103 protein-coding genes, 1 tRNA gene and 4 pseudogenes (2 of these 108 only partly in view) are annotated in these 111,943 nt (G+C 74.0%); 59 read left to right on the top strand and 49 right to left on the bottom strand.

Features of this window, described 5'->3' with window-relative positions; all coding sequences use genetic code 11:
* Positions 1-714 carry the end of an FAD-dependent oxidoreductase gene (locus O7609_RS22185; protein ID WP_269744109.1) on the top strand. It extends 873 nt beyond the left edge of the window, so only the last 714 of its 1,587 coding nucleotides appear in the window; the start codon falls outside the window, past its left edge; it ends in the stop codon at positions 712-714.
* 41 nt (positions 715-755) lie between these two features.
* On the opposite strand, the gene O7609_RS22190 is transcribed toward O7609_RS22185, so the two are convergent.
* From O7609_RS22190 to O7609_RS22205, 4 genes are read right to left on the bottom strand one after another with little or no spacing between them, the layout of a single operon-like run.
* A complete protein-coding gene (locus O7609_RS22190; RefSeq protein ID WP_269735237.1) occupies positions 756-1,772 on the bottom strand; it encodes a DUF5914 domain-containing protein in 1,017 nt (338 codons plus the stop codon).
* Position 1,773: 1 nt separating this feature from the next.
* On the bottom strand, positions 1,774-2,769 hold the full coding sequence (locus O7609_RS22195; protein WP_269735236.1) for a phytoene/squalene synthase family protein: 996 nt from the start codon (positions 2,767-2,769) through the stop codon (positions 1,774-1,776).
* A complete protein-coding gene (gene crtI / locus O7609_RS22200; RefSeq protein ID WP_269744110.1) occupies positions 2,756-4,327 on the bottom strand; it encodes a phytoene desaturase family protein in 1,572 nt (523 codons plus the stop codon). Before crtI ends, O7609_RS22195 begins: the two co-directional genes overlap by 14 nt.
* Positions 4,324-5,466, bottom strand: coding sequence for a polyprenyl synthetase family protein (locus O7609_RS22205; protein WP_269735234.1), 1,143 nt, complete (start codon positions 5,464-5,466; stop codon positions 4,324-4,326). The genes crtI and O7609_RS22205 overlap by 4 nt, the downstream gene beginning before the upstream one ends.
* A 557-nt stretch (positions 5,467-6,023) precedes the next feature.
* Here O7609_RS22205 and O7609_RS22210 point away from each other — a divergent pair.
* From O7609_RS22210 to O7609_RS22225, 4 genes are all read left to right on the top strand, one after another.
* Entirely contained in the window at positions 6,024-6,614 is a 591-nt protein-coding gene (locus O7609_RS22210) for a DUF4383 domain-containing protein (protein WP_269744111.1), read from the top strand.
* Positions 6,615-6,710: 96 nt separating this feature from the next.
* On the top strand, positions 6,711-7,364 hold the full coding sequence (locus tag O7609_RS22215; RefSeq protein WP_269735232.1) for an MBL fold metallo-hydrolase: 654 nt from the start codon (positions 6,711-6,713) through the stop codon (positions 7,362-7,364).
* A 33-nt stretch (positions 7,365-7,397) separates the two neighbouring features.
* Positions 7,398-8,192: an exodeoxyribonuclease III gene (locus tag O7609_RS22220; protein WP_269735231.1), complete on the top strand. Its 795-nt coding sequence runs from the start codon at positions 7,398-7,400 to the stop codon at positions 8,190-8,192.
* 57 nt (positions 8,193-8,249) lie between these two features.
* Positions 8,250-8,690 (top strand): DUF6278 family protein, encoded by a 441-nt coding sequence (locus O7609_RS22225; RefSeq protein ID WP_269735230.1) that lies wholly within the window; start codon positions 8,250-8,252, stop codon positions 8,688-8,690.
* Here the strand turns inward: O7609_RS22225 and O7609_RS22230 are convergent.
* Positions 8,666-9,421, bottom strand: a complete 756-nt coding sequence (locus O7609_RS22230; protein WP_269735229.1) for a hypothetical protein — start codon at positions 9,419-9,421, stop codon at positions 8,666-8,668. The two genes, O7609_RS22225 and O7609_RS22230, sit on opposite strands and share 25 nt — an antisense overlap.
* Positions 9,422-9,556: 135 nt before the next feature.
* Here O7609_RS22230 and O7609_RS22235 point away from each other — a divergent pair, with 135 nt between their 5' ends.
* Both O7609_RS22235 and O7609_RS22240 read left to right on the top strand, forming a co-directional pair.
* Positions 9,557-10,384 carry an inositol monophosphatase family protein gene (locus O7609_RS22235; protein ID WP_269744112.1) on the top strand — a complete coding sequence of 276 codons (828 nt, stop codon included), beginning with the start codon at positions 9,557-9,559 and terminating at the stop codon, positions 10,382-10,384.
* A 27-nt stretch (positions 10,385-10,411) separates the two neighbouring features.
* The gene (locus O7609_RS22240; protein WP_269735227.1) at positions 10,412-11,827 is read left to right on the top strand and encodes a phytoene desaturase family protein; all 1,416 of its coding nucleotides are present in this window, start codon (positions 10,412-10,414) and stop codon (positions 11,825-11,827) included.
* Between the two features lie 49 nt (positions 11,828-11,876).
* Here O7609_RS22240 and O7609_RS22245 read toward each other — a convergent pair whose 3' ends face one another.
* Positions 11,877-13,610 (bottom strand): BCCT family transporter, encoded by a 1,734-nt coding sequence (locus tag O7609_RS22245; RefSeq protein WP_443072194.1) that lies wholly within the window; start codon positions 13,608-13,610, stop codon positions 11,877-11,879.
* 131 nt (positions 13,611-13,741) lie between these two features.
* Here O7609_RS22245 and O7609_RS22250 point away from each other — a divergent pair, with 131 nt between their 5' ends.
* A complete protein-coding gene (locus O7609_RS22250; RefSeq protein WP_269735225.1) occupies positions 13,742-14,878 on the top strand; it encodes a glycerate kinase in 1,137 nt (378 codons plus the stop codon).
* Between the two features lie 137 nt (positions 14,879-15,015).
* Here the strand turns inward: O7609_RS22250 and pssA are convergent, their stop codons facing one another.
* The 9 genes from pssA to O7609_RS22295 form a co-directional block, all read right to left on the bottom strand.
* Positions 15,016-15,804, bottom strand: coding sequence for a CDP-diacylglycerol--serine O-phosphatidyltransferase (gene pssA / locus O7609_RS22255; RefSeq protein WP_269737158.1), 789 nt, complete (start codon positions 15,802-15,804; stop codon positions 15,016-15,018).
* Between the two features lie 58 nt (positions 15,805-15,862).
* Positions 15,863-16,510 (bottom strand): phosphatidylserine decarboxylase, encoded by a 648-nt coding sequence (locus O7609_RS22260; RefSeq protein WP_269744113.1) that lies wholly within the window; start codon positions 16,508-16,510, stop codon positions 15,863-15,865.
* A gap of 180 nt (positions 16,511-16,690) precedes the next feature.
* Positions 16,691-17,896: an acyl-CoA dehydrogenase family protein gene (locus O7609_RS22265; RefSeq protein WP_269735223.1), complete on the bottom strand. Its 1,206-nt coding sequence runs from the start codon at positions 17,894-17,896 to the stop codon at positions 16,691-16,693.
* 1 nt (position 17,897) lies between these two features.
* Positions 17,898-18,419 (bottom strand): MaoC family dehydratase, encoded by a 522-nt coding sequence (locus O7609_RS22270; RefSeq protein WP_269735222.1) that lies wholly within the window; start codon positions 18,417-18,419, stop codon positions 17,898-17,900.
* 3 nt (positions 18,420-18,422) lie between these two features.
* Positions 18,423-19,388, bottom strand: coding sequence for an HpcH/HpaI aldolase/citrate lyase family protein (locus O7609_RS22275; protein WP_269735221.1), 966 nt, complete (start codon positions 19,386-19,388; stop codon positions 18,423-18,425).
* On the bottom strand, positions 19,385-21,418 hold the full coding sequence (locus tag O7609_RS22280) for a protein meaA (protein ID WP_269735220.1): 2,034 nt from the start codon (positions 21,416-21,418) through the stop codon (positions 19,385-19,387). Before O7609_RS22280 ends, O7609_RS22275 begins: the two co-directional genes overlap by 4 nt.
* Before the next feature lie 17 nt (positions 21,419-21,435).
* Positions 21,436-22,776, bottom strand: coding sequence for a crotonyl-CoA carboxylase/reductase (ccrA, locus tag O7609_RS22285; RefSeq protein WP_269735219.1), 1,341 nt, complete (start codon positions 22,774-22,776; stop codon positions 21,436-21,438).
* A gap of 600 nt (positions 22,777-23,376) precedes the next feature.
* Positions 23,377-24,171 (bottom strand): TetR family transcriptional regulator, encoded by a 795-nt coding sequence (locus tag O7609_RS22290; RefSeq protein WP_269735218.1) that lies wholly within the window; start codon positions 24,169-24,171, stop codon positions 23,377-23,379.
* Positions 24,172-24,257: 86 nt separating this feature from the next.
* A complete protein-coding gene (locus O7609_RS22295; RefSeq protein ID WP_269744114.1) occupies positions 24,258-26,042 on the bottom strand; it encodes a 3-hydroxyacyl-CoA dehydrogenase family protein in 1,785 nt (594 codons plus the stop codon).
* A gap of 415 nt (positions 26,043-26,457) precedes the next feature.
* Here O7609_RS22295 and O7609_RS22300 point away from each other — a divergent pair, with 415 nt between their 5' ends.
* Entirely contained in the window at positions 26,458-27,078 is a 621-nt protein-coding gene (locus O7609_RS22300) for a HEAT repeat domain-containing protein (RefSeq protein WP_269735216.1), read from the top strand.
* A gap of 195 nt (positions 27,079-27,273) precedes the next feature.
* On the opposite strand, the gene O7609_RS22305 is transcribed toward O7609_RS22300, so the two are convergent.
* Positions 27,274-27,762 (bottom strand): GNAT family N-acetyltransferase, encoded by a 489-nt coding sequence (locus O7609_RS22305; protein ID WP_269744115.1) that lies wholly within the window; start codon positions 27,760-27,762, stop codon positions 27,274-27,276.
* A 73-nt stretch (positions 27,763-27,835) separates the two neighbouring features.
* Positions 27,836-28,705, bottom strand: coding sequence for an alpha/beta fold hydrolase (locus O7609_RS22310; protein WP_269735214.1), 870 nt, complete (start codon positions 28,703-28,705; stop codon positions 27,836-27,838).
* Positions 28,706-29,231: 526 nt separating this feature from the next.
* On the opposite strand from O7609_RS22310, the pseudogene O7609_RS22315 reads away from it, so the two are divergent.
* Together O7609_RS22315 and O7609_RS22320 are read left to right on the top strand one after the other, a co-directional pair.
* Positions 29,232-29,809 (top strand): annotated as a pseudogene (locus O7609_RS22315) (IS607 family transposase).
* A 10-nt stretch (positions 29,810-29,819) separates the two neighbouring features.
* Positions 29,820-30,924, top strand: a pseudogene (locus tag O7609_RS22320) (hypothetical protein).
* Between the two features lie 5 nt (positions 30,925-30,929).
* Here the strand turns inward: O7609_RS22320 and O7609_RS22325 are convergent.
* Positions 30,930-31,109 (bottom strand): annotated as a pseudogene (locus O7609_RS22325) (Rv2578c family radical SAM protein); the annotation flags it as partial.
* A 148-nt stretch (positions 31,110-31,257) separates the two neighbouring features.
* On the opposite strand from O7609_RS22325, the gene O7609_RS22330 reads away from it, so the two are divergent.
* From O7609_RS22330 to O7609_RS22360, 7 genes and pseudogenes are all read left to right on the top strand, one after another.
* Positions 31,258-31,701, top strand: coding sequence for an SRPBCC family protein (locus O7609_RS22330; RefSeq protein WP_269735212.1), 444 nt, complete (start codon positions 31,258-31,260; stop codon positions 31,699-31,701).
* A gap of 273 nt (positions 31,702-31,974) precedes the next feature.
* On the top strand, positions 31,975-32,793 hold the full coding sequence (locus tag O7609_RS22335; RefSeq protein WP_269744116.1) for an SAM-dependent methyltransferase: 819 nt from the start codon (positions 31,975-31,977) through the stop codon (positions 32,791-32,793).
* 118 nt (positions 32,794-32,911) lie between these two features.
* A pseudogene (locus O7609_RS22340) lies at positions 32,912-35,324 on the top strand (SpoIIE family protein phosphatase).
* Between the two features lie 20 nt (positions 35,325-35,344).
* The gene (locus tag O7609_RS22345) at positions 35,345-36,079 is read left to right on the top strand and encodes a class I SAM-dependent methyltransferase (RefSeq protein WP_269744117.1); all 735 of its coding nucleotides are present in this window, start codon (positions 35,345-35,347) and stop codon (positions 36,077-36,079) included.
* A 96-nt stretch (positions 36,080-36,175) separates the two neighbouring features.
* Positions 36,176-37,006 (top strand): M55 family metallopeptidase, encoded by an 831-nt coding sequence (locus tag O7609_RS22350; protein ID WP_269735208.1) that lies wholly within the window; start codon positions 36,176-36,178, stop codon positions 37,004-37,006.
* Positions 36,999-38,345, top strand: a complete 1,347-nt coding sequence (locus O7609_RS22355) for a M20/M25/M40 family metallo-hydrolase (RefSeq protein WP_269744118.1) — start codon at positions 36,999-37,001, stop codon at positions 38,343-38,345. Before O7609_RS22350 ends, O7609_RS22355 begins: the two co-directional genes overlap by 8 nt.
* Positions 38,346-38,380: 35 nt before the next feature.
* On the top strand, positions 38,381-40,393 hold the full coding sequence (locus O7609_RS22360; RefSeq protein ID WP_269744391.1) for a S9 family peptidase: 2,013 nt from the start codon (positions 38,381-38,383) through the stop codon (positions 40,391-40,393).
* Positions 40,394-40,525: 132 nt separating this feature from the next.
* Here O7609_RS22360 and O7609_RS22365 read toward each other — a convergent pair whose 3' ends face one another.
* The gene (locus tag O7609_RS22365) at positions 40,526-40,945 is read right to left on the bottom strand and encodes a CBS domain-containing protein (RefSeq protein ID WP_269735206.1); all 420 of its coding nucleotides are present in this window, start codon (positions 40,943-40,945) and stop codon (positions 40,526-40,528) included.
* 167 nt (positions 40,946-41,112) lie between these two features.
* Positions 41,113-41,922 carry a methyltransferase domain-containing protein gene (locus tag O7609_RS22370; protein WP_269744119.1) on the bottom strand — a complete coding sequence of 270 codons (810 nt, stop codon included), beginning with the start codon at positions 41,920-41,922 and terminating at the stop codon, positions 41,113-41,115.
* Positions 41,923-42,203: 281 nt separating this feature from the next.
* On the opposite strand from O7609_RS22370, the gene O7609_RS22375 reads away from it, so the two are divergent.
* The 3 genes from O7609_RS22375 to O7609_RS22385 all read left to right on the top strand — a co-directional run bounded on the left by O7609_RS22375 (position 42,204) and on the right by O7609_RS22385 (position 44,780).
* Entirely contained in the window at positions 42,204-43,379 is a 1,176-nt protein-coding gene (locus tag O7609_RS22375; protein WP_269735204.1) for an aminotransferase class I/II-fold pyridoxal phosphate-dependent enzyme, read from the top strand.
* A complete protein-coding gene (locus O7609_RS22380) occupies positions 43,376-44,392 on the top strand; it encodes an MBL fold metallo-hydrolase (protein ID WP_269735203.1) in 1,017 nt (338 codons plus the stop codon). Before O7609_RS22375 ends, O7609_RS22380 begins: the two co-directional genes overlap by 4 nt.
* Before the next feature lie 79 nt (positions 44,393-44,471).
* Positions 44,472-44,780, top strand: coding sequence for a 4a-hydroxytetrahydrobiopterin dehydratase (locus tag O7609_RS22385; protein ID WP_269735202.1), 309 nt, complete (start codon positions 44,472-44,474; stop codon positions 44,778-44,780).
* An 89-nt stretch (positions 44,781-44,869) separates the two neighbouring features.
* On the opposite strand, the gene O7609_RS22390 is transcribed toward O7609_RS22385, so the two are convergent.
* The 4 genes from O7609_RS22390 to O7609_RS22405 form a co-directional block, all read right to left on the bottom strand.
* The gene (locus O7609_RS22390) at positions 44,870-46,024 is read right to left on the bottom strand and encodes a S1 family peptidase (protein WP_269744120.1); all 1,155 of its coding nucleotides are present in this window, start codon (positions 46,022-46,024) and stop codon (positions 44,870-44,872) included.
* Between the two features lie 122 nt (positions 46,025-46,146).
* Complete coding sequence (locus O7609_RS22395) at positions 46,147-47,100, bottom strand: LysR family transcriptional regulator (protein WP_269735200.1); 954 nt, start codon at positions 47,098-47,100, stop codon at positions 46,147-46,149.
* 215 nt (positions 47,101-47,315) lie between these two features.
* Positions 47,316-47,984: a fasciclin domain-containing protein gene (locus tag O7609_RS22400; protein ID WP_269735199.1), complete on the bottom strand. Its 669-nt coding sequence runs from the start codon at positions 47,982-47,984 to the stop codon at positions 47,316-47,318.
* Between the two features lie 136 nt (positions 47,985-48,120).
* A complete protein-coding gene (locus O7609_RS22405) occupies positions 48,121-49,761 on the bottom strand; it encodes a molybdopterin-dependent oxidoreductase (RefSeq protein ID WP_269735198.1) in 1,641 nt (546 codons plus the stop codon).
* 170 nt (positions 49,762-49,931) lie between these two features.
* Here O7609_RS22405 and O7609_RS22410 point away from each other — a divergent pair, with 170 nt between their 5' ends.
* The 5 genes from O7609_RS22410 to O7609_RS22430 are packed head-to-tail and all read left to right on the top strand — an operon-like array spanning position 49,932 to position 55,345.
* Complete coding sequence (locus tag O7609_RS22410) at positions 49,932-51,203, top strand: NAD(P)/FAD-dependent oxidoreductase (RefSeq protein WP_269735197.1); 1,272 nt, start codon at positions 49,932-49,934, stop codon at positions 51,201-51,203.
* On the top strand, positions 51,200-51,928 hold the full coding sequence (locus O7609_RS22415) for a DUF1365 domain-containing protein (protein ID WP_269735196.1): 729 nt from the start codon (positions 51,200-51,202) through the stop codon (positions 51,926-51,928). Before O7609_RS22410 ends, O7609_RS22415 begins: the two co-directional genes overlap by 4 nt.
* Positions 51,925-53,220, top strand: coding sequence for an SAM-dependent methyltransferase (locus tag O7609_RS22420; RefSeq protein WP_269744121.1), 1,296 nt, complete (start codon positions 51,925-51,927; stop codon positions 53,218-53,220). The genes O7609_RS22415 and O7609_RS22420 overlap by 4 nt, the downstream gene beginning before the upstream one ends.
* Positions 53,217-54,539 (top strand): SAM-dependent methyltransferase, encoded by a 1,323-nt coding sequence (locus O7609_RS22425; RefSeq protein ID WP_269735194.1) that lies wholly within the window; start codon positions 53,217-53,219, stop codon positions 54,537-54,539. Before O7609_RS22420 ends, O7609_RS22425 begins: the two co-directional genes overlap by 4 nt.
* Positions 54,536-55,345 carry a DUF1295 domain-containing protein gene (locus O7609_RS22430; protein WP_269735193.1) on the top strand — a complete coding sequence of 270 codons (810 nt, stop codon included), beginning with the start codon at positions 54,536-54,538 and terminating at the stop codon, positions 55,343-55,345. The genes O7609_RS22425 and O7609_RS22430 overlap by 4 nt, the downstream gene beginning before the upstream one ends.
* Before the next feature lie 46 nt (positions 55,346-55,391).
* Here O7609_RS22430 and O7609_RS22435 read toward each other — a convergent pair whose 3' ends face one another.
* The 5 genes from O7609_RS22435 to O7609_RS22455 form a co-directional block, all read right to left on the bottom strand.
* Positions 55,392-56,738 (bottom strand): cryptochrome/photolyase family protein, encoded by a 1,347-nt coding sequence (locus tag O7609_RS22435; RefSeq protein WP_269744122.1) that lies wholly within the window; start codon positions 56,736-56,738, stop codon positions 55,392-55,394.
* A gap of 56 nt (positions 56,739-56,794) precedes the next feature.
* Positions 56,795-57,550 carry an anti-sigma factor gene (locus tag O7609_RS22440; RefSeq protein WP_269735191.1) on the bottom strand — a complete coding sequence of 252 codons (756 nt, stop codon included), beginning with the start codon at positions 57,548-57,550 and terminating at the stop codon, positions 56,795-56,797.
* Complete coding sequence (locus O7609_RS22445) at positions 57,547-58,131, bottom strand: sigma-70 family RNA polymerase sigma factor (protein WP_269735190.1); 585 nt, start codon at positions 58,129-58,131, stop codon at positions 57,547-57,549. Before O7609_RS22445 ends, O7609_RS22440 begins: the two co-directional genes overlap by 4 nt.
* A 270-nt stretch (positions 58,132-58,401) precedes the next feature.
* Positions 58,402-59,238, bottom strand: coding sequence for an aldo/keto reductase (locus O7609_RS22450; RefSeq protein ID WP_269744123.1), 837 nt, complete (start codon positions 59,236-59,238; stop codon positions 58,402-58,404).
* A 541-nt stretch (positions 59,239-59,779) separates the two neighbouring features.
* The gene (locus O7609_RS22455; RefSeq protein ID WP_269744124.1) at positions 59,780-61,639 is read right to left on the bottom strand and encodes an AMP-dependent synthetase/ligase; all 1,860 of its coding nucleotides are present in this window, start codon (positions 61,637-61,639) and stop codon (positions 59,780-59,782) included.
* Positions 61,640-61,918: 279 nt separating this feature from the next.
* Between O7609_RS22455 and O7609_RS22460 the strand changes: the two genes are divergently transcribed.
* Both O7609_RS22460 and O7609_RS22465 read left to right on the top strand, forming a co-directional pair.
* Positions 61,919-62,977: a bile acid:sodium symporter family protein gene (locus tag O7609_RS22460; RefSeq protein WP_269744392.1), complete on the top strand. Its 1,059-nt coding sequence runs from the start codon at positions 61,919-61,921 to the stop codon at positions 62,975-62,977.
* Positions 62,978-63,042: 65 nt separating this feature from the next.
* Positions 63,043-63,543 carry a phosphatase domain-containing protein gene (locus O7609_RS22465; protein WP_269744125.1) on the top strand — a complete coding sequence of 167 codons (501 nt, stop codon included), beginning with the start codon at positions 63,043-63,045 and terminating at the stop codon, positions 63,541-63,543.
* Positions 63,544-63,617: 74 nt separating this feature from the next.
* On the opposite strand, the gene O7609_RS22470 is transcribed toward O7609_RS22465, so the two are convergent.
* Together O7609_RS22470 and O7609_RS22475 are read right to left on the bottom strand one after the other, a co-directional pair.
* Positions 63,618-64,679, bottom strand: a complete 1,062-nt coding sequence (locus O7609_RS22470; RefSeq protein ID WP_269744126.1) for a PRC and DUF2382 domain-containing protein — start codon at positions 64,677-64,679, stop codon at positions 63,618-63,620.
* Between the two features lie 87 nt (positions 64,680-64,766).
* Positions 64,767-65,216, bottom strand: coding sequence for a phage holin family protein (locus tag O7609_RS22475; RefSeq protein WP_269735185.1), 450 nt, complete (start codon positions 65,214-65,216; stop codon positions 64,767-64,769).
* A 259-nt stretch (positions 65,217-65,475) separates the two neighbouring features.
* Between O7609_RS22475 and O7609_RS22480 the strand changes: the two genes are divergently transcribed.
* A tRNA-Leu gene (locus O7609_RS22480) sits at positions 65,476-65,560 on the top strand.
* A gap of 95 nt (positions 65,561-65,655) precedes the next feature.
* Here the strand turns inward: O7609_RS22480 and O7609_RS22485 are convergent.
* The 5 genes from O7609_RS22485 to O7609_RS22505 all read right to left on the bottom strand — a co-directional run bounded on the left by O7609_RS22485 (position 65,656) and on the right by O7609_RS22505 (position 68,481).
* The gene (locus O7609_RS22485) at positions 65,656-66,030 is read right to left on the bottom strand and encodes a hypothetical protein (RefSeq protein ID WP_269735184.1); all 375 of its coding nucleotides are present in this window, start codon (positions 66,028-66,030) and stop codon (positions 65,656-65,658) included.
* Between the two features lie 2 nt (positions 66,031-66,032).
* The gene (locus O7609_RS22490) at positions 66,033-66,500 is read right to left on the bottom strand and encodes a roadblock/LC7 domain-containing protein (protein ID WP_269735183.1); all 468 of its coding nucleotides are present in this window, start codon (positions 66,498-66,500) and stop codon (positions 66,033-66,035) included.
* A gap of 79 nt (positions 66,501-66,579) precedes the next feature.
* On the bottom strand, positions 66,580-67,353 hold the full coding sequence (locus O7609_RS22495) for a transcriptional regulator (RefSeq protein ID WP_269735182.1): 774 nt from the start codon (positions 67,351-67,353) through the stop codon (positions 66,580-66,582).
* Positions 67,350-67,706, bottom strand: a complete 357-nt coding sequence (locus O7609_RS22500) for a hypothetical protein (protein ID WP_269744128.1) — start codon at positions 67,704-67,706, stop codon at positions 67,350-67,352. The genes O7609_RS22495 and O7609_RS22500 overlap by 4 nt, the downstream gene beginning before the upstream one ends.
* Before the next feature lie 301 nt (positions 67,707-68,007).
* On the bottom strand, positions 68,008-68,481 hold the full coding sequence (locus O7609_RS22505; RefSeq protein WP_269744129.1) for a MarR family winged helix-turn-helix transcriptional regulator: 474 nt from the start codon (positions 68,479-68,481) through the stop codon (positions 68,008-68,010).
* A 63-nt stretch (positions 68,482-68,544) separates the two neighbouring features.
* Here O7609_RS22505 and O7609_RS22510 point away from each other — a divergent pair, with 63 nt between their 5' ends.
* Both O7609_RS22510 and O7609_RS22515 read left to right on the top strand, forming a co-directional pair.
* Entirely contained in the window at positions 68,545-68,937 is a 393-nt protein-coding gene (locus O7609_RS22510; RefSeq protein WP_269744130.1) for a cupin domain-containing protein, read from the top strand.
* A 109-nt stretch (positions 68,938-69,046) separates the two neighbouring features.
* Complete coding sequence (locus O7609_RS22515; RefSeq protein ID WP_269735178.1) at positions 69,047-69,949, top strand: universal stress protein; 903 nt, start codon at positions 69,047-69,049, stop codon at positions 69,947-69,949.
* A 567-nt stretch (positions 69,950-70,516) separates the two neighbouring features.
* Here the strand turns inward: O7609_RS22515 and O7609_RS22520 are convergent.
* Entirely contained in the window at positions 70,517-70,936 is a 420-nt protein-coding gene (locus O7609_RS22520; protein WP_269744131.1) for a (2Fe-2S) ferredoxin domain-containing protein, read from the bottom strand.
* Between the two features lie 15 nt (positions 70,937-70,951).
* Positions 70,952-71,818: an Fpg/Nei family DNA glycosylase gene (locus O7609_RS22525; RefSeq protein ID WP_269744132.1), complete on the bottom strand. Its 867-nt coding sequence runs from the start codon at positions 71,816-71,818 to the stop codon at positions 70,952-70,954.
* A gap of 118 nt (positions 71,819-71,936) precedes the next feature.
* On the opposite strand from O7609_RS22525, the gene O7609_RS22530 reads away from it, so the two are divergent.
* From O7609_RS22530 to O7609_RS22545, 4 genes are all read left to right on the top strand, one after another.
* Positions 71,937-72,302 carry a hypothetical protein gene (locus O7609_RS22530; RefSeq protein WP_269744134.1) on the top strand — a complete coding sequence of 122 codons (366 nt, stop codon included), beginning with the start codon at positions 71,937-71,939 and terminating at the stop codon, positions 72,300-72,302.
* Positions 72,303-72,372: 70 nt separating this feature from the next.
* Positions 72,373-73,017 (top strand): DUF1707 SHOCT-like domain-containing protein, encoded by a 645-nt coding sequence (locus tag O7609_RS22535; protein WP_269735174.1) that lies wholly within the window; start codon positions 72,373-72,375, stop codon positions 73,015-73,017.
* 103 nt (positions 73,018-73,120) lie between these two features.
* On the top strand, positions 73,121-74,215 hold the full coding sequence (locus O7609_RS22540; protein ID WP_269735173.1) for a DUF2332 domain-containing protein: 1,095 nt from the start codon (positions 73,121-73,123) through the stop codon (positions 74,213-74,215).
* A complete protein-coding gene (locus tag O7609_RS22545) occupies positions 74,212-74,919 on the top strand; it encodes an endonuclease V (protein ID WP_269735172.1) in 708 nt (235 codons plus the stop codon). The genes O7609_RS22540 and O7609_RS22545 overlap by 4 nt, the downstream gene beginning before the upstream one ends.
* A 58-nt stretch (positions 74,920-74,977) precedes the next feature.
* On the opposite strand, the gene O7609_RS22550 is transcribed toward O7609_RS22545, so the two are convergent.
* Positions 74,978-76,150 (bottom strand): saccharopine dehydrogenase family protein, encoded by a 1,173-nt coding sequence (locus O7609_RS22550; protein ID WP_269735171.1) that lies wholly within the window; start codon positions 76,148-76,150, stop codon positions 74,978-74,980.
* A gap of 77 nt (positions 76,151-76,227) precedes the next feature.
* Here O7609_RS22550 and O7609_RS22555 point away from each other — a divergent pair, with 77 nt between their 5' ends.
* The 5 genes from O7609_RS22555 (at position 76,228) to O7609_RS22575 (ending at position 82,548) form a co-directional block, all read left to right on the top strand.
* Complete coding sequence (locus O7609_RS22555) at positions 76,228-76,608, top strand: MmcQ/YjbR family DNA-binding protein (protein WP_269735170.1); 381 nt, start codon at positions 76,228-76,230, stop codon at positions 76,606-76,608.
* Positions 76,609-76,742: 134 nt separating this feature from the next.
* Positions 76,743-77,876 (top strand): CaiB/BaiF CoA transferase family protein, encoded by a 1,134-nt coding sequence (locus O7609_RS22560; protein WP_269735169.1) that lies wholly within the window; start codon positions 76,743-76,745, stop codon positions 77,874-77,876.
* 17 nt (positions 77,877-77,893) lie between these two features.
* Entirely contained in the window at positions 77,894-79,036 is a 1,143-nt protein-coding gene (locus O7609_RS22565) for an acyl-CoA dehydrogenase family protein (protein WP_269735168.1), read from the top strand.
* Positions 79,037-79,101: 65 nt separating this feature from the next.
* Positions 79,102-80,316, top strand: coding sequence for an acetyl-CoA C-acetyltransferase (locus O7609_RS22570; RefSeq protein ID WP_269735167.1), 1,215 nt, complete (start codon positions 79,102-79,104; stop codon positions 80,314-80,316).
* A gap of 48 nt (positions 80,317-80,364) precedes the next feature.
* Positions 80,365-82,548 carry a 3-hydroxyacyl-CoA dehydrogenase NAD-binding domain-containing protein gene (locus tag O7609_RS22575; RefSeq protein WP_269744135.1) on the top strand — a complete coding sequence of 728 codons (2,184 nt, stop codon included), beginning with the start codon at positions 80,365-80,367 and terminating at the stop codon, positions 82,546-82,548.
* On the opposite strand, the gene O7609_RS22580 is transcribed toward O7609_RS22575, so the two are convergent.
* Both O7609_RS22580 and O7609_RS22585 read right to left on the bottom strand, forming a co-directional pair.
* Positions 82,538-83,320 carry a MerR family transcriptional regulator gene (locus tag O7609_RS22580; RefSeq protein WP_269735165.1) on the bottom strand — a complete coding sequence of 261 codons (783 nt, stop codon included), beginning with the start codon at positions 83,318-83,320 and terminating at the stop codon, positions 82,538-82,540. The genes O7609_RS22575 and O7609_RS22580 overlap by 11 nt on opposite strands.
* A gap of 9 nt (positions 83,321-83,329) precedes the next feature.
* A complete protein-coding gene (locus O7609_RS22585) occupies positions 83,330-83,674 on the bottom strand; it encodes a hypothetical protein (protein ID WP_269744136.1) in 345 nt (114 codons plus the stop codon).
* Between the two features lie 172 nt (positions 83,675-83,846).
* On the opposite strand from O7609_RS22585, the gene O7609_RS22590 reads away from it, so the two are divergent.
* Positions 83,847-84,038: a hypothetical protein gene (locus tag O7609_RS22590; protein ID WP_269744137.1), complete on the top strand. Its 192-nt coding sequence runs from the start codon at positions 83,847-83,849 to the stop codon at positions 84,036-84,038.
* A 212-nt stretch (positions 84,039-84,250) separates the two neighbouring features.
* Positions 84,251-84,568, top strand: a complete 318-nt coding sequence (locus tag O7609_RS22595; RefSeq protein WP_269735162.1) for a hypothetical protein — start codon at positions 84,251-84,253, stop codon at positions 84,566-84,568.
* 133 nt (positions 84,569-84,701) lie between these two features.
* Here the strand turns inward: O7609_RS22595 and sph are convergent, their stop codons facing one another.
* Both sph and O7609_RS22605 read right to left on the bottom strand, forming a co-directional pair.
* A complete protein-coding gene (gene sph, locus O7609_RS22600; RefSeq protein ID WP_269744138.1) occupies positions 84,702-85,691 on the bottom strand; it encodes a sphingomyelin phosphodiesterase in 990 nt (329 codons plus the stop codon).
* A 177-nt stretch (positions 85,692-85,868) separates the two neighbouring features.
* Positions 85,869-87,509: an ABC-F family ATP-binding cassette domain-containing protein gene (locus tag O7609_RS22605; RefSeq protein WP_269744139.1), complete on the bottom strand. Its 1,641-nt coding sequence runs from the start codon at positions 87,507-87,509 to the stop codon at positions 85,869-85,871.
* 325 nt (positions 87,510-87,834) lie between these two features.
* On the opposite strand from O7609_RS22605, the gene O7609_RS22610 reads away from it, so the two are divergent.
* Positions 87,835-88,506 carry a nitroreductase family protein gene (locus tag O7609_RS22610; protein ID WP_269735159.1) on the top strand — a complete coding sequence of 224 codons (672 nt, stop codon included), beginning with the start codon at positions 87,835-87,837 and terminating at the stop codon, positions 88,504-88,506.
* 97 nt (positions 88,507-88,603) lie between these two features.
* On the opposite strand, the gene O7609_RS22615 is transcribed toward O7609_RS22610, so the two are convergent.
* The 3 genes from O7609_RS22615 to O7609_RS22625 all read right to left on the bottom strand — a co-directional run bounded on the left by O7609_RS22615 (position 88,604) and on the right by O7609_RS22625 (position 92,729).
* Positions 88,604-90,976 (bottom strand): Tex family protein, encoded by a 2,373-nt coding sequence (locus O7609_RS22615; RefSeq protein WP_269744140.1) that lies wholly within the window; start codon positions 90,974-90,976, stop codon positions 88,604-88,606.
* Between the two features lie 61 nt (positions 90,977-91,037).
* Positions 91,038-91,898 (bottom strand): SCO6745 family protein, encoded by an 861-nt coding sequence (locus O7609_RS22620; protein ID WP_269735157.1) that lies wholly within the window; start codon positions 91,896-91,898, stop codon positions 91,038-91,040.
* 24 nt (positions 91,899-91,922) lie between these two features.
* Positions 91,923-92,729 carry an enoyl-CoA hydratase/isomerase family protein gene (locus O7609_RS22625; RefSeq protein ID WP_269735155.1) on the bottom strand — a complete coding sequence of 269 codons (807 nt, stop codon included), beginning with the start codon at positions 92,727-92,729 and terminating at the stop codon, positions 91,923-91,925.
* A gap of 308 nt (positions 92,730-93,037) precedes the next feature.
* On the opposite strand from O7609_RS22625, the gene O7609_RS22630 reads away from it, so the two are divergent.
* Positions 93,038-93,508 carry an ATP-binding protein gene (locus O7609_RS22630; protein WP_269737155.1) on the top strand — a complete coding sequence of 157 codons (471 nt, stop codon included), beginning with the start codon at positions 93,038-93,040 and terminating at the stop codon, positions 93,506-93,508.
* Positions 93,509-93,608: 100 nt separating this feature from the next.
* Here the strand turns inward: O7609_RS22630 and idi are convergent, their stop codons facing one another.
* Both idi and O7609_RS22640 read right to left on the bottom strand, forming a co-directional pair.
* Positions 93,609-94,169, bottom strand: a complete 561-nt coding sequence (gene idi / locus O7609_RS22635; protein WP_269744141.1) for an isopentenyl-diphosphate Delta-isomerase — start codon at positions 94,167-94,169, stop codon at positions 93,609-93,611.
* Positions 94,170-94,222: 53 nt separating this feature from the next.
* Entirely contained in the window at positions 94,223-95,155 is a 933-nt protein-coding gene (locus O7609_RS22640; protein WP_269744142.1) for a cation diffusion facilitator family transporter, read from the bottom strand.
* Between the two features lie 423 nt (positions 95,156-95,578).
* Between O7609_RS22640 and O7609_RS22645 the strand changes: the two genes are divergently transcribed.
* The 11 genes from O7609_RS22645 (at position 95,579) to O7609_RS22695 (ending at position 107,459) form a co-directional block, all read left to right on the top strand.
* Positions 95,579-97,375, top strand: a complete 1,797-nt coding sequence (locus tag O7609_RS22645) for a DUF5941 domain-containing protein (RefSeq protein WP_269744393.1) — start codon at positions 95,579-95,581, stop codon at positions 97,373-97,375.
* Complete coding sequence (locus O7609_RS22650) at positions 97,372-98,106, top strand: phosphocholine cytidylyltransferase family protein (RefSeq protein WP_269735152.1); 735 nt, start codon at positions 97,372-97,374, stop codon at positions 98,104-98,106. The genes O7609_RS22645 and O7609_RS22650 overlap by 4 nt, the downstream gene beginning before the upstream one ends.
* Positions 98,094-99,155, top strand: coding sequence for an iron-containing alcohol dehydrogenase family protein (locus O7609_RS22655; RefSeq protein ID WP_269735151.1), 1,062 nt, complete (start codon positions 98,094-98,096; stop codon positions 99,153-99,155). Before O7609_RS22650 ends, O7609_RS22655 begins: the two co-directional genes overlap by 13 nt.
* On the top strand, positions 99,133-99,915 hold the full coding sequence (locus O7609_RS22660) for a CDP-alcohol phosphatidyltransferase family protein (protein WP_269744143.1): 783 nt from the start codon (positions 99,133-99,135) through the stop codon (positions 99,913-99,915). Before O7609_RS22655 ends, O7609_RS22660 begins: the two co-directional genes overlap by 23 nt.
* Entirely contained in the window at positions 99,912-100,814 is a 903-nt protein-coding gene (locus tag O7609_RS22665) for a glycosyltransferase family 2 protein (protein ID WP_269744144.1), read from the top strand. The genes O7609_RS22660 and O7609_RS22665 overlap by 4 nt, the downstream gene beginning before the upstream one ends.
* 63 nt (positions 100,815-100,877) lie before the next feature.
* A complete protein-coding gene (locus tag O7609_RS22670; protein WP_269735148.1) occupies positions 100,878-101,822 on the top strand; it encodes an ABC transporter permease in 945 nt (314 codons plus the stop codon).
* Positions 101,809-102,624 (top strand): ABC transporter ATP-binding protein, encoded by an 816-nt coding sequence (locus tag O7609_RS22675; protein ID WP_269735147.1) that lies wholly within the window; start codon positions 101,809-101,811, stop codon positions 102,622-102,624. The genes O7609_RS22670 and O7609_RS22675 overlap by 14 nt, the downstream gene beginning before the upstream one ends.
* 247 nt (positions 102,625-102,871) lie before the next feature.
* Positions 102,872-103,885: a squalene synthase HpnC gene (hpnC, locus tag O7609_RS22680; protein ID WP_443072195.1), complete on the top strand. Its 1,014-nt coding sequence runs from the start codon at positions 102,872-102,874 to the stop codon at positions 103,883-103,885.
* Complete coding sequence (gene hpnD / locus O7609_RS22685) at positions 103,882-104,910, top strand: presqualene diphosphate synthase HpnD (protein ID WP_269735146.1); 1,029 nt, start codon at positions 103,882-103,884, stop codon at positions 104,908-104,910. Before hpnC ends, hpnD begins: the two co-directional genes overlap by 4 nt.
* The gene (gene hpnE, locus O7609_RS22690; RefSeq protein WP_269744145.1) at positions 104,907-106,376 is read left to right on the top strand and encodes a hydroxysqualene dehydroxylase HpnE; all 1,470 of its coding nucleotides are present in this window, start codon (positions 104,907-104,909) and stop codon (positions 106,374-106,376) included. The genes hpnD and hpnE overlap by 4 nt, the downstream gene beginning before the upstream one ends.
* Before the next feature lie 18 nt (positions 106,377-106,394).
* Positions 106,395-107,459, top strand: a complete 1,065-nt coding sequence (locus tag O7609_RS22695) for a polyprenyl synthetase family protein (protein WP_269737152.1) — start codon at positions 106,395-106,397, stop codon at positions 107,457-107,459.
* An 81-nt stretch (positions 107,460-107,540) separates the two neighbouring features.
* Here the strand turns inward: O7609_RS22695 and O7609_RS22700 are convergent, their stop codons facing one another.
* The gene (locus O7609_RS22700; RefSeq protein WP_443072196.1) at positions 107,541-108,392 is read right to left on the bottom strand and encodes a tyrosine-protein phosphatase; all 852 of its coding nucleotides are present in this window, start codon (positions 108,390-108,392) and stop codon (positions 107,541-107,543) included.
* A 59-nt stretch (positions 108,393-108,451) separates the two neighbouring features.
* On the opposite strand from O7609_RS22700, the gene O7609_RS22705 reads away from it, so the two are divergent.
* The 4 genes from O7609_RS22705 to O7609_RS22720 form a co-directional block, all read left to right on the top strand.
* Positions 108,452-109,123: an alpha-ketoglutarate-dependent dioxygenase AlkB family protein gene (locus tag O7609_RS22705; RefSeq protein WP_269735143.1), complete on the top strand. Its 672-nt coding sequence runs from the start codon at positions 108,452-108,454 to the stop codon at positions 109,121-109,123.
* A gap of 212 nt (positions 109,124-109,335) precedes the next feature.
* On the top strand, positions 109,336-111,171 hold the full coding sequence (locus O7609_RS22710; protein ID WP_269744146.1) for a sensor histidine kinase: 1,836 nt from the start codon (positions 109,336-109,338) through the stop codon (positions 111,169-111,171).
* A gap of 67 nt (positions 111,172-111,238) precedes the next feature.
* The gene (locus O7609_RS22715) at positions 111,239-111,655 is read left to right on the top strand and encodes a roadblock/LC7 domain-containing protein (RefSeq protein ID WP_269735141.1); all 417 of its coding nucleotides are present in this window, start codon (positions 111,239-111,241) and stop codon (positions 111,653-111,655) included.
* Between the two features lie 4 nt (positions 111,656-111,659).
* Positions 111,660-111,943: the 5' portion of a DUF742 domain-containing protein gene (locus O7609_RS22720; RefSeq protein WP_269735140.1), read on the top strand. Its footprint extends 97 nt past the window's final position; the window shows 284 of its 381 coding nt (coding positions 1-284); the start codon lies at positions 111,660-111,662; its stop codon lies off the right edge, out of view.

Genomic DNA, 111,943 nt, shown 5'->3' on the forward strand with positions numbered 1-111,943 from the left:
GTCGACCACCACGAGGCCGTGGTGCTCGCCCTCGACCCCGCGGCGCTGCGGGCGCTCGTCGCCGTGTCACCCGGCCTCGGCACCCCGGCCTGGCGCGAGGACATCGACGCCCTGCGGACCGCGCCCGCCTTCCTCGTCTCCCGGCTCTGGCTCGACCGGCCGGTCGCCGCCGACCGCCCGGGCTTCCTCGGCACCAGCGGCTACGACGGCCTCGACAACATCAGCGTCCTGGACCGCTACGAGGGGGAGGCCGCCCGCTGGGCCGCGCGGACCGGCGGTTCGGTGGTGGAACTGCACGGCTACGCCGCGGCCGGCCCCCGGGAGGCCGTGCGGGAGCGCCTCGTCGACGGCCTGCGCCGCATCTACCCGGAGACGGGGCGGGCCCGGATCCTGGACGCCCGGCACGAGTGGCGTGCCGACTGCCCCCTCTTCCCGGTCGGCTCCCACGCCCGCCGGCCGGCCGTGGCCACCCCCGACCCGCAGGTCGTGCTGGCCGGCGACGCGATCCGCTGCGACCTGCCCGTGGCGCTCATGGAACGCGCCGCCACCACCGGGTTCCTGGCGGCAGGCGCGCTGCTCTCCCGCTGGGGCGTGCGCGGGCAGACGCTGTGGACGGTCCCGAGGACGGGCCGCTCACGCGCGCTGCGGGCCCTCGGCAGGCTCGCGGACCGCCGGAGACCGGACGACCGCGGCGTACCGGACCCCGTGGGCTGAGCCGGGCCGGGCTGACCGCCCGGCCCGGCGGCCCGGCCGCCTCAGCCCGGGAACCGTCCCCTGCTGCGCAGCGCCCAGCGCCGCTCCGCGTAGGCGAGGTCGTCGCGCCACAGCCGTCCGGCCGTCCGCCGCATCAGCGGCCGCAGCGCGGGCGCGGCGGACCGGGCCAGGGCGAAGCCGCGTCGCCCGGAGGCGGCGACGACCGCTTCCACGACCGCGGTCCTCGGCTGCTCGGCGGCGTCGCCGGTCAGCGGCGTGGCGTGCGTTTCCACCACCGACGTGGCCCCCTCGCCCTCCGTGATGCGCATGACGACGGTCCGGGGCCCGGGAGCCGTGAACTCGGCCCGGACCGGCACCACCAGACGGCCGGTCACCCGGAAGGAGACGTCGACGACGAAGACGTCGTCCTCCTCGCCCCGCGGTGGCCGGGCCACCGTCAGGTCCACGAACGAGTACGGGTGGAACCACGCACCGTGCCACGGGTCCAGCCGGTTGGCGACCACGTCCTCGGGCTCGCAGCGGCCGGCCGCCGTGAAGACGGCGTCCACCCCCCGGTCCGCCTCCGGCCGCGCGGGCACCACGGGCCGCTCCGACGGCTCCTCGCCGCCGACCGCGTCCAGCCGTACCCACACCAGCACACCGTCGTCGTGGACCGGGTACGGCTCCCACCCGGCGAACGCACCGCCGTCCAGGGCCAGCCCGTGCCAGTGGCACACCAGCGTCCCGCACACGACCCGGCTCTCGCGCAGGGGCGCCCCGAGATGCGGGCAGGCGCCCGGCCCCGCGTGCAGGGCACCGGACTCCGACCGCCACAGCACGATCTCGACGCCGCCCACCGTCCGGCCGCGGGGGCGGCCACCGGGACGCACGTCCCGGGAGGCACCGACGACGAACCAGTTGCCGGAGGGGCGCGCCGAGGCCCGCTTGAGCGCGTCGGCGATCAGCGCCGGGCGTGCGTCCCGCCATGTCGGCTCCTGCGCGGCCCAGCCGGCGCCCCGATGCCGCCGGAGCGGGGGCGTCCAGCCCCTGGGGCGGAAACGATCCGATCGGCTGCTCACTTCACCGGTCCCTTCCACTGGGGTGTCGCGCCGCCCGCCCGGTGGACCGGGTGGCCTCGTCGCCGACCCGACGCCGACGCGCGGCCGCGACGCGGACGACGCCGGCCGCCGCCACGGCCGCCCGGCGCCCGCGCGGCACCACCGCGCGGCGGTGCAGCACGGTGTAGCCCTGGTCCGCGATCGCGTCGAGGATGCCGCCGTAGAGGGTGAACGCGGCGCGGATACACGGTCGGGTGAGCGGGTCGAGCATGGCGATGCCCGGTTCCGCCGCCCGGTACACCTTTCGCGTCATGGCCTCGGCGGCGACGAGGGCCGCACGGATGCGGGGGTCGGTCCGCCCCGTGCGGCGGCTCCACTCCAGCAGCGGCCGGTCCACGCCGTGGGCGGCCAGCAGGTCCGCCGGCAGGTAGACGCGCCCGCGGTCCAGGTCCTCGCCCACATCCCGGAGGAAGTTGGTGAGCTGGAAGGCGACGCCGAGATCGGCGGCATGCGGAGCCGCCTCCCGGCGGGGCACGACGGTGCCGAGCACCGGCAGCATCTGCAGCCCGATCACGGCGGCCGAGCCGTGCATGTAGGACCGCAGGGCGTCGTAGGTCGGGTAGTCCGTCACGCTCAGATCGCTGCGCATCGACGCCAGGAAGTCGGCGAACAGCGCGTGCTCGATGTCGTAGCGGGCCGCGGTGTCGGCGACGGCGCGCACCACGGGCTCTTCGCCCCCGCCGGTGCGCAGCCCGTGGGCGAGGTCGCTCTCCAGACGCAGCAACAGCCGGTCGCGCTCTTCCGGCGTCCGGCGCCGGTCGAGGTCGTCCACGATGTCGTCCGCCCAGCGGGCGAAGCCGTACAGGGCGTGCACGGCGGAGCGCCGCTCCACCGGAAGCAGCCGGGTCGCCAGGAAGTAGGTCCTGCCGTGCCGGGCGTTGAGCCGCCTGCACCGGGCGTAGGCCGCGCGCAGGGCGGGGTCGGTGATGCCGGCGGCGTCGAGTTCACGACGGGTCATGCGCGCCTTCCGGGGTCGAAGCGGCGGTGGGGGCGCTGCGCGGTGCCGAACCGGGGCGCCCGGCACGACGGCTCGCCACCCCGCCGGTCACGCGCGCTGCGGCGAGCTTGCCGCTGATGAGCACCGGCGGCACGCCGACGCCGGGAGTGGTGCCGCAGCCGGCCAGGACGACGTTCTCCACGCCGCGTACGAGGTTGCGGGGACGGAACGGGCCGGTCTGGGCGAAGGTGTGCGACACCGAGAAGGGGCTGCCCGCGGCGTGTCCCTGCGCCGCCCAGTCGAGCGGCGTCACGAGCAGCTCGTCCCGGACGCTGTCCGCGAACCCGTCGAGGCCCCGGCGCTCCAGCTCCGCGACGAGGCTGTCGCGGTAGCGCGGCCCCAGGTCACGCCACGCGGCGGCGGAGGGGCCGACGGCGGTGTTCGGGCAGGGCGCCAGCACGTAGTGGAGGTGCCGCCCCGCCGGCGCCAGCCCCGGGTCGTGCGTGGTGGGCCGGGTGATCAGGAACGAGGGGTCGCTCATGAGCCGCCCCGAGCGGGTCAGCTCCTCGAAGGTGCGCTCCCAAGCGGCCCCGAAGGACAGGGTGTGGTGGGCGAGGCCGGGCCAGGTGCGATCTGTTCCGGCGTGCAGGATGACGGCCGAGGGCGAGTACCGCAGGGGCACGGGGCGCTTCGGAGCCCGCCCCAGGAGCCGGTGGGCCGTCGGCAGCTCACAGGTCAGCACCGCGGCGTCGCAGGGGATCCGCTCGCCCGAGGCCAGGCGGACGGCGCGGACCCGGCCCCCCGACCGCTCCAGCTCGGTGACCTCGGACGACCAGCGGAACCGGGCGCCGGCGGCCTCCGCGGCGTTCGCCATGCCCCGGGGCAGGGCGTGCACGCCTCCCTTGGGGAACCAGACGCCGGCCACGGTGTCCATGTACGCGATCACCGCGTAGGCCGCGAGGGCCCTGGCCGGGGCCACTCCGGCGTACAGGGCCTGGAAGGAGAAGACGCGGCGCAGCCGGGGATCGGCGAGGAAGCGGCCGATGCACCGGTCGAGCCGCCCGAAACCGCCCAGGGCCGCCAGCCGGGCCAGGTCGGGGTGCAGCAGGCGCAGGGGCGAGTCGAAGTTCGTGTCGACGAACCGGCGCATCTGGGCCCGGTACAGCTTCTCCAGCCAGACGCGCAGCTCCCGGTAGCCCGCGGCCTCCGCGGGTCCGGCGAACCGCCTGACCTCGTCCTCCATCGCCCGGCCGTCGGTGTGGACGTCGAGTGAACTCCCGTCCGCGAACCGGGCCCGGTAGGCGGGGTGCAGGGCCGTCAGTTCGACGTGGCGGCCGAGGCTGTCGCCCACGGCCGCGAAGGCCTCGTCGGCCAGGTGCGGCATGGTCAGCACCGTGGGCCCGGTGTCCAGTGCGTAGCCGCCCAGACGCCGGTGCCCGGCCCGGCCGCCCGGTCCGGCGTCCCGTTCGAGGACGGTCACCTCCCGGCCCGCGCCGAGCAGGTGCAGGGCGCAGGCGAGCCCGGACAACCCCGCGCCCACCACCACCACGTGGTCCGTCGGACCCGTCACCGTCCTCATGCCGCCTCCCCGCTGTGCTCCGGTGCCACGCCCGAGGCCCGTTCGACGAGCGCGGCGAACTCCCGCCGTACGACGGGCCCGGCGCCCGTCCTGCCGAAGTGCCGCACGCTCTCCGTGGCCAGCCGCGTGATCTTCGCTTCGACGGCGGACCGCGCCCCGCCCCGCTCCAGGGCGCCGCGCATGCGCCGCACCGCGTCGTCCGACAGGGGCGGCTCGCCCGGCGAGAGGTCGGCCGCGGTCGCGTGGTCGCCGGAGTCCTTGGCCAGCTTGAGGCCGATGGCGAGCAGGCAGGTGAGTTTGCGCGCCCGCAGGTCGTCGTCGGACGGCTTTCCCGTCAGCGCCGGATCGCCGAAGGTGCCGATGAGGTCGTCGCGGAGCTGGAAGGCCAGTCCGGCACACCGTCCGGCGCGGCGCAGCGCCTCCAGGGTCGCCGCGTCGGCGCCGGCCAGGACCGCGCCCAGTGCCAGGGGCCGCTCGACGGTGTAGAGAGCGCTCTTGAGGGTGGCGATGGTCATGGCCTCGTCGGCCTCCGCGGTCCCCGTGGCCTGGGCCCGGACGTCCCGGTACTGGCCGGCGACCATCTCGCTGCGCATCGTCTGCCACTCGCGGTGCAGGCGCTGACCGCGCGGCGTCCCCAACGCCGTCTCGGCCAGCAGGTCGTCCGCCCAGGCCAGGGCGAGGTCCCCGGCCAGCACGGCGGCGGACGTCCCGAACGCCCCGGCCGGGCCGGACATCCGCGCGGCCCGGTGCATGCGGGCGAGGTCGACGTGCATCGCCGGTCCGCCCCGGCGCAGCGGTGAACCGTCCATCACGTCGTCGTGGATGAGGGCGCAGGCCTGAAGGAGTTCGAGGGCCGCGCCCGTACGCAGCACCGCCGTGGCGTCCCCCGAACCGCCGGCGGCCCGCCACCCGGACCACACGAAGGCGGTCCGCAGCCGCTTGCCTCCGCCCCGGACGAAGGCGGTGACCCGCTCCGCGACGTCGCGGGCGAAGACCGGATCCGTGTCGCGGGCCGCGCTCAGCCGCTCGTCGAGGACGCGGCCGAGCTCCGCCTCGACGGCCCGGACGGCGTCGCGGGCGGTGAGCGGACCGTCGACCGGTCTGACCGGTTCGGCCTCGGTGGGCCGCAGTACCAGCATGCACAACCCCTTTTCACTCTCGGTCACCTGCACACCTGTGCTTTCTGCCGCGTGCCCGTGTGCGGATGCGCTGACAACGCGCCGACGCGCGGCCCGTCGCCGGGGACGCCCGGGCACGGAGCCCGGGGACGCCCGGCGCGGCGCATGCCCCGGCCGGCGCCGTATGCCCCGGCGCGGGGGTGCGGCCGACGTGGTCGGCGGAGCGGAGGAGCGGGGGCTGAGCTGGTCGCCGAGGTGCCGGTGCACGGGGCGTTCCTCCCCAGTCGCGACCACGGGCGTGCCGGTCCCGTCGGTGGGGCCGGCACGCGCCGGGGGTCGAACGAGGCGGGCACGTCGAGCCGCGGGGGCCGCACGCCGCGTGTACGGAGCGGTGCGCGCACGCGGGGCGGTCGGCGGCTGCGGTGTGCCACGGTTGCTCGCAGATCGTAGCGTTCGCCCGGGATGTCCGGTGTGAGGACACGGTGGGGGCGCGTGTCCCGGCCGGGTCCCCACCGTCACGGGGCCCGTTGATCGCGCCCGGCTGCATCCGGTCAGCCGCTTTCGGTCGAAAACAGGGCATGAAGCTGCAAAACGAACTCCCCGTAGACCATCACCTCGCGACCGTCTACCGCTACGGCGCGGCCTTCTGCGGGCTCGTCCTGCTCGTCTTCGCCGGTCTCGGCTTCGCCGACGCCCTCAGCTCCTTCGAGACCTCGGGCGACACCATCGCGGGCATGACCACCAACGTGGCCCTCAGCGTCATCTCCACGGTGGTCGGATTCGCCCTGCTCGTCGGCGCCGCCGTCGGCGGTAACTTCGCCTCCACCCTCAACATGGTCGTGGGCGGGCTCTTCGTGCTCAGCGGGCTCGCCCACATCTTCATCCTGGACACCTCCGCCAACGTCCTCGACTTCGGCATGACCAACGTGATCTTCAGCTTCGTCATGGGGCTGCTCATCGCGACGTTCGGCATGTACGGCCGGGTCTCCAGCAAGCTCTCGCCCGACAACCCCTACTGGCGGCGGCGGCACGCGGAAGCGGCGGTCCGGGCGAGGGCCGCAGCGATCCAGGCGGCGGCGGAACCGGCAGCGCTTCCCCGGAAGCAGGCCCGCCCTCTGCCGTCGGACGGGAGTGAGGGGCCCGACGACGTCCGCCGGGCGATCGGGTGACGCCGTGCGACGCCGTGCGCCGGGCGGCCCGGACGGGCACGGCGCCGCCGGCCGGGGTGGAGGACGCCGTCCGCGCCGCGTACGACAATGGGCACCATGAAGCTGACGAAGCAGGGGCACGCATCCGTGCGGCTGGAACGTGGAGGCCGCACCCTCGTCATCGACCCGGGAGGCTTCAGCGAGCCGGAGGCGGCGGTGGGCGCCGAGGCCGTCCTCGTCACCCACGAGCATCCGGACCACTTCGACGAACGGCAACTGCGTGCCGCGCTGGAGGCCAACCCGGCCGCCGAGATCTGGACGCTGCGCAGCGTCGCGGAGCAGCTCTCGGCCGCGTTCCCCGGCCGGGTGCACACGGTCGGGCACGGAGACACCTTCGAGGCCGCGGGCTTCGCGGTCGAAGTGCACGGGGAACTGCACGCCGTCATCCACCCGGACCTCCCGCGCATCACCAACGTCGGCTTCCTCGTGGACGGCGCCGAGGGCGCCGTCTTCCACCCCGGCGACGCGCTGACCGTCCCCGGGCGGGCCGTCGAGACGCTGCTCCTGCCGCTGCAGGCGCCGTGGAGCAAGCTCTCGGAGGTCGTCGACTACGTGCGCGAGGTGGCACCGCGCCGGGCCTACGACGTGCACGACGGGCTGCTCGCGGATCCGGGCTTCCAGGTGTACGGGCGCATGCTGGGCCCCGCGGGCCCCGGCATCGGCGACACCGAGCACGTGCGGCTGGCTCCCGGGCAGTCCGCTCGCGTGTGAGCGCTGTCGGTGCCGCCCGGTAGGTTGGGCACCATGGCTACGCGCATCGCCACCTGGAACATCAACGGGATCAACCCCCGCATCGAGCGGCTCACGGCCTGGCTGGAGGCCACCGGGCCGGACGTGCTGTGTCTGCAGGAGCTCAAGTGCACGGCCGAGCAGTTCCCCGCCGAGGCGCTGCGGGAGCTCGGCTACGAGGCGGCCGTGCACGCGGACGGCCGGTGGAACGGCGTGGCCGTCCTCTCCCGAGCCGGCGTCGAGGAGCCGGTCACGGGGCTGGCCGGCGGGCCCGAGTTCGAGGGCAAGCAGGAGCCGCGCGCGGTGTCCGCCCTGTGCGGGGGCGTGCGCGTGTGGTCCGTCTACGTGCCCAACGGCCGCGAGGTCTCCCACCCGCACTACGCCTACAAGCTGCGGTGGCTGGAGGCGCTCCGCAAGGTCGCCGAGCAGGAGGCGGGCGGCGAGCGGCCGTTCGCCGTCCTGGGAGACTTCAACATCGCCCCCACCGACGAGGACGTGTGGGACATCACCCAGTTCGAGGGAGCGACGCACGTGACCGAGGCCGAGCGGGCCGCGCTGGCGGCCCTGCGCTCGGCCGGGCTCGACGACGTCCACCCGCGGCCGCTCAAGTACGACGTGCCGTTCACGTACTGGGACTACCGCCAGCTCTGCTTCCCCAAGAACCGGGGCATGCGGATCGACCTCGTCTACGGCAACGCGCCCTTCCGCGCGGCGGTCAGGGACGCCTACGTGGACCGCGAGGCACGCAAGGGCAAGGGTCCTTCCGACCACGCCCCGGTCGTGGTGGACCTGGAGTTGGGCGCCGGCTAGCCGCCGCGGTCCGCGTGCCGGTGGTGCGACACAGCGGGCGAGTGGGACCCTTGCCCCATGAACATCTCCTTCCTGGACAACTGGCGCAAGCGACACGCTCCGGCGCGCGGTGTGGCGGTGTTCGGCTCCCCCGAACCCGACTCCGAGGGCATCGCGGGGCTGCTCGCCGAAGCGGAACTGCTGCGCGGGCAGGCGGCGGATCGCGGGGTGCGGCTGGACGACAGCCCGGCGTCACTGGAGGCGCTCGACCAGCTGCTGCCGCGGTGGCGCGACGACCCGGAGACGATGAGCTGGCTGGGCAACGACGCCGGGCTGTACCTGGGCACGGTGCTCGTGCGCACCGTCCCCGGCGCGCGCTGGCAGGTGTGGCCCAACGGCCACCCGGTCGTACGGCTCGCCTCGGGGCGCGAGGTCGACGTCGTCGCCGTCGGCCACGCCTGGGCCAGCGCCGGGACGCCCGAGCTGTCGCAGAGCTACGCGGAGGCGGCCGAGTCCTGAGCGTCGCGCTGCGGAGCGGGGGCGGGTGTCCGGGCCGCACGCGTGACGTCGCCGACCAGCTCCACGACGTCCGGCCCGTAGGCGGAGTCGTTGACGACCTTGAGCAGCAGGCAGAACGTGCCGTCGGTGCCGTGCTTGCGGGCCAGGCGCAGGTGGTGCCGGACCAGGTACCGGGCGGCCGCCTGGTTCGCGACGGCCGTCTGCCCGCAGAACAGGAACACCGGCCGCTGCCCGGACTCGGCCGTCAGCCGGGCCAGCAGGACGTGTGCCGTGCGGCCCTTCTCCCAGCCGTACGGCTTTCCGGCGACGGTGATCACGCCGTGGTCCGGCTCGCCGAACTCCTCGGTGTTGACGTGGACTCCGGGGAGCAGGACCGAAAGGTGCGCCTCCATACGGGGGTTGGACACGGGCCCGCCGATGCAGAACTCCGCCCGTTCGCCGAAGCCCTGACGCGCGTCGTCGGCTGGGAGCACCTGGATGCCCGCCCTGCAGTCCTTGACCAGTGAGGACAGCTCCAGCAGGGCGAGCGCGTCGGCGCGGGCCACGGCGCCGGCCTTCCCGGCGTCCCGGTTGACGACCAGCGCGCATTCGGCGTTGTCCGGCAGCCCGAGGAAACGCTGCCTGCGCCGGAGCGTCCGGCGCCACAGGAAGGTGCGGAAGAACCAGCCGAGCGCCGCGCCGATTCCGGTGGCGGCCAGTCCGAGTACGAGGTCGCGCAGGGAGTCGTCCATGGGGAGTGAGCTTAGGCCGTTCGGGTGAGCCCTGACCGTCGCGTGCTCCCTCCGCGCGGCCACCACCGTCCCGTCCCGTGCCCGTGGAGGCCGCCAGGAGCGGCCCCTGTCCGCGCTGCGTGGTTGTATGGGCACATGATCGACGACGTGCTGACAGCCGGGGTAGAGGCGGCCATCCGCAAGGCCGCCGCAGAGGAGATCATGCCGCGCTGGCGGCAGCTCGCCGACCACGAGATCACGCAGAAGGCGGGTCCGCACGACCTGGTGACCATCGCCGACCGGCGGGCCGAGGCCCATCTGGCCGAAGCCCTGCCGCCGTTGCTGCCCGGTTCGGCGTTCGTCGGCGAGGAGGGCGTGCACGCGGACGCCGCCTCGCTGGATGCGCTGCGCGGTGACGCCCCCGTGTGGATCGTCGACCCGGTCGACGGCACCCGGCAGTTCGTCCGGGGCGAGGACGGCTTCTGCACCCTCGTCGCCCTCGCCCACCGCGGCGAGTTGCTGGCCTCGTGGACGTACGCGCCCGCGCGGGACCAGCTGGCCGTCGCCCGGCGCGGGGCCGGGGCCACTCTGGGCGGCCGCAGGCTGGCGGCCGGTTCGCCGCGCCCCGGTGCCGACCTGCGCGTGGCCACGGACCACCCCGACTTCGTCGACGGGGAGCGCCGGCGCTCCCTGCTCGGCCTGCGCACCGACGGCATCCAGGCCCGCCCCTGCGGATCGGCCGGCCTGGAGTATCTGAACGTGGCCACGGGCCGGTTGGACGCCATCGCCTTCACCTGGGAGAACGCCTGGGACCACGCCGCCGGGCTGCTGCTCGTGGAGGAGGCGGGCGGCGCGCAGGCCACCCTCGCCGGGGAGCCCTTCGCGGTGGCAGGGGGCAACGCCCTGCCGTTCGCGGCGGCCCGGGACGGGGAGACGCTGCGGCGTATCCTCTCCTTGCTGGCAGGCCCGCGCGCGGGAGACTGACCACCTCGAGGGTGAGGGAGAGCCGACGTGCCGTCCATGCGTGACGCCGTGGTGGTGGGGGCGGGGCCCAACGGGCTGACCGCCGCCGTGGAACTGGCCCGCAGGGGGCACTCGGTCGAGGTCTTCGAGGCGGCCTCCGCCGTGGGCGGTGGTGCCCGCACGGAAGAGCTGACACTCCCCGGCTTCCGGCACGACCCCTGCTCAGCCGTACACCCCATGGGCGCGGGCTCCCCGGCCTTCCGGGACATGCCGCTGGCGCGGCACGGCCTCACGTGGCTGCACCCCGGCATCGCCCTCGCCCACCCTTTCCCCGACGGCACGGCAGCCACCCTCACGGACTCGGTGGGGGAGACGGCGATGTCCTTCGGGCCCCGGGACGCCGGTGCCTACCGGCGGCTCATGGCACCGTTCGTGGGCCGCTGGGACAGCCTGGCGGGGGACTTCCTGCGGGTCCCGTGGGACGGACCGCCGCGCGATCCCGTCACCCTCGCCCGGTTCGGGGCGCTCGGACTCCAGCCCGTCGCGTGGCTGACGCGGCGCTTCCACGACGAGGGGGCCAAGGCGCTGCTCTCCGGGCTCGCCGCCCATGTCATGGCGCCGCTCGGCACCCTCGCCACCGCCGGGGTCGCCCTGGTCTTCGCCCTCGCCGCGCACGAACACGGCTGGCCGATCGCCCGGGGCGGCTCCCAGTCCGTCTCCGACGCCCTGGCCGGCTACCTGCGCGAGCTCGGCGGCGTCGTGCACACCGACTTCGAGGTCCGGCGGCTGGACGAGCTGCCGCCCGCGCGGGCGTACCTGTTCGACACCTCCCCCACCGCCCTCGCCCGCATCGCGGGGCTCGGCCGCGCCTTCGAGCACTTCCGCTACGGGGCCGCCGCCTTCAAGGTCGACTACGCGCTGGACGGGCCGGTGCCGTGGACGGCTCCACAGGCCCACCGCGCCGGGACGGTCCATCTCGGGCCCTACCGCCGCGACATCGGCGCGGCCCTGCGGGCGCCCGTCCAGGGCCGGGCTCCTGAGGAGCCGTTCCTCATCGTGTCCCAGCCCACCGCCGTCGACCCGACCCGGGCGCCGGAAGGCAAGCACGTGCTGTGGGCCTACGGTCATGTGCCGCACGGCTGGGACGGCGACCTCACCGGGGCGATCGAGCGGCAGATCGAGCGCTTCGCCCCCGGGTTCCGCGACCTGGTGCTGGCCCGTGCCGTGTCCGGCCCGGCCGAACTGGCCGCCCGCAACCCCAACTACGTGGGCGGCGACATCGCCTGCGGGGCCTTCACCGGGCTCCAGACGCTGCTGCGTCCCCGGCTCGCCAGGGTGCCCTACGCGACACCGCACCCGGCCGTCTTCCTGTGCTCCTCGGCCACCTGGCCGGGCCCGGGCGTGCACGGCATGTCCGGCCACAACGCGGCCAAGGCCGTCTGGCGCCGCCTGCGCGCCCGGTAGACCGGCGCCTGGCAGACGGCGCCCGGCGGGCGGAGCGCCGACGCGCCCCTCAGGGCTCCGTCTCGTGCTCGATGTACCCCTCTCCGGTGTCGGAGTCCGCGGAGATCCGGTCCGCCGCGCGGCGCAGCCGCGGGTGCCGGGGCCGGGTCTGCTCGCCGACGGCCTCGCCGACCATGGCCCGCAGGGCGTCCCGCAGCCCGTGCAGGGGGTGGTGCCGAGCCGGTCCGGCTCCGGGGTCGGCGTACAGCTCGCGCAGCAGGGCCCAGCACATGGCCATCAGTACGACGGCGAACGGCAGGGCCACCAGGATCGTGCCCGACTTGAGCGACTCCAGGCCGCCGGACACCAGCAGCACCGCGGCCACGGAGCCCATGAGCACGCCCCAGGTGACGACGAGCCAGTTCCGCGGGTGCAGGGCGCCCCGGCTGGTGAGCGAACCCATGACCAGCGAGGCGGAGTCGGCGCTGGTCACGAAGTACGTCATCACCAGCAGCATCGCGACGACCGAGGTGATCGTGCCCAGCGGCAGGGACTCCAGCAGGGTGAAGAGCGAGGCCTCCACCCCCTCCTCCAGCGGCGCGGACAGGTCCTCCTGACCGGTGGAGTCCAGCCGCAGCGCGCTGCCTCCCATGACGGAGAACCAGGCGATGCTGGCGCCGGAGGGCACGAGCAGAACGCCGACGAGGAACTCCCGCACGGTGCGGCCGTGGGAGATGCGGGCGAGGAAGGTGCCCACGAACGGGGCCCAGGACATCCACCAGGCCCAGTAGAAGATCGTCCAGGCGCCGAGCCAGCTCTCGTTGCCGAAGGCCCCGGTGCGCGAGGAGGTGATGAGCAGCTCCTGCAGATACGGGCCCACGCCGGCCGGGATCGCGTTCAGCACGTAGACGGTCGGGCCGACGACGAAGATGAACAGCATCAGCAGGCCCGCCATGACGATGTTGATGCTGCTGAGCCACTTGATCCCCTTGTGCAGGCCGGAGAAGGCGGAGACGACGAACGCCGCGCCGAGCACGGCGATGACGGTCAGCTCCAGGCCCCGGGTGTCCTCGACGCCGGTGGTGATGTTCAGCCCCTTGGCGACCTGGAGAGCCCCGAGCCCGAGACTCGTCGCCGTGCCGAAGACGGTGGCGAACACGGCGAGCAGGTCGATCCCCCGGCCCAGCGCCCCCTCGGCCCGGTGCTTGCCGATGAGCGGGACGAACACGGAGCTGATCCGGTTGCCCCGGCCCTTGCGGAAGGTCGCGTAGCCGAGCGCCAGCCCGGTGACGCCGTAGATCGCCCAGGGATGCAGCGCCCAGTGGAAGAACGAGTACTCCAGCGCCGTCTGCTCGGCCTCCCCGCTGCGCGGCTGGATGTCGCCGAACGGCGGCGGGTCGAAGTAGTGCGTGAGCGGTTCGCCGACCCCGTAGAACATCAGCCCGATGCCCATGCCCGCGCTGAACATCATCGCGATCCACGCCAGGTTGGTGAACTCCGGCTCGTCCTCGTCCCGGCCCAGGCGGATGCGTCCGTAGCGGCTCAGGGCGATGTAGACGCACAGCGCCAGGAACACGTTGGCGCTGATCATGAACAGCCAGCCGAAGTTCCTGAGCACCCACGTCAGCGAGGTGGACGTCGCCGAGGAGAAGGAGTCCTCGGCCAGCCAGGCCCAGCCGACGACGCACAGCAGCGCGACGACGCCGATGGCCACCACGGTCGCGTCCGGGGTCGGGTCCTTGTGCGGCGGACCCATGTGGGTGTCCTGCGGAGGTGGTGAGGGTGGCGTCGTGTCCGTACTCATAGCGTCTCAATACCAGAGCTATGGGCTGTTTTGTCCGCCTGGCGCGCCGTGTGCGATGGCCGCCCCCGCATCGTGCCCGATAAGGTCTTTCCTGGCGCGACTGCCCGTTCGAAAAGCAAGGGACGACCCACATGAGCCAACCAGGGCGCGTGCTGATCGCCGCAGACAAGTTCAAGGGATCGCTGACGGCCGTCGAGGTCGCCGAGCACGTGACGGCCGGTCTGCGGCGTGCCCGGCCGGGGCTGGACGTCGAAGCCCTCCCGGTGGCCGACGGCGGCGACGGCACCGTCGCCGCTGCCGTCGCCGGTGGCTTCGAGCGCCGGGAGGCCACCGTCACCGGCCCGCTCGGCACCCCCGTCACCGCCGCCTACGCCCTGCGCGGCGGCACGGCGATCGTGGAGATGGCCGAGGCCTCCGGGCTGCAGCTGCTGCCCGAGGGCGTCTTCGCGCCGCTCACGGCGACCACCTACGGCAGCGGTGAACTGCTGCTCGCCGCGATCGGGGCCGGGGCCACCTCGATCGTGTTCGGTGTCGGCGGCTCCGCCACCACGGACGGCGGCGCCGGCATGCTCGCCGCGCTCGGCGCCCGTTTCCTCGACGCCGACGGGGAGCCGCTGGCCCCCGGCGGCGGCCCCCTGCGCGAGCTGGCCGAGGCGGACCTGAGCGGCCTCGACCCCCGGCTGAAGGACGTCGACATCGTGCTCGCCAGCGATGTGAACAACCCGCTCACCGGGGCCACGGGCGCTCCGGCCGTCTACGGTCCGCAGAAGGGCGCCTCCGAGGAGGACGTCGCCACCCTGGACGCCGCCCTCGCCCACTACGCCGGGGTGCTGGAGACGGCCATCGGTCCACGGGCCGCCGAGTGCGCCGCGGCGCCGGGCGCCGGAGCGGCCGGTGGCATCGGCTACGGCGCCCTGGTGGGGCTGGACGCCACCTTCCGCCCCGGGATCGAGGTCCTGCTCGACGTGCTGGGCTTCGCCCCGGCGCTTCAGCGCGCGGACCTCGTCATCACCGGTGAGGGCTCCATGGACGCCCAGACGCTGCACGGCAAGGCCCCGGCGGGCGTGGCGGCCGCGGCCCGGGCCGCGGGCAAGCCGGTGGTGGCCGTCTGCGGCCGGCTCGCGATCGACGAGGCGGCGGTGCGGGAGGCCGGTATCCAGGCCGTCTACCCGCTGACCGCCATCGAGCCGGACACCGCGCGGTGCATCGCGAACGCGGGCCCGCTGCTGGAGCGCGTCGTGGAGCGGCTCGCCGCCGCGCACCTGTAAGGGAGCCGCATCGTCGCGGGCGCCCCGCGCTCGGAGGTCTGCGCCGGGGTGTGGGGCTGCCACCCGCGCCCCGGCCCGGACGCGCGGGTGGCCCGTACCCCCAGAGGGGCACGGGCCACCCGCGCGTTCCGGCCGGCTCAGGGGCGGGCGCCGAGCCCGGCCCTCGCCTCGCGGCGGTTGTAGCGGAAGGTGTTCACCCGCCGGGCCGTCGCGAACAGCGGGATGACCGCGCCCAGCACGAGCTGCAGCGCACAGCCCGTCTGGAGGAGCAGCTCGCCGCCGGGGGAGTCCAGCGCCCAGGCGGCCAGCATGCCCATCGCGAGGACGATCCAGCTCAGCATCCCCACGGCCAGCTTGCCGCGCGGCTTCGGGTACTCCACCCGGCTCACCATGAGCCAGGCGGTGCCGATGATCGCGAGGAGCGTGGGCACGAAGGGCAGCTCCAGGAGCACGATGGAGACCACCGTCAGGGCGCCGAACGGGGACGGCATGCCCTGGAAGATGCCGTCACGCAGGGTGACGCAGGAGAAGCGGGCCAGGCGCAGCACCACGGCCAGCAGCACGACGATCGCGGCGAGTGCCGACACGTGCTGGTGTGCGTCACTGGCGACCATGCCCCACACCAGGACGAAGTACGCCGGGGCCAGGCCGAAGCTGATCAGGTCGGAGAGGTTGTCCAGCTCGGCGCCCATCGCCGAGGCGCGCAGCTTGCGCGCCACGATGCCGTCGAAGAGGTCGAAGATCGACGCCATCAGCATGAGCATCACGGCTGTAGCGGCGCTCGAGCGCGCCATGCCACCGTCTCCGTTGCCGGTCAGATGCGGGATGAGGACGCCGGTGGTGGTGAAGTACACGGCCATGAAGCCGCAGGTGGCGTTGCCCAGCGTGAGGGTGTCCGCGATGGACAGCCGGGTGGACAGCGGCATCTCGTCGGCTTCGTCCTCGTCCAGGCCCCAGCCGGCCGGTGCGCCCAGGGCGTCCTGGTCAGTCGCGGTCAAGACGTGTCACCCCCGCGGTCGTGGTCTGACCCACCTCGACGGCCGCCTCGATGCCCTCGGGCAGGTAGACGTCGACCCGCGAGCCGAAGCGGATCAGCCCGATCCGCTCACCCTGCTCGACCTTGGTGCCCTCGGGCACGTAGGGGACGATGCGCCGCGCCACCGTGCCGGCGATCTGCACCATCTCCAGGTCGCCGAGCTCGGTGTCGAAGTGCCACACCACCCGCTCGTTGTGCTCGCTCTCCTTGTTGAACGCCGGGACGAAGCCGCCGGGGACGTGCTCGACCGAGGTCACGGTGCCGGCCACCGGGGCGCGGTTCACGTGGACGTTCAGCGGGCTCATGAAGATCGCCACGCGCGTCCGGCCGTCCTGCCACGGCATGATGCTCTGCACCACGCCGTCGGCCGGCGAGATGATCCGCCCCTGTGCGATGTCCCGCTCCGGGTCCCGGAAGAACCACAGCATGCCGGCGGCGAGCGCGGTGGCCGGTACGGCCACGGCCCGGGCCTTGCCGGAGCGTCCGGCCCCGGCGAGGCTGACGGCGGCCGTGGCCACCGTCGGGAGGAGCCATGGCGACGCTCTGCGTGCGATGCGGACACGGCCACGGGAAGAAGAGGGTGAGCGGTGGGGCATGGATGACCTTCGTAGCGGGAGGGCGCCGCGCAGATACGGTGGACCACGGCTGTTGTTGGCATGGTATCGGCATGTGACGGCAACTGGGAAAGCCGGAGTTGCGGGGGAAACGCGAAACCCCGGCCCGGGCGTGTGACCTCCCTCACGGAGGAAACCGCCCAAGCCGGGGTCAGACGTTACTCAACCCTGGAGCCGGTACTCCTCCAGGAGGCGACGCCCGACGATCATTTTCTGGATCTCCGCCGTACCTTCACCGATCAGGAGCATCGGGGCCTCGCGGTAGAGGCGCTCGATCTCGTACTCCTTCGAGAAGCCGTAGCCCCCGTGGATGCGGAACGCGTCCTCGACGACCTCCTTGCAGTACTCCGAGGCCAGGTACTTGGCCATGCCCGCTTCGAGGTCGTTGCGCTGCCCCGAGTCCTTCTTGCGGGCGGCGCCGACCATGAGGGCGTGCGCGGCCTCCACCTTCGTGGCCATCTCGGCCAGCTTGAACTGGATGGCCTGGTGCTGGGCGATCGGCTTGCCGAAGGTGCTGCGCTGCTGCGCGTAGTCGATGCCCAACTCGAAGGCGCGCTGGGCCACTCCGCAGCCGCGCGCGGCCACGTTCACGCGGCCGACCTCGACGCCGTCCATCATGTGGTAGAAACCGCGGCCGGTCTCCCCGCCCAGGACGCGGTCGGCCGGGACCCGCAGCCCGTCCATGATGAGCTCGGTCGTGTCGACGCCCTTGTAGCCCATCTTGTCGATCTTGCCGGGGATGGTGAGCCCCGGCTTGACCTCGCCGAACCCGGGCTCCTTCTCCACCAGGAACGTCGTCATCGACTTGTGCGGGGCGGTGCCCTCGGGGTGGCCCTCGTCGGTGCGGCACAGCACCGCCACGAGTGAGGACGAACCGCCGTTGGTCAGCCACATCTTCTGACCGGTCAGCACGTAGTCGTCGCCGTCCCGCACGCCCTTGGAGGAGATGGCCGAGACGTCGGAGCCGAGCGCGGGCTCGGACATGGAGAAGGCGCCGCGGATGTCGCCGGCGGCCATCTTCGGCAGGAAGTAGTCCTTCTGCTCCTGCGTGCCGTGCTGCTTGAGCATGTAGGCCACGATGAAGTGCGTGTTGATGATGCCCGACACGCTCATCCAGCCGCGGGCGATCTCCTCCACGCACAGGGCGTAGGTCAGCAGCGACTCACCGAGGCCGCCGTACTCCTCGGGGATCATCAGCCCGAAGACGCCCAGCTCCTTGAGACCCTCGACGATCTCGGTGGGGTACTCGTCCTTGTGCTCCAGCTCGGTCGCGACCGGGATGATCTCCTTGTCCACGAAACCGCGGACGGTGGAGACGATCTCCTGCTGGATGTCCGTCAGACCCTCGGTCTGCGCGAGGCGCCCCATGTCACTTACCGTCCTTCGCGCGCTCGACGAGCTCCGGGCGGCCCGGCTGCTCACCGCCCCGCTTCTCGATGTACTCGGCGGTGGGCACCATGACCTTGCGGCGGAAGACGCACACGAGGGTGCCGTCCTGCTTGTAGCCCTTGGTCTCCACGTGGACGATGCCGCGGTCGGACTTCGACTTCGAGGGCGTCTTGTCCAGGACCGTCGTCTCGCCGTAGATCGTGTCCCCGTGGAAGGTCGGGGCCACGTGCTTGAGCGACTCGATCTCCAGGTTGGCGATGGCCTTGCCGGAGACGTCCGGAACCGACATGCCGAGCAGCAGCGAGTAGACGTAGTTGCCCACCACGACGTTCCTGCCGAAGTCCGTCGTCTTCTCGGCGTAGTTGACGTCCATGTGCAGCGGGTGGTGGTTCATGGTCAGGAGACAGAACAGGTGGTCGTCGTACTCCGTGACCGTTTTTCCCGGCCAGTGCTTGTAGACGGCACCGACCTCGAACTCCTCGTAGGTACGGCCGAACTGCATCGCTTACGCCTCCGGTGCCTCGAACTTGCTGGTACGGGTCATGCCGGCGGCCCGGCCCTTGCCCGCGATGACGAGCGCCATCTTGCGGCTGGCCTCGTCGATCATCTCGTCGCCGAGCATGGCCGAGCCCTTCTTCCCGCCCGCCTCGGAGGTGTGGTACTCGTAGGCGTCCAGGATGAGCTCGGCGTGGTCGTAGTCCTCCTGGGAGGGCGAGTAGATCTCGTTGGCCGCCTCGACCTGGCCCGGGTGCAGTACCCACTTGCCGTCGAAGCCCAGCGCCGCCGAACGCCCGGCCACCTCGCGGTAGCCGTCGGTGTTCTTGATCTGCAGGTAGGGGCCGTCGATGGCCTGCAGGTCGTGGTGGCGGGCGGCCATGAGGATCCGCATGAGGATGTAGTGGTAGGCGTCGGCCGGGTAGCCCGGCGGCTGCTCGCCCACGACCAGCGACTTCATGTTGATCGAGGCCATGAAGTCGGCGGGCCCGAAGATGATGGTCTCCAGCCGCTCCGAGGCGGCGGCGATCTCGTCGACGTTCACCAGGCCCTTGGCGTTCTCGATCTGTGCCTCGATGCCGATCTTACCGACCTCGAAGCCCATCGTCTTCTCGATCTGGGTCAGCAGCAGGTCCAGCGCCTTCACCTGGGTGGCGTCCTGCACCTTCGGCAGCATGATGCAGTCGAGGTTGGGGCCCGCGCCCTCGACGACGGTCACGACGTCCCGGTAGGTCCAGTGGGTCGTCCAGTCGTTGACGCGCACCACACGGGTCTTGCCGCTCCAGTCGCCGGTGTTCAGGACATCGACGATGTTGTGCCGGGCACCCTCCTTGGCGAGCGGCGCGCAGGCGTCCTCCAGGTCCAGGAACACCTGGTCAGCCGGGAGGCCCTGCGCCTTCTCCAGGAAGCGCGGGTTGCTGCCCGGCACCGCCAGGCAGGACCGGCGCGGACGCAGACGGTTGACGGGGGTGCTCATGCGGGGACCTCCAGGGGGTCAAGCTGGTTCGCGATGCGGATCTCGTCGACGATACGGCCGATGATCTCCGTGATGCCGAAGTCCTTCGGCGTGAAGACGGCCGCCACACCGGCGGACCGCAGGGCGGTGGCGTCGGCGGAGGGGATGATGCCGCCGACGATGACCGGCATGTCGCCCGCGCCCGCCCGGCGCAGCCGGTCCAGGACGTCGGGCACCAGCTCGGCGTGCGAGCCGGAGAGGATGGACAGGCCCACGCAGTGCACGTCCTCGGCGACGGCTGCCGAGACGATCTGCTCCGGGGTGAGCCGGATGCCCTGGTAGACGACCTCGAAACCGGCGTCGCGGGCGCGCACGGCGATCTGCTCGGCCCCGTTGGAGTGGCCGTCCAGACCCGGCTTGCCGACCAGCAGCCGCAGCCGTCCGCTGCCCAGCTCCCGGGCCGTCACGTCCACCTTGCGGCGCACCTCGGCGAGCGTGGAGCCCTCCTCGGCGCTGACGGCGACCGGGGCGCTGCTCACGCCCGTCGGCGCGCGGAACTCCCCGAAGACGTCCCGCAGCGCCCAGGCCCACTCACCCGTCGTCACACCCGCGCGGGCGCACTCGACGGTGGCCGGCATCAGGTTCACGTCCCCGGCGGCGGCCTTCTTCAGCGCCGCCAGCGCCTCCTGGGCCCGCGGCTCGTCCCGGCCGTCCCGCCAGGCGCCCAGCGCCTCGATGACCCGGGCCTCGTTCGCCGGGTCGACGGTCATGATGGCGGTGTCGAGGTCGGCCGTCAGCGGGCTCGGCTCGGTGCCCTCGTAGCAGTTGACGCCGACGATCTTCTCCTCGCCCGACTCGATCCGCGCCCGCCGCTCCGCGTGCGAGGAGACGAGCTGCGACTTGAGGTAGCCGGACTCGACGGCGGCCATCGCGCCGCCCATCTCCTGGATGCGGTCGATCTCCGTCAGGCACTCCTCGACCAGGCCGTCGACCTTGGCCTCGATCACGTGCGAGCCGGCGAAGATGTCGTCGTACTCCAGCAGGTCGCTCTCCAGGGCGAGCACCTGCTGGATGCGCAGCGACCACTGCTGGTCCCAGGGGCGAGGCAGGCCCAGCGCCTCGTTCCAGGCCGGCAGCTGCACGGCACGGGCCCGCGCGTCCTTCGACAGCGTCACGGCCAGCATCTCCAGGACGATGCGCTGGACGTTGTTCTCCGGCTGCGCCTCGGTCAGCCCGAGCGAGTTGACCTGCACCCCGTAGCGGAAGCGGCGCTGCTTGGGGTTCTCGACGCCGTACCGCTCAAGGGTGATCTTGTCCCAGATGCGCGTGAAGGCCCGCATCTTGCACATCTCCTCGACGAACCGCACGCCGGCGTTGACGAAGAAGGAGATGCGGGCCACGACGTCGCCCATCCGCTCCGGCGGCACCTGGCCGGAGTCGCGCACGGCGTCCAGGACGGCGATCGCCGTGGACATCGCGTACGCGATCTCCTGTACCGGTGTGGCCCCGGCCTCCTGCAGGTGGTAGCTGCAGATGTTGATCGGGTTCCACTTGGGGACGTTCGCCACCGTGTAGGTGATCATGTCGGTGGTCAGCCGCAGGGAGGGCCCCGGCGGGAAGACGTGCGTCCCGCGCGAGAGGTACTCCTTGACGATGTCGTTCTGCGTCGTCCCCTGGAGCCTGCCGATGTCGGCGCCCTGCTCCTCCGCGACCACCTGGTAGAGCGCCAGCAGCCACATGGCGGTGGCGTTGATGGTCATCGAGGTGTTCATCTGCTCCAGGGGGATGTCCTGGAACAGCCTCCGCATGTCGCCCACGTGCGCGACGGGCACCCCGACCCGGCCGACCTCGCCGCGGGCCAGGACGTGGTCCGGGTCGTATCCGGTCTGCGTCGGCAGATCGAAGGCGACCGAGAGCCCCGTCTGGCCCTTGGCGAGGTTGCGCCGGTACAGCTCGTTCGACGCCTCGGCGGTCGAGTGCCCGGCGTAGGTGCGCATCAGCCAGGGGCGGTCGCGCTGGGGGCGCGCGCTGGTGTTCTGACGCTCAGTCATGGTGGTGGCGTCTCTTCTCAGACGTTCCGGAAGCGGTTGATGGCGTCGACGTGCTTCGCCCGCGTCTCGGGGTCGCTGACGCCCATGCCCTCCTCGGGGGCCAGGCATAGCACACCGACCTTGCCCTGGTGGAGGTTCTTGTGGACGTCGAAGGCCGCCTGCCCGGTGTCCTCCAGGGAGTACGTCTTGGAGAGCGTCGGGTGGATCTTGCCCTTCGCGATGAGCCGGTTGGCCTCCCATGCCTCGCGGTAGTTGGCGAAGTGCGAGCCGACGATCCGCTTCAGGGACATCCACAGGTACCGGTTGTCGTACTGGTGCATGTAGCCCGAGGTCGAGGCGCAGGTGGTGATGGTGCCGCCCTTGCGGGTGACGTAGACGGAGGCGCCGAAGGTCTCGCGGCCGGGGTGCTCGAAGACGATGTCGATGTCCTCGCCGCCGGTGAGCTCACGGATGCGCTTGCCGAACCGCTTCCACTCGCGCGGGTCCTGGGTGTTCTCGTCCTTCCAGAACGTGTAGCCCTCGGCCTTGCGGTCGATGATCGCCTCGGCGCCCATGCGGCGGCAGATCTCCGCCTTGTCCTCGCTGGAGACGACGCAGATCGGGTTGGCGCCGCCGGCCAGGGCGAACTGGGTGGCGTAGGAGCCGAGGCCACCGCTGGCGCCCCAGATCAGGACGTTGTCGCCCTGCTTCATCCCGGCGCCGTTCTGCGAGACCAGCTGGCGGTAGGCGGTGGAGTTCACCAGGCCCGGAGCCGCGGCCTCCTCCCAGCTCAGGTGCTGCGGCTTCGGCATGAGCTGGTTGGACTTGACGAGGGCGATCTCCGCGAGACCGCCGAAGTTCGTCTCGAAGCCCCAGATGCGCTGCTCCGGGTCGAGCATCGTGTCGTTGTGGCCGTCGGCCGACTCCAGCTCGACGGACAGGCAGTGCGCGACGACCTCGTCACCCGGGGTCCAGGCGTTGACGCCCGGGCCGGTGCGCAGGACGACGCCCGCGAGGTCGGAGCCGATGACGTGGTACGGCAGGTCGTGGCGCTTCGTCAGCGGGGAGACGCGGCCGTAGCGCTCCAGGAAGCTGAACGTGGAGACGGGCTCGAAGATCGAGGTCCACACCGAGTTGTAGTTGACCGAGCTGGCCATGACCGCGACGAGTGCCTCGCCGGGGCCCAGTTCCGGGACGGGCACGTCGTCGAGGTGCAGCGACTTGCGAGGGTCCTTGTCCCGGCTGTCGAGGCCGTGGAACATCTCCTGCTCGTCCTTGTGCACGGTGATCGCGCGGTAGGACTCGGGCAGTTCCAGTGCGGCGAAGTCTTCGGCGGTGCTGTCCGGCGAGACGATCGCGTCGAGAATGGGGTTGGTCACGGTATGCCTCCGGCGAAGCGTGTGGTGCGAGAACGCGAGGGGGACGCCGTCGGTTCAGCGTTGTGCCTGGTGACGCAGGCAGTTTCCGGCACGCGGATGGGGTGTGGCCGCAGGGACAGTGCCGGTGTGCCGCCCACCGTATGACACGCAGTGCCACCCCGCAAGACACCCCGTGCCATTTCTTTCCGGTGCCCGCCATTGGCCCCGCCACGGGGTTCCCCAGTCCCGCCTCTTCCCGCAGCCGGGGCGTCCGCCGGGCCGCGCATCGGCTCTGGTGGAGGCCGCCGCAGCCCGGACCCTTCTGGGCGCGGAGCCGCGGGCCCATCACGGGCACGCGGGGGCGCAGCCTCCTGGCCGGGGGCGTGAGGGGGCTCGGGAAAGCGCCGGACGCGGTCCGCGTCGGGCCGCCCACGCGGGCGGAGCGGGGTCCGGGGCTGGGGCCCCGGTTTCGGGAAGGGGCGGGACCGGGGCACACCCGGCGGCGGAGGGCGGACGGCCGAACGGCCACGGGCGGGCCCGCCGGGGGGGGCGGTGAGGCCCGCGTCGGGCGGGCCTCCGGCGGGGAGCCGGGGGCGGAGTACCCCGGGGCCGGGCCCCGGGCTACTCCGGGCGGAGGGCGGCCTCGATCGTCCGCATGATCTCCGCCAGCGGCGCGTCCGTCCGCGCCACGGTGACCAGCACGTCCCCGGAGGACGTGGCGGTCGCCGCCGCCGACTCGGCCTCGCGCGCCGGCTGGCCCGTGGCCCGGCTCGCGCCGAACCCGGTGCCGAAGGTCTCCCGGACGATGGCGAACGCCCGGTCGAGCTGCGCCTCGACGTCGCCCTGCGCGCCCGAGCGCAGCCAGCGCCGCAGGACGTGGTTGTGCGCGGTGACGACGGCCGACGCGGCGACCTCGGCCAGCAGCGGGTCGTCGTCGCCGTCGTGGTGCGCGGCCTCGTCGAAGTGGCCGAGCAGGTAGCGCGTGAACAGCCGCTCGTAGCGGGCCACGGAGGCGATCTCGCGCTCCCGCAACGCGGGTACCTCGCGGGTCAGCTTGTAGCGCTCCACACTGCCGGCGGGGGAGGCCGCGTACATGCGCATGACCTCCTTGATGCCCCGGCACACCGTGTCGAGGGGGTTCTCGTGCGGCGGTGCGGCGTCCAGGACGGCGCGGGCGCGCTCCAGGGTGTCGTCGTGGTCGGGGAAGATCGCCTCTTCCTTGGAGCGGAAGTGGCGGAAGAAGGTGCGCCGGGCCACACCGGCCGCGGCGGCGATCTCGTCGACGGTGGTCTCCGCGTACCCCTTGGTGGCGAAGAGCTCCATCGCGGCAGCAGCCAGCTCCCGGCGCATCTTGAGGCGCTGGGACGAAGCGGAGCTTCGTGCGGTCGTTCGAACGGTCTTGGCAGGCTGCGACATGTGGGGAACGTTACACGGGCCGCTGTTCGGGTGCGGCGGGCCGCCGGAGCCGGGGTCCAGCAGCCCGCCCCATCCGTTCGGAACGTTCACCGACGGGCGTACTCGCGGAAGCCGCGGCCGGACTTGCGGCCCAGGCAGCCGGCGGCCACCAGGTGCTCCAGGAGCGGGGCCGGGGCCAGCCCGGGCTCGCGGAACTCGCGGTGCAGGACCTGCTCGATCGCCAGCGAGACGTCGAGGCCGACGACGTCGAGGAGTTCGAACGGGCCCATCGGGTAGCCGCCGCCGAGCTTCATCGCGGCGTCGATGTCCTCCAGGGAGGCGTAGTGCTCTTCCAGCATCTTCACCGCGTTGTTCAGGTACGGGAAGAGGAGGGCGTTGACGATGAACCCGGCGCGGTCGCCGCAGTCCACGGGGTGCTTGCGGACGCGGGAGGTGACCTCGCGCACGGTGGCGTGGACGTCGTCGTCGGTCAGGACGGTGCGGACGACCTCGACGAGCTTCATCGCCGGGGCCGGGTTGAAGAAGTGCATGCCGATGACGTCCTGCGGGCGGCTGGTGGCGCGGGCGCAGGCGACGACGGGCAGGGAGGAGGTCGTGGTGGCCAGGACGGCGCCGGGCTTGCAGACGCGGTCCAGGGTGGCGAACAGCTCCTGCTTGACGCCCAGGTCCTCGGCGACGGCCTCGACGGCCAGGTCCACGTCGGTCAGGGCGTCCGGGGTGCCGGCCGGGGTGACGCGGGCGACGGTCGCGTCCCGGTCCTCCTGGCCCATCCGCCCCTTCTTCACCGAGCGGTCCAGGGAGGCGGCGATGCGGGCGGTGGCCTTCTCGGCCTTCTCCTGGCTGCGGGCGATCAGGACGACCTCGTAGCCGGCCTTGGCGAAGACCTCGGCGATGCCGCTGGCCATGGTGCCCGAGCCCGCGACGCCGACCTTCTCCACCGCGCGGGCGGTGCCGCGCTGGGCTCCGGCGTCGGGGGTGAGGGCGTCGGGGACGACCGTGGCGCTGCCCGGGGCGTCGTAGGTGTAGAAGCCGCGTCCGGCCTTGCGCCCGGTGAGCCCGGCCCGGCTGAGCTGGCCGAGGACGGGCGCGGGGGCGTGCAGCCGGTCGCGGGACTCGGCGTACATGGCCTCCAGGACGGTGCGGGCGGTGTCGACGCCGATGAGGTCGAGCAGCTCCAGCGGCCCCATCGGCAGCCCGCAGCCGAGCTTCATCGCGGCGTCGATGTCCTCGCGGGTCGCGTACTGCGACTCGTACATGGCGGCGGCCTGGTTGAGGTAGCCGAACAGCAGGCCGTCAGCGACGAAGCCGGGGCGGTCGCCGACCTTGATCGGCTCCTTGCCCAGCTCCTGCGCGAGCCGGGTCACCGCGTCGACGGCCTCCGGCGAGGTCAGGACGGAGGAGACGACCTCGACGAGCTTCATCGCCGGGGCGGGGTTGAAGAAGTGCAGGCCCAGAACGCGTTCGGGGTGGGCGGAGTCCGCGGCGAGGCGGGTGACGGACAGCGCGTTCGTGCCGGTGGCGAGGATGGCGGACGGCTTCACCACCTCGTCGAGTCCCCGGATGACCGCGTGCTTGAGCTCGTAGTCCTCGGGGACGACCTCGATGACGAGGTCGGCCTCGGCCGCGGCCCGCAGCTCGGTGAACGTGCGGAAGCGGGTCAGGACGTCCTGCCGCTCCTGTTCGGTGATGCGCTCGCGCGCCACGGCGCGGGCGGTGGACGCCTCCAGCGTGGCCACGGCCTGGCGTGCGGCCTCGTCGCTGGTGTCGATGCCGATGACCTCCCGGCCCGCGCGGGCCAGGACTTCGGCGATTCCGGTGCCCATCGTGCCGAGGCCGACGACGGCGACTGTGCTCAGGAAGGGACGGTCCATCACGGGACTCCAGGGGTGACGACGAGAAGGAGGTGTGGGCCGCCACGGAACGACCGGCGCCCCGGGGAGGGCCGGTGGGGCCGCCCGGAAGAGGTGCGCACGGTGTGGGCGTGGCGGAACGAAGGAGTCGGCACGGCCCTGTCCCGGGGCCGGAGCCGCACTGCGTACCGGGGTACGGATGCTGAACCGACTGACACTCTCGGCGGCTGCGTCACCAGACCGCCTGAGCGGTCTTCCCGCTCTGATGAGCAGGCTAACCGGCGGGTAACCAGAACACCAGAGGGTGTGGCGCGCGATCCTGTGTGGTGCGTGACACGTGCCGGACACCCACGCGACACGGGCCGGGACGCCCGGCAGGCGGCGTGGGAGAGCGGCGGGACGAGACCGGGCGCGGAGCCGGGGAGAGGGCGGGGACGTGGAGGAGACGCTGCGGGCCATCGCGCACCGCGTGACGGCGGAGGCCGACCGGCCGGAGCGGGACCGGCTGCTGGAGCTGGCCGCCGCGGTGTCGCCGGCGGACGGCAGGGGGGAGGCGGAGGCCGGACGGCGGGACGTGTGCGCACGGGACGCGCTCGCGGCCGTCCTGGCGGAGACCGGACGGCCGCTGTGGCAACAGGAGATGGCCGCCTGCGCCCTGGCCGGCGCCCGCGACCCCCGGGCCTTCGAGACGCTGGTCTTCCTGCTGAACCACCGGGACCCGCAGCGGTGCGCGGCGGCGGCCGAGGGCCTCTTCCGGCTCGGCGACCCGCGCACCGCCCGCGCCGCCGCCGCGCTGGCCGGGAACGAGCTGCGGACCGCGTACGCCGTTCATCCCGTGCGGCTGCTGGCGCGGTTGCGGGCGCCGGAGTCCGTTCCGACGCTGGCGGCGGTGCTGCGCAGGCTGCTGGCCGGGCCGGAGCGGCACTGGCCGGTGGCGCGGGCGTGCGTGGAGGGGCTGGCCGCTCTCGGTGACCCGGTGGCCCGCCCCCTGCTGACCGCGGCGCTGGACCATCCGCCCCTGCGCCCGGCGGCCGCGGAGGCACTGCGCGCGCTGTAGCCGTGGCCGTTCCGTCCGCCGCCGGGCACGGACGACAGGGGGCTCGGCGGCGGGCGACGGCTTCGCCGGCGGGCAGGGCGAGGTCGGGACCGCCGAGCGCGGCGGCGACCGGCCGGGCCGGCAGGGCGTTGACGCGCGGACGGCCGCCCGGCCCACCGCGACCCGGCGCCGTTGGCCGGGCCGGCGCCCGCGGCCTCAGAGCCGCTGGTACATGATGTGGAGGTCGACGAAGCCCTGCTCCGGATGCTCGAAGCCACCAGGCAGCGTCGCGATGATCTCGAAGCCGAGCGCCTGCCACAGGGCCACGGCCCGGGTGTTCGTCGAGACGACGGCGTTGAACTGCATGGCGCGGAAGCCGGCCGAGCGGGCCCACTCCAGCGAGTGCGCGCCGAGGGCGCGGCCCGCCCCGCGGCCGTGGTGGGCCGGGTCCACCATGTAGCTGCCGTTGGCGACGTGTGCGCCGCCGCCGCCCTGGTTGCGGGCCACCTTCGAGGTGCCCAGCACCTTGCCGTCCTCGTCCACGGCGACGAACGCCCGGCCGGGCTCCGGGACGAGCCAGAGCTCCCGGCACGCCTCCTCCGTCAGATCGCGGTCGTAGGAGTAGGTGTCGCCCGCCTCGACGATGCCGCGCATGAAGGCCCACATGGCGGGCCAGTCCTCTTCGGTCGCTTCCCTGATCAGCACGGGGCCAGCATGCCCTCGCACCGTGGCCGTGCCAACCGGGTTTTCCGGCGGGGCGCGGCCCCGCCGGAAACCGTCAGGCCCGGGCGGCGGTGTCCAGCGCGACGCGGGCGACGAGCGCGGGGTCGTCGCTCATCGGGACGTGGCCGCAGCGGGGCAGCCGTACCAGCCGGGCGTCGGGAAGCGCCCGCTTGGCCCGCACCCCCTGCCGGGGCACCAGCAGCCGGTCCCGGTCGCCCCAGGCCACGGTGACCGGAACATCGGTGATGTCGCCGGTGAAGTGGGCCTCGGGAGAGCGGCCCGCAGCGAGGGTGTCGGCGAAGCCCACGGCGCCCCGCAGGGCCGCAACCTCGGCGCGGACGGCCTCCGGCGCGCGGCGGCCGGGGCGGTGGTAGATGGAGCCGACGAGCGCCGCCCGCCCGGCGACGGAGTTCGTCAGGCGCCGCACGAGGCCCTCGGGCATGCTCTCGGTGCCCAGCCGGAGTGCCTTGAGCACCCCGAAGGCCCAGCGCCGCTCGGGCTCGTTCCAGAACCCGGCCGGGGAGAGGGCCGTCACCGAGCGGGCGTGGCCGTGCAGCCCGAGCTCCAGCGCCAGCAGTCCGCCGAGCGAGTTGCCGACGACGTGTGGCCGCTCCATGCCCAGAGCGCGGGCGATCTCCGCCAGGACCGGCACCATCGTGGCGACGCCGTACGGGTGACCGGGGGGAAGACCCTGCGAGGCGCCGAAGCCCGGCAGGTCGATGGCGGTGACCTCGTAGGAGGCGGCGAGGGCGTCGAGCACCGGCTCCCAGGCCTGCCAGTGGTGGCCGATGCCGTGCAGCAGGAGCATCGGCTCGCCGCTGCCGCGCCGCTCGTAGACGACGTCGACAGCGGCCCCGGGCTCCGGGCTGACCCGGATCACCGAACCCGGTGACGACTGCGGCGTGGCGCTGGGGGCGACGGTCATGAAGGCTCCTCTGAGGTACCCCGGCCCGTAAGCCGGGGGAGGCTCGCCGGGAGTGCGAGTAGACACGATGTCAGCACAATCCCCGGCGGAGCGGAAGAGGAGTTACCGACCAGTCGGTAACTCCTTGTCGCGGCGCTTCGGCGGAACGCCCGGGCGGGATACGAGCCGTCGCGCCCACGGTCAGCGAGGGGCGGGCACCGGGGCCGTCTGCGCGCGCAGCTCAGCAAGGCGACGTTGGTACAGCGGGCCGATTGCGTGTTCACCCCTGGCCTTGCTCGGAGTGGCCTGTTCGATCAGGTGGTGGGAAACCGCCCGGAGGTGGGCGGCCCACGCGATCACGTGCTGTTGCGCGGTTCGCCCGCACTCCCTCGGTTCGCCGGGGAGGCACAGCGGGAGATCCGGCCCAAGCTTGTTCGCGGCGTGCCGGACGTACCGCGCGATGGTCAGCCATTCATCCTCGGTCCGACGAACGGCATGGCCTCCCTCTTCCCACCCCCACGGGCCGAAGTCGTCCCCGTGGTCGTCCATGTGTGAGCTCTCTTGGGCGAAGACGCAGGGCGTGCATCCGCAGACCGCGTATCGCTGGTTCCGTGAGGGGACGTTGCCGGTACCGGCTCAGCGGGTCGGGCCACGCACGATCCTGGTGAACATCGAGGCGAACACCACGCCCGAGGCCATCGGCGGGGTCTGGGCCTGTATGCCCGCGTGTCCTCGCGCGATCAGAAGACCGATCTGGAACGCCAGGTCGCTCGGCTGTCGGCGTGGGCAGCGAAGGGCGGTCACCGAGTCGTTCGTGTTGAGGCGGAGACCGCTTCCGGGATGAACGGCTGCCGTTCCAAGGCCCGGCGTCTGCTGGCCGACCCGAACGTGACCTGCGTGGTGGTGGAGCACAAGGACCGGCTCGGCCGGATGAACGTCGAGCTTGTCGAGGCCGCCTTGTCCGCGACGGGCCGTCGCCTGCTGGTGCTGGACAACGGCCAGGTCGCAGACGACCTGGTGCGGGACATGGTGGAGGTGCTGACGTCGTTCTGCGCCCGCCTGTACGGGCGCAGGTCAGCGAAGATGCGCGCCCGCAAGGCACTGGAGGCCGCCGAACACGGCTGACCTCCGCCCGATCGCCGCGCCATTCGTCACTCTCGGCCCGTCCGGCGTAGCGATCCGCACCCGGCTCAAGGGCCTGACTGCCGACGATGACAAGGTGCTGCGGGCCGTGGGCGTGCACCTCGGCTCGCTGGCGTCGAAGGATCTGGGGCGCAGGTGTGCTGACGGACTGGAGCACTCCACCGAGACGTGGGCGGCCTGTAAGCGGGAGCTGACTGAGGAGTCTTCCTCGCGCTGGGCGGGGAGCATCACGAAGGCCACGCACGATCAGTGGGCGCTGTCCCGCAGGGCCCAGCTGGCGCACATCCAGGGCCTGGAGGCCGGTATCCGCACGGTCGCGCACCGCCTGTCACTGCCGGTCGGGGATAAGGGCACGAAAACGGGCGCCGGCGGATACCGCACGAAACAGGAGTGGTTCGTCAAGACACGGCGCCTGCACCTGCTGGAAGACCGGCTGGAACGTGAGCAGGCCGACCGTGAAACGGGGCGTGTCCGCGTCGTACGCGGCGGGAAGAAGCTGGCCCGCAACCGGCATAACCTCGACGCCGCGCGGCTCACCGAGGATGCGTGGCGGCAGCGCTGGGAAGCCGAACGCTGGTTCCTCGCCGCTGACGGCGAGTCCGGCAAACGCTTCGGCAACGAAACGATCCGCGTCACCCCGGACGGCCAGGTCAGCATCAAGCTGCCGACGCCGCTCGCGCACCTGGCCAACGCCAGGCACGGCCGGTACGTCCTCATCGGCACCGTGCACTTCCACCACCGGGGCGATCAGTGGGCTGACCGCGTGGCCGCGAACCGTGCCGTCGCCTACCGCATCCACCTGGACGTGGAGCGCGGACGCTGGTACCTGACCGCGTCGTGGACGATCCCGCCAGTCCAGACCGTGCCCCTCACTCAGGCCCGCACCGGCGGCAGCGATCATGCGTGGGCATCGGACCGCCCAGGCCGGGCACCGTGACCGAGGGCGTGAGGAAACCCGCCCCCGCATTCCCGGACCACGCACACGATGCGTGCCACCGGACGCGGAGCGAACGCGGGCGACCAGGACACCCAAGACCGTTCGGGATGTCCGCAGTGACCAAGTCTGGGTCCAAGACTCACTCCTGCTCACTGAATAGGAACGGTTCACCGTCCAGTCGAACGGCATCCGGGAGGCGCCCGGCACCCGGTTGACGATCGAGCGGGCGCGCACCTCGTGGAACGTGATGCCGCGGAACTCGGGGGTGTCGAACGTCCGGGTGACGACCGTGTCCGTGCCGAACAGGGCGGCCGGGCCGTCCTCGCCCAGGTGATCCCAGCGCATGGCTGCCTCCTCGTCTCGCCCCCGGTTCAAGAATAGAACACCTGTTCCCATCCGTCCGGTCAACCGCGATTTGGTGCCCCCGCCGCGCGGTGGTGGGATGGTCACGGCGGCAGCAGCCGCCCCCACGCGACAAGCAGCAGGAGGAGTCATGGCTCAGGTTGAGGTCGGCAGGGAGCGCGAGATCGCCGCGGACCCGAACGCCGTCTTCGCGGCCCTCGCCGACTACGCGGGCACCCGGGAGCGGATCCTCACCGACCACTTCAGCGAGTACGCGGTGCGCGAAGGCGGCACGGGCAAGGGCACGGTCGTGCACTGGAGGCTCCAGGCCACCAGCAAGCGGGTGCGCGACTGCCTCCTGGACGTCGACGAGCCCACCGGGGGCCGCCTCGTCGAGCGGGACCGCAACTCCTCCATGGTCACCACCTGGACCGTCACGCCCGGCTCGGCCGAGGGCGCCAGCCGCGTCACGGTCGAGACGACCTGGCAGGGTGCCGGCGGCATCGGCGGCTTCTTCGAGCGGACCTTCGCGCCGAAGGGGCTGGGCCGCATCTACGACGACATGCTCGCCCGGCTCGACTCCGCGGTGAGCTGATCCCACGCCGCCCCGGCCCCCGCGCGAGGGCGTGCGGGAGCCGCGGCGCGCGGGCGGTGCCGGACGGGTGCCGGGTGGGCGGCGGGACGTGCACCGGACGGGCGCGCGGACGCGATCGGCGCCGGGTTCGCCCCCGAGCGACGAGCCCGCCGAACGGGCGCGAAAAGCAGCGGAGTCGGATTCGGTGGGGCAAGATCCACCAGGCTCTCGTGCCCGGGCCGCCTCCCGTCTAGATTGGGACCTCAACCAACCGGCTCACTTCGCGGAGTTCCCATGACCGACGACGCGTCCACCGCCATGCCCGGAATGCCGCGGATCGACAGCACCGTGCCCCACTCCGCCCGGATGTGGAACTACTGGCTGGGCGGCAAGGACAACTACGAGGTGGACCGCGGCGCGGGCGACGAGATACGCCGTCTGCACCCCGGCATCCTCGACTACGCCAGGGCGGACCGGGCGCTGCTCGGCCGCGCCGTCCGGCACCTGGCCGGGGAGGTGGGCATCCGTCAGTTCCTGGACATCGGCACCGGGCTGCCCACCGCCGACAACACTCACGAGGTCGCCCAGCGGGTCGCCCCCGAGTCCCGCATCGTGTACGTGGACAACGACCCGCTCGTGCTGACCCACGCCCGCGCCCTGCTCACCTGCAGTCCCGAGGGCGTCACCGACTACATCGACGCCGATCTGCACGAGCCCGAGTCGATCCTCGAGCAGGCGGCCAAGACGCTGGACTTCAGCCGGCCGACCGCCGTCATCCTGCTCGGCGTGGCCATGTTCGTCGACGACACCGAGGAGGCGTACCGCATCGTGCGCCGGGTCATGGACGCCGTCCCCTCCGGCAGCCACCTCCTCCTCTCCCACACCATCACCGCCCCCGGCTTCCCCGACGTCGACGAGGCCGTGAAGTTCTGGAACTCCGTGGGTACGCCGAAGCTCAAGCAGCGCACCCCCGAGCAGATCGCCGGCTTCTTCGAGGGACTGGAGCTGCTGGAGCCCGGCGTCGTGTCGTGTTCCCGCTGGCGCCCCGAGCCCTCGGCGGGCGGCGAGCCGGAGGAGGTCGCCTTCTACTGCGGCGTGGCGCGCAAGCCCTGAGTCGCTTCCCGGGCCCCAGCGGACCGTTTCTGCTGGTCCTTTCGGCCGGTTGACCGGCGCGGGCGGCCCGCGGGCCCCTACCGTGGGAGGCGCCCGCAGGGAAGGAGACCCGCAGCCCATGGAGCACGAGCGAGCACGCACCCCGGCCTCCGTGGGTGAGCCGGAGGTGCCGGGGCGCGTCCCCCTGGCGGTCGTGGTCGTGGACGACCGGGGCGTGATCTCGCACTGGAGTACCGGCGCCCGGCGGCTCTTCGGCCCGGGCGGAGGCGGTGGGCAGGCCCGCCATCGAACTCATGCCCGTCTTCGGGGCGTTCGGGGACCGCGGCTGGGAGGCGGGGCTCCGGGGCGACACGGCGGGCCACGCGACCACCGGCCGCGCCTCCCGCGGCCCCGGTCCGGGAGGCGCCGCGTGCGACGTGCTGTGGTGGGCCTACCCACTGGTCGGCCCGGGCTCCGGCCGGCTCCTCGTCCTCGCCACCGGGACCGACGCCTTGGGCGCGACCGAGGAGGACGCCCGGCACGTCGTGCCCGGGACCGCACGGCACACCGAGCTCTCCGGCTCCGCGCGGCTCGCCGCCGGGCTGCCCGAGATCCTGCCGAGCATGAGCCCGCAGGAGAGCGCCCGCGTCGTCGCGCAGGTGCTGGAGCTGGGCTATCCGGTGCTGGAGCTCAACCGGCAGGAGCGGGTGCCGGTCACCCCCGACTGGGGTGTGCCGCGCCGGGCCGGGCGCCGCCTACGGGCCAGGGCCGCGGCCGACGCCGCCCCCGCGGCGCCGGTGCCGGACGGCGCCGGCGCGCCGGGGGACACGGCGGCTGACACGGCGGCTCCCGATCTCGAACACGTCGCGGTCCGCGAGCGGCTGGAGTTCCTCAACGAGGTCAGCGGCCGCATCGGCAGCTCCCTCGACCTGGCCCGCACCATCGAGGAGGTCAGCGCCGCCGTCGTTCCGCGCTTCACCGACGTCGCCGGCACCTACCTGCGCGAACAGGTCGTGGCGGGGGAGGGCTTCCCCGACGGCGTCCCCGACACCAGCACCGTGTGGCACCGCGTGGCCCTGGAGCACACCGACGCGCCCGGGCGCTGGGACGACGTCGTCCCCGTCGGGGAGACGATGGCGTTCCCGGCCGAGACCCCGTTCTTCCGCTGCATGACGACCGGCGAGCCCGTCCTCGTCCCCCACATCGACGAGGCGATGGGCCACGCCATCGCCTCGCAGTTCGAGAAGCGGGACATCCGTCCGCTCATCACGGACCGTTCGATGCTGGTCGTGCCGCTCATGGCCCGCCGCGTCGTCCTCGGCTTCATGATCCTCCTGCGCCACCGCGGACGCGCCGAGTTCAACGATATGGACCGGGTCACCGGCGCCGAACTCGCCGCCCGCGCGGGGCTCGTGCTCGACAACGCCCGCATGTACACCCACCAGGAGAACGTCGCCGACACCCTGCAGGACAGCATGCTGCCGCGCATCGCCCCGCGCATGCCCGGCTGCGACACCGCCACCCGCTATCTGCCCGGCACCCGGCTCGGCCGCGTCGGCGGCGACTGGTTCGACACGATCCGGCTGCCCGGCTCGCGCACCGCCCTCGTCGTCGGCGACGTCATGGGGCACGGGCTGAACTCCGCCGCCATGATGGGCCAGTTGCGCACCGCCGTGCAGACGATGGCCGGGCTGGACCTGGAGCCCGCCCAGCTCCTGCGCAACCTCGACGACCTCGCCCGGCGGCTCGGCGACACCCACCTGGCGACCTGCCAGTACGCCGTGTACGACCCGATCGGCTCGCGGCTGCGCATCGCCAACGCCGGGCATCTCCCGCCCGTACTGGTACGCGCCGCCGACGGCCGCAGCGAACTGCTGGCCCTCCCCACGGGGGCGCCCATCGGGGTCGGCGGTGTCGCCTTCGAGACCGCCGAGTTCGCCGTCGAACCCGGCGACCGGCTGGTCATGTGCACCGACGGACTGGTCGAGGTGCGCGGCCAGGACATCGGCGCCGGGCTGGCCGCGCTGTGCGAGTCGGCCGCCCACCCGGCCGCGTCCATGGACGACGCCTGCGACACGATCATCCGCACCCTCGCGACCGCGACGGCCACCGAGCGCGGCGGGCGGCGTGACGACGTCGCGCTGCTCATGACCCGGCTCAACGGAATCGGCGGCCGGGACGTGGCCGTCCACGACCTCGCCGCGGACCACCGCGCGCCCGGGCGGGCCCGCGCCCTCGTCCGCGGGCAGCTGGCGCGCTGGGGAGCTCCGGGCGTCACGGACACCGCGGAGCTGCTGGTGAGCGAGCTGGTCACCAACGCGGTCCGGCACGCCCACACCGCGCGCGTCGAGCTGCGGCTGGTGCGCACCGACGCGCTGCTGTGCGAGGTCTCCGACGAGGACCCGGCCCCGCCGCGGCTCCTGGGCCCGGAGCCGGAGGCCGACGCCGGTCGCGGCCTGCACGTCGTCGGCCAACTCGCCGGGCGGTGGGGTACGAGCCCCACCGCCCGGGGTAAGACGGTGTGGTGCGAGTCGGCGCTGGAGCGTCCCTGACGACGGAACCTGGGAGCGAGATGACGGCATCCGAGCATGCGAACGCCGAGCAGGGCGGGGCCTGGGAGGAGTTCTGGCGGGAGGCTCCACCGGTACCGGGAGGTGTCTTCTGGGACGCCGCGCCCGAGGCGGCCGTCGAGCGTCACCGCCCGCTGTTCGCCCCGCACTTCACCGGAGAGCTGCCGGTGCTGGACCTCGGCTGCGGAAACGGCCGGCACAGCGTGGCGCTCTCCCGGTTCTACACGCCCGTGCTGGGCATCGACATATCCCCGGCGGCGGTCACCCTCGCCCGCCGGCTGCCCGGCGCTGCCGCGGTGGACTTCCGGGCCGAGGATCTCACCGACCCGAAGGCCGCCGAGCGCCTCCACGCCGAACTGGGCGACAGCCACGTCTACGTACGCGGCGTGATCCACCAGTGCACTCCCGAGGACCGCGGTCGCATGGCCGCGGCCGTCGCCCGGCTGGCGGGCGACCACGGCCGGGCCTTCGTCGTCGAGCCCTCGGCGGCGGCCAAGGACACGCTGCTCGGGCTCATGAAGCGGCCCGGCGGCCCGCCGGCCAGCCTGGCCGCGGTGTTCGAGCACGGCATCGCCCCGATGGCCATGGCCGACGAGCAGGTGCCCGAGCTGTTCGCGGCGGCCGGGCTGGGGCTGCTCGACAGCGGTCCGGTTCCGCTCACCACCACCGAGACCGAACCCGACGGCTCGCCGGTCGAACTGCCCGCCCAGTACCTCGTCCTCGGCCGGGAGAGCTGAGTCCGGCACTCTCGGGGAGCCGGACGGTCGCGGCGCGCCCGGCCCGTCGGCGCCGGTCTTTCCCCGCCGGCGGACGGGCGCGTAACGTGGCCCGCCATGAAGATCCTCGTCAGCGCCGACATGGAGGGCGCGACCGGCGTGACCTGGCCGGACGACGTGCTGCCCGGCCACGCCCAGTGGGAGCGGCACCGGCCGGTCTTCACCGGTGACGTCAACGCCGCGGTGGCCGGCTTCTTCGACGGCGGCGCCGACGACGTCCTCGTCAACGAGGCGCACTGGACGATGCGGAACCTGCTGCTGGAGCAGCTCGACGAGCGCGCCCGGATGCTCACCGGGAGACACAAGGCGTTGTCGATGGTCGAGGGCGTGCAGCGCGGCGACGTCGACGGCGTGGCGTTCGTCGGCTACCACGCGGCGGCCGGGGCCGAGGGCGTCCTCGCGCACACCTACCTCGCCAACTCCGTCACCGGCGTGTGGGTCGACGGCACCCGGGCGAGCGAGGGCCTGCTGAACGCGCTGGTGTGCGCGGAGTTCGGGGTGCCCGTCGTCCTCGTCACCGGGGACGACAAGGCCTGTGAGGACGCCAAGGGGTACGCCCCCCGGGCGCGCACCGCCGCCGTCAAGGAGTACGTGTCGCGCTACGCGGCCGTGTGCCTGCCGCCCGCGCGCAGCGCCGCGGCCATCCGCGCGGCGGCCCGGGAGGCGGCGGCGCTCGCCGTGCGGCAGCCACCGGTCGTCACCGAGCACGAGGTGGTCCTGGAGTTCGACGCCGAGCATCTGGCCGGTGCGGCCACGGTGGTGCCCGGCGTCCGGCAGACGGGGGAGCGGCGCGTCGCGTACACCTCCCCGACCATGTACGAGGGCATCCGCTGCTTCAAGGCCGTCACGACGGTCGTCTCGGCGGCGGTGGAGGAGCAGTATGGCTGAGCAGACGACCGGTAGCCGGCACATCGACGCCCGGGCGTTGGACGAAGTGGTCACCGGCACCGCCGAGCTGATCCGCATGGACACCACGAACCGCGGCGGCGGCGAGGGCCACGAGCGCCCGGCGGCCGAGTACGTCGCCGGGAAGCTGGCCGACGCCGGCATCGAGGCCAAGCTGCTGGAGAAGGCGCCGGGCCGCACCAACGTCGTCGCCCGCATCGCGGGCAGCGACCCCTCGGCCGACGCCCTGCTGGTGCACGGCCACCTCGACGTCGTCCCCGCCGACCCGGCGGAGTGGTCGGTGCACCCGTTCTCCGGCGAGTTGCGGGACGGCTGCGTGTGGGGCCGGGGCGCCATCGACATGAAGAACATGGACGCCATGGTGCTCACGGTCGCGCGGGCCTGGGCGCGGGCCGGGGTGCGCCCCCGGCGGGACATCGTGCTCGCCTTCACCGCCGACGAGGAGGACACCGCCGAGTACGGCGCGGGCTTCCTCGCCGAGCAGCACGCGGACCTGTTCGAGGGCTGCACCGAGGGCATCAGCGAGTCGGGCGCCTTCACCTTCCACGCCGACGACGGGCTGCGGCTGTACCCCGTCGGCGCCGGGGAACGCGGCACGGCCTGGATGCGGCTGTCCGCACGCGGCAAGGCCGGGCACGGCTCGAAGATCCACCCGGACAACGCGGTCACCCGGCTCGCCGCCGCCGTCACCCGGATCGGGGAGCACCGCTGGCCGGTGCGGCTCACACCCACCACGCGCGCGGCGCTCACCCGGCTGGCCGCCCTGCGCGGCGTGGACCCGGGCGACCTGGACGCGCCCGGCGTCGACCTGGACGCGTTGCTGGACGCCCTGGGCACCGCGGGCGACCTCGTGCGCCCCGTCCTGCGCAACAGCACCAACCCGACGATGCTGGACGCCGGCTACAAGGTGAACGTCATCCCCGGCAACGCGAGCGCCCACGTGGACGGGCGGATGCTGCCCGGTGCCGAGGAGGAGTTCGTCCGCACACTGGACGAGCTCACCGGGGTCGGCGTGGACTGGGAGTTCCGGCACCGCGAGATCCCGCTCCAGGCCCCGGTGGAGGGGAGCACGTTCGAGGTGCTGTGCGAGGCGCTCGAACACCACGACCCGGGCGCGCACGCCGTCCCGTGGTGTCTGACCGGGGGCACCGACGCCAAGCAGTTCGCCCGCCTCGGCATCGCCGGGTACGGCTACTCGCCGCTGAGGCTGCCGGTGGGCTTCGACTACGGCGCGCTGTTCCACGGCGTGGACGAACGCGTCCCCGCCGACGCCCTGCACTTCGGCGTGCGCGTCCTGGACCGTGCCCTGCTGGCCCTGTAGCGCCCGACCCTCAGGAGGAAACCCCCGTGACCGCTGTGCTGACGGCCCCCTACGGGACGTGGCCCTCCCCGCTCGACGCCCGGACGGTCGCCGCCCACGACGGACGTCCCGAGTTCCTGGGCGCCGTCGGCGGCGAGCTGTGGTGGACGGCCCCGCGGCCGGAAGAGGGGGGCCGCAGGGCCCTGCTGCGGCTGCCCGCGCCGGACGCCGCGGGAGGCGACGACCCGGGCACGCCGCGGTCCGTGCTGCCGCCGCCGTGGGACGTGCGCAACCGCGTCCTGGAGTACGGCGGCCTGCCCTGGGCGGCCGCGGCCCGGGCCACCGGCGGGCCCCTGCTCGTCTTCTGCCATCAGGGCGACCAGCGCCTGTACGCCCACGAGCCCGACGTCCCCGGCGCCGGGCCGCGCCCGCTCACCCCGCTGGGCTCCCGGGGCGAGGGGCTGCGCTGGGCCGACCCCGAGGTCCACCTCGACCGCGGCGAGGTGTGGTGCGTCCTGGAGGAGTTCACCGGAGAGCGGCCCACCGACGTGCGCCGCGTGCCGGTGGCCGTTCCGCTGGACGGCTCGGCCGCGGACGACCGCTCCCGGGTCCGTGAACTGGCCCCCGCCCAACACGACTTCGTCACCGGGCCGAAGCTGTCCCCGGACGGGCGGCAGGCCGTCTGGCTCGCCTGGGACCACCCGAACATGCCCTGGGACGGCACCGAACTGCGGTGCGCCGAGGTGGCCGCGGACGGGTGCCTCACCGCGGCGCGCACGGTGCTGGGCGGCCGGGCCGAGTCCGTCGTCCAGGCCGACTGGGCGGCCGACGGCACGCTGCTCGCGGTGAGCGACGCCTCCGGCTGGTGGAACCTCTGCCGCGTCGACCCCCGGGGCGGTGACGCGGTCGGCCTCTGCCCGCGCGCGGAGGAGTTCGGCGACGGCCTGTGGAAGCTGGGGCTGCGCTGGTTCGCCCCGCTCGCGGACGGCACCGTGGCCGTGCTGCACGGGCGCGGAGCCAAGCGGCTCGGGGTGCTGGACCCGCACACCGGCGACCTGGTGGACGCCGTCGGCTCCTGGACGGAGTGGGCCCCGACGCTCGCCGTGGACGGCACCCGGGTCGTCGGCGTCGGCGCCGGCGCGCGCAGCGGGTACGAGATCGTGGAGCTGGACACCGCCACCGGGCACAGCCGCGTCCTCGCCGAGCGGCACGCCGACGCGGTGGACCCGGCCTACTACCCGCACCCCGTCGAGCGGACGTTCACCGGGCCCGACGGCCGCGAGGTGCACGCCCACGTCTACCCGCCGGCCAACCCGCGGGCGCGCGGCCCCGAGGGGGAGGCGCCGCCGTACGTGATCTGGGTCCACGGCGGTCCGACGAGCCGGGTGCCGCTCGTCCTGGACCTGGAGATCGCCTACTTCACCTCGCGCGGCATCGGCGTCGCGGAGGTCAACTACGGTGGCTCGACCGGCTACGGGCGGGCCTACCGGGAGCGGCTGCGCGGTGGCTGGGGCGTCGTCGACGTGGCGGACTGCGCGACGGTCGCGCTCGGCCTGGCCGAGGAGGGCAGCGCGGACCGGGCCCGGCTCGCCATCCGGGGCGGCAGCGCCGGGGGCTGGACGACGGCGGTCTCGCTCACCTCACCGGCGGCCGCGGGGGTGTACGCGTGCGGGACCATCAGCTTCCCCATCCTCGAGCCCGAGGGCTGGTCCGGCGACGACACGCACGACTTCGAGTCCCGCTACCTGGAAGGGCTCATCGGTGACCCCGAGCGGGACGCCGAGCGCTACCGCGAGCGTTCTCCGGCCCGCAACGCTCACCGCATGACGGCCCCGTTCCTGCTCCTGCAGGGGCTCGACGACGTCATCTGCCCGCCCGCGCAGTGCGAACGCTTCCTCGACGCGCTGGCCGCCGCCGGCGGAACGCCGGTGCCGCACACCTACCTCACGTTCGAGGGCGAGGCCCACGGATTCCGGCGGGCCGACACCATCGCGCGGGCCGTGGAAGCCGAACTCGACCTGTACCTGGATGTCTTCGGCGCCCCGGTGACGACGCCCGAGCCTGCCTGAGACGGGGCGGGGCCACCCCCAGGAGAGCGCGGCCCCGCCGACCGCAGCAGAGCGGCCCCGCCCACCGCTACGTCCGCTGCGGTGGGCGGGAGCGCCGCCTCCCCGCCCCGCGCCCGGGGCGGGGGAAGGTCGTCAGCTTCCGGCGTAGATGCGTTCGACGAACTCGGCGATCTGCCCCTCGTCCAGATGGCGGGCGATGTCGGCCTCGGAGATCATGCCGACCAGCCGCTTGTTCTCGATCACGGGCAGCCGCCGGATCTGGCGGCTTTCCATCTCGTTCAGGACCTCGGAGATGTCCGCGGAGGACTCGACCCACCGGGGCGTACCGTGGCACAGCTGCTCGCACGTCACCTTCCCCGGGTCGTGTCCGGCCGCGACGCACTCCACGACGATGTCGCGGTCGGTGATGATGCCGCACATGCGTTCGTCGGCATCGCTCACGGGCAGGGCGCCCACGTTCAGTTCACGCATGAGCTGAGCGGCCCGGTCGAGCGTCTCGTGGGCGGGAATCCACTGGGCACCGGGGTGCATGATGTCCTTCGCCGTGGTCATGTAGGTACCTCCACGTCGAGCTGGTGCTGGCGCCGCACGGGACGTCCGTGCGACACCAGCCATCCTCCGCCCGGGACAGGGGCCCGGCAACCGCAGTGGCCGACGGCTCGCGGGGGCCGTGGAGGGCCGCTTCGCGGCCGGGTCGGCGGGACGGGTTCGCGGCCCGGTCAGGCGCGGCAGAGCACCTCGCCGTGCAGCACGGTGAACCAGCCGTCCGGGCGCGCGCCCCAGGCCCGCCACGCGTCGACGATGCCGGCCAGCTGCTCGGGGGTGGCATGACCGCCCTCGACGGCGTGCCGGGCGTAGGCCGAGGACTCGGTCCGGTCGGCCCACAAGGAACTCCACCAGGCCCGCTCCTCCGCGGTGGCGAAGCACCACACGTCCGCCGAGGCCGTCACGTCGGTGAACCCGGCGGCCCGGGCCCAGGACAGCAGGCGGCGTCCGGCGTCCGGCTCACCGCCGTTCGCCCGGGCCACCCGGCCGTAGAGCGCCTGCCAGGCGCTCAGCTCGCGCGAGGCCGGGTACCAGGTCATCGCGGCGTAGTCGGCGTCCCGGGCGGCCACCACGCCACCGGGGCGGCAGACACGGCGCATCTCCCGCAGGGCGCCGACGGGGTCGCCCACGTGCTGGAGCACCTGATGGGCGTGGACGACGTCGAAGGAGTCGTCCGGGAAGTCCAGGGCGCCGACGTCGCCGGTGACGAACGCGACGTTGGTCACGCCCCGTTCGGCGACGGCCTCCCGGGCGGTGGCCAGGACGTCGGCCGCGGCGTCGAGCCCCGTGACCGGCCCCGGGGCGACCCGTGCGGCCAGACCGGCGGTGATGGTGCCGGGGCCGCAGCCCACGTCGAGCACCGCCGTCCCGGGACGCAGCCGTGGCAGCAGGTAGCCGGCGGAGTTCTCGGCGGTGCGCCAACGGTGCGAGCGCAGCACGGACTCGTGGTGGCCGTGGGTGTACACGGCGGTCTCCTCGCTCATGTCCGCACCGTAGCCAAGAGTCCGCCATGCGAGAAGTTCCGTCCCGTATAGCGGACTCACGGTGCGGAGGGCCGCCAGCCCGGCGTGGTCCGGTTCGTCTCCGACGGCCGGCGGAGCACCGCTCCGAACCCGTCTGACGGCTCGCCGTGTCCAGAGAGCCGGAACATCCACCGGGCCGGGTCACCGCCCTGCGCGGGGGAGTAATCCGCTCCGGGACGACGGCGCGCGGCGGGCACGGGAACCTGCCATCGTGGAGGGCAGGAGAGGCACCGGAGGCGTGGATGCGTGGTGACCGGGAGAGCCCGGATCTCAAGGCCGCGGCCTGCGGCTACTGGGAGCGGCGCGGCCTGCCCACCGTCCCGGCCCAGGTCGTCCCCGCCTCCGGCGCGGAACTGCTGCTGCTCGGGCTCCTCGCCGTCGGCCCGAGGGGACCGCGCGGCCCGAGGGGACCCCGCGGCGTCTACCTGCCCGTTCCCGGCCCGCGCTGGCACGGCGCCCCGGCGCGCCTGCTGGGCCTGCCCGTCCACCCGGTGCCGACGCCCGCCGAGTGCGGGGGCGTGCCCGACCCCTTCGCCCTGCTGGAAGCCGTCCGCAGGGACCGCGCGGCCGGCGTGGACCCCGGGGTGCTGCTGCTGTCCCTCGTGGACGACCCCACGGGCACCGTCCCGCCGCCGGAACTGCTCTACGAGGTCTGCGAGGCGGCGGTGGACCAGGACCTCCTCATCGTCAGCGACGAGAGCCTGCGTGACACCTGCCACGACCCGCACGGCACCGTCGTCGTCTCGCCCGCCGAAATGCTGCACCCCCAGGGCGGGGCGGCCGGAAGCCGGGCCGGGTCCCGCGGGAAGCCCCCGGCCGCCGCCGGGGACGCGGACGCCGAGGACGTCGTCGTGCTCCTCGACCTCGCCGTCGCCCTCGTCCCCGGTGGCCGGCACACCGGGCTCGCCCGCTTCCCCGGGACCGGGCGGGGCCGGGCCACCGCCGACGCCGTACGCCGGATCCTGCGCACCCTCGCCGGACCCGCGGGTTTCGACCCGGACGCGGCCCTGGCGCTGAGCGAGCCGGCCGGGCTCCGGGCCCGGCGCGAGGCCGCGGCCCGCACCGACGGCCGTCACGCCGCCGCCGTCTGCCGGGCGGTGACCGCGGTCGGAGGGCTGTGCCGGCCGCCCCGGGCCGGCGGTCACCTCTACCCCGACCTGGAGCCGCTGCGCGACCGGCTCGCCCGGCACGGGGTCACCGACGCGGCCACCCTGGAGGCCGCCCTCGTCCTGCGCCTCGGTCCCGGCGTGCTGGGCGGGCACCGCTTCGGCGACGACCCGGGCGCCCTGCGCGCCCGGCTGCCCGTCACCGCGCCGCACGACGGCGTCCAGGAACACCCGCCCGGAGCCCAGGCGTTGGCCCGGGTGGAGGCCGCCCTGGCCGAACTGACCCGCACACCGACGGAGAGTCGACCATGACGGAACAGCACGAGCAGACCGGCCCGTCCCGGCCGGCCGCCCCGCCCCGTCCGCTGGGGGAGCGGCGCACCTGGCCGCGCACCTTCGCCGACCGGCTGACCGAACCGCTTCCCAGAGCCCTGGACATGCTGCGCGCCAGCCGGCGCGGCGGGTTCCGGCCGAGCGCCGAGGAGCTCCGCAGCCAGGCCCCCCGGCTGCCGGTGCGCCCGGAGCCGCTGCCCCAGGCCGGCCCGGACACCGTCGCCGTCACCTGGGCCGGGCACGCCAGCTGGGTCGTGAGCATCGCGGGGCTCACGGTCCTGGCCGACCCGGTGTGGTCCCGCCGGATCCTCGGCACCCCGGCACGCCTCACCCCGGTGGGCGTGGCCTGGGATGACCTCCCGCGCGTCGACGCCGTCGTCATCTCGCACAACCACTACGACCACCTCGATGCGCCGACGCTCGCCCGGCTGCCCCGCGACACCCCGCTGTTCGTCCCGGCGGGGCTCGGCTCCTGGTGCCGGCGTCGCCGCTTCACCACCGTGACGGAGCTGGACTGGTGGGAGGCCGCGGAGCTGCCTGCCCCGGGCGGCGCCGTCCGCTTCGACTTCGTGCCCGCCCACCACTGGTCGCGCCGCGGCGCGCTCGACACCTGCCGTTCGCTGTGGGGCGGCTGGGTGCTCACGGCACCGGACGGCAGACGCGTGTACTTCGCCGGGGACACCGGATACGGGCACTGGTTCGCCGAGATCGGCCGCCGCCACCCGGGCATCGACCTCGCCCTGCTGCCGATCGGCGCCTACGCGCCCCGCGCCCTGCTGCGGCCGGTGCACACCGACCCGGACGAGGCGGTCCGGGCCTGCCGGGACGTGGGGGCCGCCCGGATGGCGCCGATGCACTGGGCCACGTTCCTGCTGTCGAGCGAGCCGCCGCTGGAGCCGCTGGAGCGGGTCCGCGCGGCGTGGGAGCGGGACGGCCGTCCCGCGGCGGACCTGTGGGACCTGCCGGTCGGCGGCTCGCGCGCGCTGCCGTGAGGCGGCGGGAGCGGCCGGCCGTCTGATACACCGTCATCGCGAGAGAACACACCGCACCGCACCGAAGGAGACGACGCCCATGCCGGCACCCGAGCCGCTCACCGACGCCGAACTGTCCGCCGCGCTCGCCGAGCTGCCGGGCTGGGAGCGGGACGGCGATCTGCTCACTCGCGGCTACCGCCTCCCGGGCCATCTCCCGGCCGCCGCGATGGTCATGCACGTGGCCGCCATCCACGAGGAGGTGGGCCACCACGCGAACGTGGCGCTGGGCTACAACACCGTGGGGATCTCGGTGAACACCCACAGTGTCGGCGGGCGCATCACGGCCCTGGACACGGCGCTGGCCCGCCGGATCGAGGAGATCGCGGCGGGCCACGGAGCGCGGTAGCGCGCGGGCCGGAGGCCGGGCCTGCGGCCGTCCGGCCCGGTGCCCGCTCCCCGTCATGGCAGGGGGGAACGGGCACCGGAGCGCGACCGTCAGCCGGTCACGAGGCTGAGGCCGTAGGCGTTCAGGATCTCGTTGATGGGCTGGTGGTACGTGGTACCGCCGGAGCTGCAGTTGCCCGAGCCACCGGAGGTCACGCCCTGGGCCTGGCTGCCGGAGATGAAGGAACCGCCGGAGTCACCGGGCTCGGCGCAGACGCTGGTGCGGACGAGCCCGTAGACGGTGCCCTGCGGGTAGTAGACGGTCGAGTTGTACTGCTGGACGTAGCCGCAGTGCCAGCCGGTCGTGGAACCCGAGCGGCAGATGGACGAGCCGACGGCCGCTGACTGGGAGCCCGAGACCCCGTAGCTGCTGCCGCGCACGTACGGCGTCGGGGTCCAGTTGCTGTTGACCGCGACCCAGGCCCGGTCGTTGCCGGGGAACGAGGACGCCTGGAAGACGCCCTGGTAGACCTGGTTGTAGCCGTAGGTGCTGGTGCCGGCATTGCCGCAGTGCCCGGCCGTCGCGAAGCCCGGGGTGGAGCCGCGGTAGACCGAGAAGCCGATGGAGCAGCGGCCGCCGCTGCCCATGTAGTACGCGTCGCCGCCCACCAGGCTGTAGAGGGGCTCGGGCCGCTCGTCCGACTTGACGACGCGGACGGCGTCGGTGTCCGCACCGCTGGCGTCGACGAACTTCTCGGCCTTGGCGGTGTTCTGGGCGTGGACGACGACGCTGTTGGTCTTGGTGTCCACGTACCAGAGCGAGGCGGCCCGCGCGTTGTTCCGGTCGCCCTTGGCGGCCTTGTCGAGCTTGGCGCGCACGGCGTCCAGCTCGGCCATGCTGTGCTCGACGACGACGGGCGTCGCGCCGGCGCGCTCGATCTCGGCGGCACGGTCCCGGTCGGTCGTGGCCACGACGAGTTCAGCCGTGGCGCCGGTGACCCAAGCGCCGCCGAACTCCCGGCCCAGCGAGTCTTCCAGCTGCGGAGCGACCTTGCTGGCCTCGGCCTCGTTGGCCACGCGGACCGTGGCCTCGGCCCGGGTGAGGCCGAGGTCGCGCTCCATCGCCTTCAGCATCCCGGCCGGCAGTTCGGCCGCGATCTCGCTCTGCGGCACTTCCTGCGCGGTAGCGGTTCCGGGAAGCGTCGAAAGGCCCAGTGCGGCGATCGCCGCGGCGGTGCCGGCCAGTGCACGTCTCCTGTGGAGCATGGGGTTTCTCCTCAGTGTTGGGGGGTGCCGAGACGAAGCTAGCCACCCGAACTGAGGTCGTGTACCTGTCAGTTAACCCCTCTTACGGTGCGATGGCCCCCGCGGCGGTCTCCCGCGTGCCGTCAGTGCTCCGGGCCGAACCACGGATGGTCCTCCAGCCAGCGCGTGTATCCCGGGCTGCGGGCGATCGCCTCCCGGTACGCGGCCCGGGCGTGCAGCGCCACCTCGCCCGCTCGCTCCGCGGCGGTCGAGCGGGGGTCGAAACCGATGACATGCCGCCAGCTCAGCGGCGTCCCGGCCAGCGGGACGCAGCGGACCCCCGGCGTCGGGGGCATCGTGGCCCGGCACAGCCCCACCGCCCGGCCCACCTGGACGAGATGCACACAGGCGGCCGTGTCGGTCTTGAAGAACGATACGGGGGCGAAACCATCCTGGGCGCAGGCGGCCGTGAAGCAGTCGGCGAAGCAGCCGTCGCCCGGAACGGCCACCCAGCGCTCCCCGGCGAGCTTGCCCAGCTCCAGCTCGGGTTCGGTGGCCTGCGGATGGTCGTCGGCCAGCATCACGAAGACGGGGTCGTGGCCCAGCGGCTGCCACTCCAGCCGTCCGGCGGCCGGGGGCGTGCCGTGTCCGCACACGCCCGCCAGGGCGAAGTCCAGCCGTCCGTCGGCCACCTGACCGGCGAGCTCGGCGACCGACCAGGCGGTGACGGTGCTCACCGGGGCCTGCGGGTGAGCGGCGGTGAGCCGGTCCACCAGGCCGCCCAGCAGCGGCCCGTGGGTGCCGCCGATCCGGAAGCAGGGCGCCGAACCGCCGGCCAGCCGCTTGACGTCCTCCTCCAGCTGACGCATCGCGGGGAGCACGATCCGCGACCGGTCGAGCAGCAGCTCGCCGAGTTGCGTGGGCCGGGTTCCGTTGCGGTCCCGGACGAACAGGGCGCCTCCGAGGGCGCGTTCGATGCGCTTGAGCTGGCCGCTCAGCGCCGACTGGGCGAGTCCCAGCGAGGTCGCGGCGCGGGTGAGACTGCCCGCGTCGGCTATCGCCCGGACGACCTTCAGATGCCGTAGCTCCAGGTCCATGTGTCCTCATCTCGCGGCGCGGCCCGTCCGGGTGCCGGGAGCGGCCGTGAGCGGACCGGCGAATCGTGGGGGGTGTGACGGTCCGCGGCGTGCGGAGCCGTCCCGTCCGGGAAACTACGACCCCCTCCGCGCCGGGGCAAGACGGCCTGGAACCGTCCGGCGAACGCGGCGGTGCCGCCGTCCGCACTGCGGACGGCGGCACCGGGCGGGCCGGATCAGGCGCCGGGCATCAGAACGGTGTCGATGATGTACACGTTCGCGTTGGCGGTCTGCACGTTGCCGCAGACGACCGTGGAGGCGTCGTTGACCTCGTAGTCCTCACCGGATCCGGAGGTCTTGAGCTCCTCCTCGCTCAGGGACTTGAACGTGCCGTTCTCCAGGTCGGACGGCTGCAGCCGCTCGCCCACGACGTGGTAGGTGAGCACCTTGGTGAGCTGCTCCTTGTCGTTGAGCAGCGCGTTCAGGTCCTCCTCGGGGATCTTTGCGAAGGCGTCGTTGGTCGGGGCGAACACCGTGATGTTCTCGGCGCTGTTGAGCGTGTCGACCAGGTCGGCCGCCTGCACCGCCTTCACGAGGGTGGACAGGGCGGGGTTGTTCGAGGCCGCCGTGGCCACCGGGTCCTTGGCCATGCCCTCGAAGCTGCCGGCGCCGTCCTCCGGAACCGCCGCGCAGCCCGGACCGAACGGCTCGGAGCCAGCGTTGTCGGACTTCTCGGTCGACTCCTCCGAGGACTCCTCGTTCGCGCCGTTGGTCTGCTCCGAGGCCGCGGCGGTCGAGTCGTCGGAGGTGTCCCCGTCGGAGCCGCAGGCGGTCAGCGCGAGCGGCAGGACGACGGCGGCGACGACGGCCACGGCGGAGCGGCGGACGTGGTGGAACGTGGTCATCAGTGATTCTCCTTGGTAGGCGGACTCGAACGAGTCCCGAAACGCAGTGACGAGAAAGGTCTTCATGGGTGGATGACGGGCGCCGGAAGGCACGGTTGAGCCGGTCCTGCGGCGCCGGGCACCGGAAGGTCAGGGACTAGTCGACGTTGACCACCACCGTGTGCCGTCCGGTGGCGCCGTCGGGGATGGTCCCCACGCGCCGGGCGGTCTGGGTCCGGCCGTCACCGTCGGTGGCCCGCACCTCCACCTGGTGCCGTCCGGGGGTGGCGTCCCACTCCCAGACCCACTGGCGCCAGGTGTCCTCGGTGGCGGCGGGGGCGAGCTCGGCCCGCTGCCACGCCCCCTCGTCGACCCGGACCTCGACGCGGGCGATGCCCCGGTGCTGGGCCCACGCCACTCCGGCCACCGGCACCCGTCCCCGTCGGACGGTGGACAGCGGCTTCGGGGTGTCGATACGGGACTGGGTCTTGACGGGGGCCTTCGCCGCCCAGTCCCGCTTGACCCAGTACGCGTCGTAGTCGGCGAAGGTGGTCAGCTCCAGCTCGCGCAGCCACTTGCAGGCGGACACGTAACCGAACAGACCGGGCACGACCATTCGCACGGGAAAGCCGTGCTGGAAGGGGAGCGGCGCGCCGTTCATGCCGAGGGCCAGCAGGGCGTCCCGCCCGTCGAGGACGGTCTCGACCGGGGTGCCGATCGTCATGCCGTCCACCGAGCGCGCGATCAGCTGGTCGGCGGGCCCGCCGGAGGAGGGCGCCCGGACCCCCGCCTCCCGCAGGACGTCGGCCAGCCGCACCCCGATCCAGCGCGCGTTGCCGACGTAGGGGCCGCCGACCTGGTTGGAGACACAGGCCAGCGTGATGTCGCGCTCCACGAGTTCGCGCCCGAGCAGGTCGTCGAACGTGAGGGTGAGCGGCTTGCGCACCCCCTCGCCGTGGACGCGCAGCGACCACCGGGTGGCATCCACGCGTGGCACGACCAGGGCCGTGTCGACGCGGTAGAAGTCGCCGTTGGGCGTGAAGAACGGAGTGAGGCCGGGCAGGCGCAGATCAGCGCCCGAGGGTTGGGGCTGGGCCGGGGAGTCCGGCTCCGGAAGCCTGACGGCTCCGCGGGAGGCGGTCGCCTCGGTCCCGCTGGAGCTGTCCAGGCGCTGACCCAGGGCGCCCGCGCCCGCCGAGGCGGCCGCCGCGGCCGAGGCCACGATGACGAACCCCCGCCGGTCGAACCCGGGGCCGCCGGACGCTTGTTCCTGCCCCGGCCGTTCCTGCCCCGGCAGGCCGGCCGGCCCGACGCCGCCCTCCGCGGGGCGGGGCGGCGCGGTGAGCCGGCCCGCCAGCAGATAGAGCACGAGGGCGCCCAGGCCCGCGCCCACCAGCGGGGGCACGACGTCCCCGGCCACGCCGGTCGGACGGTCGAGCGCGGCCAGGACGCCGATCCCGCCGAACACCAGCACCCCGGCCGAGGCGAGAACGCGTCGGCTGAGCGCGAGAACGCCCAGGGCCATCGCGAACAGGCCGCTGAGCGCCAGCACACCCCGCGTGAGCCAGGTCTTGTTCTCCGGCCCGAGCGTCTGGACCGCCCACTCCTTGACGGCCTGCGGCGTGAGGTCGATGACCGAGGCGCCGACGACCGCCACCGGGCCCGCTTCCGGGCGACCGGCCAGCCCCGCGGCCAGCTCGGCCGCGGCCAGCGCCGTCGCCGCCGCGAGCAGGCCGCTGAGCGCGCCGAGTCCGGCCCGGGCGAGGCGTGCTGAGGATTTCGCTGTCACACCCGGCATTCGGGCCCCGGGACACGGCGGATTGGTCCGTCCTTCGATCGAGTGACACCGGTCCCGCGGCCTGCGCTTTTCCCGCGCGTCGACCAATCCGCCGGGAGGGCTGCCCCGAATCCCCCACGCGTGTCCGGCCGGTCCACGGTGCCGGGTGCGGGGAGCGTAAGGAGAACAGCATGTCCCGGGACCGACGGCGTACCGCGGTGATCGGCGGCGGAGTCGCGGGGCTCACGGCCGGATACGTCCTGAGCCGGGCCCACGACGTGACGCTGTACGAGGCCGACGACCGCCTCGGCGGCCACGCCCACACGCACGACCTCACCGACGACACGGGCCGGCCGGTGCGCGTGGACTCCGGCTTCATCGTGCACAACCGGCGCACCTATCCGTACCTGCTGCGCCTCTTCGCCGAACTCGGCGTCGAAACACGCGAGTCCGAGATGAGCATGTCGGTGCGCTGCGAGGGATGCGGGCTCGAGTACGCCGGATCGCGGGGGCCGCGCGGCCTGTTCGCCAGCCCGCGGCACGCGGTCCGTCCCGGCTACCTGCGGTTGCTGGCGGAGGTGCCCGTCTTCCACCGGAGGGCTCGCGCACTCCTGGCCACGCCCGAGGGGGAGGCCGAGCCGACGCTCGGCCAGTTCCTCACCCAGGAGCGGTTCTCGCGCTACTTCGTCACGCACTTCATGACGCCGCTCGTCTCCGCCGTGTGGTCCTGTGCCGCGGACACGGCCCTGCGCTACCCGGCCCGCTACCTGTTCCGCTTCCTCGACCACCACGGGATGCTCGCCGTGACCGGGTCCCCCGTCTGGCGAACGGTCGCGGGCGGCTCACGGACGTACGTGGAGCGGGTGGCCGAAGCGATCGGCACGGTGCGCACGGGGCGCCCGGTGCGTGCGGTCCGCCGTGACGCCGACGGGGTGGAGATCACGGTCGCGGGCGGCGGCGCGGAGCGCTACGACGCCGTGGTCATCGCCGTCCACCCCGACCAGGCACTCCAGCTGCTCGCCGATCCCACGGAGCCGGAGCGCGAGGTCCTGGGTGCCATCCGCTACGCGCGCAACCCCACGCAGCTGCACTCGGACACGACCGTGCTGCCCCGGCGGGCCGGGGCCAGGGCGTCGTGGAACTACCTGATGCCCGCCTGTGACGCCGGCTCCGGCGCGGTCCGGGTGAGCTACGACATGAACCGGCTCCAGGGGCTGACCAGTTCGCGACCCCACATCGTCACGCTCAACGGTGCCGACCGGGTCGACCCTGACGCCGTGCTCGCGCGCATGGTCTACGAGCATCCGGTGTTCACACCGGAGTCGGTGGCCGCCCAGCGCCGCCTGCCCGCGCTCTCCGGCCCCGTCACGGCGTTCGCCGGGGCCTACCACGGCTGGGGCTTCCACGAGGACGGCTGCCGCTCCGGGGCCCTGGCCGCCCGCGCCCTGGGGGTGGAGTGGTGAGCGCCCCGGCCCTGTACCGGTGCGAGATCGTTCACGTCCGCGGCCGGCCCGTGCGGCACACCCTGCGGCACCGCACGTTCCTCTGGTTCGTCGACGTGGACCACCCGCCCCGCCTGCCCCTGCCGCTGCGCCCGCTGGTCCGGTTCGATCCGCGCGACCACTTCGCGGGCACCGCCCCCACCCTGCGGGAAGGGCTGGCCCGGCTGCTGGACGCCCAGGGCGTCCGGCTCGGTGACGGCCGGGTGCGCATGCTGGCCCACGCCAGGGTCCTCGGCCACGTCTTCAACCCGCTGACCCTGTACTGGTGCACCCCCGCCGACGGCTCGGGGGAGCGCGTGGTCGCGGAAGTGCACAACACCTACGGCGAGCGGCACTGCTACGTGCTGCGTCCCGAGGACACCGGAGCGGCCCGGGTCGCCAAGGAGTTCTACGTCTCGCCCTTCTTCCCGGTGGACGGCCACTACCGCATGAGGCTCCCCGAGCCGGCCGGACGGCTGGACCTGACGGTCCATCTCGAACGGGACGGCACCCGCCCCTTCACCGCGACCGTGCGCGGCCACCGCCGCGCGGCCACCGCCTCTGAGGTACTCAGGGCGACGCTGCGCCACCCGTGGTCCACCCTCGCCGTCTCCGCGGCCATCCGCCTGCACGGCATCCGCCTGCTCCTGCGCGGACTGCCCGTGCTGCCGCGCCCCCGTCACCGAGTTCAGAAAGGCCTGGAGTGAACGTGTCCCCAGCCGCCGGCGGTATCGCCCCCGATCCCACGCGATGGCCCGACGTGGCCCGCGTACCCCGTGCTTCCGCGGCGCGCACCCTGATATCCGAACGGATCGTGTCGCGTGCCCTGGACCGGCTGCCGTTGCGGGTACGGCTGCCCGACGGCGGCACGCTCGGGCTGGGCGGCCCCCTCCTCGAACTGCGGGCACCCGAGCGGTTCCACCGGCGTGTCGGTGCCCACGGGCTGATCGGTTTCGGCGAGTCCTACATGGCCGGTGAGTGGGAGGCCGAGGACCTGGTCGGCGTGCTGACCGTGCTCGCCGCCCACGTGTCCGAGCTGGTGCCCCGGCCCCTCCAGCGGCTGCGCGCGCTGTGGGCGCGCCGGCAGCCCGAGGGACAGCGCAACACCCCGGCCGGAGCCCGGGACAACATCCAGCGTCACTACGACCTCTCCAACGACCTCTTCGGCCTCTTCCTGGACCCGACGATGTCGTACTCCAGCGCCGTGTTCCGCGGCTTCCCCGCCGACTTCGCCGCACTTCCCGCGGCGCAGCACCGCAAGATCGACCAGCTCCTGGACGCCGTCGGCGTCCGGGCCGGGTCCCGGCTGCTGGAGATCGGCACCGGCTGGGGGGAACTGGCCCTCCGGGCGGCCGGGCGCGGAGCCACGGTGGTCAGCCTGACGCTCTCCGCCGAGCAGCGCGACCTCGCCGAACGCCGGATCGCCGCGGCGGGACACGCCGAGGACGTGACGGTTCTGCTCCAGGACTACCGCCAGGCCACGGGCCGGTACGACGCCGTGGTCAGTGTCGAGATGATCGAAGCCGTGGGCGCCGAGTTCTGGCCGGAGTACTTCGGCACACTGGAACGCCTTCTCGCCCCCGGCGGGCGGATCGGCCTCCAGGCGATCACGATGCCGCACGACCGGATGCTGGCGACCCGCAACACCCACACCTGGGTGCAGAAGTACATCTTCCCCGGCGGACTCCTGCCCTCCGTCACGGCGATCCGGCAGATCACGCGGGCGCACACCGGGCTGCGGGTCGAGCGGTGCGCCCCCTTCGGCCCGCACTACGCGGAGACCCTGCGCCTGTGGCGGGAACGGTTCGAGTCCCGCGCCGCCGAGGTCGCGGCGCTGGGTTTCGACGAGACCTTCCACCGCATGTGGCGGCTCTACCTCGCCTACTCCGAAGCCGGGTTCCGCTCCGGATACCTGGACGTCCACCAGATCCTGCTGACGGACGGGACGCCCCGCGCCACGGGCACCCCGAGCCGCGACCACCGGGAGGCCCGCGCGTGAACCGGGACGCCGCACACCAGATCGACACCCTCACCGCGGAGCTCCTCGGCGGCCCGCTGCCCGTACGGCTGCGGGCCTGGGACGGCAGCGAGGCGGGCCCCGCCCACGGCCCCGTCGTCGTCCTGCGCAGCCCCCGGGCGGTCCGCCGGCTGCTCTGGTCACCCGGCGAGCTCGGCCTCGCGGAGGCCTACATCACCGGCGAACTCGACGTCGAGGGAGACCTCGCCGAGGGGTTGCGCTCCCTCTGGCGCGCCGCCCGGGACCAGGGCCTGCACCCGCCGCGGCTGCGCGCCGGAGGACCGCGCGCCGCCGCGTCCCTCCTCGGCCGCGCCCTGCTGACGGCGGGCCGGCTCGGCGTCATCGGCCCCCGGCCCGCCTCTCCTGCCGAGCAGGCCCGGCTGACCGGAACCCCGCACAGCAGAAGCCGCGACCGCGCGGCCGTCAGCCACCACTACGACCTGTCCAACGCCTTCTACGCACTCCTGCTGGACGAGTCGATGGCCTACTCCTGCGGATACTGGACGGCGCCCCCAAACGAGCCGGGCTACGGGCTCGCCGACGCGCAGCGGGACAAGCTGGAGCTGATCTGCCGCAAGCTGGACCTGCGCCCCGGCGCGCGACTGCTGGACGTCGGCTGCGGCTGGGGTTCGCTCAGCCTGCACGCCGCCGAGCACCACGGGGCCGAGGTCACCTCGGTCACGCTCTCGCGCGAGCAGGCCCGGTTCGTGCGGGAGAGGGCGGCCCGGCGCGGCCTGGCCGACCGCGTCGACGTGCAGTGGGGGGACTACCGCGACATCGAGGCCGGCGGCTTCGACGCCGTCAGCACGATCGAGATGGGCGAGCACGTCGGCGACGCCGAGTACCCCGCGTTCGCGGCGCTGCTGCGGCGCTCGGTCCGGCCGCGCGGCCGGGTGCTGGTGCAGCAGATGTCCCGGGGCTCCACGGCCCCGGGCGGGGGCGCGTTCATCGAGACCTACATCGCCCCCGACATGCACATGCGGCCACTGGGCGGCACCGTCTCGCTGCTGGAGGACGCGGGGCTGGAGGTGCGCGACGTGCACGCCCTGCGCGAGGACTACGTGCGCACCGTGCGCGCGTGGCACCGGACGCTGGAGGAGAGGTGGGAGGCCTTCGTCGAACTCGTCGGCGAACGGACCGCCCGGGTCTGGCGGCTCTACCTCGTCGGCGGCGCGCTGGCTTTCGAGGAGGGCCGCATGGGCGTCGACCAGATCCTGGCCGTGCGGCCCGACGCCGAGGGCGGCAGCGGCGTCGGCGGTACGGTTCCCCGCTGGCACACCGGGCCGGGGGCGGTGTCGTGACCGGCTTCCCCTGGGGCGACTTCGGGGTGAACCTCGCGCTGAGCGCCGCGGGGGCCCTCGGCGTCATGCTGATCACCTTCGCGGTGGCCGTGCGCCGGGGCCTGCACCGGGTCGTGGACATCGCCTGGGGCCCGGGCTTCGCCGTCGTCGCCCTGGTGAGCTTCGCCCTCTCCGCCGACGGGGGCGACCCCGCCCGTCGGCTCCTCGTCACCGCCCTGACGCTCGTGTGGGGACTGCGGCTGGCCGCGCACATCGCCCGGCGCGGTCGCGGCCACGGGGAGGACCCGCGCTACGAGAAGCTGCTGGCCGGGGCGCCGCGGGGGGTCCCCCGCGACGTCTACGCCTTCGGCGTGGTGTACCTGCTCCAGGGCTTCCTCGTCTGGCTGGTGTCCCTGCCGGTCCAGGCGGCCGCCCACCTCCCCCGGGCGCTCGGGCCGCTGGCCCTGGCCGGACTGCTGGTGTGGCTGACGGGCTTCGCCTTCGAGGCGGTCGGCGACCGGCAGCTCGCCCGGTTCCGCGCCGACCCGTCGAACCGGGGGCGGATCATGGACCGTGGCCTGTGGGCCTGGACCCGGCACCCCAACTACTTCGGTGACTTCTGCGTCTGGTGGGGGCTGTACCTCTTCGCCGCCGCCGACCCCGCGGTGGCCGCCGCGGTCCTCGTCTCGCCCGTGGTCATGAGCCTGCTGCTCACACGGGGCAGCGGCAAGCGACTGCTGGAGGCCCACATGGCGGACCGGCCGGGATACGCCGAGTACGCGGCGCGGACGAGCGGGTTCTTCCCCCGTCCGCCGCGCTCACGCTGACCTCGCACGGGGCCTGGAGCGGCCGGCCGGTCACCGCCGGCACCGGTCACTCCAGGCCGCGGGCGGAGCGGAAGCGGGCCAGCCCGTCGGCGAGGTCGATGATCGGAGCCGGGTAGTCCACGTCCCCGGCCTTCCAGGGCTCATGGGCGGCGCGTCCCTCCAGGGCACGCAGCTCCGGCACCCAGCGCCGTACGTAGACGCCGTCCGGATCGAACCGCCGTGCCTGCGTCAGGGGGTTGAGGACCCGGTTCGGGCGGGTGTCCGTGCCGGTCCCCGCCATCCACTGCCAGTTCAGCTGGTTGTTGGCCACGTCGCCGTCGACCAGCAGGTCCAGGAAGTGCCGGGCCCCGATCCGCCAGTCCAGGTACAGCGTCTTCACGAGGAAGCTCGCCACCAGGAGGCGGGCCCGGTTGTGCATCCAGCCCTCGTGGCGCAGCTGCCGCATGGCGGCGTCCACGATCGGGTAGCCCGTCCTGCCCTCCCGCCAGGCCGCGGCATCGTCCTCGTCGGTCCGCCAGCGGTCCTGGTGCGTGCGGTAGTCGGCGTGCGCGGCCCGCGGGCGCGCATGCAGGGTCTGGTGGTGGAAGTCGCGCCAGGCGAGCTGGCGCACGAACGCCTCCGCCCCCGCGCCGCCGCGCGAGCGCGTGCGGTGGACCAGCTCGACGGGGGAGAGACAGCCGAAGTGCAGATAGGGCGAGAGCCGCGAGGTGCCCTCGCCCGCCAGCTCGTCGTGGCGCCGCGCGTAGTCGTCCACGCCGGAGGACAGCCACGTCGCGAACCGCTTGCGGCCCACGCTCTCGCCGCCTTCCGGCAGGCCGGGTGACGCCTGCGCGACCTCGGCGGAGGGCAGCTCGGCCGAGGCCACGTCGGGCACGTCCACGCGTCGCGGCGCGCCGAGAGCCTTCCGCGTCCCCGCGGCCTCCCAGCGCCGCAGGTAGGGCGTGAACACCGCGAAGTGGTCGCGGCCCTGCGGCGTCACCTCGCCGGGCGGCAGCGCGGTGATCACACCGTCGTGCACCCGCAGGGCGCAGCCCTGCTCCCGCAGCGCCTCGCGCAGCCGCTCCTCACGTCGCAGGGCGAAGCCGCTGACCCCGGCGGCGAGGTGCACCTCGCGGGCGTCCGTCTCCCGGACGACGGCGCACACCTCGTCCACCAGCGGCCCTTCGCGCAGCACCAGCCGCCCGCCCCGCCCGCGCAGCGAGGCGTCCAGGTCGGCGAGGGCGCCGGCCAGGAAGGCACGGCGGTTGGGTACGTCGAAACCCGCCCGCCGTACGGCCTCGTCCAGCACGAACAGCGGGACCACCCGGTCCGCCGCGCGCAACGCCGCCCGCAGCGGAGGATGGTCGTGCACCCGCAGGTCGGAGGTGAACAGGACGACCGAGACGGACGTCACACGAGCTCCTTTCCCCAGAGGGGTCGGTTTCCCGAGAGATTCGAGCCGGGACCGGCTCAGGAGGTGAAGGACATGACGGCCACCGGCTCCGAGGTGGGCCGCGGTGAGCCGCCCGGCGGCTCGACGGTGATGCCCATGCCCGTCGCGTCACGCAGCGGACCGTCCATGAGCATCGCGGTGTCACCGGCTTCCGGGTCCATCAGCCCGGCCGGACGCATCGTCCCCGCCTCGTCGAACCAGAGCTGGTAGACGCGGCCGCTGGGCGGCGCGGGCATGTCGGAGGCGAGGAAGGCGGCCCTGTTCTGCTCCCGGGACACGACCACGGTGGCCGTGGCGCCCCCTGCGAGCTCCGCGGTGGTCACCTCGGCGTCGCCCGCGGCGAGCACCCGCGTCAGCTCCGCCGACCGCCGCTCGCTCTGCTCGGCCTGCTGCCGGGCGTCCTCGGCCGACTGGTACTGCCAGACCGCGACGCCGCCGAACGCGACGGCCGCCGCGAGGCTCGCGGCGAGGGCCAGCCTGGCCAGGCGGCGCCCGCCCCGGGGGAGCCCGCTCGTGGCCCGGGGCTGCCGGGGCACCCTCGGCGGCTCCTGGCGCACCGTCGCGACGCGGCCGAGCACACGTTCCCGCAAGGCGTCCGGGGGCCGCACCGCGGTGGCGAGCCCGAGTTTCGCCGTCGTCGCCGCGAACTCGCGTACCTCCTGTGCGCAGGCCGGGCACACGGCCAGGTGCTGCTCGAACTCCTCGCGTTCCGCGCCGGTCAGCGCGTGCAGGGCGTACGCCCCGGTCAGCGTGTGCAGATCGACGGTGCTCATGTGCTGACCCCCAGACAGTCGCGCAGGCGGATGAGACCGTCCCGCAGCCGGGTCTTGACGGTGCCGAGCGGCAGCGCCAGCAGCTCGGCGACCTCCCGGTAGGTGAGACCCCGGTAGTAGGCGAGCGTCACGGACTCGCGCTGTCGCTCGGTGAGGGCGCGCAGACAGCGGCGCACCTGCTCGCGCTCCAGGCGGGCCTCCACCTCCTCGGTGACCTCGTCGAAGGCGGGCGTGCGGGCCAGGAGCGCCGCCTTGTGCTCCCGGTCGGTGGCCGACTGCGCGGACCGGACCCGGTCCACCGCGCGACGGTGCGCCATCGTCATGATCCACGCCATGGCGCTGCCCTTGTGCGGCTGAAAGTGCGCGGCCCGGCGCCAGACCTCCACCAGGACCTCCTGCGCCACCTCCTCGGCCTGGGCCGGATCGCGCAGCACACTGCGGACCAGCCCCAGCACGGGCCCGGCCACCCGGTCGTAGAGGGCGGCGAACGCATCGCCGTCACCCCGCGCCACCGAGCCCATCAGCTCCTGGAGGTCCGGTTGCGGGGCGGCGGTGCCGGAGATGGACACGGGCTCCCTCATCCGTTCCCCCTCCTGACCCGGCGCGGGCTCGGGCGTCGCGCGGCCCCCGGGGGCCGCGCGACGGAGAGCGGACACGTGGACAGCATCTGATTCCTCCCGGAGGCGACGTCATCCGGACTTCGGAGCGTGCGCCGGGACGGATTGGTCCGCCCGCGGAATTCCTCGAATTCCGTCCTGAGTGCCCTCGTACGAGTGAACGCGCCGGGCCGGACGCGCCGGAGCCCGTTCCCGGGCCCCGGCGCGTTCAGCTCTCGGCACGGGGCGGCGGGCTCAGCCCCGCCAGTCCATCGTGGACGGGTCCGGGCCGATCCGCCCGCCCGACTCCAGACCCGCGATCGCCGCGAGGTCGTCCGCGTCCAGCTCGAAGTCGAACACCTCGATGTTCTCCCGGATCCGCGACGGCGTGACCGACTTGGGGATGACCACGTTCCCCACCTGGAGGTGCCAGCGCAGGATGACCTGCGCCGCCGACTTCCCGTGCTTCTCGCCGATCCCGGTGAGCACCGGCTGGGCCAGGATCTCCTTGCCCTGGCCCAGCGGGGACCAGGCCTCGGTGGCGATGCCGTGGGCCGCGTGGAAGGTGCGCACCTGCTCCTGCTGGAGGCGCGGGTGCAGCTCGATCTGGTTCAGCGCGGGAGCGGCGGACGTCTCGTCCAGCAGCCGCTCCAGGTGCGGCGGCTGGAAGTTGGAGACGCCGATCGCGCGCACCCGGCCGTCGGCGTAGAGCTTCTCGAAGGCCCGCCAGGTCTCCACGTAGCGGTCGAACATCGGCAGTGGCCAGTGGATGAGGTACAGGTCCACGTAGTCCACGCCCAGCCGGCGCACCGAGGCGTCGAAGGCGCGCAGCGTGGAGTCGTAGCCCTGCTCGCTGTTCCACAGCTTCGTCGTCAGGAAGACGTCCTCGCGCGGGAGCCCGGAGGCGGCGATGGCCTGCCCCGTGCCCTTCTCGTTCTCGTAGACCGCGGCGGTGTCGATGCTGCGGTAGCCCGCCTCCAGGGCGTGGGTGACGGCGGTGGCCGCCTCGTCGTCCGGGATCTGCCAGACGCCGAAGCCGAGCTGCGGCATGGTGACGCCGTTGTTCAGGGTGATGCTGGGAACGCTGCTCATCGAGCGAGGAATCCTTACGTCGTCCGTCACGGTGGGCGTGGGCGCGGTGAGGCTCCGCGGCCGATCGCGGGTGTCACGGGCGGGCGCCTCACGTCCTGTCGAGCTTGAACGTACGCGGGGCGCCGACCATTCCCGGGTACGGGGACCCGGGACGTCCCGGGCGCGTCTGACAGGGTGGCGCTCAGCCCCAGCGGACTCCGTAGATGCCGGGCACGGGATCGACCTCCACATGCTGGAACCGCGCCCCCTTCTCCGCGTCCGACACCCGGCGCAGCACCCTGGGTGGCGAGCGCCGCCTCCCAGGCCGGCCGCCGGCCGCGGGGGCGCCGGGCGGGCAGACCGGCGCGCAGTGTGCCGCGGCCGAGCCCGAGCAGCTCCTCCAGGAACGGCAGCGCCTCCAGCGAGCGGACGCCTTCCGGCCTGCTCCGCCCCGTCTGCCAGGCGCTGAGCGTGCTCACGCTGATCCGGACGCCGCGCGCACGCAGCTCGTCACTGCCCTCCGTCGTCCCGGGCGGCGCGGTGGGCGGTCGCCGGGCGTCCCTCAGCCGTCCGCTCCGGCGCGGGGACGCGGCGGCCTCGACCGGTAGAGCTCCTCGATCTCGGCGGCGAAGACGTGCTCGACGGCGGCCCGGCGGACCTTCAGCGAAGGCGTCAGCAGCCCGCTCTCCTCGGTGAACCGGGCCGCGAGGACACGGAAGGCGCGGATCGACTCAGCCTGCGAGACGGCGGAGTTGGCGGCCAGGACCGCGCGCTGGACCTCCGCCTCCAGCTCCGGGCTGCGCACGGCCTGCTCCGGGGCGAGGGCGGGGCCGTTCCGCATGGCCAGCCAGTGGGCCACCGCCTCCGCGTCCAGGGTGACGAGCGCCGCCACGTAGGGCCGGTCGTTGCCGACCAGCACGCAGTGGGCCACCAGCGGATGCGCGCGCACCCGGTCCTCCAGCGGCCCCGGCGACACGCTCTTCCCGCCCGACGTCACCAGGATGTCCTTCTTCCGTCCGGTGATCGTCAGATAGCCGTGCTCGTCCAGCCTGCCGACGTCCCCGGTGGCCAGCCAGCCCTCGTAGAGCGACGCGCCCGTGCCCCTCGGGTCGTCGTGGTAGCCCTGGAACACCTGGGCGCCGCGCAGCCAGATCTCGCCGTCGTCCGCGACGTGCACGGACGTGCCGGGGATCGGCCGTCCGACGGTGCCGAACCGGGTGCGCCGCGGCGGGTTCGCGACGGTCGCGCCGGTCGTCTCCGTCAGGCCGTAGCCCTCGTAGACGCGGATGCCCGCGCCGTCGAAGAACAGCCCGAGCCGCCGCTCCAGCGCCGAGCCCCCGGACATGACGGAGGCGCAACGCCCGCCGAGGGCAGCCCGGAAGCGGGAGTACACCACGCGGTCGAAGAACCGGTGCTGCAACCGCAGGGCGGTGCTCGGGCCCGGCCCCTCCCCGAACGCCCGGGCCTCCACGGCCTCGGCGTAGCGCACGGCCACCTGCACCGCCCGGTCGAAGCCGTTCAGCCGCCCGTCCCGCTCGGCCCGCCGCCGCGCCGCGTGGAACAGCCGCTCCAGGACGTAGGGGACGGCCAGGAAGAAGTCCGGGCGGAAGGCGGCCAGGTCCGGCAGCAGTTCGGCCGCGCTGAGCGCCGGCTGGTGGCCGAGCTTGACCCCGGAGCGCAGGGCGGCCACCTGGACCATGCGACCGAAGACGTGGGACAGCGGCAGGAACAGCAGCGTGGCCGGGCGGGCCGCGGGGCGGGGCCGGATGACCTTCTCGAACGCGCCGAGCATGTTGTCGCACTCCGCCATGAAGTTGCCGTGCGAGAGCACACAGCCCCGGGGCCGGCCGGTGGTGCCCGAGGTGTAGAGGATCGTCGCCGGGGTGTCGGGCGTCAGGGCCATGCGATGCCGCTCCACCACGGAGTCCGGCAGTTGCGCTCCGGCCCGCACGAGGTGTTGCTCCAGCCCGGCGTCCAGCTGCCACAGCCGCCGCAGCCCGGGCAGCCGGTCGATGACCGAGCCGACCGTCATGGCGTGGCCCTCGTCCTCCACGATGACGGCGCTCACGTCGGCGTCGTGGAGGATCCAGCTCACCTGCTCGGCCGACGACGTGGGGTAGACGGGTACGGGCTGCGCGCCCACCGACCACAGCGCGAAGTCGAGCAGCGTCCACTCGTAGCGGGTGCGGCACATGAGCGCCACGCGGTCGCCGAACCGCACGCCCTCGGCCAGCAGCCCCTTCGCGACCGCCGTCACCTCCTCACGGAAGGCCGCCGCGGTCACGTCACGCCAGCGGCCGTCGGTGCCCTTGCGCGCGAGCACGGCTGCGTTCGGGGCCGCCTCGGCGCGTTCGAAGAGGCAGTCGGCCAGTCCGCCGACCGGTGGCTTCGACGCCACGGGCGGGACGGAGATCTCGCGCAACGGGCCGTCCTCCTCGGTGCCTGCGCGGTGCGCTCCCGGCGCGCGAGGCCACGCGGCGCACTGACCGTACCCGATCCGACACAGCGTCGGGAAGGCCGTCAGCGCAGGTCAATCGCGGTCAATACGGCGGGTTCCGAGAGTCTGCGACACCCGGAGGCCACCGGTTGTCCGCCGCCGCGCGACGTTCCTCCAGCAGATCGCCACCGCGCCTTCACGCTTCCCGTCTCTTCCTGCGGACGGCACCCCGGCGGGCGGGCGCGCTCTGGTTCCATGACCGCCATGCACCGCCTCGCCCGACTGTTCGACCCGTTCGTCGCGCTGCTCGCCGGGACCGTCGTCCTCGCGGCGCTGCTGCCGGCCACGGGGTCGGCAGCCGAGGCCGTCGGCGTCGCCGCACAGGTCGGCGTCGGGCTGCTGTTCTTCCTCTACGGCACCCGTCTCGCCCCCCGCGAGGCCGTGGCCGGGCTACGCCACTGGCGGCTGCACCTCACCGTCCTGGCCTGCACCTTCCTCGTCTTCCCGCTGCTCGGCCTGGCCGCCGGAGCCCTCGTCGTCCCGCACGTCCTCAGCGCCGAGCTGGGCCGCGGGCTGCTCTTCCTGTGCGTGGTGCCGTCCACCGTCCAGTCCTCCATCGCCTTCACGGGGATGGCCCGCGGCAACGTCCCCGCCGCGATCTGTGCCGGGACCTACTCCAGCCTGCTCGGCATCCTCCTCACCCCGCTGCTCGCGGGGCTCCTCATCGGTTCCGGCGCCGGCGGGGGCCTCTCGGCCGACGGTCTGACGGCCATCGCCCTCCAGCTCCTCGCGCCGTTCCTCGCCGGCCAACTGCTGCGCCGCCGCGTCGGCGGCCTCGTCGCCCGGCACCGCGGGGCCACCGGCCTCGCCGACCGCGGGGCCATCCTGCTCGTCGTCTACGCCGCCTTCGGCCGGGGCGTCACCGAGGGCGTGTGGCAGCATCTCCCGCCCTGGCGCCTGGCCGGCCTCCTCGCCGTCGAAATCGTGCTGCTGGCCGTGATGCTCGCGCTCACCGCCTGGGGTTCGCGGGCCCTCGGCTTCCGCCGGGCGGACCGGACCGTCATCGTCTTCGCCGGGTCGAAGAAGTCGCTGGCGGCCGGACTGCCCATGGCCGCCGTCCTGTTCGGGGACGAGGCCGCCCTCGCCGTGCTGCCGCTGATGCTGTTCCACCAGGCGCAGCTCGTGGTCTGCGCCGTCATCGCCCGCCGTATCGCCCGCCGCGTCCCGGCGGAGGAGGTCGCCGGGGCCCCGGACCGCCCCGAGAGGGCCGGGCCAGACCGGTCCGCAGCGGGCGCTTCGACAGGCCGCGGCGGCACCGGATGACCGCCCCGGCCGCCCGCCGCCCGGCACGGCACGCGGGCCCCGGGTCCACGCCGTAGGCTCGCGGCATGGCCGATCACCTCCGCCCGGTCGCCGTCTTCGACCTCGACGGCACCCTCAGCGACGCCCGGCACCGCCTGCACTACCTCACCGGGCGGCCGAAGAACTGGAACGCCTTCCTCCGGGCCGCCCCGCAGGATCCGCCCCTGACGGACGGGGTGGAGCTCGCGCTGCGGTGGGCCGAGGAGTGCGACCTCGGCTACGTCACCGGGCGCCCCGAGCGCTGCCGCCGCGACACCGTGCGCTGGCTCGCCCGGCACGGACTGCCCACGGGCGAGCTGTGGATGCGCGGCGACCGCGACTACCGCCCGGCCCGTGAGGCCAAGCTCCAGCTGCTCCGGGAGCTCGCCGCAGCCCGCACCGTCGCCGTCGCCGTCGACGACGACGCGGAGGTCTGCGCGGCCTACCGGCAGGCGGGGTTCGACGTCGTCGAGGCCGACTGGATGGCCACCGCCCCGGAGGCCGGCGCCGCCCTGGCCGAGGCCCAGGAGGACGAGGGACGCACCTGAGCCCGCCGGCACACCGGTGGCGGGGAGGCACACCCCCCCCCCCGCCACCGGGTCACCGGACGCGCCCCGCCGCGTCACAGCTTCGGGTTGCCGTGCCTCCTGCCCTGCTCGTCGATGGTGTCGGACTCCGCGTCGATGCGCTCCTTGCGCACCCGCCCCCGCACCGTCCGGTTCTCCGTCGTCTCCTCGACCCTCAGGCGCACCCGCTCCACCGGCTCGACCCGCTTCTCCACCACCGGCCGCTCCTCGTGCAGCGTCACCTCGTACTCGGTCTCGGCGAAGTCCGATCCGGCCGTCGCCGCCTTGCGGTTGGCCTCCGTGATCGGCTCACGCTCCAGGCGGACCCGCTCCCGGCGGATCGGCACGGAGATCTGCTCCTCCTCCGTCACCACGTACTTGCGCAGCCGGGCGTGCCCGGACTCGCGGCGTTCGGTGTGGACGTTGAGGTGCTCCTCGGAGCGGGTCAGGAAGTCGTTCTCCGTGCCCCGCTCCGTCGTGCCCCTGCGCTCCGCCGCGGCGTCCGGCCGCCGCGCGGGGCCCTCCGCCGCGCCGGTCCGCATGCCCTCCCGGGCACGGGGGTCGCCGCGCTCGGCGTCCTGCATCTTGTTGCGCTCCACGGGCCCCGGCCCCTCGCGGCCCCTCAGCCCCTCGCGTCCCGTCATCCCCGGTGCCCCCGGCGTTCCGGTGTCCCCGGGAGCCTCGGGGGCGCCTCGGCGGTGGCGTCCGCGCGCTCCAGCCACCGCTCCGGCGGCCCCGGTCCCGGCCGCGCCCGCGGCCGCGCCCTCACCCGGCCCGCCGGCCCGGCTCCGCGGAGCGCCCCGTTCGAGGCCGTAGTGGTCGTAGAGCCGGTGCTCCTCGTGCTCGGAGAGGTGACCGCCGGTGTCGACGCCGACCTGGGGGGCGCCCTTGATCGTGTCCCGGGAGTAGGGCACCTCCAGGTGGTCCTCGACCGCCTGCGCCTCGCGTATCGGTACGAACGTCTCGTGTGACGCGAAGACGCCGGTCTTCACCGTCACCCATTCCGGGTCGCCGGTCGCGTCGTCGACGAACACGTGCTTCGCCTCGCCGATCTTCCTGCCGTCCGAGGAGTACACCGGGTGGTCGAGCACGTCGGGGATCTGGTCTCGGGTGATCACTTCATCCACTCCCTCTGTCGGGTACGGGGTGAGCCCCTTGCAGGCGTCCTGCGGGCCGGATCGCGGCCCCGGGGCGGCCCTCGGCACTCAGTCGGCCGGGCGGCCCGCTCCTGCCGGACCTCCTTCCTCGGCGTCCCCGGCGTCCTCGGCCGCCCTGTCCGGCGGGCGCCCGCCGTCCTCGCCCCCGGGGGAGCTCGCGGAGGACCGCTCCCGTGCCCTGGCGACCAGCACGAGGCCGACCACCGCCCACAGTCCGGTCACGATGAGAGCCGACCAGCGCAGGTCCATGGCGCCCCACAGGAGGAACATCAACGTCAGGGAGAGGAAGCAGGCGACCATGTAGCCCGCGAACACGGCCCCGCCGATCGCCCGGGCGTTCCTGCCCGCTCCCAGCGTCTCCTCCCGGAGTTCGGCCTTGGCGCGCCCGAACTCCTCCCGGAAGATCCTCCGCTGCGTCTCCGCGGAGGCGGGCTCGGAGGGCGATGCGGCCGGCCGTGACTCGGGCCGCCCGGCGGGGGATCTCACCGCGCGTCTCATAGCAACCCTCCTCGGGGGTGCGTCGGTCGCGACCACGGACCCGGTCAGGTGCCGTCGTCCCTCCCATACGCCGCCATTCGGGTATCCCATCCCTCATGGTGTAAAACGGATCACCGGTTCCGCAACACGAGCCCCGGTGTTCACCCTGTGCTCTCCCGCCTCGCCGGGCCTCCCGGTCCCACGTCGTGACGGTGCAGGTGAACCCTGGTGAGAGCACCCCGGAATCCTTGGTATCGTTGTCCCCGCGAACACGCACCAGGTCCGGGTGGCGGAATGGCAGACGCGCTAGCTTGAGGTGCTAGTGCCCTTTATCGGGCGTGGGGGTTCAAGTCCCCCCTCGGACACGGGAAAGACCCCAGGATTCCTGGGGTCTTCTTGTTGTACGGACCGGGATCGGCCGGCGGACCCCGTCATGGACCGGGGTCCGCCGGCCGATCGCTCAGACCTCGAGCCCGGCCTCGATCGCCTTCAGCCGGTGGCGGGCCATGGCGAGGTTCGCCCGGGCCCGGTCGAGTGCCAGGTAGAGGAAGAGCCCCGAGTTCCCCCGCCCGGTCATCAGCCGGATCAGGTGGTATTGGCCTCCCAGGGTGATCAGGATGTCCTCGATGGACTCGTTGAGCCCCAGCATCTCCATCGTGCGCAGCTTGGCCCGCACCACGTCGGTGTTGCCGGCCGCGGCGACCGAGAGGTCGAGGTGCTTGCCTCCGCCCGCCGTGCCCAGGGCCATGCCGCTGCCGTAGTCGACCAGGGCGACACCCACGGCCCCCTCGATCGTCGTCATCGCTTCCTTCAGTGCGGCTTCGGTGTCCGCCATGCTCACTTCTCGCTTTCCTGGCTGGGGTGTGGGGAACGGCGCCGCGGTCCGCGGTCCGGTCGGTCCTTCGTCGTCGCCACGGAGGCCGCCGCGCGGTCGAGGGCTCCCTGGAGCAGTCGGGCCACGCGGGAGCCCGCCTGGCGTGCCTCCATGTGGAGGCGGCCCACGTTGGTCTGCGGCCCCGCCCAGACCGTGAGGACGGCCGACGGTCCCGCCGCGTAGGTGGCGACGTAGCCGAGGTCGCCACGGACCACCAACTCCCGGAAGTCGCCGCACGATCCGCTCTCGGCGAGCCGCAGGGCGACGCCCAGGGCGGCGGCGGTGAGCGCGGCTGCGGGCTCGGGCTCCACCTCGTCGCAGGCCTGCGCCAGCACCAGTCCGTCCGTGCTGGCCGCCATAGCCCCGCTCGCCATCGGCACCCGGGCCCGCAGCCCGCGGAGCACCTCGAGGATCTCCGGCTCGACCGTCATCAGTTGTCTCCTTTCGGCCCGTTGTCTGCGCCACCGCCTCATGAATCCGGGGGCCGGGCCGCAGGGGGAACCCGGGGTCTCACAGGCGTGCCTCCAATCCGTCGCGAATCCGCCGGAGGAGGGCGATGTCGTCCGCTCCGGAACCGGCGGAGATGTCGGTCACCCACCGCGGCGCCCGAGCCGGCTCGTCGGGCGGCTCCGGGCCGGGGGCGAGATGCCCCGCGGCGGCGAGCCTGCGGATGTCGACGAGCGTGTGGAAGGCCGGCCGGCCCAGCAGGCGCGCGATCTCGGCGGGGGTACGGCAACCGTCCGCGGCGGTGAGCACGGCGCGCTGCCGGGGGCTGACCCGGGCGGTGCCGCCGGGCCGGATCACCACGGGCCGGGTGTCGATCCCGGGGCCGGGCCACAGGTCCTCGAGCAGTCGTCTGCGGCGCCTGATCTCCCGGGCCAGCACCGCCGCTGCCACGGGGCGGACGGCGCCCAGCCAGTGCTCCGCCCCGGGCCGGAAGCGGCCCGGGCCACCGTCCGACTCCGGCGCCAGGACGAAGTAGGCCGCGTCGAAGAGCGCGGAAACGCACCGGATCTCCAGCTCGCCCCGGGGGATGCTGCCGCTCTCCACCAGCCGGCGGGCGATCGTGCGCCGGGGGCCCTGCCGGGCCGCGGCACGCTGCCACGCGGCGCGTGCGACGCGTCCCTCGGCGGTCAGGAGGGCTTCGACGCCGGGTGCGAGCGGGCTCTCCGCGTAGGCGATCTCGCCCTCGTGCAGGTAGAGGGTCCCTCCGGGACCGGTCAGCGCTCCGGTGGCCCGGTCGGCGGACAGCTCGCCGAGGATCCGCTCGGCCGTCGGCGTCATGCGGCCACCAGCCGGTCGGTGATGTCCCGCAGGCGGATCCGGGCGAGTGCGAGGTTGCCGCGTTCCGCGTCGATCCACAGGTGCAGGAACACGGTCTCGCCGGGCAGGGCCCGGGCGAACCGCAGGAGGTGGTGACCCCCGGCGGTGGTCACGATGACGTCCTCGACCGCGGGCGCACCGTCCGCGCCGGCGCCGAAGGCCCCGTGCTCTGCGGCCAGCCGGGCCAGCTCCGCCGCCTCGACGGCGGTCACCTCGTGATCCCCCGTCGGGGAGTCACCGGCGGTTCCGAGGGCCAACCCGCTGATCCAGTCGACGACGGCGGCCCCGCGCGCCCCCGGCACGTCCATGGCCATGCTCAGGCATGCGTCGATTCCGGGCGCCGCAGCGTCCTCCCTGTATTCCCCCGTTCGGGGGACCGGTGACCGCGAGCCTACGGAACGTCAGGAAGAAGTTGGGGTTTGCGAACGATTTTGAACGGAAGAGCTCGTAAATGAGCATTCAGTGTCGAGAATATTCGCACCGAATATGCAAGTCGGCCGAGTTCCCGGCTCCGTGGCCGCTCGCCCGGCCACCGGTGTCGACGGGGCGGGGCGAGGAGCGGCCGCATCGGTGCGCGGACGAGGCGGCCCGGCCCGGCGGGTTGTGACGACGGGCTCACCAGCCCGGCCGGAGCGGCGGCACCCGCTCACCGGACAGACCGCGGACGATCGCGGCGAGTTCGGTGCGGGGGAGGTCGAGCCCCGCCCCGGCCAGCCGGTCGGCGAGTTCGGCCTCCAGTTCGTGCAGAACCTGTCCGGCGACGCGGAGGTGCTCCTCGGCGCGCGGAGTGAGGGCGACGAGCTTCCGGCGCCCGCCGGCCGGGTGGGGAAGGCGTTCGACGTAGCCGCGGCGTTCGAGGCCGTCGACGATCTGCCCGGCCGCCTGTTTGGTGACGCCCAGGTGGTCGGCCAGCTCCGTGCTGGTCGCGGGGGACGCCTTCAGGGCCTGGAGCAGCATGCCGTGGACGGGGCGGAGGCCGTGGTGTCCGGCCGCTTCGAGGCGCGCGGTGAACTCCGTGAGGACGGACTGGAAGGCCAGGCCGAGGAGGAGGGTCAGCTCCGTGTCTTCGAGCGGGTCCCGGGTCGTCATGTCGTCATCTTGACACGCATGTGTAAAGCTTCTTTACTCAGGTCGAGTAAAGAAGCTTTACACATGTGGGAGGTCCAGATGTTCGTGGTGACGGAAACCGAGCGGAGCACGACGACGACACCGAACGGGAGGATGGCCACGCTGGCCGCGCCCAGCCGGGGCAGCGTGGAACTGAGCACCTGGCGGGCGGAGTTCGAGGAGGGCAAGGGGACGCCCGTGCACGCAGTCGACCGGGAACAGGTGTGGATGCCGCTCTCCGGCGCCTTCACGGTGGAGGGGGAGGGAGGCCGGGCGCTGGTGGTGCGGGCCGGGGAGGCGGTGGTCCTCCCGGCCGGGGTGGACCGCAGGGTCACCGCCCTCGGCGGCCCGGCCCGGGCCCTGGTGTGCATGCCCGCGGGCGGTCGCGTGACGGCGGCGGGGCAGGAGGGGAAGGCGCCGCTGCCCTGGGCCGAGTAGCCCCCGACGGCCGTCCCCGCCGGAAGGCTCACCCGTTCGGCGGGCGCGGCACTCGACGGAGCCCCCGGGTGGAGGGACGCTGGGGGAGGGGCGAAGGGAGTGGTGCGTCATGGCAGCTCTGCCGGTGATCGCCGCGGTCGACGGCTCGGAACCCAGCCTGCGCGGGCTGGACTGGGCCCTCCGGGCCGCCCGGATACGGGACGCCGAGCTGCTCGTGGTCCACGTGTGGCCGTGGCCGCCGAACATCCACGGATCCCCCGAACCGCCCCCCGCCGCGCCGCCGCCCGACGACGACCCGGTGCTCCGGGAGGTGCGGGAACGCCTCGCGGGGCGCGCGGACCTGCCGGAGATCCGGTTCGCCACGCTGAGCGGGACCCCCTCCGCGGCCCTGCCCGAACTCGGCGGTCAGGCGCGGATGCTGGTCCTGGGCTCGCGCGGCCGGGGCGGTTTCGCGAGCCTGCTGCTCGGCTCCAACGGCCGGGCCTGTGCCGCCCACGCGGCCTGCCCCGTCGTCGTCGTGCCGCACCACGAGCGGGGTCGCGGTGCCCCGGCCGAGCCGGCCGGGCGCGTCGTCCTCGGCCTGGAGCCGGAGGAGACGGTGGACGCCGTCGTGGACTTCGCCTTCCACGAGGCAGAGCTGCGCCGGTCTCAGCTCCAGGTCGTCACCACGTACCCGGTGCCGTTCTCCACGCTCGCCCTGCTGGGGGCCTCGCAGATGGACCTCACCGACCCGGAGGGCCCGCAGGTGGCCCGGGAGACGGGCCAGGCCCAGCGCGACCGCGTCGAGCACGCGCTGCGGGGCCGCTTCGCCGAGGTGGACGTCGACTGGGTGGTGGCCGCGGGCGACGCCGCCGGACGGCTCGTGGACGCCTCCGACTCCGCCGACCTCGTCGTCGTCGGCCGGCACCGGCACCGCCTGCGGCACGACGGGATGTTCCTCGGATCGGTCACCAACGCCGTCCTGCTGCACGCCCACTGCCCGATCGCCGTGGTGCCGCCTCCGCCGCACTGACCGCGTCCGGGTGGTGGTGCGCCACGGATAGCGGCGTGCGAGGTGCGTGCCACCGGTGACCGTCCTAACGTCGGTGGTGACGGAGCGTGGTCGTCGTGTGCGCGCGGAGAGGTCCGCCGCGGCCACGCCCGGGAACCTGGAGTAGTCCCGATGCGCCCCTTGCGCCCGGTGTCCGTGCCCCGGGCGGACACCGCATGTCTCATAGCCGCGCCAGCCGCCCCCGCGCTCGCTGCCGACGCCGGGAACCCCCGGTGTGGTCGCGGAGGGCGGCGCCTCCGCCCGCTCCCGGTCGCGGCCCCCGTGCCGGGAGTGCCCCCAGGCAGCGTTCAGGTGCGTTGACGGGTACCGGCCGGGTGAACGGCCGTCGTTGTGCCGCGGGCCAGTGGCCCGACGCAGGCCGGGGGCGACGGTGGGTGGCCCGTCGCCGGTACCCGAGGACGTCCGCGGCCGTTCCCCCGGAGACCCCACGGGCTCCGGGGGACGCGTGCGTTCCGTGCCGTCGCACCGCCCGAGCCGCCCGCGCCGACGCACGGTCCGCGCGGGCGGCGGTGACCGAGCGGCCCCGGGTCACCCGACGACGCGGGAGCGGGCCCGGCCCGCCCGCGGCGCCCGGATGAACTGCAGTTCCAGCGCGGGCGGCGGCTCGGCCAGCCCCGGGCCGCCCGCCTCGGCCCAGGCCAGCAGCTCGTCCGCGCAGTCCGCGCCCATGGCCCAGCCCACCCACACCGGACGCCCCCCGGCCCGGCGCCCGGCGGGCGAGGGGCGCACCACGACGACGTTGGCCTGGTCGCACGGGCCGAGGCAGTCCGACGTCAGCACCGTGATCCGGCCCCGGGACGCCGTGGCCGCCGCGCGCAGCCGCGCGAGCTGTCCCGCGTGGTCGGAGCCGGGGTGCTTGGCCGGGACGCCGCAGCAGCACCCCCGGCACACCACGAGCGTGCAGGGGGCGGCGGACGCGGGGCGGGAAGGGGTGGGCGCGGTGGTCATCCCCGCAGCCTACGGTCACTTGAGCAGGCGGGACATGCGGCGGTCGGCCAGGACCCGGCCCCCGGTCTGGCAGCGCGGGCAGTACTGGAGCGAGGAGTCCGCGAAGGACACCTCGCGGAGCGTCCCGCCGCACACCGGGCACGGCTCGCCGGTCCGGCCGTGCACCCGCAGGCCCAGCCGCTTGCCCGCCTTGAGCTCGGCGGCGCTCAGCCCCCGAGCCCGGCCGACGGCGTCCCGCAGCGTGTCCTCGAGCGCGGCGTACAGCCTCTTCGTCTCGTCCTCCGTCAGCTCCGCGGCGAGCCGGTAGGGGGACATGCGGGCGGCGTGCAGGATCTCGTCCGAGTAGGCGTTGCCGATGCCCGCGATGACGCTCTGGTCGCGCAGGACGCCCTTGATCCTGTGCCGCCGGCCGCGCAGCAGCGCGCGGAAGTCCGCGAGCGTGAAGCCCTCGGCCAGCGGGTCGGGGCCGAGCCGGGCGATGCCGGGCACCTCGGCCGGATCGCGCACGACGTGGACGGCGAGCCGCTTGTGCGTGCCGGCTTCCGTCAGGTCGAACCCGGACCGCTCCGGCCCGCTGAGCCGTACGCGCACGGCGAGCGGCCCCCGTCCGGGGCGCGGCGGCGTCCGCGGCAGGGAGTCCTGCCAGCGCAGCCAGCCCGCGCGGGCCAGGTGGACGACGAGGTGCAGCTCGCCGGCGGCCAGGTCCAGGAACTTGCCGTGCCGGTCGACGCTGGTGAACTCGGCGCCCTCCAGAGCGGTGACCGGTGGGTCGAACGTCTTGAGCACGCTCACCGCGACCGGCCGCACGTCCGCCACGGTCCGGCCGGTGAGCCGGTCGGCCAGGAAGTCGCGGAGGGCCGCCACTTCGGGCAGTTCGGGCATGTGCCCAGTGTCCCGCGGTCGTGGCACCGGGGCACGCGCGGGCGGCCGGACGGGGCCGGGACGGTTCCAAGATCGTCCCGGCCTCCATGACCCCTGGGGAAAGCATTACCCTCCAGCTATGACGGTCATCGGCGACGACATCGACGAGCACATCGATGAGGACAGCGACGCGAACAGGGATGAGAACGGCGACGAGGGCGGGGCGTCCGAGACTGGGATTCCCGCCCGAGGCGGGCTGACGCCACGACAGGCGCGCCTGGTGCGCGGTGTCGCCGCCGCCGTCGTGATGGTGGCGGTCGCCGCCGCGATGAGCGTCCGCTTCGCCGCCGAGCCCTCGCTGGTGACCCTCGGCCTCTACGGGGTCGCCCTGATCCTCTCCGGCACGGCGATCGTCCTCAGCCGCATGGGCCGCACCCGGGTCGCCACCGTCGTCCTCGGCTGCGGCCTCGCCGTCGCCGTCCTCGCCGAACCCCTGCTGAACTAGCGGCCGCTGGCCGCCCAGCGCGCAGAACCGTTGCTTCGCGGTGTGCCGTGCGGGTGAGTAGGCTGCGGGCATGGACGGTGAGCTGCCCGACGTGCGGGCCTCGGATGCGGAACGCGACCAGACCGCCGAGATCCTGCGCGACGCCATGGCCGAGGGACGGCTCGACGTGGACGAGTTCGGCGAACGCCTCGACGCCGTCTACCAGGCCCGCACCCGGGGCGAGCTGAAGCCGCTGGTGGCGGACCTCCCGGAGGCGTCCGGAGGCCGGGCCCCGGACGCACGGCCCGCCGCCGGCTGGGCCGCCCGCTTCGGCGGCACCCCCACCTCCCGGAGCGCGCTGGCGCTCATGTGCGGCTTCGTGCGCAGGGGGCCGTGGGTGGCACCCCGCAGGTTCAACGCCGTGGCCGTGTGCGGCGGCGGCGAGATCGACCTGCGCGAGGCCCGTTTCGAGGACCGTGAGGTCGTCGTCCGGGCCACCGCGATCATGGGCGGTGTGCACATCGTCGTGCCGCACGACGCGGAGGTCACCGTGGGCGGCGTCGGGATCATGGGCGGCTTCGACCACTCGGCCTCGGGCACCGGCGCCCCGGGAGCCGTCCGCGTCGCCGTCACCGGGCTGGCCTTCTGGGGCGGGGTGTCGGTGGAGCGCAAGGCGCCGCGGGGCGAGCGGAAGCGGCGCGACGGCGGCAAGGGCGGCCCGCACGCCCTGCACTGAGCACTCTCGCCGGGGCCGGGCGCGTCCCCGGCCCCGGGGCGCAGAAGCCGGGAAGGGGCCTCCGCCGGGCGCGGGCCCACGGGAGAGAGGAAGGCGGGAGCACATGACCCGCGAGCACATGGCGGACATGGTCGCCCTCCAGGGCCGGTACTGCGCCGAGCTGGGCTCGCCGCTGTACGGGGCGCTGCTCGCGCGGGCGGCGGAGGACGTCCGTACCGGAGGGCCGTGCGCGCGGGCGCTGGCCGGGCACGAGGAGGACGCGGGACCGCAGGGGCTCGCCCTGCGACTGGCCGGCGCCGTCCACGCCCTCGTCCTGAGCGGCCGTGCCCCGGAGCTGGCCCGGTACTACCCGAGCGCGGGGGGCCGGTTCGGCCCGGCCGAGGCCGAGCCCGCCTGGCGGGCCTTCCGCGCGGCCGTCGCCTCCCGGCCCGACGAGGTGCGGACGTGGCTGTCGCGCGCCCCGCAGACCAACGAGGTCGGCCGCGCGCACCTGCTGGTCGCCGGGCTGCTGTGGGCGAGCGACCGGACGCCGCTGCCGATCCGGCTGCTGGAGCTGGGGGCGAGCGCGGGCCTCATGCTCCGGGCCGACCGCTTCCGCTGTACGGCCGAGGGCTTCGACTGGGGCCCACGCGAGGCCGAAGTACACCTGACCGGCACCTGGCGGGGCACGCCCCCCGCCTGGCTGACGGGGGCGGCCCGCAGGCACCCCGAGCTCGACGTCGTCGAACGACGGGGGTGCGACCTCGCCCCGGTCGACCCCCGCTCCGAGGACGGCGCCCTGGCCCTGCGGTCCTACGTCTGGCCCGACCAGACGGCCCGTCACGAGCGGCTCGCGGGCGCGCTCCGGCTCGCGGCGCGCGAGCCCGCCGAGGTCGTCCCGCTCGGCGCGGGCGACTTCCTGGACGGCGTCGAGCTGCGCGAGGGCACCCTGACCGTCGTGTGGCACTCGGTCATGCGGCAGTACGTGCCGAAGCCCGAGTGGGCACGGGTGCAGGCGGCGCTGGACCGGCTCGCCGGGGCCGCCGACGAGCGCGGCGCCCTGCTCCACCTGGCCTTCGAGCCGGTCCGGGTGGGCACCGGGCATCCCTTCCGGCTGCTCGCCCGGCTGAACGACGGCCCGACGACGACGCTGGCCGAGGCGCATCCGCACGGCCTGCCCGCCTACCCGGCGGGCGAGGTGACGGGGCGGGCGGCGTGACCGGGGCCGCGGCGACGCACACGACGCCGGCCTCGGAGGAGGAGGCCCTCGCCGTCCAGCGTGCCCTGCGGTCGCGCGTCGTGGTGGCCGACGAGGCGCCCGCGCCCGGGCAGCCGGGCACCCTGGTCGCGGGGGTCGACGTCGCCTACGACGACGCGCGGAACCGGGTGGCCGCGGCCGTGGTGGTGCTGGACGCCGTCACGCTGGAGCCCGTGGAGGAGGCGACGTCCGTGGGGCCCGTGGCCTTCCCCTACGTCCCGGGGCTGCTGGCGTTCCGGGAGCTGCCGGGGGCGCTGGCCGCCCTCGGGCGGCTGCGGAGCACCCCCGGCCTGGTCGTCTGCGACGGCTACGGGCTCGCCCATCCGCGCCGGTTCGGGCTCGCCAGCCACCTCGGGGTGCTGACGGGGCTGCCGACGATCGGCGTGGCCAAGAACCCCTTCGGCTACCGCCACGGGGAGCTGGGCCGGGAGCGGGGTGCCGTGGCCGCGCTCATGGACGGCGCCGAGGAGGTGGGCGCGGCACTGCGCACCCGGCAGGGCGTGAAGCCGCTCTACGTCTCCGTGGGGCACCGCACGACGCTCGACGCCGCCTGTGCCCACGTCCTCCGTCTGGCCCGTGACCACCGGCAGCCCGAGACGACCCGGCGGGCGGACCGCCTGTGCAGGCTCGCCCTGTCCCGCGCCGCCGAGGCCGCGCCGGGCTGACGCCCCGCGCCCGCCCGACGCTCCCGCCGTCCCGCGGCGGAGGGGACGTGTGGCCCGGTCAGCCGGTGTGGGTCACCCGGAAGGTCAGGCCCGCCGCGCGCAGCCGGGAGATGAGGGCGGGGCCCATCGCCTGCGCGGGGGTCACCTGCCCGGAGGTCGTGGGGAGGGTGTCGAAGGCCAGGCACAGCGCCGACTCGGCCAGGATCTTCGCCGTCTCGTCGTAGCCCGGGTCGCCGCCAAAGACCTCGGTGGCCACCCGCCGGCCGCCGCCCTCGGCCAGGAAGCGGACGGAGAAGCGGCTGCGGGCGCGGCGCTCCTCGCTCGGCCCCTGCCCCGGTGCGAGGCGGGCGGAGAGCCGTCGGCGCACGCCGGGGACCTGGGCGAGTGCGAGGAGGCCCGCCACGGCCGCGACGCCGCCCAGAGCGAGCGACAGCCGCCCGGTGACGGCGGCGTGCCGGTAGGTGAAGTGCGGGCCGTAGCGGTCCAGCGCGGCGGCCGAACGCCCCACGACCTGCGTGTCGATGGTGGGCAGCGGTACCGCCCAGCGGCGCAGGAGGCCCTGACGCCGGATGCCGCCGAGCGGGAGGTGGACGCGCCGGTCCCGGGGGCGGGGCTCGGCCTCCCGGCGCTCCCGGGCGGCCGCCAGCATCTGCGGGACCCGGGAGAAGGCGCCGAGGACGGAGGCGAGGGTGCCGCCGGAGAACGTGGCGTTGCTCCACACGTAACCGTCGACGCGCAGCGGCACGCCCTCGGGCAGCCGCTCGACGGTGTAGAGCACGCCCAGGTCGTGGGGGACGGAGTCGAAGCCGCAGGCGTGGACGAGGCGGGCTCCGGTCTCCCGCGCGGTCGCGTGGTGGGCGACGTACATGCGGTCGACGAACTCGGGCTCGCCGCTGAGGTCCACGTAGTCGGTCCCGGCGGCGGCGCAGGCGGCGACGAGCGGCTCGCCGTACCGCAGGTAGGGCCCGACGGTGCTGATGACGACCCGGGTGTCGGCGGCCAGGGCGCGCAGGGACTCCGGGTCGGCGGCGTCCGCGTGCAGCAGGGGGAGCTCGGCCAGGGCCGGGTCGATCGCGGTGAGCTCGGCGCGGACGGCGGCCAGCTTCGCCTTGTCCCGCCCGGCGAGCGCCCACCGGCAGTCGGCCGGGGCGTTCTCGGCGAGGTAGCGGGCGGTCAGCCGGCCGGTGAAGCCGGTGGCGCCGTAGAGGACGAGGTCGTGGGTGGCGGGCACGTGGCCTCCTGGGCCGGTCGGTTCGGGGTGGGCGTTCGGGGCGGGCGGACGTCGCTGGCCGCGTCTACCGTGACCGTATGGCCAAGACAGCCGGAGATCCAATGGCGGTGCGGGAAGCGGTGCGTGCGTTCGCGCTCACCCTCCCCGGTGCGGTGGAGGAGTTCCCGTGGGGCGAGAGCGTGGTGAAGGTCGACCGGAAGGTGTTCGTGTTCCTCGAGGCTGAGGAGGGCGGGCAGCCGCCGGGTCTGACGGTGAAGCTGACCGACGAGCTGGCCCACGCCCACGCGCTCAGCTGCCCCGGGGCCGCGCCCGCCGGGTACGGGCTGGGGCGTTCGGGCTGGGTGGCCCTGCCCCTCGACGCGCGCGGCGCGCCGGGGGCGGAGCTGCTGTGCGACTGGGCGGAGGAGAGCTACCGGGCCGTCGCCCCCCAGCGGTTCCTCGCCGAACTGGACGGCTGACGGGGCCGCCCGCCCGCCGGGTTCCGCGGCCTGTACCCGTCGGTAATCCCTTGGCCTGCGGGGCTTGTGGAATCGAGAACACGTTCTTAACATCGTCGGTGTTACATCAGTTGTGTCATACGGCTGGGGGCCTGATGCGGGAGCGCGGCGGAACGGGACCGCTGACCGGGGTACGCGTGGTGGAGCTGGCGGGCATCGGGCCGGGCCCGTTCGCCGCCATGCTCCTGGGCGACCTGGGGGCCGACGTCGTACGGGTGGACCGCCCCGGCGGGCCCGGGCTGGGCATCGAGCCCGGCCGCGACGTCACCGGCCGCAACAAGCGCTCCGTCGTCCTCGACCTCAAGACCGCCGCCGGGCGGGAGGCCGTGCTCGGCCTCGTCGAGCGGGCCCACGTCCTGATCGAGGGCTACCGGCCCGGCGTCGCCGAGCGGCTCGGCGTCGGCCCCGAGGAGTGCCTGCGGCGCAACCCCGCCCTCGTCTACGGGAGGATGACGGGCTGGGGCCAGGACGGGCCGCTCGCCCCGCGCGCCGGCCACGACATCGGCTACCTCGCCCTCACCGGGGCGCTGGGCCTCAGCGGTGCCGCGGACGGCCCGCCGCACTTCCCGGCGAACCTCCTCGGGGACTACGCAGGCGGCTCCCTCTACCTCGTCGTCGGCGTCCTCGCGGCGCTGCACCATGCCCGGGAGCACGGCGAGGGGCAGGTCGTGGACGCCGCGATCGTCGACGGCGCCAGCCACCTGACGGCCATGCTGCACGGCATGCTCGCGGCCGGCGCCTGGCAGGACGCCCGCGGGGTGAACCTCCTCGACGGCGGCAGCCCCTTCTACGGCGTCTACGAGACGGCGGACGGCGGCCACATGGCCGTGGGCGCCCTGGAGGAGCGCTTCTACGCCGAGTTCACCCGGCTCCTGGGGCTGGACGAGAAGACGGCCGACCGCTCCGACGTCGGCACCTGGAGCGCCCTGCGCACGGCCGTGGCCGAGCGGTTCCGCAGCCGCACGCGCGAGGAGTGGACGGAGGTCTTCGCCGGCTCCGACGCCTGCGTCGCCCCCGTGCTCTCGCTCCGGGAAGCGCCCGCCCACCCCCACCTCGCGGCCCGCGGGACGTTCACCGAGCACTCCGGGATCACCCAGCCCGCCCCCGCGCCCCGCTTCTCCCGCACCCCCGGTGCCGTGCGCACCGCACCCGCACAGCCCGGCGCCGACACCGAGTCCGTCGCCCGGGACTGGGGCATCGACCCCGCGACCCTCGCCATTCCGACCTGAGCAGCGGCAGGAGCAGCATGCAGCGCGAGATCTACACCGCGGAACACGAGGCGTTCCGCGAGACGGTGAAGGCGTTCCTGGCCAAGGAGGTCACGCCGCACTACGAGACGTGGGAGAGCGAGGGCATCGTCAGCCGCGAGGCCTGGCGCGCCGCGGGGCGGCAGGGCCTGCTGGGCATGGCCGTGCCGGAGGAGTACGGCGGCGGAGGCGAGCCGGACTTCCGCTTCAGCGCCGTCATGGCCGAGGAGTTCGCCAAGTGCGGTGCCTCCGGTCTCGCCCTCGGCCTGCACAACGACATCATCGGGCCCTATCTCCTCGGCCTCGCCACCGAGGAGCAGAAGCGCCGCTGGCTGCCGGGCTTCTGCAGCGGCGAGACGATCACCGCCATCGCGATGACCGAGCCGGGGGCCGGTTCCGACCTCCAGGGCATCCGCACGGCCGCCGAGGACCGTGGCGACCACTGGCTGCTCAACGGCTCCAAGACGTTCATCTCCAACGGCATCCTGGCCGACCTGGTGGTCGTCGTCGCCAAGACGACCCCGGAGGGCGGCGCCAAGGGCCTCAGCCTGCTGGTCGTCGAACGGGGCATGGAGGGCTTCGAACGCGGCCGCAACCTCGACAAGATCGGCCAGAAGTCCCAGGACACCGCCGAGCTGTTCTTCCGCGACGTCGAAGTGCCCAAGGAGAACCTCCTCGGCGAACTCGACGGCGCGTTCGTCCACCTGATGACGCACCTGGCCCAGGAGCGCATGGCCATCGCGGTCGCCGCGATCACCGTAGCCGAGCACCTCCTCGAGACCACCATGGCCTACGTCAAGGAGCGCGAGGCGTTCGGCCGCCCGCTGGCCCGTCTCCAGCACATCCGCTTCGAGATCGCGGAGATGGCCACCGAGTGCGCCGTCACCCGCAGCTTCGTCGACCGCTGCATACGGGAGCACGCCGAGGGCGCGCTCGACGCCGTCCACGCGTCCATGGCCAAGTGGTGGTCCACCGAGCTGCAGAAGCGCGTCACCGACCGCTGCCTGCAACTTCACGGCGGCTACGGGTACATGCTGGAGTACCCGGTGGCCCGCGCCTTCACCGACGGCCGCATCCAGACCATCTACGGCGGCACCACCGAGATCATGAAGGAGATCATCGGTCGCTCCCTCCTCGGCTGACCGCCCGATCTCCGGGGCGTGCGCCCCGGCTCCCGCACCTTCACTCACCACCGAAAGGCCGCACCGTGAGCACCGAAGCGTTCGTCTACGACGCCATCCGTACCCCGCGTGGGCGCGGAAAGGCCAACGGTTCCCTGCACACCACCAAGCCGGTCGACCTCGTCGTCGGCCTGATCCACGAGATCCGGGCCCGCTTCCCGGACCTGGACCCGGCCGCGATCGACGACGTCGTCCTCGGCGTCGTCAGCCCGCACGGCGACCAGGGCTCCGACATCGCCAAGATCTCCGCCATCGCCGCCGGACTGCCCGACACCGTCGCCGGCGTCCAGGAGAACCGCTTCTGCGCCTCCGGGCTGGAGGCCGTCAACATGGCCGCCGCCAAGGTGCGCTCCGGCTGGGAGGACCTGGTGCTGGCCGGAGGCGTGGAGTCCATGTCGCGGCTGCCGATCGGCAGCGACGGCGGCGCCTGGTTCGCCGACCCGATGACGAACCTCGAAACGGGCTTCGTGCCGCAGGGCATCGGCGCCGACCTCATCGCCACCGTCGAGGGCTTCACCCGCCGGGACGTGGACGAGTACGCGGCCCTCTCCCAGGAGCGCGCCGCCGAGGCCTGGAAAGAGGAGCGCTTCGCCCGCTCGGTCGTCCCCGTGACGGACCGCAGCGGGCTGACGATCCTCGACCACGACGAGCACATCCGCCCCGGCACCACCGCGGACTCCCTCGCGAAGCTGAAGCCCTCCTTCGCCACCATCGGCGACATGGGCGGCTTCGACGCCGTCGCACTGCAGAAATACCACTGGGTGGAGCAGATCGACCACGTCCACCACGCGGGCAACTCCTCCGGCATCGTGGACGGTGCCGCGCTGGTCGCGATCGGCAACGAGGAGACCGGGCGCCGCTACGGCCTCACCCCGCGCGCCCGCATCCTGTCCGCCGCCGTCTCCGGCGCCGACCCGACGATCATGCTCACCGGCCCCGCGCCCGCCTCCCGCAAGGCGCTCGCCAAGGCCGGGCTGACCATCGACGACATCGGCCTCGTCGAGATCAACGAGGCCTTCGCCGCCGTCGTCCTGCGCTTCGTGCGCGACATGGGCCTCAGCCTGGACAAGGTCAACGTCAACGGCGGAGCCATCGCCATGGGCCACCCCCTGGGCGCCACCGGCGCCATGATCCTCGGCACCCTCGTCGACGAACTGGAGCGGCGCGACCAGCGGTACGGGCTGGCCACCCTGTGCGTCGGCGGCGGGATGGGCATCGCCACCGTCGTCGAACGCCTCTGACGCCCCGCGCCCCGCCCGGACCCGACACACCCCTGGAGACCCACCGCCATGCCCGAGCCCACGTCCTCGACGATCCGCTGGGACCGAGACGCCGACGACATCGTCACCCTCACCCTCGACGACCCCGACCAGTCCGCCAACACGATGAACGCGGCCTTCACCGCGTCCCTGTCCGCCGTAGCCGACCGGCTGGAGGCCGAGCGCGACTCCGTCCGCGGCGTCATCATCACCTCCGCCAAGAAGTCGTTCTTCGCCGGAGGCGACCTGCGCCTGCTCATCCAGGCCACGCCGGAGACGGCCCGGGAGGTCATGGACACGGGCCTGCGGATCAAGCGCGATCTGCGCCGCATCGAGACCCTGGGCAAGCCCGTCGTCGCGGCCATCAACGGCACCGCCCTCGGCGGCGGCTACGAGATCGCCCTCGCCTGCCACCACCGCGTCGCCCTGGACGTGGGCGGCAGCCGGATCGGCCTGCCCGAGGCCACCCTCGGCCTGCTCCCCGGCGGTGGCGGCGTCGTGCGCACCGTGCGGCTGCTGGGCATCGCCGACGCGCTGCTGAACGTCCTCCTCCAGGGCCAGCAGCACGTCCCGGCCGCCGCACGCGAGAAGGGGCTCGTGCACGCACTGGCCACCTCCGAGGAGGACCTGCTGGCCCAGGCGCGCGCCTACATCGAGGCCAACCCCGAGGCACAGCAGCCCTGGGACGCCCCCGGCTACAAGATCCCCGGCGGCACGCCCGCACACCCCAAGTTCGCGGCGAACCTCCCCGCCTTCCCCGCCAACCTGAGGAAGCAGACCGGCGGCGCGCCCTACCCGGCCCAGCGCAACATCCTCGCCGCCGCCGTCGAGGGCAGCCAGGTCGACTTCGCGGGCGCCGAGCTCATCGAGGGCCGCTACTTCACCGAACTCGTCATCGGCCAGACCTCGAAGAACATGATCCAGGCGTTCTTCTTCGACCTCCAGGCCGTCAACTCCGGCGCCAGCCGCCCCGGCGGCGTCCCCGAGCGCACGGTCCGCAAGGTCGCCGTGCTCGGCGCCGGCATGATGGGCGCCGGGATCGCCTACTCCTGCGCCAAGGCCGGCATCGACGTCGTCCTCAAGGACGTCTCGGAGGAGGCCGCCCAGAAGGGCAAGGACTACTCCGTCGGCCTGGTGGACAAGGCCCTCGCCCGGGGGCGTACCACCCAGGAGAAGCGGGACGCCCTCCTCGCCCGCATCACTCCCACCGGCGACCCGGCCGACGTCGCGGGCTGCGACGCCGTCATCGAGGCCGTCTTCGAGAACACCGAGCTCAAGCACAAGGTTTTCCAGGAGATCCAGCACCTCGTCGAGCCCGACGCGCTCCTGTGCTCCAACACCTCCACCCTGCCCATCACCGGTCTGGCCGAGGGCGTCGAGCGCGAGAGCGACTTCATCGGGCTGCACTTCTTCTCGCCCGTCGACAAGATGCCCCTGGTCGAGATCGTGCGCGGCGAGAAGACCGGCGACGAGGCCCTCGCCCGCGCCTTCGACCTGGTCCGGCAGATCAACAAGACGCCCATCGTCGTCAACGACGCCCGCGGCTTCTTCACCTCGCGCGTCATCGGCCAGTTCCTCAACGAGGGCGTGGCGATGGTCGGCGAGGGCATCGAGCCCGCCTCCGTCGAGCAGGCCGCCGCCCAGGCCGGCTACCCCGCCAAAGTGCTCTCCCTCATGGACGAACTGACCCTCACCCTGCCCCGCAAGATCCGCAACGAGACCCGCGCCGCGCTGGAGGCCGAGGGGCTTCAGTGGCCCGAGCACCCCGCCGAGCGGATCATCGACCGCATGGTCGACGAGTTCGGCCGCCCCGGCCGCAGCGGCGGCGCCGGGTTCTACGACTACGAGGACGGCAGGCGCACCCGCCTGTGGCCCGGCCTGCGCGAGCACTTCGGCCGCCCCGGCGGCGAGCAGCCCGAGGTCCCCTTCGAGGACATGAAGGAGCGCATGCTCTTCTCCGAGGCGCTCGACACCGTGCGCTGCCTGGAGGAGGGCATCCTCACCACCGTCGCGGACGCCAACATCGGTTCCATCATGGGCATCGGCTTCCCGCCCTGGACGGGCGGCGCCCTGCAGTACATCAACGGTTACGCGGGCGGCCTGCCCGGCTTCGTCGCCCGCGCCCGCGAGCTGAGCGAGCGCTACGGCCCGCGCTTCGCCCCGCCGGCGCTCCTGCTGGCCAAGGCCGAGAAGGGCGAACGCTTCAGCGACTGACGTCCTCGTCGTCCTTGCCGTCGTCCGTGGCCGGTGCGGCCGCGGGCCCGAGCTGCGGGGCGCGCTCCCCGGGGAACGCGCCCCGCAGCTCCGCCTTGAGGGAGCGCTGGAACGCGGTCAGCAGCGCCTGCACGACGACCGGCTGCATGTGCGCGGACAGCGACTTCATCCGCTCCACCTCGTCCGGGGCGGGCCCGGAGGCCCGGTAGGGCTCCCACACCTCGTCCCGGAACAGCTGGCTCAACTCCCGGGCCACCCCCCGGGCGTGCTCGACGACGACCGCCCGGGCAGCCGTGATCGACTCCAGCGAGAACGGCACGTCCAGCAACTGCACGCCCAGGTGCAGCAGCCCCGGGTCGACCAGGAACACCCCCGGGTCGTCCGTGCGCTCCAGCACGCTCATCGCCGCCAGCCGCTCCACGTCCGCGTCGGCCAGCGCCCGCCCGCACCGCCGCTCCAGCTGCTCCCGGGTCACCTCGTCCGCCGTGTCCGGCATCCAGGACGCCACCAGGGCACGGTGAATGGCCAGCTCCGCCGCGCTCAGCCCCTCCGGCAGCCGCTGCACGTACCGCTCGATCGCCGCCAGCGTCATGCCCTGGCTCTGCAGCTCCTCGATGAGCGCGAGCCGCGACACGTGGTCGGGACCGTACCGCCCCACCCGCCTCGGCCCGATCTCCGGCGGCGGGAGCAGACCGCGCGTGCTGTAGAAACGAATCGTGCGCACGGTGACACCCGCGCGCGCGGCCAGCTCGTCGACGGTCATGCTGCTCATCGTTCAACACTATTGCTGTCTCACCAGAACTGTGAAGCCGTCCGCAGTCCGGCATGCCGCCTCAGAGGGGACCCGCACTGCCCTCCACGGCCTGAATGAGACATTCGAGTTTGTCTGCGTCGCGGGCGCAGATGACCTCCAGGCCGTCGCCGTGCTCATACTCGGAGAACACGCGGGCGATTCCGGCAGGACGCTGGGGTGCGCGTCCGCGAGCTGGTCGGTGGTGACCTGCTCGTTCGACGCGGCGGTGAGGTAGCGGCGGCCGATGTGCGGGATGTCGGAGACGCGGGTCTCCTGCGTGTCGTGGAACACGCACATGAGGGCGACCCTGGCCGGGTCGGCGTCCTCCATCATCGCGAGGACGGAGCCGACTCGACGATGTTCCGCAAAGGTGCGAAGAACGCCACGGGTTCACGCTGGACGTGGCGGACGTGGCGGACGTGGCGGACGTGGCGGACGTGGCGGACGTGGCGGAGGTGGCGGACGTGGAGGCGCGGGGCCGGCGTCGTGGGCGACGGTCGAGTACGTGCCCGGCCGGAGCGTGTTCGAGGTCGAGCAGTACGGGCCCCGTCGGCTGTGGGACGAGGCCGAGGCGGCCTGTCGCTGGTGGGAGTCCCGGGACCGGCCGGGCCGGGACCGGTTCGGCCGGTCCGTCGACCGCGACGCCCAGCGGGTCTGGCTCGACGAGCCCGGCCAGCCGGTGCCCCTTCTCGGTTGACGGCCGCACCCTGGTAGTGCGCCAAGGCTCCGGGGCGGGTACCGTTCCTGGCCGTCGTCGGGCTCGTGCGCTGCCGTCGTCGCCGGGGTAGGTACACATCCGCATCGAGGCAGGCGACGGACATTGCGACGATCTGAACGGGCCTTGGCCTGGGCCTCGGTGGACACCGAGCCTGCCCCCGGCCGGCAACCACCTGTACGAGGAGTTCCGCTATGGCGACCGAACCCACCGCGACCGTTCCCGTCCCCGGACAGGAACCCGTCCTCATCACCGCTGAGCAGATCAGAGCTGCCACGATCGGGATCGCACCCGACCCCATCTTCACCTACGCCGTCGAGATCGACGGCCGGTGGTGGCCACCACGTCAAGTGGTCTACCGCGCTATCGGCCGCAGCCAGTCCAACGACCGCCCGATCAGCCATCGGTGTGTGGAAGCCCTGGCCGCTCTCGGCTTCCGCACCTTCGAGCCGGTTACCTTCAACGAGAAGGGACGCGTCGTCGTCCCGGACGACCGCCGGCGTCAGAACTGACCGGCCCCGGCCCCGTCGATGTTCGTGCCGCCCCCCGATAGCCGAGGCCGGCGCGGCGTGAGGGCCACGCGTCCGGGCGGGCCGGTGGGTGCCGGGCGCCCGGACGCGTGGTGGTGGGGTCAGACGGTGGGGCTCAGGAGCCGATGACCGGGTAGTGGTCGGAGAGGTTGTCGTAGGTGTAGGAGACCCACCAGCTCGTGACGGTCCACGGGGCGGTGCGCTCGTCGACCGTGTGGTTGTTCCAGTCCGCCGGACGGGCGTGGCCCGCCCGGTACAGGACGTGGTCCAGGTGCTCCTTGGGGTCGTCCGGGTAGCGGTAGGCGGCGATGGAGTTGCGCTCGGTGTCGAAGGAGTACGTGAGGCCCGACCGGCTGTCGGAGTCCACCAGACCGGCGTCGGCCAGCATGTTCGCGTACTCGGCGCTGTGACTGTCCACGTTGAAGTCACCGGCGACGACGACCTGTTCACCGGCCGGGATGTCCTTGGCGTCCAGGAAGGCGTCGAGTTCCCGGAACTGGCGGCTGCGCACCTGGGCGGGCTCGCCCGCGTCGCAGCCGTCGTCGGTGGACTGGGCGTGGGTGCCGACCACGTGCACCGGGGTGCCGTTCACGTCCAGCTCGGTGTAGACGAAGCCCTTGTTCGACCACCAGTCGGCGCCGCAGCCGTCAGCGTAGACGTACTGCTCCTGGCGCACGATCGGCCACTTGCTCAGGATGGTGACGCCGCCGTCCTCCGGGGTGGTGGCGGAGTAGGAGCCGCCGGTGGCGTCCCAGCCGTCGCGGGAGCGGCCGAGCACCGGTGTCTGGTGGGGGTACTCGGCGGCGGCGCCGTTCATGAGCGTGCCGGAGGAGGCGTTGTCGAAGGCCTCCTGGACGACGACGACGTCGTTGCCCTGGAAGAAGCCGGTCTTCGGTATCTCGGTCGCCCGGTGCTCCTGGCCCCAGTTGGGATAGAGGTTCTGGCTCATGAGGAACACGTTGTAGGTGAGCACCCGCAGATGCGGGGACTCGGAGGCTGTCGGGGCGGCGGTGGCCGGGGACACGGTGGCCGCGAGGGTGGCGGCGACGGCGGCGGTGGCGACGGCCGCCGACCGGGTGGGGCGTAGCCGCAGGCGCTTCGGCACGGTGAACTCCCTTGAAGGTGTGGGGACGGTGCCGGAAATGAAAGCAGCGGGGGGTACTTGCAGGTAACCCTCAGGGATGCGAAAAGTGGACGCCTGACCAAGATTTTTGGCGCGCACGCCCCACCGGAGTCGAAGGGCTTCCGGCGGGGCGAGCGCGGTCACTTGTCCGGACAGGGCTCAGTCCAGCGTCGCCGGGTCGACCTCGTGCACCTCCCCGTCCACCCGGAGCCAGCGCGTGATGCCCAGGGAGCGCAGGAACGGCAGGTCGTGTCCGGCCACGACCAGCGCGCCGCGGTAGGCCTCCAGTGCGGTGGTGAGCTGCTCGACGGAGGCGAGGTCGAGGTTGTTCGTCGGCTCGTCCAGGAGCAGGAGCTGCGGGGCCGGCTCGGCGAGCAGGAGGGCCGCGAGGGTGGCCCGGAGGCGCTCGCCGCCCGAGAGCGTGCCCACGACCTGGTCGGCCCGCCGGCCCCGGAAGAGGAACCGGGCGAGCTGGGCGCGGGCGCCGTTGTTCCCGGCCCGGGGAGCCAGCCGCGTCACGTTCTCGACGATGCTCAGCTCCTCGTCCAGCACGTCCAGGCGCTGCGGCAGCAGCCGTGCGGGGACCTGGGTCGTGATCGTCCCCTCGGCGGCGGGGAGCCGTCCGGCGATCGTGTGCAGCAGCGTCGACTTGCCCGCGCCGTTCGCCCCGATCAGGGCGATCCGCTCGGGCCCGTGGATGTCGAACGTGGCCCGGACGCCGCAGCGCAGCGCCACCTCCCGCAGGGTGAGCACCTGCCGGGCCGGGGGCACGGCGGTGGCGGGGAGGTCCACCCGGATGCGCTTGTCCTCCCGTACCTGCCCGGCCGCCTCCGTCAGCCGCTCCCGGGCCTCGGCGAGCCGCTGCTCGTGCAGGATGCGGTGCTTGCCCGCCGAGACCTGCGCGGTGCGTGCCCGCATCCGCATGACGGCTCGCGGCTCGCGCTTGTTGGCGTACATCTTCTTCGCGTACCGGTCCCGGGCGGCGAGATGCTGCCGGGCTTCGGTCAACTCCCGCTTCTGCCGCTGGACGTCGGCCTCGGCCACCCGCACCATCCGCTCGGCGGCCGCCTGTTCGGTGGCCAGGGCCTCCTCGTAGGCCGAGTACCCGCCGCCGTAGAGGCGTACCGAGCCGTCGTCCAGATCAGCGATCCGGTCGACGCGCTCCAGCAGTTCGCGGTCGTGGCTGACGACGACGAGCAGGCCCGACCAGCCGTCGACGGCCTCGTACAGCCGCTGCCGGGCGGTCAGGTCGAGGTTGTTGGTCGGCTCGTCCAGGAGCAGCACGTCGGGGCGGCGCAGCAGGAGCGCGGCGAGCCGGAGGAGCACGCACTCGCCGCCGGACATCTCGCCGATCGTGTGGTCGAGTTGGACGCCGCTGAGGCCGAGCGAGCCCAGCGTGGCGCGGGCGCGCTCCTCGACGTCCCAGTCGTCGCCGAGGACCGTGAAGTGCTCCTCGCGCGCGTCACCGGACTCGATCGCGTGCAGGGCGGCGCGGCGCTCCGCCATGCCGAGGGCCTCGTCCACCCGCAGCCCCGTCGCCAGTGTGACGTCCTGGGGCAGGTAGCCGACCTCGCCGACGAGGCGCAACGACCCCGCCGTGGGCTCGAGGACACCGGCCATCAGCTTCAGCAGCGTGGACTTGCCGGAGCCGTTGCGGCCGATCAGTCCGGTGCGTCCGGTGCCGAAGAGAAGGTCGAGGCCGTCGAAGACGGTGGTGCCGTCGGGCCAGGCGAACGCCAGCCCGGAGGCCGTGATCGACAGGTTGGTCCGGGCGGTGGACGACAGGTGTGACGTAGACATAGGCGTCTCCTGGGAGCCGTGCGAGAGAGTCGCGGGGGAGCGGTGGACGACGTGGGGAAGACACCGCGGACCGGGCCAGGAGGGGGAGAGGCCGGGAGAGGAGCGTCAGGCGGGCTCGCCTCCGAGGTCGCACCCGTGGCACGCGCCGGACGGCGCCGACGACCCGGAACGCGGGTACGCCGGTGTGCACACGGTGTCTTCCGACCTCAGACGAGCAACGGCCTTCTCCGATCGACGACATCACGGCCGAGGTAGAAGGTAGGGGCGGCCCCGGGGGTGTGCAAGGGATTTACGCGGGGCCGGGAACTGTGCTGTGCTGCCATCTATGGTCCATACCAGTGCGCATGCCGCTCACCCGACGGTGCCGCTGCGGCCGATGACCGTCCCCGCCCACGAGGCGGCGGACCGCAGCCGTGCCTTCCACGCCGTCATGGCCCGCCGCCGCACCGTGCGGGACTTCGACTCCCGGCCCGTTCCCGACACCGTGGTCGACTGGGCGATCCGTACCGCCGCGACGGCGCCCAGCGGTGCCCACGTCCAGCCCTGGCGCTTCGTCGTCATCACCGACCCGGACCGCAAGCGGCGGCTGCGCGAGGCCGCCGAGGAGGAGGAGCGGGAGTTCTACGAGCGCCGCGCCTCCGCGGAGTGGCTGGAGGCGCTGGCGCCCCTGGGCACCGACTGGCGCAAGCCGTTCCTGGAAGAGGCCCCGGTGGTGATCGTCGTCTTCGAGGTCCACAAGGGGCCGCGGACGCCGCGGCCCTACTACACCAAGGAGTCCGTCGGCATCGCCGTCGGACTCCTGCTGGCCTCGCTGCACCAGGCGGGCCTGGCCACCCTCACCCACACACCGAGCCCGATGCGCTTCCTGAACGAGGTGTGCGAGCGCCCGGCCGAGGAGCGCGCCGCCTACGTCATCCCCGTCGGCTACCCGGCCCCGGACGCGCGGGTGCCGGACCTGAGCCGCAAGAGCCTGGACGAGGTCCTCGTGCGGCTGTGACGGCGCCGGGGCGCCCCGGGACCGGGAACCCGGCCCCGGGGCGCCCCGGTGGTGCTCACCTCAGGCCGGACCGGCCGTGACGCCGGACCGGGCGCCGTCAGGCCAGGCCCGCGCGGCGCAGGGCGTCGGCCATCGCGTCGTTGGCGGGCGGCGCGTCCTGGCGTCGGCCCTCGCGCCGGCCGTCCTTGCGGCCGCCGCGCTGCCCGCGGCGTTCGCCGCCCTCCCGGCGCTGCGGGACACCGGCCTGGCGGCCGCCCCGCCGCTCCCCGGCGGGCTTGCCCGGCTCGTCGTCCAGCCGCAGCGTCAGCGAGACGCGCTTGCGGTTCTCGTCCACCTCCAGGACCTTCACCTTGACGATGTCCCCGGGCTTGGCGACGTCGCGCGGGTCCTTGACGAAGGTCTTCGACATGGCCGAGACGTGGACCAGGCCGTCCTGGTGCACGCCGACGTCCACGAACGCCCCGAACGCCGCCACGTTGGTGACGACGCCTTCGAGCACCATGCCGGGGCGGAGGTCGCCGATCTTCTCCACGCCCTCCTTGAACGCCGCCGTGCGGAACGCCGGCCGCGGGTCGCGCCCCGGCTTCTCCAGCTCGGCCAGGATGTCGGTGACGGTGGGCAGACCGAAGGCCTCGTCCACGAAGTCGGCGGGCTTCAGGGAGCGCAGTACCTTGGTGTTGCCGACGAGGGTCGTGACGTCACCGCCCTCGGCCCGCGCCATCCGCCGCACCACCGGGTACGCCTCGGGGTGCACGCTGGAGGCGTCCAGCGGGTCTTCCCCGCCCCGGATGCGCAGGAAGCCCGCGCACTGCTCGAACGCCTTGGGGCCCAGGCGCGGCACGGACCTGAGCGCGGTGCGGCTGCCGAAGGGTCCGTTGGCGTCCCGGTGGGAGACGATGTTCTCCGCGAGCGTGGCCCCGATCCCGGAGACGCGGGAGAGCAGGGGCGCGGATGCGGTGTTGACGTCCACGCCGACGCCGTTCACGCAGTCCTCGACGACGGCGTCCAGCGAGCGGGAGAGCTTCACCTCGGACAGGTCGTGCTGGTACTGGCCGACGCCGATCGAGCGCGGGTCGATCTTGACCAGCTCGGCCAGCGGATCCTGGAGGCGGCGCGCGATGGACACGGCACCGCGCAGCGACACGTCCAGGTCGGGGAGTTCCTGCGAGGCGAACGCCGAGGCGGAGTACACCGAAGCCCCGGCCTCGGAGACCATCACCTTCGTCAGCCCCAGCCCGGGCTCGCGGGCGAGCAGGTCGGCGGCGAGCTTGTCCGTCTCGCGGGAGGCGGTGCCGTTGCCGATCGCGATCAGCTCCACCCCGTGCGCCCGGGCCAGTTCGGCGAGGGTGGCCAGGGACTCGTCCCACTTGCGCGCGGGGGCGTGCGGGTAGATCGTCGCCGTGGCGGCGACCTTCCCGGTGGCGTCCACGACGGCGACCTTGACCCCGGTGCGCAGCCCCGGGTCCAGCCCCATCGTGGTGCGGCTGCCCGCCGGGGCCGCCAGCAGCAGATCCCGCAGGTTGGCCGCGAAGACGCCGACGGCCTCGTCCTCGGCGGCCTGCCGCAGCCGGGTGCGCAGGTCGATCTGGAGGTGGACCAGGACGCGGGTGCGCCAGGCCCAGCGCACCGTCCCCGCCAGCCAGTCGTCCGCCGGGCGCCCCCGGTGGACGATGCCGAAGCGGGCCGCGATGGCCCGCTCGTAGGGCCCGGGGCCTGTCGCCTCGGTGCTCTCGGCCGCCTCGGGCTCCAAGGCGAGGTCGAGCACCTCCTCCTTCTCGCCGCGCAGCATGGCCAGCACCCGGTGCGAGGGCAGGTCGGTGAACGGTTCGGCGAAGTCGAAGTAGTCGGCGAACTTGGCGCCCTGCTCCTCCTTGCCCTCCCGCACCCTGGCCGTCAGCCGCCCGTGCCGCCACATGCGCTCGCGCAGCTCACCGATCAGGTCGGCGTCCTCGGAGAACCGCTCGGTGAGGATGGCCCGGGCGCCCTCCAGCGCCGCGCCCGCGTCGGCCACCCCGCCTTCCGGGGCGACGAACGCGGCGGCCGCGGCCTCGGGCGCCACCGTCGGGTCCGCGAGCAGCCCCTCCGCCAGCGGCTCCAGGCCCGCCTCGCGGGCGATCTGCGCCTTGGTGCGCCGCTTGGGCTTGTAGGGCAGGTAGATGTCCTCCAGCCGGGCCTTGGACTCGGCCGCGCGGATGCGCGCCTCCAGGGCGTCGTCCAGCTTGCCCTGCTCCCGCACGGAGTCGAGGATGGCGGTGCGCCGCTCCTCCAGCTCCCGCAGATAGCGCAGCCGTTCCTCGAGGGTCCGCAGCTGCGCGTCGTCCAGCGTGCCGGTGGCCTCCTTGCGGTAGCGGGCGATGAACGGCACGGTCGAGCCGCCGTCGAGAAGGTCGACAGCGGCCTTGACCTGGCGTTCGGCGACGCCGAGCTCGTCGGCGATCCTGGCTTCGATGGACTGGGTCGTTGCGGTCACGCCCCGCATTGTGGCAGGCCGCCGTGACGGCGCGGGGAACCCCCGCCGTGGCCGTGGCCGCTCAGCCGCCGATGAGGTCGCCGGGAAAGCCGCCCGCCCCGATCACGGCGCCGGTGAAGACGGTGCCCAGCTCGGTGAGGCGCTCCACGCCCGCCGCGCCGAGGTGTTCGTAGGGGGCGCGGTCCCTGCGGTCGGTCTCGATCTCCAGTTCGCGGCGCAGGGCGACGCCCTCGTCGGTGAGTTCTCCCTCGGCGTCCAGAAGTCCCCGGGCGCGCAGCCGTTCCTGTGCCGCGCTCCAGTCGTCCTGGGTGTAACCGCGGGTCTCGAGCGCCCACTTGAGGCTCATGCCCTTGCCGGAGGAGGTGTGGGTGACCTGTGCGTCGAGCCCCGGGAGGTCCGCGCCCATGAGGACGGCGAGGTGGGCGTCGCCGCGGTGCTCCCGCAGCAGGGTGGCGGCGTGCCACAGGGCGAGGTGGGGTTCCTCCGGCACGGGCAGGTCGGCGTGCGCGGCGTACAGCGGCCGGGCGCCGCGCTCGCAGGCCTCGGTGGCGTGCAGGGCGAGCGTGGCGGCCTCGGCGAGCTCGGGGGAGGCGATGGCCTCGGGTCCGAGGAGCCGGCGCAGGCTGCGGTCGGCCGCCCGGAGCCGGGCGTCGAGGACCTGGCCCGGTGTGGCCGTCTCCCAGGCCGCGGGCAGGTGGCGTGCGATGAGGTCGTAGCTGAAGCTGTAGAACGTCGCGGCGACGGTGCCGGGGCCGACGGCCCCGAGCGCGGCGGAGCGGCCGGCGAAGTAGGCGGACGACCAGTCGGTGAGGCCGAGGGCGCCCATCTCCTCGCGGGTCTCGGGGGCGAAGTAGACGGTGGAGTGCAGCGGGTTGAGGACGTTGTGGCAGCGTCGCCCGGCACGCTCGTGGAGTGTCGTCATGCCGACACGCTACTGAGCGCTTGCTTATCTGGCTAGGCCCGTCAGGCCCGGGTTTCCCGGGCCGGTGTCCGGGCCGCCGTCCAACGTCGCGGGCCAGGTGAACCGCGGGGTGCGCCGCTCCAGGAACGCGGCCACGCCCTCCTGCGCCTCCCCGCTGGCCTCGGACTCGCGCTGCCAGTGGGCCGCCCGCTCCGGCGGCACCGGCCCGGCCGCGAACTCCTTGGCCGCCGCCTGGGTCAGCCGGGAGCGCCCGGCGAGGGCGCGGGTGAAGGCGGTCACGCGGCCGTCGAGTGCCGTCTCGGGCAGGACCTCGTCCAGCAGCCCGGTGCGCAGGGCCCGGCCGGAGTCGATGAGCTCGGCGGAGAAGAGCAGGTACTTGGCCGTGGCCGGGCCGACGAGCCCGACCAGCCGGCGCGTGGAGGAGGCGGGGTAGGCGATGCCGAGCTTGGCGGGGGTGATCCCGAACCGGGCGTCCTCGGCGGCGAACCGCAGATCACAGGCGACGGCGAGCTGGCAGCCGCCGCCGACGCAGAAGCCGCGGACGGCGGCGACCGTCGGCCTGGGGAAGGCGGCCAGGGCCTCCTCGGCGGCCACGGCGAGGCCCTGCGGCGTGCTGTCCCCGCGCAGGTCGGCGATGTCCGCCCCGGCGCAGAAGGTGTCACCCGAGCCGGTCAGCACCAGGGCGCGGACCCCGGGGTCGGCGGCGAGGCGGTCCAGGGTCACGGGCAGCTCCCGCCACATAGCCGCCGTCATCGCGTTGCGCTTGGCGGGGTGGTGCAGACGCACGGTCGCGACGGCGTCGGACACCGTGCACAGCAGACCTGACTCCATGCCCGGATGTTATGCCCCGCCTCGGCGGGGGAGGCGTGCGGGTTGTGCGGGCCACTCCGCCCGGAAGGGGAATCCCCGGACTTGGGTACGAATCTGGGCATGCGGCCCGGATGCCCCGAAATTCGATCGCTTCCGGTCTTTCTCGTCGTCGTTCCGGATGGAAAGGGTGGATAGGGAAACAAAAAAGGCCAATTTGCGGCAGGTTGCCCTTGGGTAACGGCGTGGGTCAACACTCGAAGGGAACAGGCGGCCCGCCCGGTGCGACGGGCCGCACCCCGACAGGGAGAAGAGGGCGGGTGCCGATCACGATGGAGAGCAGCGGGAGAGCCCTGCAGCCACCGCCGCAGGGCGGCGTGGCTTACGAAGGAGCCTGGCGGTTCACCGCCCCCGCGCTGGACTCCTCGGTTCCGCGGGTGCGTCACGCCGTGCGCGACCTGATCCGGCGGCAGCGGGCGCCCGTGCCGCCGGACCACCTCGACGGGCTGATGCTCATCGTCTCCGAGCTGGTGACGAACTCCGTCCGCCACGCCGCCCTGCTGTCCCCGCAGCTCGGAGTGGAGGTCTCGCTGGGCGACGGATGGGCGCGGGTGGCCGTCGAGGACGGCCACCCCTACCGGCCCAAGGCGCTGGTGTCCGACCCTGCCGAGGAGCACCTCGGCGGGCGCGGGCTGCTGCTGGTGAAGGCGGTCGTCGCCGAGTACGGCGGGGTCTGCGACGTCGAGCAGACGGCCGTGGGCGGCAAGGTCGTGTGGGCCGCCCTGCCGCTGGCGGAGCGCTGAGGCCCGTCCGGCGGATCAGGGCGGGGAACGCCGCACACCGGTCGGCGGAACCGCCGTGCGGCCGGCGCCCCGCCCGCCAGTGTGTGGAGCCGCGCGAGGGTCACCAGCCGCCGCGGCTGCCGACGGCGGCGCGGATGCCGGGCCGGGCGGCGTCCAGGACGGTCATGAACCACGCCGAGAACGTGTCCCTGGCGTGCCGGACGGCGAGCTCCTCCGGGGTGACGAACGCCGTCTCGGCGACCTCCTCCGGGTCCGGGGCGAGCGGCGCCCGGACGAGCCCGGCGAACAGGTGGTTGTACTCCTGCTCCACGAGCCCCGAGGCCGGGTCGGGGTGGTTGTAGGTGACCGTCCCGGCCTCGGCCAGCAGGGCCGGGGCCACGCCCAGCTCCTCCTGGACGCGGCGCGTGGCGGCGGCGAACGGCGGCTCCCCGGGGTAGGGGTGCCCGCAGCACGTGTTGGACCACACGCCGGGGGAGTGGTACTTGCCCAGAGCCCGGCGCTGGAGCAGGAGCCGGCCGTCCTCGTCGAAGAGGAAGACCGAGAACGCCCGGTGCAGCCGCCCCGGCGCCTGGTGCGCGGAGAGCTTCTCCGCCGTGCCGATCGTCGTGCCCTGCTCGTCGACGAGCTCCAGCATGATGGGTGCCGCGGTGTCGTTGCTCATATGGGCCTTTATATCGCTGGACGGGGCCCCGGCGCCGCCAGTTGGCGATCTCGTCAGTGGCAGACCCGGGCCTCGTGTTCCGCGTGGCCGTGCGGCTCCAGCTGGAACGTGCAGTGCTCGACGTCGAAGTGGTCGCCCAGGCAGTCCCGCAGGGCGCGCAGGACGCGGTCGTGGCCGCCGGCGTCCAGGACGTCGTCGTCCACCACCACGTGGACCGAGAGCACGGGCAGCCCCGAGGTGATCGTCCACACGTGCAGGTCGTGCAGCCCCTCCACGCCGTCGACGTCGAGGATGTGGCGCCGCACCTCGTCGACGTCCACGTCCTTCGGGGCCGCCTCCAGCAGCACGTCCAGCGCCTCCCGGGCGAGCTTCACCGTGCGCGGTACGATCATCAACGCGATGACGAGGGAGGCGATCACGTCGGCACGGGTCCAGCCCGTCACGACGATGACCAGCGCGGCGGCCACCACGGCCAGCGAGCCGAGGGCGTCCGCCAGCACCTCCAGGAAGGCGCCGCGCACGTTCAGGCTCTCCTTCTGGCCCCGCATGAGCAGGGCCAGCGACACCAGGTTGAGGGCGAGGCCCAGCAGGCCGACGAGGACGGTCGGGACGCCCGGCACCTCGGCCGGTTCGCGCAGCCGCTCGACGGCCTCGACCAGGATGTAGCCGCCGACGCCGAGCAGCAGCAGGCAGTTGAACAGGGCCGCGAGGATCTCCACCCGGGCGAGCCCGAAGGTGCGCCGCCCCGCCGCGGGCCGGTTGGCGAAGTGGATGGCGGTGAGCGCGACCGCGATGCCGGTGGCGTCCGTGGCCACGTGCCCGGCGTCGGCGAGCAGGGCGAGCGAGCCGGTGAACCAGGCGCCGGCGATCTGCACCACCAGCAGGACGAGAGCGATCACCAGTGCCGTCAGCAGGCGCCCGCGGTGGGCGTTCGAGGCCGTGCCGCCGCCTGTCGGCGGTCCGCCGTGATGATGGCCCGCGCCCATGTGAACCCAGCCTCCCGTGTGCGACCGCGGACGGCGGGACCGCCGCCCACGAGCGTCCAGTGAACTACGGGCGGGGGGTATGTGCAACGCGGCGCTGAAACCCGTTGTCATATGCGATGACCTGCGGCTTTGTCAGCGTCGGTGACCAGCGAGGACGCCGGTGCAGGGGTGTTGTGGCCATCGGGAGGGGGTGCCGTGAGAGGGCTGTGCCGCGCGGGGCCCGGCGCCGGTTCGCGACCCGTTCGTCGCGTGCACAAGACCCCGGGGGTGAATCTGCGATGAACAGCGGCCTCCGGCTATCGGATAGCCTCTGCGCGAGGCGCTGCCCCGAACAGGTGAAGGGGCGCCCGTGTGCCCTGCCGTGCCACGGTCCGGCACCGGCCGGAGCCCGGACGGGGAAACGCTGCCAAGGAGTGAGTTCGTCTGTCGACCGCCATTCTCACCGGTCAGCCGGCCGTCGGATCGCCGCTCGAGGCGCATCTGCGGTCGCTCGGGTTCACCGTGCGCGCCGCCGCCGGGGCCGGCGAGATCGCCGCGCTGCTCGCCGCCGCGGCGCCGGGCGAGCGCGTCGCCGTCGTCGACCACCGGTTCACCGGAAACCTGCACAGCCTCCGCCTGGGCCTGACCGACTCCCGCTTCCCGGCCGCCGCCGTCCCCGGTGCCGTCACCGCCCAGCCGGCCGTCCGGAGCCGGCTGGCCCGCGCCGTGGCGGCCGCCGAGACCGCGGGCGAGTCCTTCGCGGACGGGCCGAGCCCGCTGCCGGACCGTCTCGCCGCCCTGCTGGACGCCGACGGCGAGCCCGTGCACCGGCCCGAGCTGGGCACCCTCGTCGCCGCGGTGCCCGCCGACGCGGCCGCGACCGCCGCCGCCCGGGAGCGCGCCGAGGCCGTGGACGAGGAGGCCGTGCGGCTGCGCTCGGCCGTGAAGTCCCGCGACGGCTTCTTCACCACCTTCTGCGTCAGCCCCTACTCGCGCTACGTCGCCCGCTGGTGCGCCCGCCGCGGGCTGACCCCCAACCAGGTCACCACGGCGTCCCTGCTGACCGCGCTCCTGGCCGCCGGCTGTGCGGCCACCGGTACCAGGGGCGGGTTCGTCGCGGCCGGGGCGCTGCTCCTCGCGTCCTTCGTCCTGGACTGCGCCGACGGCCAGCTCGCCCGCTACGCCCTGCGCTACTCGACGCTGGGCGCCTGGCTGGACGCGACCTTCGACCGGGCGAAGGAGTACGCCTTCTACGCGGGGCTCGCGCTCGGCGCCGCGCGCGGCGGCGACGACGTGTGGGGGCTCGCGCTGGCCGCCATGGTCGTCCAGACCGTGCGGCACGTCGTCGACTTCTCCTTCACCGAGGCCCAGCACGACGCGACGGGCAACACCAGCCCCACGGCGGCCCTCTCCGGCCGGCTGGACGCGGTCGGCTGGACGGTGTGGGCCCGGCGCATGATCGTGCTGCCCATCGGCGAACGCTGGGCGCTGATCGCCGTCCTCACCGCGCTGACGACACCCCGCACCACCCTCGTCGTGCTCATCGCGGGCTGCGTTCTGGCCGGCTGCTACACCACCGCCGGACGGGCCCTGCGCTCGGTGACGCGGCGGGCGCGGCGCACCGAGCGCGCCGCGCGGGCCCTGGCCGACCTGGCGGACAGCGGTCCCCTCGCCACCCTGGCCGCCCGGACCGCGAGGCCCCCGCTGTCCGCCCCGGTGTGGGCCGGTGCCGCCGCGGCCCTCGTCCTGGGCACCGCGCTGTGGGCCCCGGCCGGAAGCTGGTGGCCCGCCCTCGCCGCGTGCGGCTACGCCCTCCTGTCCGGCTGGGCCGTCGCCCGTCCGCTGACCGGGGCGCTCGACTGGCTGGTGCCCCCGCTCTTCCGGGCGGCCGAGTACGGCACGGTCCTCGTGCTCGCCGCCCGCTCGGAGGTGAACGGCGCCTTGCCGGCGGCTTTCGGGCTGGTGGCCGCCGTCGCCTACCATCACTACGACACGGTGTACCGCATCCGCGGCGGGACCGGGGCGCCGCCTCCGGTGCTCGTCCGCGCGGTCGGCGGGCACGAGGGGCGGACCGTGCTGGTCGCCCTCGCCTCCGCCCTGTGGTCCGGCGCGACCGGCTTCCCCCTGGCGCTCACAGCCCTCACCGGGCTGGTGGCGTGCGCGGTGCTCACCGAGAGCGTCCGCTTCTGGGTGTCCTCCGCGGCGCCCGCAGTTCACGACGAGACAGGAGTACCCGCATGATCGGCCTCGTGCTGGCCGCCGGCGCCGGACGGCGTCTGCGTCCCTACACCGACACGCTTCCCAAGGCCCTGGTGCCCGTCGACGGCGAGACCACCGTCCTCGACCTGACCCTGGGGAACTTCGCCGAGGTCGGCATCACCGAGGTCGCGGTCGTCGTCGGGTACCGCAAGGAGGCCGTCTACGAGCGGAAGGCGGCGCTGGAGGAGAAGTACGGCGTCAAGCTGACCCTCATCGACAACGACAAGGCCGAGGAGTGGAACAACGCCTACTCCCTGTGGTGCGCGCGGGACGTCATCAAGCAGGGCGTGATCCTCGCCAACGGTGACACCGTCCACCCCGTCTCCGTCGAGAAGACCCTGCTCGCCGCCCGCGGCAAGGGGAAGATCATCCTCGCCCTCGACACCGTCAAGCAGCTCGCGGACGAGGAGATGAAGGTCGTCACCGGCGACGGCGGCGGCGTCCAGAAGATCACCAAGCTGATGGACCCCGCTTCGGCCACCGGCGAGTACATCGGCGTCACCCTCATCGAGGGTGAGGCCGCCGAGGAGCTGGCCGACGCCCTGAAGACCACCTTCGAGCGGGACCCGGACCTCTACTACGAGGACGGCTACCAGGAGCTCGTCAACCGCGGGGTGACCGTCGACGTCGAGCCCATCGGCGACGTCCGCTGGGTCGAGATCGACAACCACGACGACCTCGCCAAGGGCCGGGAGATCGCGTGCCAGTACTGACCCGGCTGATCCCCTCGCCGGTCGTCGTCGACATCCGGCGCGGGGCGATCGACGACCTCGGCTGCGTCCTCGCCGACGAGCGCATCGCCGCCTCGGGCAAGCTCGCCGTCGCCATCAGCGGCGGCTCGGGCGCGGCCCTGCGCGAGCGGCTCGCCCCCGCTCTGCCCGGCGCGAGCTGGTACGAGGTCGGCGGCGGCACGCTCGACGACGCCGTACAACTGGCCGACGCCATGAAGTCGGGCCGCTACGACGCCGTCGTCGGGCTCGGCGGCGGCAAGATCATCGACTGTGCGAAGTTCGCCGCGGCGCGCGTCGGGCTGCCGCTCGTCGCCGTCGCCACGAACCTCTCCCACGACGGCCTGTGCTCGCCCGTCGCCACCCTCGACAACGACGCGGGCCGCGGCTCCTACGGCGTGCCCAACCCGATCGCCGTCGTCATCGACCTCGACGTCGTCCGTCAGGCGCCCCCGCGCTTCGTCCGCTCCGGCATCGGGGACGCGATCTCGAACATCTCCGCCGTCGCCGACTGGGAGCTCTCCCACCGGGTGACCGGCGAGAAGGTCGACGGGCTGGCCGCCGCCATGGCCCGGCAGGCCGGCGAGGCCGTGCTGCGGCACCCCGGCGACATCGACGACGACGGCTTCCTCACCGTCCTCGCCGAGGGCCTGGTCCTCACCGGCATCTCGATGTCCGTCGCGGGCGACAGCCGCCCGGCCTCCGGCGCCTGCCACGAGATCAACCACGCCTTCGACCTGCTCTACCCGCGCCGGGCCGCCAGCCACGGCGAGCAGTGCGGCCTCGGCGCGGCCTTCGCCATGCACCTGCGGGGCGCGGCCGAGGACGCCGGGCTGATGGCCCAGGTCCTGCGCCGCCACGGTCAGCCCGTGCTCCCGCAGGACATCGGCTTCAGTGTGGAGGAGTTCGTCAAGGCCGTGGAGTTCGCCCCGCAGACGCGCCCCGGCCGCTACACGATCCTCGAGCACCTCGACCTGTCCACCGACCAGATCAGGGACGCGTACGCCGACTATGCCAAAGCCATCGGTAGCTGAACTCCGGCCGGTCGTACACCCCGAGGGGGTCAAGGACCGGCGCAGCGGTGAACACTGGGCCGGGCGCCTGTACATGCGGGAGCTCTCGCTGCGGTGCGACCGGTACCTGGTGAACACCCGCATCACCCCGAACCAGCTGACCTACCTCATGGTCGTGGCCGGAGTGCTGGCCGGTGCGGCACTCCTGCTGCCCAGCCTCGGCGGCGCGATCCTCGCCGCCCTCCTCATACAGCTCTACCTGCTGCTCGACTGCGTGGACGGCGAGATCGCCCGCTGGCGGCAGCAGACCTCCGTCACCGGCGTCTACCTCGACCGCGTGGGCCACTACCTGGCCGAGGCCGCCCTGCTGACCGGCTTCGGCCTGCGCGCCGCCGACCTCTTCGGCACCGAGGGCGGGGCGAACTGGATGTGGGCGTTCCTGGGCGGCATGGCCGCGCTCGGCGCCATCCTCATCAAGGCCGAGACGGACCTGGTGGACGTCGCCCGGGCCCGCAGCGGGCTCTCCGCCGTCCGGGACGAGGCCGCCGTGCCGCGCTCCTCCGGCCTGGCCGTGGCCCGGCGGGCGGCGGCCGCGCTGAAGTTCCACCGGCTGGTGGGCGGCGTCGAGGCCTCGCTGCTGATCCTGCTCGTCGCCGTCGTCGACGCCGCCGCGGGCGGGCTGTTCTGGACCCGGCTGGGCGTCGCGGTGCTGGCCGCCATCGCCGTCCTGCAGACGGTCCTGCACCTGGTGTCCGTCCTCGCCTCCAGCAGGCTGCGATGAGCGGCGCCGGACGCCCCCCGCGACTCGGGGCCGTCGTCCTCACCATGGGCGACCGCCCCGAGGAGCTGCGCGCCCTGCTGGAGTCCGTGGCACGGCAGGAGGGCGAGCCCGTCGAGGTCGTCGTCGTCGGCAACGGCGCCCCCCTGCCGCGGCTGCCGAAGCCGCCCGGCGGCCTGCGCACCGTCGAACTGCCGGAGAACCTCGGCATCCCCGGCGGACGCAACGCGGGTATCGAGGCGTTCGGCCCCGGCGGACGGGACGTCGACGTCATCCTCTTCCTCGACGACGACGGGCTGCTGCCGCGCACCGACACCGCCCGGCTGTGCCGGGAGGCCTTCGCCGAGGACACGAAACTCGGCATCGTCAGCTTCCGTATCGCGGACCCCGACACGGGCGAGACCCAGCGGCGGCACGTGCCCCGGCTGCGCGCCGCCGACCCGCTGCGCTCCTCCCGCGTCACCACGTTCCTCGGCGGCGCGAGCGCGGTGCGCACGGCCGTCGTCCGCGAGGTGGGCGGCCTGCCGGACGACTTCTTCTACGCCCACGAGGAGACCGACCTCGCCTGGCGGGCCCTGGACGCCGGCTGGGACATCGTCTACCGCGCCGACCTCGTCCTGCACCACCCGACGACCGCTCCCAGCCGGCACGCCGTCTACCACCGCATGGTGGCGCGCAACCGGGTCTGGCTGGCCCGTCGGCTCCTGCCCGCCCTCCTCGTCCCCGTCTACCTGGGGGTGTGGATTCTGCTCACGCTGGCCCGTCGGCCGTCCCGGGCGGCGCTGCGGGCCTGGCTGGGCGGTTTCCGCGAGGGCTGGCGCACTCCGTGCGGTCCCCGCCGCCCTCTGCGCTGGCGTACGGTGTGGCGCATGACCCGGCTGGGGCGACCTCCCGTCATCTGACAAGCTCGGGTCTGAGAACATCAGCACCCGATTCCTTTTACACAAGAGGACGTAAGTTTCCCCGTGAGCGAGTCAGCACACGATCGTGCGGTCGCCGTGAACGCGCCGCCCTCCCCCGATGACGGGCTGACCCCCGCAGAGCTGGCGGCCAAGTACGGCCTGACCGTCAGCGGGGCGAGGCCCTCCCTGCCCGCGTACGTCCGGCAGCTGTGGGCCCGGCGGCACTTCATCGGTGCCTTCTCCCGGGCCAAGCTCCAGGCCCAGTACAGCCAGGCGAAGCTCGGCCAGCTCTGGCAGGTCGCCACCCCGCTGCTCAACGCGCTGGTGTACTTCCTCATCTTCGGAGTGCTCCTCGGGGCGCGCCAGGGAGTGCCGGGCGGAGGCGAGAACTACGTTCCCTTCCTGGTGATCGGTGTCTTCGTCTTCACGTTCACCCAGCAGTCGGTGCTGTCGGGCGTGAAGTCGATCTCCGGCAACCTGGGGTTGGTCCGAGCCCTGCACTTTCCGCGGGCGTCGCTGCCCGTCTCCTTCGCCCTCCAGCAGCTCCAGCAGCTCCTGTACTCCATGCTCGTCCTGCTGGCCGTACTCCTGGCCTTCAGGCAGTTGCCCGCGTGGTCCTGGCTGCTCGTCCTGCCCGTCCTGCTGCTGCAGTTCGTCTTCAACAGCGGCGTCGCCCTGATCATGGCCCGGCTGGGGAGCAACACTCCCGACCTGGCGCAGCTCATGCCCTTCATCCTGCGGACGTGGATGTACGGATCGGGTGTGATGTTCCCGCTGCACTACATGATGACCGAGCGGGCGAACGCACCGGAGTGGGCGGCCGACCTCGCCGCGGCCAATCCTGCCGCGGTCTTCATGGACCTCATGCGCTTCGCGTTGATCGACGACTACACGTACGCCGATCTGCCCCCGTATCCGTGGCTGCTGGCGCTCGGCTGGGCGCTGCTCGCCGGCGGGCTGGGCTTCGTCTACTTCTGGAAGGCCGAGGAGCGGTATGGCCGTGGCTGAACCGACCAACCCGACGGACACGGTGGGCGTGGGGCCGGAGGCCGCGCGGACGCCGACCGTGATCGCGGACGACGTGCACATCGTCTACCGGGTGTACGGCGGGGGCGGCGGCCGGGGCAGCGCCACCGCCGCGCTCAACCGGATACTCCGCCGCAGCCCGGGCAGCCGGGTGCGCGAGGTGCACGCCGTCAAGGGCGTGAGCTTCACCGCCTACCGGGGCGAGGCCATCGGGCTGATCGGCTCGAACGGCTCCGGCAAGTCGACCCTGCTGCGGGCCATCGCCGGGCTGCTGCCCGTGGAGCGCGGCAAGGTCTACACCGACGGCCAGCCCTCCCTGCTGGGCGTCAACGCCGCGCTCCTCAACGACCTCACCGGCGAGCGCAACGTGGTGCTCGGCGGGCTGGCCATGGGCATGTCGCGGGAGGAGGTCCGGGAGCGCTACGACTCGATCGTGGAGTTCTCCGGGATCAACGAGAAGGGGGACTTCATCACCCTTCCCATGCGCACCTACTCCTCCGGCATGTCGGCCCGGCTCCGGTTCTCCATCGCGGCGGCCAAGCAGCACGACGTGCTGATGATCGACGAGGCGCTCGCCACCGGCGACAAGAAGTTCCAGCGCCGTTCGGAGGAGCGCATCCGTGAGCTGCGCGCGCAGGCGGGCACGGTCTTCCTCGTCAGCCACAACAACAAGTCGATCCGGGACACCTGCGACCGGGTGCTGTGGCTGGAGAAGGGCGAGCTGCGCATGGACGGCCCCACGGAGACCGTCATGAAGGCGTATGAGGCGTTCACCGCCCGGTAGCCGGTGCGTCCCTGGGCGTTGCTTCGCTGAGGCCCCCGTCCGGCCGGTTCCGGACGGGGGCCTGGTGCGTCGCGGCCCGCCGGGGGCGGGCGCGCGGTACGCCCCCTGGTCGGGGGTGCCGCCGGAGGAGTGGCACATACGACATAAGGTGATCGGATCAGGGCACCGGCATGGCGTGTCCGACATGACGATGATCAGGTTATTGGGTTAGAAACGGAGTCGTGACGGCAATGGCGGCTGGCAGCGCATGGTGACGGCTCCGAACGCGGCGGGGTCCCGCGACCGCGCCACCGGCACCGACGCCCCCGCCACGGCACCCGCGGACGCCGACGTCGTGGTGGAGCTCCTGGCCAAGTCGGCCCGGGAGAACTTCCCGGTCGCCCCCGCCTTCCTGCCCGCCGCCTGGCGTGCGGACCTCATGGCCGTCTACGGCTACGCCCGCCTCGTCGACGACATCGGCGACGGTGACCTGGCCCCCGGCGGCACCGACGCCCGGCTGCTGGGCGTCCCGCCCGAGCACTCCGAGGACCGGCTCGCCCTGCTCGACGCCGTCGAGGCCGACGTGCGCCGGCTGCACTCCGCCGGAGCCGGAGCCGGAGCCGGAGCCGGAGCCGGAGCCGGGGAGCCGGGGCCGCGGCACCCGCTGCTGCGCGCCCTGCAGCCCGCCGCCCGGCGCGGCGCCCTGCCCCTGGCGCCCCTCCTGGACCTCATCGAGGCCAACCGGCTCGACCAGCGCCAGACCCGCTACGCCACCTGGCAGGAGCTGCTGGACTACTGCGCGCTCTCCGCCAACCCGGTCGGCCGGCTCGTCCTCGCCGTCACCGGCACGACCAGCCCCGAACGCGTCCGCCGCTCCGACGCCGTCTGCACGGCCCTGCAGATCGTCGAGCACCTCCAGGACGTCGCCGAGGACCTGCGCCGCGACCGGATCTACCTGCCCGCCGAGGACATGGACCGCTTCGGGGTCCGCGAGCGCGACCTCGCCGCCCCCAGCGCGGGCGCCGCGGTGCGGACGCTCGTCGCCGTCGGGGCGGACCGTTCGCGCGCCCTCCTCGACGAGGGCATCCCGCTCGTGGCGAGCGTCCACGGCCGACTGCGCCTCCTCCTCGCCGGATTCACCGGCGGCGGCCGGGCCGCGCTGCGCGCCATCGCCGCGGCCCGCCACGACGTCCTGGCCGGGCCCCCCACGGCCGGACGCCCGACCCTGCTGCGTGAGACGACGGCGGTCCTGGCCGCCGCCCGGCGAGGAAACCTGAGATGACCGCGACACCCACGCCCCAGCCCACCCGCGCCTCCGCCGGGGACCCCGGACCCGCCGCGGGCCCGTCCGCGACCGGGGCGCCGGAGAGCGGATCACCGCCCGTGCGCGCCGCCTACGGCTACTGCGAGGCCGTCACCGTCCAGCAGGCCCGCAACTTCGCCTTCGGCATCCGGCTCCTGCCCGCGCCCAAACGGCGCGCGATGTCCGCCCTGTACGCCCTGGCGCGCCGCGTGGACGACATCGGCGACGGCGAACTGGACGCCGACACCAAGACCGCGCGGCTCCACGGCACCCGCACCCTACTGGCCCGGGTCCGGGCGGGTGAGGTGGCCGAGGACGACACCGATCCCGTCGCCGTCGCGCTGGCCGACGCCGCCCGCCGCTACCCCGTGCCGCTGGACGCCTTCGACGAGCTCATCGACGGCGTCCTCATGGACGTCCGCGAGCGCACCTACCGCACCTGGGACGACCTGAGCGACTACTGCCGCTGCGTGGCGGGCGCCATCGGCCGGCTGTCCCTCGGCGTCTTCGGCACGACGACACCGGGCTCGCCGGAGGCCGCGCGGGCCGCCCACTACGCCGACACCCTCGGCCTCGCCCTCCAGCTCACCAACATCCTCCGCGATCTGCGCGAGGACGCCCAGTTCGGCCGCAGCTACCTGCCGCAGGAGGAGCTGGCCGAATTCGGCTGCGTCGACGCGTTCGGCTCGGCCGCCGCGCCGCCCGGCGCCGACCTGGCCGGACTCGTCCAGTACCAGGCCCGGCGAGCCCGCAGGCTCTTCGCCGAGGGCTACCGGCTGCTGCCGCTGCTCGACCGGCGCTCCGGAGCCTGCGTGGCCGCGATGGCCGGCATCTACCGCGCCCTGCTGGACCGGATCACCGCCGACCCGGAGGCCGTGCTGCGCGGGCGGGTCAGCGTGCCCACCCGGGGCAAGGCGCTCGCCGTCGCCCGCGGACTGTCCGGAGTCGACAGCCTGGCCGTCCGCCGACGGCTCGCCCGGCTGCCCGGCGGGGGCACCGCGTGAGCTCCACGCGCCCGAGCCCCGCCGAAGCCGACGCGCGCCGGGGAGCGGAGAGCCGGCGTGCCACCGTCGTCGGGGGTGGTCTCGCCGGGATCACCGCGGCCCTCAGACTCGCCGAGGCGGGCCTGCGGACCACCCTGGTCGAGTCGCGTCCCCGGCTCGGCGGGCTGGCCTTCTCGTTCCGACGCTCCTCCCCGGCCGGAGAGCTGAGCGTGGACAACGGCCAGCACGTCTACCTGCGCTGCTGCACGGCCTACCAGGGGCTGCTGGAACGGGTGGGCGCACGGGCGCTCGCGCCCCTGCAACGGCGGCTGGACATCCCCGTCCTGGACGCCGGCCGGGCCCGGCACCGCCTCGGCCGCATCCGCCGCAGCGCCGCACCCGTGCCGCTCCACCTGACGGCCTCCCTGGCCACCTACCCGCACCTCAGCCCCGCCGAACGGATCGCCGCGGCGCGAGCGGCGCTCGCCCTGCGCGGCCTCGACCCGGCCGACCCGGCGCTGGACGCCGTGGACTTCGGTTCCTGGCTGCGGGCGCGCGGCCAGTCCGCCCGCAGCGTGCGGGCCCTGTGGGACCTCGTCGGCGTCGCCACGCTCAACGCCCGCGCCGAGCACGTCTCGCTCGCCCTGGCCGCCATGGTCTTCCGCACCGGGCTCCTCACCGCCCCCGGAGCCGCGGACCTCGGCTGGGCCCGGGTACCGTTGGGCCGACTGCATGACACGCTCGCCCGCCGCGCCCTGGAACGCGCCGGCGTGCGGGTCCTCACCGGCACCCGGATCGCGGCCCTCCGCCCCGGCGCCGAGGGTGCCTGGGAGGCGGTGGGCGCCCGCCGGGCCGGGCGGGACGCCGTGCCCGCGGCCGGCACCGTGGTGCTGGCCGTCCCGCCCGACCAGGCCGGCGCCCTGCTGCCCCCGGGAGCCCTCGACGCCCCCGGGCGGCTGGAGCGGATCGGCGCCGCGCCGATCCTCAACGTCCACGTCGTCTACGACCGCCCGGTGCTGCGCCGCCCCTTCTTCGCCGCGATCGGCAGCCCCGTCCAGTGGGTCTTCGACCGCACCGAGGCGGCCGGGCTCCCGCCCGGCGGCGGGCAGTACCTGGCACTGTCCCAGTCCGCGGTGCACGACGAGATCGACGAGCCGGTGGCCGCGCTGCGCGAGCGGTACCTGCCGGAGCTGGCCCGGCTGCTGCCCGGCGCGCGCGGCGCCGGGGTGCGGGACTTCTTCGTCACCCGCGAACGGGAGGCCACCTTCGCACCCGCCCCGGGCGTCGAGCGCCTCAGGCCCACCCCGCACACCCGTGCGCCGGGTGTATACCTGGCGGGCGCATGGTGCGCCACCGGGTGGCCCGCGACCATGGAGAGTGCGGTACGCAGCGGCCACGCAGCCGCGCGCGAGGCCCTGGACCGCCTAGGGCGGCCGGCCGGTGACACCCCCTGGGAGTCCCCCGGCGGGAAGACCGCTGAACGCTAAGGAGACCATGTGAACCCGGTGCAACCGGCCGACGCCGGCATCGACACCGCAGGAGTGACCGCCCTGCTCGGCCGCGGGCGCACCCTCCCCCTGGCGGATCTGCGGGCCGCCGTGGGGCGTCTCGCGGCCCCGATGGACACGGTCGCCGCCTACCACTTCGGCTGGATCGACGCGCAGGGCCGCCCCTCGGGGGGCGACGGCGGCAAGGCCGTCCGCCCGGCCCTGGCCCTGCTGTCCGCGGAGGCGGTCGGCGCGGCGCCCGAGGCCGCGATCCCCGGCGCTGTGGCGGTCGAGCTGGTCCACAACTTCTCCCTGCTCCACGACGACCTGATGGACGGCGACGAGCAGCGCCGCCACCGCGACACCGTCTGGAAGGTGCACGGGCCCGCGCTGGCCGTCCTCGTCGGGGACGCGCTGTTCGCCCTGGCCCAGGAGGTCCTGCTGGAGCTGGGCACCGCGGAGGCCGCGCGCGCCGCCCGGCGGCTGACCACGGCCAGCCGCGCACTGATCGACGGCCAGGCGCAGGACATCTCCTTCGAGCACCGCGAGCGCGTCGACGTCACCGAGTGCCTGGAGATGGAGGGCAACAAGACGGGAGCGCTGCTGGCCTGTGCCTGCTCCGTCGGGGCCGTGCTCGGCGGCGGCGACGAGGCCGCGGCCGACGCCCTGCATGCCTACGGCTACCACCTGGGGCTGGCCTTCCAGGCGGTCGACGACGTCCTGGGCATCTGGGGCGATCCGCTGTCGACCGGCAAGCTCGCCTGGAGCGACCTGCGCCGGCGCAAGAAGTCCATGCCGGTCTCGGCGGCGCTGGCCGCGCCCGGGGTCGCGGCAGAACGCCTGGGGGAGCTCCTCACGGCGGACGCGAAGAAGTCCCAGGCCGAGTTCGAGGACTTCGACGAGACGGAGTTCGCCACCCGGGCGGCACTCATCGAGGAGGCCGGGGGGCGTGCCTGGGCCGAGGCCGAGGCACGGCGGCAGCACGCCGTGGCCGTGCGGGCCCTGGACGGCGTCGCGATGGCCCCGGGGGTGCGGGCGCAGTTCGTGGCGCTCGCGGACTTCGTGATCGAACGCAGCCGCTGACCGGAGCCGGCGCGCTGGCCGGAGCGCCGGCCTACCCGGCCCCGGGCGGAGCCCGGGGCCGGTCGGCGGCCGCCCCGGCGCTCAGTCCAGCAGGCGGGCGCGCAGGGCGTCGCGGGTGTCGTCGCTGATCCGGAGGCCCTTGCGCAGGTAGGTGTCGACGTCGCCCCACTCCTCGGTGATCGTCGCGTAGGCGGCGGCGAGGTACTCGACCCGCGCGTCGAAGAAGGGCTTCAGCAGTTCCCGCACCTCCGGGTCGATGCCGTTCTGCCCGCCGCTGTGGCCCGGCCGGCCGTCGGCGCCCCCGCGGTGCATCGGGTAACGCCGGTGCGGATCGTTGGAGAGCAGGTAGTCCGCCTGGATGGCCTCCCGCTCGACGCCGAGGGCCAGCAGGGTGATCGCGACGGACAGGCCCGCCCGGTCCTTCCCGGCCGCGCAGTGCATGAGCACCGGGACGCCGCCCCCGGCGAGGTCGTGCAGCACCCGGCTGTGCTCGGCGGTCCGGCTGCGGATGATGTCCCGGTAGGACTCCTGCATCCGCAGCACCGCCTGGCCGTCGGCGAGCTCCGCGCGCAGCAGCTCCACCGCGCCCTCCCGGACGAGCTGCCAGAACTCCGCGCCGTGCGCGGGGTCGGTCAGGGGTATGTTCACGTTGCGCACGCCGGGCAGGGGGACGTCCAGGCCGTCCAGCACCTGGTCGGCCTCGTTGCGGAAGTCGTAGACGGTGTGCAGTCCGAGGCCGGTGAGGAACTCCGCGTCCTCGGCCGTGGCCCGCGCGAGGTGGCCGCTGCGGTAGAGCACCCCGTAGCGGACCCGCCGTCCGTCCGCGGTCGGCAGGCCGCCGACGTCGCGGAAATTGCGGACTCCGGCGAGGACGGGCTCAAGGGCTTCGGACGTCACAGGCGCTCCTTTACGGGTACCGGGGGGCGGCGACATCCGACGATACGGTAGTCGGATCGTGCCCGGTCAGGGGCCGTGCGCCGTAGGCTGGCCGGGTGAGCGGCGGCGGACTCTTCCCCCGCCCGGCGTCCGAGGTGGCGCCGGGGGCCGTCCACCTGCCCGGCTGGCTGGACGAGGACGCCCAGACGGAGCTGCTGGCCGCCTGCCGCGCCTGGGCGAGGCCGCCCGCCGGGCTGCGGACGGTCCGGATGCCGCGGGGCGGCCGGATGTCCGTGCGGCAGCTCAGCCTGGGCTGGCACTGGTACCCCTACGGCTACGCCCGTACCGTCGTCGACGGGGACGGCGCGCCGGTGAAGCCCTTCCCGCCGTGGCTGGGGGAGTGGGCGCGGGCGGCGGCGGCCCGGGCCTACGGGCGCAAAGCGGACACGGCCTACGACGTCGCACTGGTCAACTTCTACGACGCGGCGGCCCGGATGGGACTGCACCGGGACACCGACGAACGCTCCGACGCCCCGGTGGTCTCGTTCAGCCTCGGCGACACCTGCGTCTTCCGGTTCGGACTGCCCCGCTCCGAGGGGCCCGACGGCACCGCCCCCTCGGGCCGGGGCGGGCCCTGGACGGACGTGGAGCTGGCCAGCGGGGACGCCTTCGTGTTCGGGGGGCCGTCCCGCCACGCCTACCACGGCGTCCCCCGGACCAGGCCCGGCACCGCGCCGGCCGCCCTCGGGCTGCGCGGCAGGCTCAACGTCACGGTGCGCCGCCGCTGACCCCCGTGTGGGCACCGGTCGGTGAACCTGCTTCCGGCGCGTCCGAACGGACGTCCAGGACCTTCACCCGGAAGGGTTGGCGAGGGGTGGCGATTGTGCCGACTGAGCCCGTGGCACCCGCTGACGGCCATTAGCGTGAGGAGCGCCGGTCGCCGGTGGGGTGTCGGACTTCCCCCGCGGGCACGGGATCCCCTGACTGCCAGAGGACTGTGATGCCTGAACTCCCGCGCTACGCGGCCCGAAACGGAATGGGACTCTCCTCTTCCGCGTCGGCCGCCCCCGTGTCCCGGCCGGCCCACCACGGCCCGGCCCAGGCCTCCGCGGCGGCCCCCGCGGAGGCCGCCACACCGCGCCCGGGCCGCACGGCCCGGCACGGGCGCGGCCCCGGGCGGGGCCGGAGTGCACCGGAGACCCCGGAGGCGCGGCGGCTGCTGGGGCTCGCCGTACTCCCGGCCGGGCTCACCGCCGTCGCCGCCGCCCTCGTCATCGGCTGGCTGCTGCGGGCCGGTGACCTCCTCGGAGCGGCGGGCCCGGGTGCCGCGACGGTCTGGAGCGCGCTCGGCGTCGGCATGCTGCTGTGCTCGCTCATCGTCATGGGCGGCGCCTACGCCGCCTGGACCCAGGCCCGGGACACCGCGGGGCGGTACGCGGCCCTGCGCCGTGCGGCGGCCCGCAACCAGGCGGCCCTGCACCGTCTGCTCGCCCGGCTGGAACGGGGCGAGCGGCCCGTCCGCCCGGACCTCCCCCCGCTGCCCGAGCCCACGGGGGACGCACTCGGCCTGCTGACCCACGAGGTCACCCTGGCCCAGCGCACGGCGGAGGCGGCCGTCGTGGAGGCCGCGGTGCTCTCCCGGGGCGGCGAGCCGGGCAGTGAGGAGAAGGTCGAGGTGTTCGTGCACCTCGCCCGGCGGCTGCAGTCGCTCGTCCACCGCGAGATCGAGCTCCTCGACGAGCTGGAGAACGATGTCGAGGACCCCGACCTCCTCAAGGGGCTCTTCCACGTCGACCACCTGGCCACCCGGGTACGGCGGCACGCGGAGAACCTGGCCGTGCTCGGCGGCGCCGTGTCCCGCCGCCAGTGGACGCGGCCGGTGGCGGCCACCGAGGTGCTGCGCTCGGCGATCGCCGAGGTCGAGCAGTACCCGCGGGTCAAGCTCGTCCCGCCGATCCAGGGCACCGTGCGCGGGCACGCCGTGGCCGACGTCATCCACCTGCTCGCCGAACTCATCGAGAACGCCACGCTGTTCTCCGCCCCCCAGACCTCCGTCCTGCTGCGCGCCCAGTACGTCACCGCGGGCCTCGCGATCGAGGTCGAGGACCGCGGGCTGGGCATGACAGGCGCCGAGCTCGCCCGCATGAACGCCCTCCTCGGCGACCCTGAGCACATCGACATCGGCCACCTCCTCCAGGACGGTCGGATCGGGCTGTTCGTGGTCTCCCAGCTCGCGCGGCGGCACGGGATCGCCGTACAGCTCCGGGCCAACATCTACGGCGGCGTCCAGGCCGTGCTCGTCCTGCCGAGGGTCCTGCTCGGGGACCCGGCCGACGATCCTCAGGACGACGAGGTTCTCCCGCCCGAAGGGGCCCGGACGGACACCGCGCCCCTCACCGCGCCGCCCCTCACCGCGCCCCTCACCGCGCCGCCCCTCACCGCGCCGGGCCGCGCCCCCGCCGCGGCGGCCCCCGTGCCCGGACTCCCCGCGCCCCGCCTCACGCCCGAGCAACCCGCTCCCGGCCCCCGGGCGGCGCCCGTGCCGCCGGAACCGGGCCGCGGTCCGGAACCGGGCCGCGGGCGGGGCCCGCGATCCGGGCCGGGGCCCGCGGCCTCCGGGGAGCGGCCGCGGCTGCCCCGCCGACGGCGCCAGGAGCACCTCGTCCCCGAGCTGCGCGATCCGCCGCCGCCCCGGCCGCGGTCCGCCGGCGAGCCGGAGCACGACCCGGGGCTGATGGCGGCGTTCCGCCGGGGCACGAGCCTGGCCGAGGACCAGCCCGTCGCCCGCCCCCCGGGCCCGCTGGACGGCACCGGAGAGCCCGGCGGCGCGCGCTAGCCAGCCCCGGCGGGCCGTGAACCGCGGCCCGCGTCACCCACCTCATCCGCAAGGAGCGAACGCGACCATGGTGAGCGAAGCGCCCGCTGGCCCCAACGGAGATCTGTCCTGGCTGCTGACCGGCCTCGTCCGGCGCGTCCCCCATACCCGCAGCGCTCTGCTGCTGTCCGCCGACGGCCTGGTGAAGGCCGTCCACGGGCTGGAGACCGACGTGGCCGACCACCTGGCCGCCCTCGCTTCGGGGCTGTACTCGCTCGCGCGCAGCGCGGGCACCCGCTTCGGCGAGGGCGGCGAGGTGCGGCAGGTGCTCGTCGAGCTCGACACCTCGCTGCTGTTCGTCTCCACCGCCGGTCAGGGGGCCTGCCTGGCCGTGCTGGCGGGCCGGGACGCGGACGCCGCCGTGCTCGGCTACGAGATGGCGATGCTGGTGAAGAGCGTGCGCCCCTACCTCGCGACCCCCGCCCGGCAGCCGGCGGGGCACTGAGGCCATGCCCGCCCCGGAGAGGGAGCCATGGCTGGACGCCGCGGCGGGGCGCCTGGTGCGCCCGTACACGGTCTGCGAGGGCCGGACCCGGCCCTCGGCCGCCTTCGACCTGCTCACCCTGGTGATGGCGACGGGGCGGAGCCCGCGTGCCCAGCTGGGCCCGGACCACGCCCGGGTGCTGCGGCTGTGCGGGGGGCCGGTCTCCGTCGCCGAGATCGCCGCCCACGTCCGGCTGCCCGCGGTGATCACCAAGGTGGTGCTCTCCGACCTCGTGGACTGCGGCGCCGT

It is taken from the genome of Streptomyces sp. WMMC1477 (genome assembly GCF_027460245.1).
Taxonomy (GTDB): domain Bacteria; phylum Actinomycetota; class Actinomycetes; order Streptomycetales; family Streptomycetaceae; genus Streptomyces.

Coding starts and splice junctions, on each gene's coding strand:
- O7609_RS22595 (WP_269735162.1), top strand. CDS start 84,251: ATGGCGACCGAACCCACCGCGACCGTTCCCGTCCCCGGACAGGAACCC.
- crtI (WP_269744110.1), bottom strand. CDS start 4,327: ATGAGGACGGTGACGGGTCCGACGGACCACGTGGTGGTGGTGGGCGCG.
- O7609_RS22610 (WP_269735159.1), top strand. CDS start 87,835: ATGGTCCATACCAGTGCGCATGCCGCTCACCCGACGGTGCCGCTGCGG.
- O7609_RS22460 (WP_269744392.1), top strand. CDS start 61,919: ATGCACCGCCTCGCCCGACTGTTCGACCCGTTCGTCGCGCTGCTCGCC.
- O7609_RS22400 (WP_269735199.1), bottom strand. CDS start 47,984: ATGACCACGTTCCACCACGTCCGCCGCTCCGCCGTGGCCGTCGTCGCC.
- O7609_RS22220 (WP_269735231.1), top strand. CDS start 7,398: ATGGCTACGCGCATCGCCACCTGGAACATCAACGGGATCAACCCCCGC.
- O7609_RS22660 (WP_269744143.1), top strand. CDS start 99,133: ATGCCAAAGCCATCGGTAGCTGAACTCCGGCCGGTCGTACACCCCGAG.
- O7609_RS22535 (WP_269735174.1), top strand. CDS start 72,373: ATGGACGGTGAGCTGCCCGACGTGCGGGCCTCGGATGCGGAACGCGAC.
- pssA (WP_269737158.1), bottom strand. CDS start 15,804: ATGCCGCTGTCCACCCGGCTGTCCATCGCGGACACCCTCACGCTGGGC.
- O7609_RS22440 (WP_269735191.1), bottom strand. CDS start 57,550: ATGAGCACCGTCGATCTGCACACGCTGACCGGGGCGTACGCCCTGCAC.
- O7609_RS22405 (WP_269735198.1), bottom strand. CDS start 49,761: ATGCCGGGTGTGACAGCGAAATCCTCAGCACGCCTCGCCCGGGCCGGA.
- O7609_RS22710 (WP_269744146.1), top strand. CDS start 109,336: ATGCCTGAACTCCCGCGCTACGCGGCCCGAAACGGAATGGGACTCTCC.
- O7609_RS22275 (WP_269735221.1), bottom strand. CDS start 19,388: ATGAGCACCCCCGTCAACCGTCTGCGTCCGCGCCGGTCCTGCCTGGCG.
- O7609_RS22245 (WP_443072194.1), bottom strand. CDS start 13,610: ATGAGTACGGACACGACGCCACCCTCACCACCTCCGCAGGACACCCAC.
- O7609_RS22630 (WP_269737155.1), top strand. CDS start 93,038: ATGGAGAGCAGCGGGAGAGCCCTGCAGCCACCGCCGCAGGGCGGCGTG.
- O7609_RS22605 (WP_269744139.1), bottom strand. CDS start 87,509: ATGTCTACGTCACACCTGTCGTCCACCGCCCGGACCAACCTGTCGATC.
- O7609_RS22445 (WP_269735190.1), bottom strand. CDS start 58,131: ATGAGGGAGCCCGTGTCCATCTCCGGCACCGCCGCCCCGCAACCGGAC.
- O7609_RS22555 (WP_269735170.1), top strand. CDS start 76,228: ATGGCCAAGACAGCCGGAGATCCAATGGCGGTGCGGGAAGCGGTGCGT.
- O7609_RS22260 (WP_269744113.1), bottom strand. CDS start 16,510: ATGCCCCACCGCTCACCCTCTTCTTCCCGTGGCCGTGTCCGCATCGCA.
- O7609_RS22290 (WP_269735218.1), bottom strand. CDS start 24,171: ATGTCGCAGCCTGCCAAGACCGTTCGAACGACCGCACGAAGCTCCGCT.
- O7609_RS22210 (WP_269744111.1), top strand. CDS start 6,024: ATGAAGCTGCAAAACGAACTCCCCGTAGACCATCACCTCGCGACCGTC.
- O7609_RS22310 (WP_269735214.1), bottom strand. CDS start 28,705: ATGACCGTCGCCCCCAGCGCCACGCCGCAGTCGTCACCGGGTTCGGTG.
- O7609_RS22385 (WP_269735202.1), top strand. CDS start 44,472: ATGCCGGCACCCGAGCCGCTCACCGACGCCGAACTGTCCGCCGCGCTC.
- O7609_RS22410 (WP_269735197.1), top strand. CDS start 49,932: ATGTCCCGGGACCGACGGCGTACCGCGGTGATCGGCGGCGGAGTCGCG.
- O7609_RS22485 (WP_269735184.1), bottom strand. CDS start 66,030: ATGGCGGACACCGAAGCCGCACTGAAGGAAGCGATGACGACGATCGAG.
- O7609_RS22235 (WP_269744112.1), top strand. CDS start 9,557: ATGATCGACGACGTGCTGACAGCCGGGGTAGAGGCGGCCATCCGCAAG.
- O7609_RS22700 (WP_443072196.1), bottom strand. CDS start 108,392: ATGTCGCCGCCCCCCGGTACCCGTAAAGGAGCGCCTGTGACGTCCGAA.
- O7609_RS22395 (WP_269735200.1), bottom strand. CDS start 47,100: ATGGACCTGGAGCTACGGCATCTGAAGGTCGTCCGGGCGATAGCCGAC.
- O7609_RS22345 (WP_269744117.1), top strand. CDS start 35,345: ATGACGGCATCCGAGCATGCGAACGCCGAGCAGGGCGGGGCCTGGGAG.
- O7609_RS22450 (WP_269744123.1), bottom strand. CDS start 59,238: ATGAGCAGCGTTCCCAGCATCACCCTGAACAACGGCGTCACCATGCCG.
- O7609_RS22265 (WP_269735223.1), bottom strand. CDS start 17,896: ATGGGGCGCCTCGCGCAGACCGAGGGTCTGACGGACATCCAGCAGGAG.
- O7609_RS22715 (WP_269735141.1), top strand. CDS start 111,239: ATGGTGAGCGAAGCGCCCGCTGGCCCCAACGGAGATCTGTCCTGGCTG.
- O7609_RS22205 (WP_269735234.1), bottom strand. CDS start 5,466: ATGCTGGTACTGCGGCCCACCGAGGCCGAACCGGTCAGACCGGTCGAC.
- O7609_RS22675 (WP_269735147.1), top strand. CDS start 101,809: ATGGCCGTGGCTGAACCGACCAACCCGACGGACACGGTGGGCGTGGGG.
- O7609_RS22650 (WP_269735152.1), top strand. CDS start 97,372: ATGATCGGCCTCGTGCTGGCCGCCGGCGCCGGACGGCGTCTGCGTCCC.
- O7609_RS22335 (WP_269744116.1), top strand. CDS start 31,975: ATGACCGACGACGCGTCCACCGCCATGCCCGGAATGCCGCGGATCGAC.
- O7609_RS22280 (WP_269735220.1), bottom strand. CDS start 21,418: ATGACTGAGCGTCAGAACACCAGCGCGCGCCCCCAGCGCGACCGCCCC.
- O7609_RS22295 (WP_269744114.1), bottom strand. CDS start 26,042: ATGGACCGTCCCTTCCTGAGCACAGTCGCCGTCGTCGGCCTCGGCACG.
- O7609_RS22365 (WP_269735206.1), bottom strand. CDS start 40,945: ATGACCACGGCGAAGGACATCATGCACCCCGGTGCCCAGTGGATTCCC.
- O7609_RS22525 (WP_269744132.1), bottom strand. CDS start 71,818: ATGCCCGAACTGCCCGAAGTGGCGGCCCTCCGCGACTTCCTGGCCGAC.
- O7609_RS22520 (WP_269744131.1), bottom strand. CDS start 70,936: ATGACCACCGCGCCCACCCCTTCCCGCCCCGCGTCCGCCGCCCCCTGC.
- O7609_RS22475 (WP_269735185.1), bottom strand. CDS start 65,216: ATGAGACGCGCGGTGAGATCCCCCGCCGGGCGGCCCGAGTCACGGCCG.
- O7609_RS22585 (WP_269744136.1), bottom strand. CDS start 83,674: ATGATGGAGGACGCCGACCCGGCCAGGGTCGCCCTCATGTGCGTGTTC.
- O7609_RS22620 (WP_269735157.1), bottom strand. CDS start 91,898: ATGACGACACTCCACGAGCGTGCCGGGCGACGCTGCCACAACGTCCTC.
- O7609_RS22495 (WP_269735182.1), bottom strand. CDS start 67,353: ATGACGCCGACGGCCGAGCGGATCCTCGGCGAGCTGTCCGCCGACCGG.
- O7609_RS22230 (WP_269735229.1), bottom strand. CDS start 9,421: ATGGACGACTCCCTGCGCGACCTCGTACTCGGACTGGCCGCCACCGGA.
- O7609_RS22500 (WP_269744128.1), bottom strand. CDS start 67,706: ATGGCCATGGACGTGCCGGGGGCGCGCGGGGCCGCCGTCGTCGACTGG.
- O7609_RS22215 (WP_269735232.1), top strand. CDS start 6,711: ATGAAGCTGACGAAGCAGGGGCACGCATCCGTGCGGCTGGAACGTGGA.
- O7609_RS22640 (WP_269744142.1), bottom strand. CDS start 95,155: ATGGGCGCGGGCCATCATCACGGCGGACCGCCGACAGGCGGCGGCACG.
- O7609_RS22375 (WP_269735204.1), top strand. CDS start 42,204: ATGCGTGGTGACCGGGAGAGCCCGGATCTCAAGGCCGCGGCCTGCGGC.
- O7609_RS22270 (WP_269735222.1), bottom strand. CDS start 18,419: ATGCAGTTCGGCCGTACCTACGAGGAGTTCGAGGTCGGTGCCGTCTAC.
- hpnC (WP_443072195.1), top strand. CDS start 102,872: ATGGTGACGGCTCCGAACGCGGCGGGGTCCCGCGACCGCGCCACCGGC.
- O7609_RS22370 (WP_269744119.1), bottom strand. CDS start 41,922: ATGAGCGAGGAGACCGCCGTGTACACCCACGGCCACCACGAGTCCGTG.
- O7609_RS22390 (WP_269744120.1), bottom strand. CDS start 46,024: ATGCTCCACAGGAGACGTGCACTGGCCGGCACCGCCGCGGCGATCGCC.
- O7609_RS22465 (WP_269744125.1), top strand. CDS start 63,043: ATGGCCGATCACCTCCGCCCGGTCGCCGTCTTCGACCTCGACGGCACC.
- O7609_RS22225 (WP_269735230.1), top strand. CDS start 8,250: ATGAACATCTCCTTCCTGGACAACTGGCGCAAGCGACACGCTCCGGCG.
- O7609_RS22330 (WP_269735212.1), top strand. CDS start 31,258: ATGGCTCAGGTTGAGGTCGGCAGGGAGCGCGAGATCGCCGCGGACCCG.
- O7609_RS22355 (WP_269744118.1), top strand. CDS start 36,999: ATGGCTGAGCAGACGACCGGTAGCCGGCACATCGACGCCCGGGCGTTG.
- O7609_RS22490 (WP_269735183.1), bottom strand. CDS start 66,500: ATGACGGTCGAGCCGGAGATCCTCGAGGTGCTCCGCGGGCTGCGGGCC.
- O7609_RS22350 (WP_269735208.1), top strand. CDS start 36,176: ATGAAGATCCTCGTCAGCGCCGACATGGAGGGCGCGACCGGCGTGACC.
- O7609_RS22575 (WP_269744135.1), top strand. CDS start 80,365: ATGCCCGAGCCCACGTCCTCGACGATCCGCTGGGACCGAGACGCCGAC.
- O7609_RS22250 (WP_269735225.1), top strand. CDS start 13,742: ATGAGCCAACCAGGGCGCGTGCTGATCGCCGCAGACAAGTTCAAGGGA.
- O7609_RS22565 (WP_269735168.1), top strand. CDS start 77,894: ATGCAGCGCGAGATCTACACCGCGGAACACGAGGCGTTCCGCGAGACG.
- idi (WP_269744141.1), bottom strand. CDS start 94,169: ATGAGCAACGACACCGCGGCACCCATCATGCTGGAGCTCGTCGACGAG.
- hpnD (WP_269735146.1), top strand. CDS start 103,882: ATGACCGCGACACCCACGCCCCAGCCCACCCGCGCCTCCGCCGGGGAC.
- O7609_RS22560 (WP_269735169.1), top strand. CDS start 76,743: ATGCGGGAGCGCGGCGGAACGGGACCGCTGACCGGGGTACGCGTGGTG.
- O7609_RS22510 (WP_269744130.1), top strand. CDS start 68,545: ATGTGGGAGGTCCAGATGTTCGTGGTGACGGAAACCGAGCGGAGCACG.
- O7609_RS22195 (WP_269735236.1), bottom strand. CDS start 2,769: ATGACCCGTCGTGAACTCGACGCCGCCGGCATCACCGACCCCGCCCTG.
- O7609_RS22380 (WP_269735203.1), top strand. CDS start 43,376: ATGACGGAACAGCACGAGCAGACCGGCCCGTCCCGGCCGGCCGCCCCG.
- O7609_RS22505 (WP_269744129.1), bottom strand. CDS start 68,481: ATGACGACCCGGGACCCGCTCGAAGACACGGAGCTGACCCTCCTCCTC.
- O7609_RS22665 (WP_269744144.1), top strand. CDS start 99,912: ATGAGCGGCGCCGGACGCCCCCCGCGACTCGGGGCCGTCGTCCTCACC.
- O7609_RS22625 (WP_269735155.1), bottom strand. CDS start 92,729: ATGGAGTCAGGTCTGCTGTGCACGGTGTCCGACGCCGTCGCGACCGTG.
- O7609_RS22540 (WP_269735173.1), top strand. CDS start 73,121: ATGACCCGCGAGCACATGGCGGACATGGTCGCCCTCCAGGGCCGGTAC.
- O7609_RS22530 (WP_269744134.1), top strand. CDS start 71,937: ATGACGGTCATCGGCGACGACATCGACGAGCACATCGATGAGGACAGC.
- O7609_RS22515 (WP_269735178.1), top strand. CDS start 69,047: ATGGCAGCTCTGCCGGTGATCGCCGCGGTCGACGGCTCGGAACCCAGC.
- O7609_RS22580 (WP_269735165.1), bottom strand. CDS start 83,320: ATGAGCAGCATGACCGTCGACGAGCTGGCCGCGCGCGCGGGTGTCACC.